Source organism: Pseudomonas sp. SMN5 (assembly GCF_052041925.1).
In the GTDB taxonomy this organism is placed as follows: domain Bacteria; phylum Pseudomonadota; class Gammaproteobacteria; order Pseudomonadales; family Pseudomonadaceae; genus Aquipseudomonas.
On record NZ_JBKGGX010000006.1, the window covers coordinates 56,865 to 170,493 of the forward strand.

107 protein-coding genes, 1 tRNA gene, 2 pseudogenes and 1 riboswitch (2 of these 111 only partly in view) are annotated in these 113,629 nt (G+C 60.8%); of the genes and pseudogenes, 43 read left to right on the forward strand and 67 right to left on the reverse strand.

What is annotated here, in order from left to right:
• From trmD to ffh, 4 genes are all read right to left on the reverse strand, one after another.
• Positions 1-541, reverse strand: partial view of a tRNA (guanosine(37)-N1)-methyltransferase TrmD gene (gene trmD / locus ACLEJR_RS07885; protein WP_440791321.1) — the 5' portion only. The gene continues 233 nt to the left of window position 1, outside the view; 541 of the gene's 774 nt are visible here — the first part of the coding sequence; the start codon lies at positions 539-541; its stop codon lies beyond the left edge, outside the window.
• A complete protein-coding gene (gene rimM / locus ACLEJR_RS07890; RefSeq protein WP_440791323.1) occupies positions 523-1,059 on the reverse strand; it encodes a ribosome maturation factor RimM in 537 nt (178 codons plus the stop codon). Before rimM ends, trmD begins: the two co-directional genes overlap by 19 nt.
• Positions 1,060-1,064: 5 nt before the next feature.
• On the reverse strand, positions 1,065-1,316 hold the full coding sequence (rpsP, locus tag ACLEJR_RS07895) for a 30S ribosomal protein S16 (protein WP_003198088.1): 252 nt from the start codon (positions 1,314-1,316) through the stop codon (positions 1,065-1,067).
• A gap of 252 nt (positions 1,317-1,568) precedes the next feature.
• On the reverse strand, positions 1,569-2,945 hold the full coding sequence (ffh, locus tag ACLEJR_RS07900) for a signal recognition particle protein (protein WP_440791325.1): 1,377 nt from the start codon (positions 2,943-2,945) through the stop codon (positions 1,569-1,571).
• A gap of 206 nt (positions 2,946-3,151) precedes the next feature.
• Between ffh and ACLEJR_RS07905 the strand changes: the two genes are divergently transcribed.
• The 8 genes from ACLEJR_RS07905 to cmoB all read left to right on the forward strand — a co-directional run bounded on the left by ACLEJR_RS07905 (position 3,152) and on the right by cmoB (position 12,625).
• On the forward strand, positions 3,152-3,964 hold the full coding sequence (locus ACLEJR_RS07905; RefSeq protein ID WP_440791327.1) for a cytochrome C assembly family protein: 813 nt from the start codon (positions 3,152-3,154) through the stop codon (positions 3,962-3,964).
• 12 nt (positions 3,965-3,976) lie between these two features.
• Complete coding sequence (locus ACLEJR_RS07910) at positions 3,977-5,218, forward strand: CNNM domain-containing protein (protein WP_440813157.1); 1,242 nt, start codon at positions 3,977-3,979, stop codon at positions 5,216-5,218.
• Positions 5,219-5,636: 418 nt separating this feature from the next.
• Positions 5,637-6,950: an MFS transporter gene (locus ACLEJR_RS07915; RefSeq protein ID WP_440813159.1), complete on the forward strand. Its 1,314-nt coding sequence runs from the start codon at positions 5,637-5,639 to the stop codon at positions 6,948-6,950.
• 170 nt (positions 6,951-7,120) lie between these two features.
• Positions 7,121-9,535 carry an endopeptidase La gene (gene lon, locus ACLEJR_RS07920; protein WP_440791333.1) on the forward strand — a complete coding sequence of 805 codons (2,415 nt, stop codon included), beginning with the start codon at positions 7,121-7,123 and terminating at the stop codon, positions 9,533-9,535.
• Positions 9,536-9,742: 207 nt separating this feature from the next.
• Positions 9,743-10,135 (forward strand): protease inhibitor I42 family protein, encoded by a 393-nt coding sequence (locus ACLEJR_RS07925; RefSeq protein WP_245144911.1) that lies wholly within the window; start codon positions 9,743-9,745, stop codon positions 10,133-10,135.
• A 2-nt stretch (positions 10,136-10,137) separates the two neighbouring features.
• On the forward strand, positions 10,138-10,773 hold the full coding sequence (locus ACLEJR_RS07930; RefSeq protein ID WP_440813161.1) for a lysoplasmalogenase: 636 nt from the start codon (positions 10,138-10,140) through the stop codon (positions 10,771-10,773).
• 155 nt (positions 10,774-10,928) lie between these two features.
• Positions 10,929-11,672: a carboxy-S-adenosyl-L-methionine synthase CmoA gene (gene cmoA, locus ACLEJR_RS07935; protein ID WP_440813163.1), complete on the forward strand. Its 744-nt coding sequence runs from the start codon at positions 10,929-10,931 to the stop codon at positions 11,670-11,672.
• Positions 11,669-12,625, forward strand: a complete 957-nt coding sequence (cmoB, locus tag ACLEJR_RS07940; RefSeq protein ID WP_440813165.1) for a tRNA 5-methoxyuridine(34)/uridine 5-oxyacetic acid(34) synthase CmoB — start codon at positions 11,669-11,671, stop codon at positions 12,623-12,625. The genes cmoA and cmoB overlap by 4 nt, the downstream gene beginning before the upstream one ends.
• Before the next feature lie 190 nt (positions 12,626-12,815).
• Here cmoB and tadA read toward each other — a convergent pair whose 3' ends face one another.
• The 7 genes from tadA to treP all read right to left on the reverse strand — a co-directional run bounded on the left by tadA (position 12,816) and on the right by treP (position 22,386).
• A complete protein-coding gene (gene tadA, locus ACLEJR_RS07945) occupies positions 12,816-13,313 on the reverse strand; it encodes a tRNA adenosine(34) deaminase TadA (protein WP_440813167.1) in 498 nt (165 codons plus the stop codon).
• Positions 13,313-14,689 carry a multicopper oxidase family protein gene (locus ACLEJR_RS07950; protein WP_440813170.1) on the reverse strand — a complete coding sequence of 459 codons (1,377 nt, stop codon included), beginning with the start codon at positions 14,687-14,689 and terminating at the stop codon, positions 13,313-13,315. The genes tadA and ACLEJR_RS07950 overlap by 1 nt, the downstream gene beginning before the upstream one ends.
• A 281-nt stretch (positions 14,690-14,970) precedes the next feature.
• Positions 14,971-15,258 carry a PTS transporter subunit EIIB gene (locus tag ACLEJR_RS07955; protein WP_440791346.1) on the reverse strand — a complete coding sequence of 96 codons (288 nt, stop codon included), beginning with the start codon at positions 15,256-15,258 and terminating at the stop codon, positions 14,971-14,973.
• A gap of 2 nt (positions 15,259-15,260) precedes the next feature.
• The gene (gene ptsP / locus ACLEJR_RS07960; RefSeq protein ID WP_440813171.1) at positions 15,261-17,795 is read right to left on the reverse strand and encodes a phosphoenolpyruvate--protein phosphotransferase; all 2,535 of its coding nucleotides are present in this window, start codon (positions 17,793-17,795) and stop codon (positions 15,261-15,263) included.
• Positions 17,796-17,869: 74 nt separating this feature from the next.
• Positions 17,870-19,093, reverse strand: a complete 1,224-nt coding sequence (locus tag ACLEJR_RS07965) for a maltoporin (RefSeq protein ID WP_440791350.1) — start codon at positions 19,091-19,093, stop codon at positions 17,870-17,872.
• A gap of 141 nt (positions 19,094-19,234) precedes the next feature.
• Positions 19,235-20,881, reverse strand: coding sequence for an alpha,alpha-phosphotrehalase (treC, locus tag ACLEJR_RS07970; protein WP_440791352.1), 1,647 nt, complete (start codon positions 20,879-20,881; stop codon positions 19,235-19,237).
• A 62-nt stretch (positions 20,882-20,943) separates the two neighbouring features.
• Positions 20,944-22,386 carry a PTS system trehalose-specific EIIBC component gene (gene treP / locus ACLEJR_RS07975; RefSeq protein WP_440791354.1) on the reverse strand — a complete coding sequence of 481 codons (1,443 nt, stop codon included), beginning with the start codon at positions 22,384-22,386 and terminating at the stop codon, positions 20,944-20,946.
• Positions 22,387-22,630: 244 nt separating this feature from the next.
• Here treP and treR point away from each other — a divergent pair, with 244 nt between their 5' ends.
• Positions 22,631-23,335, forward strand: a complete 705-nt coding sequence (treR, locus tag ACLEJR_RS07980; protein WP_440791356.1) for a trehalose operon repressor — start codon at positions 22,631-22,633, stop codon at positions 23,333-23,335.
• A 169-nt stretch (positions 23,336-23,504) separates the two neighbouring features.
• Here the strand turns inward: treR and ACLEJR_RS07985 are convergent, their stop codons facing one another.
• The 6 genes from ACLEJR_RS07985 to ACLEJR_RS08010 all read right to left on the reverse strand — a co-directional run bounded on the left by ACLEJR_RS07985 (position 23,505) and on the right by ACLEJR_RS08010 (position 29,524).
• The gene (locus tag ACLEJR_RS07985) at positions 23,505-24,029 is read right to left on the reverse strand and encodes a helix-turn-helix transcriptional regulator (RefSeq protein ID WP_440791358.1); all 525 of its coding nucleotides are present in this window, start codon (positions 24,027-24,029) and stop codon (positions 23,505-23,507) included.
• Positions 24,030-24,033: 4 nt separating this feature from the next.
• Positions 24,034-24,297, reverse strand: a complete 264-nt coding sequence (locus ACLEJR_RS07990; RefSeq protein ID WP_440791360.1) for a hypothetical protein — start codon at positions 24,295-24,297, stop codon at positions 24,034-24,036.
• 400 nt (positions 24,298-24,697) lie between these two features.
• Positions 24,698-26,275, reverse strand: coding sequence for a glutamine-hydrolyzing GMP synthase (gene guaA, locus ACLEJR_RS07995; protein ID WP_440791380.1), 1,578 nt, complete (start codon positions 26,273-26,275; stop codon positions 24,698-24,700).
• Between the two features lie 126 nt (positions 26,276-26,401).
• Positions 26,402-27,871, reverse strand: a complete 1,470-nt coding sequence (gene guaB, locus ACLEJR_RS08000; protein WP_440791382.1) for an IMP dehydrogenase — start codon at positions 27,869-27,871, stop codon at positions 26,402-26,404.
• A gap of 267 nt (positions 27,872-28,138) precedes the next feature.
• Positions 28,139-28,687 (reverse strand): sugar ABC transporter ATPase, encoded by a 549-nt coding sequence (locus ACLEJR_RS08005; protein ID WP_440813173.1) that lies wholly within the window; start codon positions 28,685-28,687, stop codon positions 28,139-28,141.
• Between the two features lie 69 nt (positions 28,688-28,756).
• The gene (locus ACLEJR_RS08010; RefSeq protein WP_440813174.1) at positions 28,757-29,524 is read right to left on the reverse strand and encodes a sulfite exporter TauE/SafE family protein; all 768 of its coding nucleotides are present in this window, start codon (positions 29,522-29,524) and stop codon (positions 28,757-28,759) included.
• 227 nt (positions 29,525-29,751) lie between these two features.
• On the opposite strand from ACLEJR_RS08010, the gene xseA reads away from it, so the two are divergent.
• The 3 genes from xseA (at position 29,752) to leuA (ending at position 34,083) form a co-directional block, all read left to right on the forward strand.
• A complete protein-coding gene (gene xseA / locus ACLEJR_RS08015; protein ID WP_440791388.1) occupies positions 29,752-31,131 on the forward strand; it encodes an exodeoxyribonuclease VII large subunit in 1,380 nt (459 codons plus the stop codon).
• Between the two features lie 3 nt (positions 31,132-31,134).
• The gene (locus tag ACLEJR_RS08020) at positions 31,135-31,956 is read left to right on the forward strand and encodes a peptidoglycan DD-metalloendopeptidase family protein (RefSeq protein WP_440791390.1); all 822 of its coding nucleotides are present in this window, start codon (positions 31,135-31,137) and stop codon (positions 31,954-31,956) included.
• Between the two features lie 447 nt (positions 31,957-32,403).
• Positions 32,404-34,083 (forward strand): 2-isopropylmalate synthase, encoded by a 1,680-nt coding sequence (gene leuA, locus ACLEJR_RS08025; protein ID WP_440791392.1) that lies wholly within the window; start codon positions 32,404-32,406, stop codon positions 34,081-34,083.
• Between the two features lie 183 nt (positions 34,084-34,266).
• Here the strand turns inward: leuA and ACLEJR_RS08030 are convergent, their stop codons facing one another.
• The 22 genes from ACLEJR_RS08030 to trmJ all read right to left on the reverse strand — a co-directional run bounded on the left by ACLEJR_RS08030 (position 34,267) and on the right by trmJ (position 53,703).
• The gene (locus tag ACLEJR_RS08030) at positions 34,267-34,680 is read right to left on the reverse strand and encodes a hypothetical protein (RefSeq protein ID WP_440813177.1); all 414 of its coding nucleotides are present in this window, start codon (positions 34,678-34,680) and stop codon (positions 34,267-34,269) included.
• 69 nt (positions 34,681-34,749) lie between these two features.
• Positions 34,750-35,541 carry an amidohydrolase gene (locus tag ACLEJR_RS08035; protein ID WP_440813178.1) on the reverse strand — a complete coding sequence of 264 codons (792 nt, stop codon included), beginning with the start codon at positions 35,539-35,541 and terminating at the stop codon, positions 34,750-34,752.
• Complete coding sequence (locus tag ACLEJR_RS08040) at positions 35,529-36,677, reverse strand: pyridoxal phosphate-dependent aminotransferase (protein ID WP_440813180.1); 1,149 nt, start codon at positions 36,675-36,677, stop codon at positions 35,529-35,531. Before ACLEJR_RS08040 ends, ACLEJR_RS08035 begins: the two co-directional genes overlap by 13 nt.
• A gap of 269 nt (positions 36,678-36,946) precedes the next feature.
• Positions 36,947-38,419, reverse strand: coding sequence for a ribosome biogenesis GTPase Der (gene der, locus ACLEJR_RS08045; RefSeq protein WP_440791400.1), 1,473 nt, complete (start codon positions 38,417-38,419; stop codon positions 36,947-36,949).
• Positions 38,420-38,620: 201 nt separating this feature from the next.
• On the reverse strand, positions 38,621-39,772 hold the full coding sequence (bamB, locus tag ACLEJR_RS08050; RefSeq protein WP_440791402.1) for an outer membrane protein assembly factor BamB: 1,152 nt from the start codon (positions 39,770-39,772) through the stop codon (positions 38,621-38,623).
• Positions 39,765-40,406 (reverse strand): YfgM family protein, encoded by a 642-nt coding sequence (locus ACLEJR_RS08055; RefSeq protein ID WP_440791404.1) that lies wholly within the window; start codon positions 40,404-40,406, stop codon positions 39,765-39,767. The genes bamB and ACLEJR_RS08055 overlap by 8 nt, the downstream gene beginning before the upstream one ends.
• A 40-nt stretch (positions 40,407-40,446) precedes the next feature.
• Positions 40,447-41,736 carry a histidine--tRNA ligase gene (gene hisS / locus ACLEJR_RS08060; protein WP_440813182.1) on the reverse strand — a complete coding sequence of 430 codons (1,290 nt, stop codon included), beginning with the start codon at positions 41,734-41,736 and terminating at the stop codon, positions 40,447-40,449.
• A 22-nt stretch (positions 41,737-41,758) separates the two neighbouring features.
• A complete protein-coding gene (ispG, locus tag ACLEJR_RS08065; RefSeq protein ID WP_440813184.1) occupies positions 41,759-42,868 on the reverse strand; it encodes a flavodoxin-dependent (E)-4-hydroxy-3-methylbut-2-enyl-diphosphate synthase in 1,110 nt (369 codons plus the stop codon).
• 3 nt (positions 42,869-42,871) lie between these two features.
• On the reverse strand, positions 42,872-43,909 hold the full coding sequence (locus ACLEJR_RS08070) for a RodZ domain-containing protein (RefSeq protein ID WP_440791408.1): 1,038 nt from the start codon (positions 43,907-43,909) through the stop codon (positions 42,872-42,874).
• Positions 43,909-44,667, reverse strand: coding sequence for a type IV pilus biogenesis/stability protein PilW (gene pilW, locus ACLEJR_RS08075; RefSeq protein ID WP_440813186.1), 759 nt, complete (start codon positions 44,665-44,667; stop codon positions 43,909-43,911). The genes ACLEJR_RS08070 and pilW overlap by 1 nt, the downstream gene beginning before the upstream one ends.
• Positions 44,668-44,679: 12 nt before the next feature.
• Entirely contained in the window at positions 44,680-45,825 is a 1,146-nt protein-coding gene (gene rlmN, locus ACLEJR_RS08080; RefSeq protein WP_440791412.1) for a 23S rRNA (adenine(2503)-C(2))-methyltransferase RlmN, read from the reverse strand.
• A 28-nt stretch (positions 45,826-45,853) separates the two neighbouring features.
• Complete coding sequence (gene ndk, locus ACLEJR_RS08085; RefSeq protein ID WP_245144937.1) at positions 45,854-46,279, reverse strand: nucleoside-diphosphate kinase; 426 nt, start codon at positions 46,277-46,279, stop codon at positions 45,854-45,856.
• A gap of 91 nt (positions 46,280-46,370) precedes the next feature.
• Positions 46,371-46,571, reverse strand: coding sequence for a Fe-S cluster assembly protein IscX (iscX, locus tag ACLEJR_RS08090; protein ID WP_440813188.1), 201 nt, complete (start codon positions 46,569-46,571; stop codon positions 46,371-46,373).
• 14 nt (positions 46,572-46,585) lie between these two features.
• Positions 46,586-46,927: an ISC system 2Fe-2S type ferredoxin gene (gene fdx, locus ACLEJR_RS08095; RefSeq protein ID WP_440791416.1), complete on the reverse strand. Its 342-nt coding sequence runs from the start codon at positions 46,925-46,927 to the stop codon at positions 46,586-46,588.
• A gap of 3 nt (positions 46,928-46,930) precedes the next feature.
• Positions 46,931-48,793 (reverse strand): Fe-S protein assembly chaperone HscA, encoded by a 1,863-nt coding sequence (gene hscA, locus ACLEJR_RS08100; protein WP_440813190.1) that lies wholly within the window; start codon positions 48,791-48,793, stop codon positions 46,931-46,933.
• Between the two features lie 50 nt (positions 48,794-48,843).
• Complete coding sequence (gene hscB / locus ACLEJR_RS08105) at positions 48,844-49,365, reverse strand: co-chaperone HscB (RefSeq protein WP_440791419.1); 522 nt, start codon at positions 49,363-49,365, stop codon at positions 48,844-48,846.
• A gap of 8 nt (positions 49,366-49,373) precedes the next feature.
• The gene (gene iscA / locus ACLEJR_RS08110) at positions 49,374-49,697 is read right to left on the reverse strand and encodes an iron-sulfur cluster assembly protein IscA (RefSeq protein WP_047702172.1); all 324 of its coding nucleotides are present in this window, start codon (positions 49,695-49,697) and stop codon (positions 49,374-49,376) included.
• Between the two features lie 24 nt (positions 49,698-49,721).
• Positions 49,722-50,108 carry a Fe-S cluster assembly scaffold IscU gene (gene iscU / locus ACLEJR_RS08115; protein WP_003185157.1) on the reverse strand — a complete coding sequence of 129 codons (387 nt, stop codon included), beginning with the start codon at positions 50,106-50,108 and terminating at the stop codon, positions 49,722-49,724.
• A gap of 43 nt (positions 50,109-50,151) precedes the next feature.
• A complete protein-coding gene (locus ACLEJR_RS08120; RefSeq protein ID WP_024777045.1) occupies positions 50,152-51,366 on the reverse strand; it encodes an IscS subfamily cysteine desulfurase in 1,215 nt (404 codons plus the stop codon).
• Between the two features lie 50 nt (positions 51,367-51,416).
• The gene (gene iscR / locus ACLEJR_RS08125; protein ID WP_024777044.1) at positions 51,417-51,908 is read right to left on the reverse strand and encodes a Fe-S cluster assembly transcriptional regulator IscR; all 492 of its coding nucleotides are present in this window, start codon (positions 51,906-51,908) and stop codon (positions 51,417-51,419) included.
• Between the two features lie 246 nt (positions 51,909-52,154).
• Complete coding sequence (gene cysE / locus ACLEJR_RS08130) at positions 52,155-52,931, reverse strand: serine O-acetyltransferase (protein WP_207966500.1); 777 nt, start codon at positions 52,929-52,931, stop codon at positions 52,155-52,157.
• Between the two features lies 1 nt (position 52,932).
• Positions 52,933-53,703 carry a tRNA (cytosine(32)/uridine(32)-2'-O)-methyltransferase TrmJ gene (gene trmJ / locus ACLEJR_RS08135; RefSeq protein WP_440791422.1) on the reverse strand — a complete coding sequence of 257 codons (771 nt, stop codon included), beginning with the start codon at positions 53,701-53,703 and terminating at the stop codon, positions 52,933-52,935.
• Positions 53,704-53,847: 144 nt separating this feature from the next.
• Here trmJ and suhB point away from each other — a divergent pair, with 144 nt between their 5' ends.
• The 3 genes from suhB to ACLEJR_RS08150 all read left to right on the forward strand — a co-directional run bounded on the left by suhB (position 53,848) and on the right by ACLEJR_RS08150 (position 57,027).
• The gene (gene suhB / locus ACLEJR_RS08140) at positions 53,848-54,666 is read left to right on the forward strand and encodes a type III secretion system regulator SuhB (RefSeq protein WP_003185165.1); all 819 of its coding nucleotides are present in this window, start codon (positions 53,848-53,850) and stop codon (positions 54,664-54,666) included.
• Positions 54,667-54,991: 325 nt separating this feature from the next.
• Entirely contained in the window at positions 54,992-56,755 is a 1,764-nt protein-coding gene (locus ACLEJR_RS08145) for an S-type pyocin domain-containing protein (RefSeq protein ID WP_440813192.1), read from the forward strand.
• Complete coding sequence (locus ACLEJR_RS08150; protein ID WP_440791425.1) at positions 56,755-57,027, forward strand: hypothetical protein; 273 nt, start codon at positions 56,755-56,757, stop codon at positions 57,025-57,027. The genes ACLEJR_RS08145 and ACLEJR_RS08150 overlap by 1 nt, the downstream gene beginning before the upstream one ends.
• A gap of 176 nt (positions 57,028-57,203) precedes the next feature.
• Here ACLEJR_RS08150 and ACLEJR_RS08155 read toward each other — a convergent pair whose 3' ends face one another.
• The 6 genes from ACLEJR_RS08155 to queA all read right to left on the reverse strand — a co-directional run bounded on the left by ACLEJR_RS08155 (position 57,204) and on the right by queA (position 63,280).
• The gene (locus tag ACLEJR_RS08155; RefSeq protein WP_440813195.1) at positions 57,204-57,746 is read right to left on the reverse strand and encodes a glycine zipper 2TM domain-containing protein; all 543 of its coding nucleotides are present in this window, start codon (positions 57,744-57,746) and stop codon (positions 57,204-57,206) included.
• A 117-nt stretch (positions 57,747-57,863) separates the two neighbouring features.
• Positions 57,864-58,778, reverse strand: a complete 915-nt coding sequence (gene secF, locus ACLEJR_RS08160) for a protein translocase subunit SecF (RefSeq protein ID WP_440791429.1) — start codon at positions 58,776-58,778, stop codon at positions 57,864-57,866.
• A 9-nt stretch (positions 58,779-58,787) separates the two neighbouring features.
• Entirely contained in the window at positions 58,788-60,656 is a 1,869-nt protein-coding gene (gene secD / locus ACLEJR_RS08165) for a protein translocase subunit SecD (protein WP_440813197.1), read from the reverse strand.
• Between the two features lie 65 nt (positions 60,657-60,721).
• A complete protein-coding gene (gene yajC, locus ACLEJR_RS08170) occupies positions 60,722-61,057 on the reverse strand; it encodes a preprotein translocase subunit YajC (protein WP_440791432.1) in 336 nt (111 codons plus the stop codon).
• A 43-nt stretch (positions 61,058-61,100) separates the two neighbouring features.
• Positions 61,101-62,216: a tRNA guanosine(34) transglycosylase Tgt gene (gene tgt, locus ACLEJR_RS08175; protein WP_440813339.1), complete on the reverse strand. Its 1,116-nt coding sequence runs from the start codon at positions 62,214-62,216 to the stop codon at positions 61,101-61,103.
• 14 nt (positions 62,217-62,230) lie between these two features.
• Positions 62,231-63,280, reverse strand: a complete 1,050-nt coding sequence (gene queA / locus ACLEJR_RS08180; protein WP_232776082.1) for a tRNA preQ1(34) S-adenosylmethionine ribosyltransferase-isomerase QueA — start codon at positions 63,278-63,280, stop codon at positions 62,231-62,233.
• Between the two features lie 108 nt (positions 63,281-63,388).
• On the opposite strand from queA, the gene ACLEJR_RS08185 reads away from it, so the two are divergent.
• The 3 genes from ACLEJR_RS08185 (at position 63,389) to ACLEJR_RS08195 (ending at position 65,429) form a co-directional block, all read left to right on the forward strand.
• Positions 63,389-63,473, forward strand: a tRNA-Leu gene (locus ACLEJR_RS08185).
• Positions 63,474-63,761: 288 nt separating this feature from the next.
• Positions 63,762-64,091, forward strand: a complete 330-nt coding sequence (locus tag ACLEJR_RS08190) for a hypothetical protein (RefSeq protein ID WP_092165661.1) — start codon at positions 63,762-63,764, stop codon at positions 64,089-64,091.
• Between the two features lie 84 nt (positions 64,092-64,175).
• Positions 64,176-65,429, forward strand: coding sequence for a hypothetical protein (locus tag ACLEJR_RS08195; protein WP_440813200.1), 1,254 nt, complete (start codon positions 64,176-64,178; stop codon positions 65,427-65,429).
• 423 nt (positions 65,430-65,852) lie between these two features.
• Here ACLEJR_RS08195 and ACLEJR_RS08200 read toward each other — a convergent pair whose 3' ends face one another.
• Both ACLEJR_RS08200 and ACLEJR_RS08205 read right to left on the reverse strand, forming a co-directional pair.
• Positions 65,853-66,212: a DUF6124 family protein gene (locus ACLEJR_RS08200; protein ID WP_440813201.1), complete on the reverse strand. Its 360-nt coding sequence runs from the start codon at positions 66,210-66,212 to the stop codon at positions 65,853-65,855.
• A gap of 414 nt (positions 66,213-66,626) precedes the next feature.
• Entirely contained in the window at positions 66,627-67,016 is a 390-nt protein-coding gene (locus ACLEJR_RS08205) for a MerR family transcriptional regulator (RefSeq protein WP_440791448.1), read from the reverse strand.
• Positions 67,017-67,090: 74 nt separating this feature from the next.
• Between ACLEJR_RS08205 and ACLEJR_RS08210 the strand changes: the two genes are divergently transcribed.
• Positions 67,091-68,161: an SDR family oxidoreductase gene (locus tag ACLEJR_RS08210; protein ID WP_440813203.1), complete on the forward strand. Its 1,071-nt coding sequence runs from the start codon at positions 67,091-67,093 to the stop codon at positions 68,159-68,161.
• 28 nt (positions 68,162-68,189) lie between these two features.
• Here the strand turns inward: ACLEJR_RS08210 and ACLEJR_RS08215 are convergent, their stop codons facing one another.
• Both ACLEJR_RS08215 and ACLEJR_RS08220 read right to left on the reverse strand, forming a co-directional pair.
• The gene (locus ACLEJR_RS08215) at positions 68,190-68,645 is read right to left on the reverse strand and encodes a DUF2442 domain-containing protein (protein WP_440813204.1); all 456 of its coding nucleotides are present in this window, start codon (positions 68,643-68,645) and stop codon (positions 68,190-68,192) included.
• Positions 68,646-68,673: 28 nt separating this feature from the next.
• Positions 68,674-69,240: a helix-turn-helix domain-containing protein gene (locus tag ACLEJR_RS08220; protein WP_440813206.1), complete on the reverse strand. Its 567-nt coding sequence runs from the start codon at positions 69,238-69,240 to the stop codon at positions 68,674-68,676.
• A gap of 150 nt (positions 69,241-69,390) precedes the next feature.
• Here ACLEJR_RS08220 and ACLEJR_RS08225 point away from each other — a divergent pair, with 150 nt between their 5' ends.
• The 9 genes and pseudogenes from ACLEJR_RS08225 to ACLEJR_RS08265 all read left to right on the forward strand — a co-directional run bounded on the left by ACLEJR_RS08225 (position 69,391) and on the right by ACLEJR_RS08265 (position 75,569).
• On the forward strand, positions 69,391-70,173 hold the full coding sequence (locus tag ACLEJR_RS08225) for an aldolase (protein ID WP_440813208.1): 783 nt from the start codon (positions 69,391-69,393) through the stop codon (positions 70,171-70,173).
• A gap of 19 nt (positions 70,174-70,192) precedes the next feature.
• A complete protein-coding gene (locus tag ACLEJR_RS08230; RefSeq protein WP_440791456.1) occupies positions 70,193-71,080 on the forward strand; it encodes a dihydrodipicolinate synthase family protein in 888 nt (295 codons plus the stop codon).
• A gap of 132 nt (positions 71,081-71,212) precedes the next feature.
• Positions 71,213-71,479, forward strand: coding sequence for a Rho-binding antiterminator (locus ACLEJR_RS08235; RefSeq protein WP_440813210.1), 267 nt, complete (start codon positions 71,213-71,215; stop codon positions 71,477-71,479).
• 172 nt (positions 71,480-71,651) lie between these two features.
• Positions 71,652-72,842, forward strand: a complete 1,191-nt coding sequence (locus ACLEJR_RS08240; RefSeq protein WP_440813212.1) for a colicin E3/pyocin S6 family cytotoxin — start codon at positions 71,652-71,654, stop codon at positions 72,840-72,842.
• A complete protein-coding gene (locus tag ACLEJR_RS08245) occupies positions 72,839-73,069 on the forward strand; it encodes a DUF7683 domain-containing protein (RefSeq protein WP_440813213.1) in 231 nt (76 codons plus the stop codon). Before ACLEJR_RS08240 ends, ACLEJR_RS08245 begins: the two co-directional genes overlap by 4 nt.
• A 338-nt stretch (positions 73,070-73,407) precedes the next feature.
• Entirely contained in the window at positions 73,408-73,644 is a 237-nt protein-coding gene (locus ACLEJR_RS08250) for a colicin E3-like toxin immunity protein (RefSeq protein WP_440813214.1), read from the forward strand.
• Between the two features lie 201 nt (positions 73,645-73,845).
• Positions 73,846-73,992 (forward strand): annotated as a pseudogene (locus tag ACLEJR_RS08255) (colicin E3/pyocin S6 family cytotoxin); the annotation flags it as partial.
• Entirely contained in the window at positions 73,989-74,219 is a 231-nt protein-coding gene (locus tag ACLEJR_RS08260; RefSeq protein ID WP_440813216.1) for a DUF7683 domain-containing protein, read from the forward strand. The pseudogene ACLEJR_RS08255 and the gene ACLEJR_RS08260, both read left to right, overlap by 4 nt.
• Before the next feature lie 264 nt (positions 74,220-74,483).
• Positions 74,484-75,569, forward strand: coding sequence for a diguanylate cyclase domain-containing protein (locus ACLEJR_RS08265; RefSeq protein WP_440813218.1), 1,086 nt, complete (start codon positions 74,484-74,486; stop codon positions 75,567-75,569).
• Here the strand turns inward: ACLEJR_RS08265 and ACLEJR_RS08270 are convergent.
• From ACLEJR_RS08270 to ACLEJR_RS08280, 3 genes are read right to left on the reverse strand one after another with little or no spacing between them, the layout of a single operon-like run.
• Entirely contained in the window at positions 75,553-77,907 is a 2,355-nt protein-coding gene (locus ACLEJR_RS08270) for a TonB-dependent receptor (protein WP_440813221.1), read from the reverse strand. The two genes, ACLEJR_RS08265 and ACLEJR_RS08270, sit on opposite strands and share 17 nt — an antisense overlap.
• A gap of 1 nt (position 77,908) precedes the next feature.
• Positions 77,909-80,311 carry a hybrid sensor histidine kinase/response regulator gene (locus ACLEJR_RS08275; protein ID WP_440813223.1) on the reverse strand — a complete coding sequence of 801 codons (2,403 nt, stop codon included), beginning with the start codon at positions 80,309-80,311 and terminating at the stop codon, positions 77,909-77,911.
• Entirely contained in the window at positions 80,311-81,150 is an 840-nt protein-coding gene (locus ACLEJR_RS08280) for a response regulator transcription factor (protein ID WP_440813226.1), read from the reverse strand. The genes ACLEJR_RS08275 and ACLEJR_RS08280 overlap by 1 nt, the downstream gene beginning before the upstream one ends.
• Positions 81,151-81,349: 199 nt before the next feature.
• Here ACLEJR_RS08280 and ACLEJR_RS08285 point away from each other — a divergent pair, with 199 nt between their 5' ends.
• Together ACLEJR_RS08285 and ACLEJR_RS08290 are read left to right on the forward strand one after the other, a co-directional pair.
• On the forward strand, positions 81,350-81,754 hold the full coding sequence (locus tag ACLEJR_RS08285) for a DUF488 domain-containing protein (RefSeq protein WP_440813227.1): 405 nt from the start codon (positions 81,350-81,352) through the stop codon (positions 81,752-81,754).
• A 181-nt stretch (positions 81,755-81,935) separates the two neighbouring features.
• Complete coding sequence (locus ACLEJR_RS08290) at positions 81,936-83,438, forward strand: DUF6630 family protein (RefSeq protein WP_440813228.1); 1,503 nt, start codon at positions 81,936-81,938, stop codon at positions 83,436-83,438.
• A 78-nt stretch (positions 83,439-83,516) separates the two neighbouring features.
• Here ACLEJR_RS08290 and ACLEJR_RS08295 read toward each other — a convergent pair whose 3' ends face one another.
• On the reverse strand, positions 83,517-83,774 hold the full coding sequence (locus ACLEJR_RS08295) for a hypothetical protein (protein WP_440813230.1): 258 nt from the start codon (positions 83,772-83,774) through the stop codon (positions 83,517-83,519).
• A 235-nt stretch (positions 83,775-84,009) separates the two neighbouring features.
• Here ACLEJR_RS08295 and ACLEJR_RS08300 point away from each other — a divergent pair, with 235 nt between their 5' ends.
• From ACLEJR_RS08300 to ACLEJR_RS08310, 3 genes are all read left to right on the forward strand, one after another.
• Positions 84,010-84,426, forward strand: a complete 417-nt coding sequence (locus ACLEJR_RS08300; protein ID WP_440813231.1) for a VOC family protein — start codon at positions 84,010-84,012, stop codon at positions 84,424-84,426.
• A gap of 237 nt (positions 84,427-84,663) precedes the next feature.
• Complete coding sequence (locus tag ACLEJR_RS08305) at positions 84,664-85,659, forward strand: TRAP transporter substrate-binding protein (RefSeq protein ID WP_440813233.1); 996 nt, start codon at positions 84,664-84,666, stop codon at positions 85,657-85,659.
• Between the two features lie 160 nt (positions 85,660-85,819).
• A complete protein-coding gene (locus ACLEJR_RS08310; protein WP_440813235.1) occupies positions 85,820-87,727 on the forward strand; it encodes an alkaline phosphatase D family protein in 1,908 nt (635 codons plus the stop codon).
• A gap of 292 nt (positions 87,728-88,019) precedes the next feature.
• On the opposite strand, the gene ACLEJR_RS08315 is transcribed toward ACLEJR_RS08310, so the two are convergent.
• From ACLEJR_RS08315 to ACLEJR_RS08340, 6 genes are all read right to left on the reverse strand, one after another.
• Positions 88,020-88,520: a methylated-DNA--[protein]-cysteine S-methyltransferase gene (locus tag ACLEJR_RS08315; RefSeq protein WP_440791482.1), complete on the reverse strand. Its 501-nt coding sequence runs from the start codon at positions 88,518-88,520 to the stop codon at positions 88,020-88,022.
• A 190-nt stretch (positions 88,521-88,710) separates the two neighbouring features.
• Positions 88,711-91,446, reverse strand: coding sequence for a LuxR C-terminal-related transcriptional regulator (locus ACLEJR_RS08320; RefSeq protein ID WP_440813237.1), 2,736 nt, complete (start codon positions 91,444-91,446; stop codon positions 88,711-88,713).
• 371 nt (positions 91,447-91,817) lie between these two features.
• Positions 91,818-93,182 carry a DUF1329 domain-containing protein gene (locus ACLEJR_RS08325; protein ID WP_440791485.1) on the reverse strand — a complete coding sequence of 455 codons (1,365 nt, stop codon included), beginning with the start codon at positions 93,180-93,182 and terminating at the stop codon, positions 91,818-91,820.
• A gap of 25 nt (positions 93,183-93,207) precedes the next feature.
• On the reverse strand, positions 93,208-95,064 hold the full coding sequence (locus tag ACLEJR_RS08330) for a DUF1302 domain-containing protein (protein WP_440791487.1): 1,857 nt from the start codon (positions 95,062-95,064) through the stop codon (positions 93,208-93,210).
• A 331-nt stretch (positions 95,065-95,395) separates the two neighbouring features.
• On the reverse strand, positions 95,396-97,078 hold the full coding sequence (locus ACLEJR_RS08335; RefSeq protein WP_440813239.1) for a fatty acid--CoA ligase: 1,683 nt from the start codon (positions 97,076-97,078) through the stop codon (positions 95,396-95,398).
• A 150-nt stretch (positions 97,079-97,228) separates the two neighbouring features.
• The gene (locus ACLEJR_RS08340) at positions 97,229-97,858 is read right to left on the reverse strand and encodes a LysE family transporter (protein WP_440791491.1); all 630 of its coding nucleotides are present in this window, start codon (positions 97,856-97,858) and stop codon (positions 97,229-97,231) included.
• Between the two features lie 243 nt (positions 97,859-98,101).
• Here ACLEJR_RS08340 and ACLEJR_RS08345 point away from each other — a divergent pair, with 243 nt between their 5' ends.
• From ACLEJR_RS08345 to ACLEJR_RS08355, 3 genes are all read left to right on the forward strand, one after another.
• Entirely contained in the window at positions 98,102-99,067 is a 966-nt protein-coding gene (locus ACLEJR_RS08345) for a 2-hydroxyacid dehydrogenase (RefSeq protein WP_440813240.1), read from the forward strand.
• A gap of 33 nt (positions 99,068-99,100) precedes the next feature.
• Positions 99,101-100,099 carry a methyltransferase gene (locus ACLEJR_RS08350; RefSeq protein WP_440813243.1) on the forward strand — a complete coding sequence of 333 codons (999 nt, stop codon included), beginning with the start codon at positions 99,101-99,103 and terminating at the stop codon, positions 100,097-100,099.
• 49 nt (positions 100,100-100,148) lie between these two features.
• Positions 100,149-100,271: riboswitch (yybP-ykoY riboswitch) on the forward strand.
• An 89-nt stretch (positions 100,272-100,360) separates the two neighbouring features.
• Positions 100,361-100,933 (forward strand): TMEM165/GDT1 family protein, encoded by a 573-nt coding sequence (locus ACLEJR_RS08355; RefSeq protein ID WP_440791497.1) that lies wholly within the window; start codon positions 100,361-100,363, stop codon positions 100,931-100,933.
• 143 nt (positions 100,934-101,076) lie between these two features.
• Here the strand turns inward: ACLEJR_RS08355 and ACLEJR_RS08360 are convergent, their stop codons facing one another.
• Entirely contained in the window at positions 101,077-101,892 is an 816-nt protein-coding gene (locus ACLEJR_RS08360; protein ID WP_440791499.1) for a M48 family metallopeptidase, read from the reverse strand.
• Positions 101,893-103,194: 1,302 nt separating this feature from the next.
• Here ACLEJR_RS08360 and ACLEJR_RS08365 point away from each other — a divergent pair.
• Together ACLEJR_RS08365 and ACLEJR_RS08370 are read left to right on the forward strand one after the other, a co-directional pair.
• Positions 103,195-103,389, forward strand: a pseudogene (locus tag ACLEJR_RS08365) (HAMP domain-containing protein); the annotation flags it as partial.
• A gap of 114 nt (positions 103,390-103,503) precedes the next feature.
• Positions 103,504-104,247, forward strand: a complete 744-nt coding sequence (locus ACLEJR_RS08370; protein ID WP_440791642.1) for a methyl-accepting chemotaxis protein — start codon at positions 103,504-103,506, stop codon at positions 104,245-104,247.
• A gap of 269 nt (positions 104,248-104,516) precedes the next feature.
• Here the strand turns inward: ACLEJR_RS08370 and ACLEJR_RS08375 are convergent, their stop codons facing one another.
• Genes ACLEJR_RS08375 through ACLEJR_RS08385 form a run of 3 tightly spaced genes read right to left on the reverse strand, consistent with a single transcriptional unit; the run spans position 104,517 to position 105,630 of the window.
• Positions 104,517-105,140, reverse strand: coding sequence for an SOS response-associated peptidase (locus tag ACLEJR_RS08375; protein ID WP_440813244.1), 624 nt, complete (start codon positions 105,138-105,140; stop codon positions 104,517-104,519).
• Between the two features lie 35 nt (positions 105,141-105,175).
• Positions 105,176-105,436: a putative signal transducing protein gene (locus ACLEJR_RS08380; RefSeq protein ID WP_440791502.1), complete on the reverse strand. Its 261-nt coding sequence runs from the start codon at positions 105,434-105,436 to the stop codon at positions 105,176-105,178.
• An 11-nt stretch (positions 105,437-105,447) separates the two neighbouring features.
• Complete coding sequence (locus tag ACLEJR_RS08385; RefSeq protein ID WP_440813247.1) at positions 105,448-105,630, reverse strand: CPXCG motif-containing cysteine-rich protein; 183 nt, start codon at positions 105,628-105,630, stop codon at positions 105,448-105,450.
• Between the two features lie 139 nt (positions 105,631-105,769).
• Between ACLEJR_RS08385 and ACLEJR_RS08390 the strand changes: the two genes are divergently transcribed.
• Positions 105,770-106,936 carry a 1-acyl-sn-glycerol-3-phosphate acyltransferase gene (locus ACLEJR_RS08390; protein WP_440791506.1) on the forward strand — a complete coding sequence of 389 codons (1,167 nt, stop codon included), beginning with the start codon at positions 105,770-105,772 and terminating at the stop codon, positions 106,934-106,936.
• Between the two features lie 220 nt (positions 106,937-107,156).
• Here ACLEJR_RS08390 and ACLEJR_RS08395 read toward each other — a convergent pair whose 3' ends face one another.
• Entirely contained in the window at positions 107,157-107,438 is a 282-nt protein-coding gene (locus ACLEJR_RS08395; RefSeq protein ID WP_440791508.1) for a hypothetical protein, read from the reverse strand.
• Positions 107,439-107,801: 363 nt separating this feature from the next.
• Here ACLEJR_RS08395 and ACLEJR_RS08400 point away from each other — a divergent pair, with 363 nt between their 5' ends.
• On the forward strand, positions 107,802-108,008 hold the full coding sequence (locus ACLEJR_RS08400) for a hypothetical protein (RefSeq protein ID WP_440791510.1): 207 nt from the start codon (positions 107,802-107,804) through the stop codon (positions 108,006-108,008).
• 125 nt (positions 108,009-108,133) lie between these two features.
• Here ACLEJR_RS08400 and ACLEJR_RS08405 read toward each other — a convergent pair whose 3' ends face one another.
• Positions 108,134-108,718, reverse strand: coding sequence for a YajG family lipoprotein (locus tag ACLEJR_RS08405; protein ID WP_440791512.1), 585 nt, complete (start codon positions 108,716-108,718; stop codon positions 108,134-108,136).
• Between the two features lie 216 nt (positions 108,719-108,934).
• On the opposite strand from ACLEJR_RS08405, the gene ACLEJR_RS08410 reads away from it, so the two are divergent.
• Complete coding sequence (locus tag ACLEJR_RS08410) at positions 108,935-109,168, forward strand: hypothetical protein (protein WP_245145002.1); 234 nt, start codon at positions 108,935-108,937, stop codon at positions 109,166-109,168.
• Positions 109,169-109,907: 739 nt separating this feature from the next.
• Positions 109,908-111,416: a malate dehydrogenase (quinone) gene (mqo, locus tag ACLEJR_RS08415; RefSeq protein ID WP_440813249.1), complete on the forward strand. Its 1,509-nt coding sequence runs from the start codon at positions 109,908-109,910 to the stop codon at positions 111,414-111,416.
• Positions 111,417-111,532: 116 nt separating this feature from the next.
• Here the strand turns inward: mqo and ACLEJR_RS08420 are convergent, their stop codons facing one another.
• The gene (locus ACLEJR_RS08420) at positions 111,533-111,820 is read right to left on the reverse strand and encodes a PA4642 family protein (protein WP_440791516.1); all 288 of its coding nucleotides are present in this window, start codon (positions 111,818-111,820) and stop codon (positions 111,533-111,535) included.
• Between the two features lie 61 nt (positions 111,821-111,881).
• Positions 111,882-112,367, reverse strand: coding sequence for a hypothetical protein (locus ACLEJR_RS08425; RefSeq protein WP_440813252.1), 486 nt, complete (start codon positions 112,365-112,367; stop codon positions 111,882-111,884).
• Between the two features lie 301 nt (positions 112,368-112,668).
• Between ACLEJR_RS08425 and dauA the strand changes: the two genes are divergently transcribed.
• A protein-coding gene (gene dauA, locus ACLEJR_RS08430; protein ID WP_440813254.1) for a C4-dicarboxylic acid transporter DauA crosses the window boundary here: on the forward strand, positions 112,669-113,629 show its 5' portion. The gene runs 779 nt beyond the window's last position; 961 of the gene's 1,740 nt are visible here — the first part of the coding sequence; its start codon is at positions 112,669-112,671; its stop codon lies beyond the right edge, outside the window.

Genomic DNA, 113,629 nt, shown 5'->3' on the forward strand with positions numbered 1-113,629 from the left:
AGGAATCTTCCTCAGCGGAATCTGCATGCCCTAAAGCTCCAGGCAGCAGTCGTGTAACCGCATCGATCAGGACCATCGCCGGCAGCTCGCCGCCAGACAGTACATAGTCGCCAATCGACCACTCTTCATCGACATGAGCTTCAATGAAACGCTCGTCAATGCCTTCATAACGGCCGGCAATCAGGATCAATGCATCCGAATTCGCCAGCTCGCGTACCGCCGACTGAGTCAGCTGGCGGCCTTGGGGCGACAGGTAGATCACCTTCGCACCCTCCCCGGCTGCCGTCCTGGCCTGAACCAGTGCATCTTCCAGGGGCTTGATCTTCATCACCATGCCCGGACCACCGCCAAACGGGCGATCGTCCACAGTGTGATGCCGATCCGTGGTGTAGTCCCGCGGATTCCAACAGGTCAGCTGCAACAGATCCTGTTTCACCGCGCGGCTGGTTATGCCGTACTCGCTGATGGCGGAAAACATCTCGGGAAACAATGTGATGACTTCGACGCGCAAACTAGCCACGTTCAGAAATCCGCATCCCATTCCACCTTCATTTCGCCAGCTTCCAGATTAACGGCCAACACGCATTGCTCGGTATAGGGCAACAGGCGTTCGCGATCATCCAGACTGCCGACGCAAGGCTTGACCACCATGACATCATTCGAACCGGTCTCGAGCAGGTGATCGATTTTCCCGAGCAATTGCCCGAGGTGGTCGATGACCTTCAGACCTACCAGCTGGTACCAGTAGTACTCGCCGTCGGTCAGTTCAGGGAACAGGTTGCGTGGCACGCAGATCTCATAACCGGCCAGAAGACGCGCTTCTTCACGATCATCGAGACCCTTGAGCTTTGCGACCAGGAACTTTTCATTCCCGCGTCCGCTGACCAGCTCAACCTGTTTCACACTACCTTCGCGCTTGAGCGTCCAGGTTTTGTAGTCCAACAGGTTTTTGATCGGATCAGTAAAGGAATACACCTTCACTTCGCCGCGAACGCCATGAACAGAATAGATCTTGCCGACAACGATCAGGTCGTCAGCATCTTTTGGCGTCGCGTTCATATTGCTCAGGCCGCAGCCTTAGCCGATTCCTTCAACAACTGAGCAACGCGCTCAGAAGGTTGTGCACCAACGCTCAGCCAGTAGGCTACGCGCTCTTGGTTCACGGACAGACGAACTTCCTGACCACGGGCAACAGGGTTGAAGAAACCAACCTGCTCCTTGTGGGAACCGTCACGCGGATTGCGGCTGTCGGTTACGGTCAGGTGGTAAAACGGGCGCTTTTTGGAGCCGCCAAGGGCAAGACGGATTGTTAGCATGTGAACATCGTTCCTGTAGTCGGTGCTGCAAATCTAAATGCACAGCGGGCATAGGTGCCCGAAAGGCCGCATATTCTAAGGAATATCCGGACTTTTGCAAATGTCTTTTTCCGGCGCCTATCGGCTGGCCATCCAGATCTGCCATGGAGCCGTCGTTGAAAACGGCCAGTCAGCCCCCCGTCCGAAGGCGGTTGGCTGCAAATCCCACGTCCCCGTGGGCTGCACCGGCAGGAGCGCCGATGCGTGGATTCGTTAAATCTTGGGCATGCCGCCGCCGGGCAACATACCGCCCATGCCGCGCATCATCTTGGCCATCCCGCCCTTGGCGGAGAATTTCTTCATCATCTTCTGCATCTGCTTGTGCTGCTTGATCAAGCGACCGATGTCCTGCACCTGGGTGCCGGAGCCCATGGCGATCCGACGCTTGCGCGAACCGCTGATCAGCTCAGGGTCGCGGCGCTCGGCCGGGGTCATGGAGTTGATGATGGCTTCCATCTGCTTGAACTGCTTTTCAGCCGCACCCTGGGCATTGCCCATCTGCGCCAGGTTCACGCCACCGATGTTCGGCAGTTTGTCCATGAGCCCGCCGAGGCCGCCCATGTTCTTCATCTGTTGCAGCTGGTCGCGGAAGTCTTCGAGGTCGAAGCCCTTGCCCTTCTTCAGCTTCTTGGCCAGTTTGTCGGCCTTGTCCTTGTCGAGGGTCTGCTCGGCCTGCTCGATCAGGCTGAGCACGTCGCCCATGCCCAGGATGCGCGAAGCAATACGCTCGGGGTGGAACGGTTCGAGCGCTTCACTCTTTTCGCCCATACCGATGAACTTGATCGGCTTGCCAGTGATGGCCCGCACCGAAAGCGCGGCACCGCCACGGGCGTCGCCGTCGACCTTGGTCAGGATCACACCGGTCAGCGGCAGCGCGTCGCCAAACGCCTTGGCGGTGTTGGCGGCGTCCTGGCCGGTCATGGCGTCGACCACGAACAGGGTTTCCACTGGCTTGACCGCGGCATGCAGCGCCTTGATCTCGCCCATCATCTCTTCGTCGATGTGCAGGCGACCGGCGGTGTCGACGATGACCACGTCGATGAACTTGAGTTTTGCTTCCTTAATAGCAGCCTGGGCGATGTCCACCGGCTTCTGGCTCAGGTCGGACGGGAAGAACGTCACGCCGATGTCGTTGGCCAGGGTTTCCAGTTGTTTGATCGCCGCCGGACGGTAGACGTCCGCGGACACCACCATCACCGATTTCTTCTTGCGCTCTTTAAGCAGGCGCGCCAGCTTGCCGGCGGTCGTGGTCTTGCCCGCGCCCTGCAGGCCGGCCATCAACACCACCGCTGGCGGCACAGCGCTCAGGTTCAGGTCTTCGTTGGCGGCGCCCATCAGGCTTTCGAGCTCGGCCTGGACGATCTTCACGAACGCCTGGCCCGGCGTCAGGCTGCGCGACACTTCGGTGCCGACGGCGCGTTCCTTGACCGAGTTGACGAAGTCCTTGACCACCGGCAGGGCGACGTCGGCTTCAAGCAGCGCCATGCGCACTTCGCGCAGGGTGTCTTTGATGTTGTCCTCGGTCAGTTTCGCCTTGCCGGTGACATGGCGCAGCGTCTGCGAGAGACGGTCGGTTAGGTTTTCAAACATGCGCGATCCTTTCAGGCCCAGATGAGACCGGGATAATGGCGGCCCAGACCGTGAAAAATGTGCTCGGCGAGCCTGCGGCGTGGGCAGGTCGCGGATTATAGCGAAGAAGCGGGCCGCGTACACCTCGCTGTCGGTGCCGGCGGTCTTTCGTGCGGTGGGGGTTCTATGCCAAACTCAGCGCCTTTCGGGCCTGCCTAACAGGATTTATGCTCCCCTTGTCACCCAGTTTGCTTGCCTCGCTCGTCGCCGCCTGCCTATATGCCGCTGCGACCCTCTACCAAGGCACTCGCCTGGCCTCCGGCGCCAAGGCGAACAAACGCCTGCTGGTCACGCTTGGCGTGCTGGCGGTGCTCGGCCATGCCGCCAGTCTTTATGCCCACCTGATGACACCGATCGGCCTGGGCCTGGATTTCTTCAACGCCGCCAGCCTGATCGCGGTGGCCGTGATCGCCCTGACGCTGCTGGCCTGCTCGCGCATCCCGGTGGAAAACCTGCTGGTGCTGCTTTTCCCGTTGGGGCTGGCGACGGTTTTGCTGGCGCAATTCGCGCCGTCGGGCACGGTGCAGGTCATTGACGAAGAACCGGGCATCCTCGCCCACATCCTGCTGTCGATCCTCGCCTATGGACTGTTCACCATCGCGGTGTTCCAGGCCTTGCTGCTGCTGGTGCAGGATCACCAGCTCAAGCACAAGCACCCGTCCGGGCTGATCCGCAACTTCCCGCCACTGCAAACCATGGAAAGCCTGCTGTTCGGCTTCCTGTGGGGTGGCTGGACGCTGCTGTCGCTGTCGCTGATCTCCGGCTGGCTGTTCGTCGAGAACCTGTTCGCCCAGCACCTGGTGCACAAGACCCTGCTGGCGTGCCTGGCCTGGGTGGTGTTCAGCGTGTTGCTGTGGGGCCGCAACCGTCTCGGCTGGCGCGGCCATAAAGCGATTCGCTGGACCCTGGCCGGCTTCTGCCTGCTGATGCTGGCTTACTTCGGCAGCAAGCTGGTCCGTGAATACATCCTGCACATCTGACGGACGGCTCTGATGGATACGTTGCCCGTGGCGCCGCTGCTCGCCGTGTTGGTCGTACTGATTCTCTGGTCAGCGCTGTTCACCGCCATCGAAGCCGCGCAGCAGCACCTGCGGGCCCAACGCAAGGCCTCGCGCGCCACCGACAAGCCGCTGGCGACGCTGAACTTCCCGCTGTCCAGCCTGATCCTTTGCAATACCTTGTGTCGCGCCATGGCCATGGTGATCGGCACACTGCTGGGGATCTTCACTTGGCAGGAGAATGGCCCCTGGGCGGCCTGGCTGGGCACCAGCGCAGCGCTGCTGGTGTTCGCCGATTACCTGCCGCGCACCCTGGCCGTGCGCCAGGCCGATGCAGTGCTGGCACTGGGCAACACCTTGCTGGGCATTCCATTGAAGATTGTTTATCCGTTTGCCTGGCTGCTGAACAGCCTCAGCCAATGGTTGCTACGACCGCTTGCCCGCAAGACCAAGGTGGTGCAGCAAAGCGATGACGAAGCGCCTACGCCATCGCGCAGCGAGCACGAACCGGAGCACAACGGCGGTCGATTGCAGCCGATGTCCGGCATTCATGCCCTGGATAACATTACCGTCAATGACATCCTGGTGCCCCGCAGCGAGGTCGACGGGATCAACCTGGACGACCCCATCGGCGAAATCATCGAACAGTTGCGCCTGAACCGTCGGACCCGCCTGCCGGTATTCCACAGCGATATCAACCAGGTCGAAGCGGTGCTCAACACCCGCCAGATCCGCCACTTGCTGGCGGATGCGAGCCTGACCAAGGAAGCGCTGCTGGCCGCCTCCCATGAGCCGTACTTCGTCCCCGAAAGCACGCCCCTGCAACTGCAATTGCTGAACTTCCACAAGCAGCAACGGCGCCTGGGCATGGTGGTGGACGAATATGGCGAGGTGCTGGGCATCGTCACTCTGGAAGACATCCTCGAAGAAATCGTCGGCGAGTTCGAAAGCGAGCACAGCCTCGACAACCCGCACGTCCACCCCCAGCCCGACGGTCGCCTGATGATCGACGGCGCCGCGTCGATCCGTGAACTGAACCGGACCCTGGGCTGGCACCTGCCCTGTGACGGCCCCAAGACCCTCAACGGGCTGGTGACCGAAGCGCTGGAAACCATTCCCGAGAGCCCGGTATGCCTGAAGATCGGCCGCTACCGGCTGGAAATCGTCGAGACCGTGGACAACCGCGTCAGCCAGGTGCTGGCGTGGCATAACAGCTCGGTGCCTGCGGTTCTCTGATCTCCTGTGGCGAGGGAGCTTGCTCCCGCCGGGCCGAGCTGGCGCACCAGTGCGAAGCAGCCCCATCACATCTGAATGCGGTCAATCAGACATACCGCAGAGCCCGGTACAGGGGCTGCTGCGCAACCCAGCGGGAGCAAGCTCCCTCGCCACAGGGTTTGCGCAGGCATCGCTATTGAGTACAAACGCCCTTGTCGATTCGTTAGCCTCCTTTCTATACTCACCCCGCTTACCCAGCACCGCCCGAACCCCGTGCTTACCCCGCACTCAGCCGGTTCCGGCCAGACCATCGCCGAAATCCGCCTCAACCCTGCGACTGTTCCTACCTGAAACAGCGACAGGGCATCTGCCCACATCCCTGGGTGTTCGACCATAATAATTCGCTCCAACGGAGCACATGACTGTCAGGGATCACCGCATGACAACCATCACTTGCAACGACGCTGTGCCTGTCCAGCCGACCAACTCAGCCAGCCGCGTGGCGACCGCGAGCTTCATCGGCACCGCTATCGAGTTCTACGATTTCTATGTCTACGCCACGGCCGCCGCCCTGGTGATCGGACCGGTGTTCTTCCCGCAAACCTCGGGTACGGCACAGATGTTGTCGTCGTTCCTGACCTTCGGCATCGCCTTTCTTGCCCGTCCGCTGGGGTCTGCGCTGTTCGGTCACTTCGGCGACCGGATCGGGCGCAAATCCACCCTGGTGGCCTCGCTGCTGCTCATGGGCGTGTGCACAACGCTGATCGGCGTGCTACCCGGCTATGCCAGTATTGGTGCCTGGGCGCCGATCCTGCTGTGTCTGCTGCGTTTTGGCCAAGGCCTTGGGCTGGGTGGTGAATGGGGCGGCGCGGCACTGCTGGCGACCGAGAATGCCCCCAAAGGCAAGCGCGCCTGGTACGGCATGTTTCCACAACTCGGGCCTTCCATCGGCTTCCTTGCAGCCAACGGGCTGTTCCTGACGCTGGCCATGAGCCTGGACGATGAGCAATTCCGCTCCTGGGGCTGGCGGATTCCATTCCTGCTCAGCGCGGTGCTGGTGGTCGTCGGCCTCTACGTCCGGCTCAAACTCCATGAAACCCCGGTGTTCGCCAATGCCATGGCGCGCCAGGAGCGGGTGAAGGTGCCGCTGGTGGAGCTGTTCAGCCAGTACTGGGCGCCGACCTTGCTCGGAGCGGCGGCGATGGTGGTGTGTTACGCGCTGTTCTACATCTCGACGGTGTTTTCCTTGAGCTACGGCGTAGCCACCCTCGGCTACAGCCGCGAAACGTTCCTCGGCCTGCTGTGCTTTGCCGTCCTGTTCATGGCCGCCGCCACGCCATTGTCGGCCTGGGCCAGCGACCGTTTCGGGCGCAAACCGGTACTGATCGTGGGCGGCGTGCTGGCGATCGCCTCGGGTTTCGCCATGGAGCCCTTGCTGACCCAGGGCTCCACCGCAAGCGTGGCGTTGTTCCTGTGCGTTGAATTGTTCCTGATGGGGGTGACCTTTGCCCCCATGGGCGCCTTGCTGCCAGAACTGTTCCCGACGCACGTGCGTTATACCGGCGCCTCGGCGGCCTACAACCTGGGGGGCATCGTCGGCGCCTCGGCCGCTCCGTTCTTCGCCCAGAAACTGGTGGCGATGGGTGGCCTGGGTTATGTCGGCGGCTACGTTTCCGCCGCTGCGCTACTCAGCGTGATCGCGGTGCTGTGTCTGAAGGAAACGCGCTATAACGATCTGAACCAGGTCGCGTGAAACACAATGTGGTGGGGAAGCGGGCTTTCTCACCACAATCACCCCTTTTGCCTGCGAACTGTCGCAAAACTGAACAACGGCTGATGAAACACCCACTAACAATCACCCACCATTGAAACCACCCCCCACCTGCCCCATCTAAGACCCATACTCCATTGCGCAGGTGCCCCATGAGCGACCAGCACTCTACTGAAGCCAAGAACGACTACGCCGATTCCGAACACATCGAACACAGCTCCACCGGCACCGGCCTGGCGCTGCCCGGCCAGAACCTGCCGGACAAGGTCTACATCATTCCAATCCACAACCGTCCGTTCTTCCCGGCCCAGGTATTGCCGGTCATCGTCAATGAAGAACCCTGGGCCGAGACCCTGGAACTGGTGGCCAAGTCCGAACATCACTCCCTGGCGCTGTTCTTCATGGACACGCCCCAGGAAGACCCGCGGCATTTCGACACCTCGGCGCTGCCGCTGTACGGCACGCTGGTCAAGGTGCACCACGCCAGTCGCGAAGGCGGCAAGTTGCAATTCGTCGCCCAGGGCCTGACCCGCGTACGCATCCGCACCTGGCTCAAGCACCATCGCCCGCCCTATCTGGTGGAGGTCGAATACCCGCACCAACCGAGCGAGCCGACCGACGAGGTCAAGGCCTACGGCATGGCGCTGATCAACGCGATCAAGGAGCTGCTGCCGCTCAATCCGCTGTACAGCGAAGAACTGAAGAACTACCTCAACCGCTTCAGTCCCAACGATCCCTCGCCCCTGACCGATTTCGCCGCCGCGCTCACCTCCGCCACCGGCAGTGAGCTGCAGGAAGTGCTCGACTGCGTGCCCATGCTCAAGCGCATGGAAAAAGTCCTGCCGATGCTGCGCAAGGAAGTCGAGGTGGCGCGGCTGCAAAAAGAGATTTCCGCAGAGGTCAACAATAAGATCGGCGAACATCAGCGCCAGTTCTTCCTCAAAGAACAGCTCAAGGTCATCCAGCAAGAACTGGGGCTGACCAAGGATGACCGCAGCGCCGATCTCGAACAGTTCGAGCAGCGCCTGGAAGGCAAGGCGTTGTCGGCCCAGGCGCAGAAGCGCATCGAAGAGGAAATGAACAAACTGTCCATCCTGGAAACCGGCTCGCCGGAATACGCCGTCACCCGCAATTACCTCGATTGGGCGACGTCGGTACCGTGGGGCGTGTACGGCCAGGACAAGCTCGACCTCAAGCATGCGCGCAAGGTACTCGACCAGCATCATGCCGGCCTGGGCGATATCAAGGATCGGATCCTGGAGTTCCTCGCCGTCGGTGCCTACAAAGGCGAGATCAGCGGCTCCATTGTGCTGCTGGTGGGCCCGCCGGGCGTGGGCAAGACCAGCGTCGGCAAGTCCATTGCCGAGTCCCTCGGGCGTCCGTTCTACCGTTTCAGCGTCGGCGGCATGCGCGACGAAGCCGAGATCAAGGGTCACCGGCGCACCTACATCGGCGCCCAGCCGGGCAAACTGGTGCAGGCGCTCAAGGACGTCGAAGTGATGAACCCGGTGATCATGCTCGACGAGATCGACAAGATGGGCCAGAGCTACCAGGGCGACCCGGCCTCGGCACTGCTGGAGACCCTCGACCCGGAGCAGAACGTCGAATTTCTCGACCATTACCTGGACCTGCGCCTGGATCTGTCGAAAGTGCTCTTCGTCTGCACCGCAAACACCCTCGATTCGATCCCCGGCCCGCTGTTGGACCGGATGGAAGTGATTCGCCTGTCGGGCTACATCACCGAAGAAAAAGTCGCTATCGCCAAGCGTCACCTGTGGCCCAAGCAACTGGCCAAGGCCGGTGTCTCCAAGGGCAGCCTGAGCATCAGCGACAGCGCCCTCAAGGCCTTGATCGACGGCTATGCCCGAGAAGCCGGGGTGCGACAGCTCGAGAAACAGCTCGGCAAGCTGGTACGCAAGGCGGTGATGAAGCTGATCGACGACCCGAAAGCCGTCATCAAGCTCGGGCCGAAGGACCTCGAAGCCTCCCTGGGCAAACCGGTGTTCCGCAACGAGCAGGTGCTGTCCGGCGTCGGGGTCATCACCGGCCTGGCCTGGACCAGCATGGGCGGGGCGACGTTGCCGATCGAAGCCACGCGCATCCACACCCTCAACCGCGGTTTCAAGCTGACCGGCCAGTTGGGTGAGGTGATGAAAGAGTCGGCGGAAATCGCCCACAGCTATGTCAGCTCGCACCTGAAACAGTTCGGCGGTGATGCGAAGTTCTTCGACGAAGCCTTCGTCCACCTGCACGTACCGGAGGGGGCCACGCCCAAGGATGGCCCGAGCGCCGGGGTGACCATGGCCAGCGCCCTGCTCTCCCTGGCCCGCAACCAACCGCCGAAGAAAGGCGTGGCCATGACCGGCGAACTGACGCTCACCGGACACGTCCTGCCGATTGGTGGCGTGCGCGAAAAAGTGATCGCGGCGCGGCGACAGAAAATCAACGAACTGATCCTGCCGGAAGCCAACCGGGGCAACTTCGAAGAACTGCCGGACTACCTCAAGGAAGGCGTCACGGTGCACTTCGCCAAGCGATTTGCGGATGTGGTGAAGGTGTTGTTCTGAGGGTTACATAGCGACTGAACTGGCCCCATCGCGAGCAAGCTCGCTCCCACAGGGTTTGGTGTGGATCACAAATGTTGTGACACCAAAAGTCTCCTGTGGGAGCGAGCTTGCTCGCGATAGCGTCATCAGCAACACCACATTCCACCTGACACACCCCGTAGCATCTTCGGTTATGCTCCCCCATTCGTCGCAAATGCCGGAGCCTTTATGTCGCCCACCCGCTTGCTCGTGCCCTTGAGCCTCGCCCTGCTGAGCGCTTGCGCAACGCAACCGAAACACAACGTGACCGTGGAGAAACTGAGCCAGTGCCCGGTGCGCCTCAATAGCGGACAGAACCTGATCCTGAGCCTGCCCAGCAACCCCACCACCGGTTATCGCTGGGCGATCCAGGATTCGGCCGGCGGCGTGTTGAAAAGCCTGGGCCCCGAGGTGTATCGCAACCCGGAGGACGCCGGCATCGTTGGCGCCGCCGGCGTATCGACCTGGCGTTTCCAGGCATTCGCCGCAGGCACCGGTCGCCTGCGCCTGACTTATCAACAACCCTGGGCGCCTGAAGTCCCACCCGTGGAAACCTTCGACTGCGCCATTGCGGTGAACTGAGCATGGGTTGGCTGATCCTCGCGTTGATGGGTGCGGCCACCTATTTGTATGGCCTGAGCGTTCACGCCACGTTGCTGTGCCTGCTGGTCAAGCCGATGCCGGTGCTGGCGCTGCTCGGTTGGCTGCATGATGCGCCGCCCGGCGAATACCGACGCTGGATCAGCCTCGGGTTGATTTTCTCGGTGGTCGGCGATGTGTTGCTGGCTTGGCCGGGGGATCTGTTCGTGTTCGGGCTGGGCGCGTTTCTATTGGCGCATCTGGCCTATCTGAAAGCCTACCTGAGCGATTGTCGCCGCCAGGCGTTGCTGCCCCTGGCCTTGGCCCTGGGGATAGGCGCGATGCTCCTGGCTATCCTGATCTCCAGTGGCCTCGGACCGTTGCTGTTTCCGGTGCTGGTCTACGGCCTGGTCATCAGCGCCATGCTCTGGCGAGCACTGGCCCGACTGGGCACCGATGTCCCTCAGCGCTCCGCCTGGCTGGCCGCCGCCGGAGCAGCGGCGTTCGTGTTCTCTGACAGCCTGATCGGTATCAACCGGTTCGTATCACCCTTCCAGACCGCCCCTTACCTGATCATCGTCAGCTATTGGCTGGGACAGTGGGGGATCACTGCGTCGGCTTTCACCCGAAAACCTTACTGAATCACCGATTAATGTGGGAGCGAGCCTGCTCGCGATAGCGATCCGTCAGTCGACATTCTTGCCTTCAGAAACACCGCCATCGCGAGCAAGCTCGCTCCTACAGTTTTTTTGGTTAAAATGCCGGCCTTTTCACTACCCATTCCGCTGGAACCGCCGTGAGCAAAGATCCCGACCGTCTATTCGCCCAACCCCTGGCCCAAGTGCCGGACTTCGCCTTCAACGAGGACGTGGTGCGGGTGTTTCCGGACATGATCAAGCGTTCGGTGCCGGGCTACCCGACCATTGTCGAAAACCTCGGCGTGCTCGCCGCGCAGTTCGCACAGCCCAATAGCGTGCTCTATGATTTGGGCGCGTCCCTGGGCGCCGTGACGCAGGCGCTGCGCCGCCACGTGCGCACCGATGGATGCCGGGTGATCGCTGTGGATAACTCGGCGGCGATGGTCGAGCGCTGCCGCGAATACCTCAACGGCCAGGATTCGATGTTCCAGGAACTGCTGCCGGTGGAAGTCATCGAGGGCGACATCCTCGCGCTCACGTTCCAACCGGCCTCGGTAGTGGCCTTGAACTTCACCCTGCAGTTCATCGCCCCGGACCAGCGCACGACCCTGTTGAGCCGCATCCACCAATCCCTGTTGCCCGGCGGCGCCCTGATCCTTTCGGAAAAGCTGCGCTTCAACGATGCCCAGGAGCACGCCCTGCTCACCGACCTGCACGTGGCGTTCAAACGTGCCAACGGTTACAGCGAGCTGGAAATCGCCCAGAAACGCAGCGCCATCGAAAACGTCATGAAGCCCGACAGCCTCGAAGAACACCGCGAACGCCTGCTGGCGGCCGGGTTCTCGAAAGTCGTGCCATGGTTCCAATGCCTGAACTTCGCCTCGTTGATTGCCCTGCCATGATCGATTTGTCCCCCCTCGCCCGCCGCCTGGCCGGCACGCCCCTGGCCGACTGGGCCGCGACGCTGCAGACGCAACTCGACCGCAAGATGGAAAAGGGGCACGGCGACCTGGAGCGCTGGCAGAGCGCCCTCGACGCCTTGCCAGTCCTGCAACCGACCGAGATCGACCTGCTGAATGGCCTGACCCTCGACACCGATTGCGCTGACGAAACCCGAGCACAAATGCGTACAGCCTTGATGGGTTTGTCGCCGTGGCGAAAAGGCCCTTTCGACCTGTTCGGGGTGCACGTGGACACCGAATGGCGTTCGGATTGGAAGTGGTCGCGGGTCGCACCGTACCTTGACCTCAAGGGCAAGCGCATCCTGGACGTGGGCTGCGGCAACGGCTATTACATGTGGCGGATGCTCGGCGCCGGCGCCGACACAGTGATCGGCGTTGATCCCAATTGGTTGTTCTTCTGCCAGTTCCAGGCCGTACAGCGCTACCTGTCACAGCCCAACGCCTGGCACCTGCCGTTCCCCTTCGAAGACCTTCCGCCAGACCTCGAAGGCTTCGACACCGTGTTCTCCATGGGTGTGTTCTACCACCGTCGCTCACCCATCGAGCACTTGCTGGCCCTGAAAGACTGCCTGGTGAAGGGCGGCGAGCTGGTATTGGAAACCCTGGTGATCGAGGGCGACGAGCATCAGGTGCTGGTCCCCGAGGACCGCTACGCGCAGATGCGCAACGTCTGGTTCCTGCCCTCGGTGCCGGCCCTGGAACGCTGGCTGCGCCGCGCCGGCTTCAGCGACGTGCGCTGCGTGGACGTGAGCCTGACGAGTGTCGAGGAACAACGCAGCACTGAGTGGATGAAGTACCAGTCATTGAGGGACTTCCTCGATCCTGCGGACCACAGCAAAACCATCGAAGGCCTGCCGGCGCCGATGCGGGCGGTGATTGTGGCGCGTAAATAGCCCTCCTATGTGAGCCAGTCCATGTTCACTTCAGGGCTGCCAATCATTGTGGCGAGGGAGCTTGCTCCCGCTCGGCTGCGCAGCTGCCGTAAAGCCTGCCAACTGGTTTTTCCCAAGGCCATGTGTTGAATGGTTTGGGGCGGCTGCGCAGCCTAGCGGGAGCAAGCTCCCTCGCCACAGGGCTATGTATTCAACCTTGCGATTTGGCCCTACGCGCCCTGAAAAACTCACTCAACACTGCGCTGCACTCCTCTGCCAGCACTCCGCCCTCGAACATCACCCGATGATTCAGAAACCCCTGGCTGAAAAACTGCCCCTGGCTCTGCACGATACCGGCCTTGGGTTCCAGGGCGCCGTAGACCACCCGGGCGATGCGCGAGTGGACGATCAGGCCGGCACACATGCTGCACGGCTCCAGCGTGACGTAGAGGGTGCTGCCGGGCAGGCGATAGTTGCTCACAGCCTGGGCGGCGGCGCGAATCGCGACCATTTCCGCATGGGCGCTGGGGTCGTGGCCGCTGATCGGGCAGTTGAAGCCGCGCCCGATGATCTCGCCGTCCTGCACCAGCACCGCGCCCACCGGCACTTCGCCCAGGGCCGCGCCTTGTACGGCGAGCGCCAGGGCTTCGCGCATGAAGTCCTGGTCACGACTGCGGTCGATGATCCGGGCGGGACGAATCTGGCGCATCACGCCACCTCGATGGCGGCCATCAGACCGGTTTCCATGTGGTCGATGACATGACAATGGAACATCCATACCCCAGGGTTATCCGCCACCAGTGCAACCTGCGCCCGCTCGTTCTTGCCCAGCAGGTAGGTGTCGGTGAAGTACGGGATGACCTTGTGCCGGTTGGAGGCGATCACCTTGAAGCTCATGCCGTGCAAATGGATCGGATGCTGGTACTGGGTCATGTTCTTCAATTCGAAAATGTAGCTCTGGCCTTTCTTCAGCGTGGCGATCGGCCGGTCGGCGCAAGTCTTGTCGGTGATGTCCCAGGCCTTGCCGTTGATCTGCCACAGACTCGGCGGCTTGCCGTTGTCCACGTTGACCGACACCGAACCGACCCATTCGAAATTGAAGTTGAGTTTTTCGGCATTGGCCAGGTCAGGCTCGGACACCGGGTTGGGCGGCAGCGCGGGTGGCCAGGCGGTCGGCGCCTCGTTGTTGGGCACCGAGCGCAAGGTACCCAGGCGTACCGGGCCATTGCGCAATGACAGTTCCTGGCCCGCCGGCGGAGCCTTGATTGCCAGGCAAATGCGCATGCCGGGACCAAGCCAGTATTCCTTGCCCAACGGGCGTGGCTCGATGGGATTGCCGTCCAGCGCATAGATCTGCGCCTCGACGCCCGGAATATTGATGCGGTAGGTCAGGGTGTTGTCCAGGTTGAGCAAGCGTACCCGAGTGATCTGCCCGGCCGGCAGGTCGATCACCGCTTGCGGCACGCCGTTGATGGTCGCCAACCGTCCAGCCGTCCCGCCCCGGGCCGCTTCACGGGGAATGCTGAATTCCACGAACTGCCCTTGCTCATCCACATGCCAGCTCTTGAGGCTCAGGGTCTGTTCGTACTTGAACCCGGTAGGCTCGCGCTCCTCGATGATCAACGGCCCGACCAGCCCACGTCCGAGCTCTTCGCTGCTGTTGACGTGCGGGTGATACCAATAGCTTCCGGCGTCCGGCACACGGAATTTGTAATCGAAGTATTCGCCCGGTAGCACGGGTAGCTGCGAGACATACGGCACACCGTCCATCTCCAGCGGCAAACGGATGCCGTGCCAGTGAATAGTGGTCGCGACCGGCAAGTGATTGATGAAACGCACCCGCAACCACTCACCCTGCCGCACCCGCAACTCGGTCCCCGGTGCCGATGGCCCGAAAGCCCAGGCCTGGGTCCTGTGCCCGGCCACCAGCTCGACATCGAGGGGCGCGGCGATCAGCTCATAATCGTGCCCGGCCTCGGCATCCGCCCGCTTACCCAACCAATACCGCGATGCGCCTCCCGCGCCAACGCCCACAACAACAAGACCGGCCAGGCCACCGAGGATTTGGCGACGGGTAAAGGACATGAACGCAACCACCTATTGAATCAGCAGCGAACCACGGGGGCTCGCAAAAGGCGAATACGATACACCCGCAGATGAGAAACGGTAAGGCCGGCAAAAATGAAAATAAAACCATGGTGGTTATCCACAAGGCTTCTGGAAGCAAGTTTCCTCGCCATGGGTCAGAGGTGTGGAGGATCAGGCAGGCTGCGAAGCCATATCCGCAGACGCCGAACGAGCCTCGACCTAGCCGCTCTTGTGGCGGGGAATCATTCCCGCTGGGCTGCGCAGCAGCCCCCGAACAGTCAACCTTGCAAGCCGGTGATCAGGTGTACCACGCCGTTTTCCAGCGTCATCACCGCCGCCACACCCGCGACGCTCAACCCGGCCCGGTCGATCCGCGCCACCTCCTGCAACTCCACCCGCAGCCGGGTCAATGCCACAGGCTGATGGGACTTGAGGTTTTCCGCGCCGCCCAGCGCGGCAATGATGGCCGGCGCCAGCCCTTCGACCGCTGCTGGCCGCTTGGGTGTATCCGGGATCAGGTCCGGGGTCAGGGCTTTCCAGAATGCCTGTTGCAGTTTGTCGAACATGTTCAGTACTCCATGGCCAAGGTGGCCGGGGCGGCCGTGGATGAATAAGTACGCAGCAGGTCACGCACCTGCTCGGCACTTTCCTGGCTCAAGGCCTGTTGAGCCAGCGTGCGGCACTCGCTCAGGTTCCATTCACGCACGCAGGCCTTGATCGCCGGAATCAGCGGCACGCTGACCGATAGCTCATCCACGCCCAAGCCCAGCAAGACCGGCACCGCCAGCGGTTCGGAGGCCAGCGCGCCACATACACCGACCCATTTGCCATGGACTCGAGCCGCCTCGGCCGTACGGGCGATCAAGCGCAGCACCGAGGGATGCAGGCTGTCGGCCTGGCTGGCCAGCCGTGGATGGTCCCGATCCATGGCCAGGGTGTATTGGGCCAGGTCGTTGGTGCCGATGGAGAAGAAATCCACTTCCGGAGCAAACAGGTCGGCCATCAGCGCCGCCGCCGGCACTTCGATCATGATGCCCAGCTTCGGCGCCTGCTCGAGCCCCAGGTGGCGGACCTCTTCGTCCAGCATCTGCCGCGCCAGGCGCAGCTCCGCCAGTTGCGTGACCATGGGCAGCATGATGTGCAACCGCGCCAGCCCCGAACAGGCGAGGATGGCCCGGAACTGTTCACGCAACAACTGCGGTCGCTCCAGGCACAGGCGAATACCGCGCATGCCCAGAAATGGGTTGGCCTCATGAGCCATCGGCACGTAGGCCAGCGGCTTGTCCCCGCCCACGTCCAGGGTGCGAACCACCAGATTGCGCTCAGGCCCCAGGGCTTGGGCGACGGCACTGTACAGGGCCGCCTGTTCGTCATGACCAGGAGGGTGTGTACGATCCAGATAAAGCAGTTCGGAGCGCAACAGCCCGACACCTTCGCCGCCCAGGCTTACGGCTTGCTCCACGTCCCGCAGCGACCCGACGTTGGCGCCGATCTCGACTCGATGACCGTCAAGGGTACAAGCCGCCTGGGCCGATTGTTCGAGGTCACGCTGATGCCGCTGGCGCCGCCGCTCACGAGTGGCCTGGAATTGCTCGATCAAGGCCTGGTCCGGATTCAGGTGCAATTCGCCATTGTCGGCGTCGAGCAGCACCTGGGTACCGTTATCAAGGCTCAGCACGGCGTGCGCCACGCCACACAGCGAGGGCAAGCCCAGTGCACGGGCGAGGATCGCGACATGGCTGGTGGCGCCACCGCCCACGGTAACGAAGCCGGCGATGCGCGAGGTGTCGAGGCTGGCGGTCTGGGACGGCGTCAGTTGCTCAGCCACGAGGATCGCCTGTTCGGGCAGGTTCCAGGCGTCGTCCTGTACGCCCAGGATCAGCTTGAGCACCCGTTGCCCGACATCCGCCAGGTCCGTTGCGCGCTCGGCCAGCAACGCGCTGCCCATTTGCTGGAACAGCGCAGCAGTCGCCTCGGTCGCGGTTTTCCAGGCGAATGCCGCGCTCTTGCCCGCGCTGATCAAGGCTTGAGCCTGCTCTAGCAGCGTGGGGTCTTCGAGCAACTCCTGATGGGCGCGAAAGATCTGCGCCTGGACACTGCCCGTCGCCTCGTCCTGCAATGCCTTCAAGGCTTGAGTCGCCTGCTCCAGCCCCTGATTCAGGGCCGCCTGCTCAATCTCGATGCCGACGCCCGCCTCTTCGATGTGCCACACCTGGGAGACGATCTGAACCACTTCGCCAAACGCCGAGCCGGGCGATGCGCAGACGCCCCGCAGCCGGCCAGGCATCGACGGTTCGACCGTCATGGCCGGCTCCGACGCCAGCGGCGCGCACACCGTTTCGCCGCATCCCGACAGCAGTAGGTGCTCCAATGCCTCGATGGCCTGTTCGGCCTGAGGGCCGGCGGCGCTGATCTGCACGCTGTCGCCCTTGACCGTCTGCAACGCCATGATCGCGACCAGTGATTTGGCATTGGCGCCGGCTTGCTGCCTATGCAGTTGGATATTGGCATCAAACCCTTTGGCTGCCTGGGCGAGCACCGCTGCAGGGCGGGCGTGCAGGCCACTTTCATTGGGCACGATCAGCGGCTTGGAAAACAGCACCGCACCCTGCTGCGCCTCGTCGACGGGACCTTGTTCCGCCGGGCACACACGCAACAACGGCGCACCGCTCTCGATACAACCCGCACCGTCCCCGAGCAGGCTGAAGGGTTCGCCACTGACTACCAGCATCAGCGTCATCAAGCTACGCGCATGCAGGGCGATGTAGTCGGCATCGAAGTCGATCAGCGGCTGGCCAGCTTCGACCCGTTGTCCCATGATCACCCGCGAGGTGAACCCCTTGCCCGCCAGATTGACCGTGTCCAGGCCAATGTGCATCAGCACCTGGACGCCGTTGTCCGCGGTGACACTCACCGCATGGGCGCTGTCCTGGAGCGTACCGATGACGCCGGCCAGCGGTGCGCAAAGGGTCTGAGAGGTCGGATCGATGCAGATGCCATCTCCCACTACCCGGCTGGAGAAGACGGGGTCCGGCACGCTGTCCAAGGGCATCAGGACACCGGACAGCGGTGCGAGCAATTGCAAAGGTTGAGTTGTGTTCATGAGGCTTCACCTGCTGCTGTCTGTTCTTTTTGGCATCGCGGGCACGCAGAGATCGGCGACCCGCGCTACACGGGTCATTTCCACCAGTATTCGACTTGCAGACCCACGTTGGAACCGTGCCGCGCACCGCCAAATACACCGCTATCCGACAGCGCCGAACCGGCGGCCAGTTCATTGGCTGCGCGCTGGGCCGCCTTGTTCCAGCTGGCATAGGTGTAATAGAGGCGTATTTCCGGGCGAGCCCAGAATTCCGGCCCCTTGGGCGACCAGGTGGGCGCAAACGTCACTTTGTTCAGCTTGCGCGTTCCAGCGCTGGCCTGCACTTGGTCGTGGCCCAATTCGGCCACCAGTTTGAACTGGTCGGTGATGGCATACGCCGGGCGTACCCCCAATGACACCCAGTCCTGGTCGGCGCCGTCGGGGCGGATGTCTTTCTGATACACCGCCTGCGCCTGCCCGCCGAAACGCGGTGTGACCTGCCAATCGAAAAACTCCACCAGACGATAACTCTTGTTGCCGTCGTCCAGTCCGGTGTCGCCGGTATACCCCAGCCCGGTGCCGGGACCCTCACCGTACTGCAAGGCCAGTTTATTCTTGCCGCCCAGGAAGTCCTGCTGCACATGCTGGGCGGTCAAGGCCCAGCCGCGGTGGGCGTCGCGACGGTCCGCCCGGTCGATGAAGCTCAGGCCGAATTCCAGCTCACCACCGGGATTGGGCTTGAAACCGGCGACGTTGAAGTCATGCCGGCTGACCGGATCTTTCTGGTAAAGGTTGTCCTTGCGCGAGAAAGCGTAGCTGTACTTCAACCCGCCGATCAGCACATCCTCGATCCCGCCACCGGTAGCACTCTGGTTCCAGTAGTAGAAATCCGAGATATGGATGTCGTTACGTTTGTAGTAACGCCGACCGGCCCACAGCGACCCGCCGTTCAGTCTGGGCATGTTCGACCATTGGGCATACATCTGCGGCATGCGTGCCGAGCCGTTCTCACCCTGAAAGGTCGGCGTGCGGTCATAGCGGTTGTACAGCGATGCCATACCGTCCACGCTCAGCACCGAACCGTCGTCGAGGGTGAAAAGATCCTGGCGCAATTCCAATTCCCCGTACTGCTCGCATTCATTGCCCAACCGATATTTGGTCTGCGCACCAGGTAATTGGAAGCAGGATTGAGAACGGCCGTTGGTCGCGCTGCCGACGCCGCTGCGCAGATAGCCGGAAAACTCCAGGGCCTGAACCGGGAATGGCAACGCCAGGCAGATACAGGACGCGGCAAGGCCACGGTTTATTATTGTTTTCATACGCCTCTCCATCATTTCTTATTGTTTTTCTGCTCCATGACTCCCCACTTGGCCACCATTTGGCTGGCGACAAAGGGCCCACAATGCGTCTGGCGCAACGTGTTCGCTGTCAGGCATCGCCTGGGTCAGGGGAAGTTGTATTCAGTCGCTCAGGTGCAACACGAACGACTCGTAGGGCCGCAGGCGCAGCCGTCGGTATCGATGCTCAGCGGCCTCGTAATTGCCGATCACCCAGCGCTGCTTCGTGCCATCGGTGAGGATCCCTTCGGGCAGCTCAACCTCGCGGTCGCTCCCATGAAAATGGCTGACTACCAGCAGGCGCTCGCCCTGCCCTTCGCGCAGGTACGCCCATACGTGCGGATGTTCAGGCAACAGCAGGCGATAGACACCGTCCTGGATCAAGGCTTCGCTGCGGCGCAGGGCGATCAACTGACGGTAGTAATGCAGCACCGAGGTCGAGTCTTTCTGTTGTTGTTCCACATTGATAAAGGCTGCATTGGCAGGTATGCCAATCCAGGGCTCGGCCCGGCTGAAACCCGCGTTCGGCCCGGCACTCCATTGCATTGGCGTGCGCCCGTTGTCACGGGACTTCTGCATGATCGGCGCCATGGCCTCGGCTTCGGGCTCTCCGGCGTTGCGTTTGAGGCGATAGATGTTCAGGGTTTCCACATCGCGGTATTGCTCGATGTGCTCGAACCCCGGATTGGTCATGCCCAGTTCCTCGCCCTGGTACACGAATGGCGTGCCCTGAAGAAAGTGCAACGCTGTGGCGAGCATCTTCGCCGAGGACACGCGGTACTCACCGTCGTCCCCGAACCGCGACACCACCCTTGGCTGGTCATGGTTACACCAGAACAGCGCATTCCAACCGTGCCCGGCCTGCATGCCGACCTGCCAGTCGGACAGGATGCGTTTGAGTTCGAGAAAATCGAAGTCGGCCCGCACCCACTTTTGCAGGTTCGGGTAATCGACCTTCAAGTGATGGAAATTGAAGGTCATCGACAGTTCGCGGGAGGCCGGGCAGGAATAACGAACGCAGTGCTCAAGGCTGGTGGATGACATCTCGCCGACGTTGATCAGGTCGAACCCTTCGAAGACTTCCCGATGCATTTCCTGCAGGTAACGGTGCACGTTGGGGCCGTCGGTGTAGAAGCGCCGACCGTCCGTGTGATCGTCAGGGAAGTCGACCGGCTTGGAGATCAGATTGATCACATCGAGACGAAAGCCCCCCACCCCTTTGTCCCGCCAGAAACGCATCATCTTGAACACTTCGGCGCGCACCTGGGGATTGTCCCAGTTCAGGTCGGCCTGGGTATGGTCGAACAGATGCAGGTAATACTGGCCGGTCTGCGCTTCATATTCCCAGGCCGAGCCGCCGAACTTGGACTCCCAGTTGTTCGGCCGGTCCCGCCAGATATAGAAATCGCGGTACGGGTTGTCGAGGCTGCTGCGGGCGGCCTGGAACCAGGGATGCTCGATGGAGGTGTGGTTGACTACGATATCGAGCATCAGCTTGATACCACGCTTGCGTGCCTCCGTGATCAACAGCTCGCAGTCGGCCATGGTGCCGTAGCTGGGGTCGATGGCGTAGTAGTCGCTGATGTCGTAGCCATTGTCCCGTTGCGGCGAACGCAGGAACGGCGTCAGCCACAGGTAGTCCACACCCAGCCAGTGCAAGTAGTCGAGCTTGTCCACCACCCCTAGCAAATCACCGGTGGCCTGGCCGCCGTGACTGTAGAAACTCTTGGGATAGATCTGGTAGATCACCGAGCGTTGCCAGTCTTGCATGTGCGATTCCTTCAGTCTGATTTGTGCAGGCCTCGTGGGCCTCATCGTGCAAGCACCGCAAGTCATGCCACCCGATACCCCGGCCGGACGATCTTCATGCTCAACGCGCAGGTCAGGGCAAAGGGCACGCTCATGGCGATGACCATGCCGACCACAAACATCGGTATGAAGTCAGGCACGATCGAAATGAACCCCGGCAGCCCTCCTACGCCAATCGCCGAGGCCTTGATCTTGTTCAGCGACAGGAAAATGCAGCCCAGGGCCGAACCGACCAAGGCGCAATAGAAAGGGAATTTGTAGCGCAGGTTGACCCCGAACATCGCCGGCTCCGTGATCCCGAAGTAGGCGGAAATCGCCGAAGTGGACGCCATGCTCTTGTCCCGCGCATTGCGGGTCATGTAGAACACCGCCAGCGCCGCACTGCCCTGGGCCAGGTTGGACATGACGATCATCGGCCAGATGAAGGTGCCACCCTGGGTCGAGATCAACTGAAGATCCACGGCCAGGAACATATGGTGCATCCCGGTCACCACCAGCGGTGCATAGAGCAGGCCGAAGATCGCTCCGCCAATGACCGGCGCCAGGTCGAACAGCGCCACCATGCCTTCGGTGATCAGGATCCCCAGATGCCGGGTGACCGGACCGATGACGGCAAGCGCCAGTACTCCGGTGATCACGATCGTGGTGATGGGGATCACCAGCAGTTGGATCGCGTTGGGCACGCGGGCTCGCAACCACCGCTCGATCACGCTCATGACATAGGCCGCCAGCAGGATCGGCAGGATCTGCCCCTGATAGCCGACTTTCTCGATCTGGAACCAACCGAAGATATCGAAGTACGGCAGGCTCTGGCCATCCAGCCCCGCCACGGCCTTGCCGTAGTTCCAGGCATTGAGCAAGTCCGGGTGGACGAGCATCAGCCCCAGCACGATGCCGAGAATCTCGCTGCCCCCGAAACGCTTGGCCGCCGACCAGCCCACCAGGGCCGGCAGAAAGACGAAGGAGGTATTGGCCATCAGATTGATCAGGCTCCAGACGCCATCCAGGTTCGGATAGGCATCGAGCAACGTCTGCCCGGCGATGAACATGCCCTTGGCGCCCAGCAGGTTGTTGACGCCCATCAGCAGGCCGGCAATCACCAGGGCGGGCAGGATGGGCATGAACACATCGGACAACACCCGCACCAGGCGCTGCATGCCGTTGCCCTTCTGAGCGCCCTGTCGCTTGACGTCGGCAATGGTCGCTGCGGCCAGGCCGGTCAGCTCGCGCAAGGCGGCATAGACTTTTTCCACCTCCCCCGGACCAATGACGACCTGGAACAGGCCCCCGGTAAAAAACGAGCCCTTGACCAGGTCGATCTGGTTCAGCGTGGCACTGTCCACCCGGGCCGCATCCTTGAGGGACAGGCGCAGTCGCGTCACACAGTGGGCGGCCTGCTCGATGTTGTCGACGCCACCCAAGCTTTGTAGCAGCTCACTGGCGATTCTGGAGTAATCGTGGCTCATGCTTTTTTCTTCCGCGTCATTCTTGTTATTGAGAGTCGACAGCACGTGGAAGAGAAAGTACTCGTCTGTACGAGTTAAATCAACAACTCGTACAGACGAGTTGTGAAATTGTTTATGATGACACCTCGCCAAAGCAGGAAACGTCCTACGCTCCTGTCGTCGAATAATTACAGCCGAATGGACAAATCCCCACTCGGCCCTTAAGGTTCCGCCCCGGTGAACAGCGCAGTACAGAGCCCTCTGCATGAGTAAATACAACCAGATCTACAATGATCTGCTGAGCAGCATTACCACCGAACGCCTCGAGCGTGGCGCCCGCCTGCCTTCGGAAACCGAACTGATGGACAGCTACCAGGCCAGCCGTGGCACGGTACGCAAGGCCATCGAACAACTTCAGGAACGCGGTTTTGCTCAGAAAATCCATGGCAAGGGCACCTTCGTGCTGTCGACGTCCCCCATCGAATTCCAACTCGGCGGAATCGTCAGTTTCCAGGAAACGTATCCGCGCCTGGGCGACGATGTCAGCACCGATGTGGTCGAGTTCACTCAACTGCCGCTGGAAGGCGCCCTGCTGGAGCACATCAAGGCGCCCGCCGGCAGCCAGGTGACGCGCATCAAGCGTGTGCGGCGAATCGACGGCAAACGGGTGATCCTGGATATCAACCATTTCGTCAGCGACGTGATCCCCGGCCTGACCCGCGACATCGCCGAACGGTCGATCTACGCCTTCATCGAGCAGACCTTGCAACTGCAAATCGCCTATGCCCAGCGCACCATCGAAGCTGTCCGGTGCGCAAAGGATGACCAGCAGCACCTTGACCTCGACGGTCAAAGTCATGTCATCGTGGTCAGCAACCAGACCTTTCTCCAGGACGGCCGGCAGTTCGAGTACACCGAATCACGGCATACCCTCGACAAGTTCTATTTCTCGGATGTAGCGCGGCGTTGAAGTCGACGGGGTCCGCCTGAGCGGCGGCCAAGGCATGGTTCAATGATTCAAACAACGTAGCCGTTTCCTTTGAAACGCAGTTGCCCACTGCATCACGAATGCGCCCACCTGCGGTTCGATATGGCTTTCGACGCTACACAAACGCAGTAAAGCGATACCGCTTTTTCCGTCAGCCAACCAAAGCGTCCAACTCTTCGCAAGCCATACCAGGTAACCGTCGACCTTCTTTCGCAACGTTGACCTGCAGCGCCACCTGGGCCACATCCAATACATTCTGGGCCAGCAAATAGTTGCCCTTGGCCTGCAGCCAGTTCAGCACGTCCGCCAGATGCCAGATAGAAACGCTTCCCTCATGCACTGGCGTCGGGAAGGTGCTCGGATGAGCCAACATCAACTTGCGCATGTTCTGCCGAGACATACCTACAATCTCGGCTACGTCGGTCAGCCCGACCAAATCAGGCGCTACTTCGATCAACCTTGCCGACGGCACCGTGCGATGGACGTCGGCCAGAGCGCTGAACACCGCCTTGACCGCATCAGGAGCATCGCGAGTGAACTCAAGCGCTAACCGTCCCGGTTGCCCGATACCCACCAAGGCATCGTCGCAGCCCGCTTCTCCCAGGCGCTCGACCAGTTCATCCATGGCACCGCCATCGTGAGCAAGCTGATACTTCAAGGTAAAGGTATATTCCATTGTTCTATTCCTCAGCGTCGCGTCGATTGCGATACGCAGTGCAATTGTCCACGACACGTCGCAATGCTCGCGCATGATTGCCAGGGTTCTTCGGCGTGCTCCATATCGAGGTGATGCAGAACTCGCCACAGCGGCATTGCACCTCTTTGTAGGGACAATAAACCCGCCCCCACGCGTGACTGCCGCCAACGTCTACGCGCCACCCCAGACTTTCAGCATATCTAAGCGATTCTTCGATTTCTTTTTTCGGGTGCGTTGGACGAATCATCCGTGATCCCCAGTATTCGCATGAGCCGTAAAGTTGTCAAATGACAACCGCGCTGATTTCGAATGGCTGCGCTACCCGCAGCTCATACTGCTCGATGATAAGCGTGTCTCAGTTCCCGCCGAGACGGCAATCGTAGCGAAAGGTGACAGGGAAGGTGCATGAAGGGCCTCAGCGGTCGACGGGCTTTCCCGGGCGATACCGATCAAACACGCCAGCGTCCGCGAGAGCGGAGGACGCCAACGAAATCAAATACTATTGCCGGTCGGCCGTCGCCATGTTCATCGCCGCGTACGCGACGCGAGCTGCGACCGATCAGACAGTGCCAGGCTGAAAACGTAAAAAAGCCCGCAGTTACGCGGGCTTGAAGATGCTTTAGTGCCGGTTTATGCCGGACGCGGGATCATTCCCACTCAATCGTCGCCGGCGGCTTGCTCGACACGTCATAGGTGACGCGGGAGATGCCGTCGATTTCGTTGATGATCCGCCCGGAGACAGTCTCCAGCAGCTCATACGGCAGGTGTGCCCAGCGAGCGGTCATGAAGTCGATGGTTTCCACCGCACGCAGCGCCACGACCCAGGCGTAACGACGACCATCGCCAACCACGCCAACGGATTTCACCGGCTGGAACACCACAAAGGCCTGGCTGACCTTGTGGTACCAGTCGGCCTTGCGCAGTTCTTCGATGAAGATGTGGTCGGCGCGACGCAGCAGGTCGGCGTATTCCTTCTTCACTTCACCGAGGATCCGCACACCCAGGCCCGGGCCCGGGAAGGGGTGGCGGTAGACCATGTCGTACGGCAGGCCCAGTTCAAGGCCGAGGCGACGCACTTCGTCCTTGAACAATTCGCGCAGCGGCTCGACCAGCTTGAGGTTCATTTCTTCCGGCAGGCCACCGACGTTGTGGTGGGACTTGATCACGTGGGCCTTGCCGCTCTTGGCGCCGGCCGACTCGATCACGTCGGGGTAGATGGTGCCTTGGGCCAGGTACTTGATGTTGTCCAACTTGCAGGATTCGGCATCGAACACGTCGATGAAGGTACGGCCGATGATCTTGCGCTTCTTCTCCGGGTCGGACTCGCCGGCCAGGTTGGCCAGGAACTGCTCTTCGGCGTTGGCGCGGATCACCTTGACGCCCATGTTCTCGGCGAACATGGCCATCACTTGCTCGCCTTCGTGCAGGCGCAGCAGGCCGTTGTCGACGAAGACGCAGGTCAGTTGGTCGCCGATGGCCTTGTGCAGCAGCGCGGCAACCACCGAGGAATCGACGCCGCCGGACAGGCCCAGCAGCACGTTGTCGGTGCCGACCTGCGCGCGTACCTGGGCGATGGCGTCTTCCGCGATCTTCGAGGGGGTCCACAGCGCTTCACACTCGCAGATGTCGAGGATGAAACGCGACAGGATCCGGCCGCCCTGCTTGGTGTGAGTCACTTCAGGGTGGAATTGCACGCCATAGTAGCGACGCTCGTCGCTGAACATGCCGGCAATCGGGCAGCTCGGGGTGCTGGCGAGGATGTGGAAGTCTTCCGGCATCTTGGTGACTTTGTCACCGTGGCTCATCCACACGTCCAGGCCGAACAGGCCGTCGGCATCGATATGATCTTCGATGCCGTCCAGCAGGCGGCTCTTGCCGACCACGTCGACGCGGGCATAACCGAACTCACGCAGGTCGGAACCCTCGACCTTGCCGCCCAGTTGCTCGGCCATGGTCTGCATGCCGTAGCAGATACCGAAAACCGGTACGCCCAGGTCGAACACCGCTTGCGGGCAGCGCGGGCTGTTGGCTTCGTGCACGGACTCGGGGCCGCCAGCGAGGATGACGCCCTTGGGCGCGAATTCGCGAATCGCTTCGTCATCCATGTCGAACGGATGCAGTTCGCAATACACGCCGATTTCACGCACGCGGCGGGCGATCAGCTGGGTGTACTGGGAACCGAAGTCGAGGATCAGGATGCGGTGAGCGTGAATGTCGAGGGCCATGACTCATTCTCTGATGCAGCTGCAAGCTTCAAGCCGCAAGCTGCCAGTTGATCGGGGAGAACGCGGTAGTCGCTGCAGCGCAACTACCGCTTGTAGCTTGTAGCTTGTAGCCTGCCGCTGTCGGCATCAGCCGACCCGGTAGTTCGGCGCTTCCTTGGTGATCTGCACATCGTGGACGTGGGACTCGGCCATGCCGGCACCGGTGATGCGTACGAACTCCGGCTGGGTGCGCATCTCTTCGATGTTGGCGCTGCCGGTGTAGCCCATGGAAGAACGCAGGCCGCCCATCAGCTGATGGATGATGGCGGTCAGGGTGCCTTTGTACGGCACGCGACCTTCGATGCCTTCCGGTACCAGCTTCTCGGCGCCCGCAGAGGAGTCCTGGAAGTAACGGTCGGAAGAACCCTGGGCCTGGGACATGGCGCCCAGCGAACCCATGCCGCGGTAAGCCTTGTAGCTACGGCCCTGGAACAGCTCGATCTCACCCGGTGCTTCTTCGGTACCGGCGAACATCGAACCCATCATCACGCTGTAGGCACCGGCAACGATGGCCTTGGACAGATCACCGGAGAAACGGATGCCGCCGTCGGCGATCAACGGGACACCCGTGCCTTCAAGGGCAGCGGCAACGTTGGCGATGGCGCTGATCTGCGGGACGCCGACGCCGGCGACGATTCGAGTGGTGCAGATCGAGCCAGGGCCGATACCGACCTTGACCGCGTCTGCGCCGGCTTCGACCAGGGCCTTGGCGGCAGCGCCGGTGGCGATGTTGCCGCCGATGACCTGCACGTCAGGGAAGTTCTGCTTGACCCAGCGAACACGGTCGATCACGCCTTTGGAATGGCCATGGGCGGTGTCGACGACCACCACGTCCACGCCGGCATTGACCAGGGCGGCGACGCGGTCACCGGTGTCCTTGCCGGTGCCGACCGCAGCGCCGACGCGCAGGCGGCCTTGGTCGTCCTTGCTGGCAAGTGGGTAGGCCTTGGCTTTTTCGATGTCGTTAACGGTCATCATGCCCTTGAGGGCGAACTTGTCGTCGACGATCAGCACGCGCTCGATACGATTCTTGTGCAGCAGCTCGCGGACTTCGTCCTTGCTGGTGCCTTCCTTGACCGTGACCAAGCGCTCCTTGGGCGTCATCACCTGACGGACGGTGGCGTCCAGGCGGTTCTCGAAGCGCACGTCGCGGGAAGTGACGATGCCGACCAGGTCGCCATCGTGCAGCACCGGAACGCCCGAGATGTTGTGCATGCGGGTCAGTTCGAACAGATCGCGAACCGTGGCGTCAGCCTCGATGGTGATCGGGTCCTTGACCACGCCAGCCTCGAACCGCTTGACCTTGCGCACTTCGGCGGCCTGCTGTTCGATGGTCATGTTCTTGTGGATGATACCGATACCGCCTTCCTGGGCCATGGCAATGGCCAGACGGGCTTCGGTCACGGTGTCCATGGCGGCGGACACCAGCGGAATATTCAACTCGATGCCACGGGTGAGACGGGTTTTGAGACTGACTTCGTTAGGCAGTACCTCGGAATAACCGGGCACTAGGAGAATGTCGTCGAAGGTCAGGGCTTCTTGGCTGATACGCAGCATCGCGGGGGCTCCCGAGCGGGAAAATGGAAGCGCGCCATTATACTCATGCACCCCGCCTGGCTCAATGTAAAACTCTGTCTATTATTGCCCGCGTGATTGATGGGCCAAATCATTGCATTGCTACCCTACACCGAACCCGTGGCGAGGGAGCTTGCTCCCGCCAGGTCGGTCCGACGCCTCGGGCGTAGCGACCGCAAAAAGCAAGGGGCCGCTTCGCAGCCCAGCGGGAGCAAGCTCCCTCGCCACAGGGGCCGTGGTTTGCCTCCCTTACAACTCCACTTGCACCCAACTCACCGGCTGGTCCAGCCAATCGGCGAATTCGTCGAGAAACGTCTGTTTGAACCCCGCCTCGAGCCAGTTGTTGAAGATGAAGCCCAGGTTGGAGAAGCCGCACGGCTGCAAGAACAGGAAGCCATTGATGTCGTCTTCATGCCCGCATTCGGGGCAGGTGAAGTTGTCGGTGCGCTCGGGCATCCAGTCTTCCAGGCTTTCGAACAGCGCTTCGCCGACTTCCTTGCGGCACTCGGCGCAGCCGGCTTCTTCGAGGAAGCCCTTGGCCGGGGTATAGATGCAGCGCTTGGTGATGATTTCCAGACCATTGATCGCCTCACCAAATGGCAAGGCTTCAGGATGCAACACCACCTCACGGGCGCCGAGGGCGATGGCGTGGGCCATGCGGTTACCGGTGCGCCCGCAGGTGCTCAGTTGCTCCTCGACGATATTCTTGCGCACCAGCCAACGCACGATCGCCCGGGCCCGGGGCTCGTGGACCGGCAGGGTGGAGATTCTCGGGACGATGATGCTTTGCGAATTCATGGTGTGGCCTGACGGTTGGCGTGGCGATGCAGTGCAAGGCCGGGCAGCTTAATCTCTGGCCCAGTCAGGTCAAGCACTCAGGTAGCGCCCGATCAAGGCGATGCCGCTGGCGAGCACCAGCCAGGTCACCAGGCGCACGAATGCCTCGCGGGACATTTTCATGGTCAGGCGGCGACCAATCCAGAGTCCCAGCGCCATGGCCGGCAACAGGCACAACGCCAATACCAACAAGGGTAGCTCGGCATACACACCGGCGATGACAAACAGGCTCAAGCGCACTACGGTGCTGCAACTGATCAACGCACTTTGAGTGGCGCGGGCCGGTTCCTTGGGCAGTCGGCTGTTCAAGTAGATGGCATATAAGAAGCCCCCACTGCCGAACAACGCGCCGAACATCCCGCCCACCGTACCCATCGGGAAGGCCCACAGCGATGCCAACTGCGTCGGTCGGGTCTTGATCAGCAGGCTATAGATTGCATAGCAGCTGATAAATAGCCCCATCAGCAACAACAGCAGGTCGGATTTGAGGTTGAATAGGAAAATTACTCCCAGGGTGCAGCCCAGTGCCATACACGGCAGCAAGCGCAGCAACTCGGGCCGGGAAACGTCCCGCCGCGATGGCAGCAGATTGCCGAATGCCGCGACAAAATCCAGCAGCACCAGCAGCGGGACGATCTTCGACAGCGGCATGAACAGCAGCAGAATCGGCGCCGCCACCAGCGCCGTGCCGAAGCCGGCAATACCAAACACAATGTAAGCCAGGGCGATGGCCAGGCCGATCACCAGCCATTCCATGGGCGCAAATGCCCATTGGCCCAACCACGAGAAAAGGTTCATCCGGCACTTCCTTGATGACGAAGCGGCGACTTTAGCCAGACGTTGGGGGCTTATCCAGCATTTGTGCTGGCTGCACCGCCGCTATCGCGAGCAGGCTCGCTCCCACATTTGATCTTCAGTGCGACATAGATCTCCTGTGGGAGCGAGCTTGCTCGCGATGAAGGCGACTCGGTCTAATTGTTTGCACACATGGAGCTTCAAGCACAAATGCCCTTATCATGCCGCCCATGATTAAAGATCCCTTTGCCCGACTGGGCCTGGACCGCGAGGTCCTGACTGTCAGCCAGCTCAACGGCCGTGCGCGGGTGCTGCTCGAAGACGTGTTCAGCAACATCTGGGTCGAGGGCGAAATTTCCAACCTCGCCCGCCCTGCTTCCGGCCACGTGTACTTCACCCTCAAGGACAGCGGCGCCCAGGTGCGTTGCGCGTTGTTCCGGCAGAACGCCGCGCGGGTGCGCCAGGCGCTGAAGGACGGATTGGCCGTCAAGGTTCGCGGCAAGGTCTCGCTGTTCGAGGGCCGTGGCGACTATCAATTGATCCTCGATACGGTGGAGCCGGCCGGCGACGGCGCCCTGCGCCTGGCCTTCGATGCCTTGAAGGACAAGCTCAGCGCCGAAGGCTTGTTCAGCGCCGAGCGCAAAGTGCCACTGCCGGCCCATCCGCAACGCATCGGCATCATCAGCTCGCCCACTGGCGCGGTGATCCGCGACATCATCAGCGTCTTCCGCCGCCGCGCGCCGCAGATCTCCCTGACTTTGATTCCCACTGCCGTCCAAGGCCGCGAGGCCACCGCGCAGATCGTCCGCGCCTTGAAACTGGCGGACGCCCGGGGCTTCGATGCACTGATCCTGGCCCGGGGCGGTGGTTCGCTGGAAGACCTGTGGTGCTTCAACGAAGAAGCCGTGGCCCGGGCCGTGGACGCCTGTGTCACGCCCATCGTCAGTGCCGTGGGCCATGAAACCGACGTGTCCATCAGCGATTTCGTCGCCGACGTGCGCGCCCCGACGCCCTCAGCCGCCGCTGAACTCCTGGCGCCGGACGCCGCAGACCTGGTGCGCCGGGTCGAAAGCCTGCATCGCCGGTTGGTGATGCGCATGCGCGACCGGCTGATGCGCGATCAACTGCGCCTCGAAGGCCTGACCCGGCGCCTGCGCCATCCGGGCGAACGCCTGCGCCAGCAAGCCCAACGCCTGGATGACTTGGACATGCGCCTGCGCCGGGCCTTCGAGCGCAGCCTCAACACTCGCCGCGAACGCCTGATCCGCCTGGAAACCCGCCTGGCCGGGCAACATCCCGGCCGGCACCTGGCCTTGCTGCGTCATCGCCTGGACAGCCTCGCCGAACGCTTGCCCCGGGCCATGCGCGAAGGCTTGAAAGCGCGACGGCTGCAATTGCACAACCAGATGCAGACCCTGCACATCGTCAGCCCCCTGGCGACCCTGGGCCGTGGCTACAGCATTCTGCTGGACGAGCGCGGCCATGCCATCCGCAGCGCCAGCCAGACCCAGACCGGCCAGCGTCTGAGCGCCCGTCTCGGCGAAGGCGAGCTGTTGGTGCGGGTCGAAGACAATCACCTGACACCGGTCACCCTTTCTCTACTGGATTGATCCATGCCGCGATTTCTAGCGCCCCTGCTGTTGCTCTGTCTGACTTTCAATGCCCACGCCGACAGTTACATCACCCGCCTGCTGAACAAGCCGGTGCCCGGCGGCGTCGCGGTCGTGGACCTGGGTAGCGCGGCCCAGGCGCCGAAAGCCAGTTATCAGGGCAAGCCGGTACTGGTGGTCAAGGAACAGGACAACTGGCTGGCGATTGTCGGCATTCCGCTGACCGTCCAGCCCGGTACCCAGCAGGTCAAGAGCGGCGGCAGCACCCAGCCGTTCGTGGTCGGCTACAAGAAGTACCCCGAGCAGCACATCACTCTCAAGAACAAGCGCCAGGTCAACCCGAACCCGGCGGACCTCAAGCGCATCGACACCGAGATGGCCGTGCAATTGAAGGCCTACCGTAGCTTCAGCCCGAATATCCCCAGCAACCTGCTGCTGGACAAACCGGTCAACGGCCCGCTGTCGAGCAAGTTCGGCGTGCGCCGCTTCTTCAACGGCGAAGAGCGCAACCCCCACGCAGGCCTGGATTTCGCCGTGCCCGCCGGTACGCCGATCAAGACCCCGGCCGCCGGCAAGGTGATCCTGACCGGTAACTATTTTTTCAATGGCAACACGGTGTTCGTCGACCACGGACAAGGCTTCATCAGCATGTTCTGCCACATGTCGAAGATTGACGTGAAGGTCGGCCAGCAACTGGCCCGGGGCACGGTCGTGGGCAAGGTCGGCTCCACCGGTCGGGCGACCGGGCCGCATATGCACTGGAATGTCAGCCTGAACGATGCGCGGGTGGATCCGGCGATTTTCATTGGGGCGTTTCAGCCCTGAGCCTTGTGGTAAGGCGGCTGGCCTCATTGCGAGCAGGCTCGCCCCCACTGATTTTGGATGCGGCGCTCCCCTCCTGTGGGAGGGAGCTTGCTCGCGATGACGGTAACTGCATCACCCTCTCACCAGGGATTGCCAACTGATAAACATCGACGCAATAAAACCACAAATCTCTTGATAAATTGCGATTAAATCTCGCAGAGCCCTCCAAAAGCAGAACTTCTCTCAATTTTTCCCGACTGCTTGCGATCCTTTCATCACGCGGTTAGGGTTGAGGGCATGAAAACCTCTCACACCCTCATTCAGCTTCGCCAGCACCGCAGCCTGTGCCTCGTCAGCGCACGACTGCCGGGCTGAATCGCGGCACCTCGTCCAGGCTCTGAAGCCACCCCGTTCGAACCACCGGCAGGCCGCCTTTTTTCCGGCCACGACAATAAAAGGATTCCCACGATGAGCATGCTCAAAGACCCGTCTTCCAAATACCGCGCTTTTCCGACCATCAACCTGCCCGACCGCACCTGGCCATCGAAGACCATCACCACTGCGCCGATCTGGTGCAGTTCCGACCTGCGTGACGGTAATCAGTCGCTGATCGAGCCGATGGACGCGGTCAAGAAGCTGCGCTTCTGGAAAACCCTGGTCGCCGTCGGCGTGAAGGAAATCGAGGCGTCGTTCCCGGCGGCTTCGCAAACCGACTTCGACTTCGTGCGCACCCTCATCGAAGAGGGCCACATCCCGGACGACACCACCATCCAGGTGCTGACCCAGGCCCGTGAAGACCTGATCGCCCGGACTTTCGAATCCCTGCGCGGCGCGAAGAAAGCCATCGTCCACCTCTACAACGCCACCTGCCCATCATTCCGCCGCATTGTGTTCAACCAGGACAAGGAAGGCGTGAAGGAAATTGCGGTGAACGCGGCCAAGCTGTTCGTCAAATACGCCGCCCAGCAGCCGGAAACCCAGTGGCAGTTCGAATACTCGCCAGAGACCTTCAGCGCCACCGAGCTGGAGTTCGCCAAGGAAGTCTGCGACGCCGTCATCGAAGTCTGGAACCCGACGCCCGAGCGCAAGATCATCCTCAACCTGCCGGCCACCGTGGAAGTCGCCACCCCGAACGTCTACGCCGACCAGATCGAGTGGTTCCACCGCAACATCAGCCGTCGCGACAGCGTGCTCATCAGCCTGCACACCCACAACGACCGTGGCACCGGCGTGGCCGCCACCGAACTGGGCCTGATGGCCGGCGCCGACCGCGTCGAAGGCTGCCTGTTCGGCAACGGCGAGCGCACCGGTAACGTCGACCTGGTGACCGTGGCCCTGAACCTCTACACCCAGGGCGTCGACCCTGAACTGGACTTCTCCGACATCGACGGCGTGCGCAAGGTCGTGGAAGAGTGCAACCAGATCCCGGTGCACCCGCGTCATCCGTATGTTGGCGACCTGGTTCACACTGCGTTCTCCGGATCGCACCAGGACGCGATCCGCAAAGGCTTCGCCCAGCAGAAATCCGATGGTCTGTGGGAAGTACCGTACCTGCCGATCGACCCGGCCGACATCGGCCGCAGCTATGAAGCCGTGATCCGGGTGAACAGCCAGTCCGGCAAAGGCGGCATCGCTTACCTGCTGGAACAGGAATACGGCATCAGCCTGCCGCGTCGCATGCAGATCGAGTTCAGCCAGGTGGTACAAGGTGAAACTGATCGTCTCGGCCTGGAAATGACTGCCCAGCAGATCTACAGCTTGCTGCAACGCGAATACCTGCAAGCCAACACTCCGTACGCGCTGGTCAGCCATCGCTTGCAGGAAGAAAACGGCAACAGCGCCGTGGAAGTGGAAGTGGCGAGCAAAGGCCAGGGCGAGACCAACCTGCACTGGCGTGGCAAGGGCAACGGCGCGCTGGAAGCGCTGGTGGCCGGCCTGCCGATTCCCGTGGAGATCATGGATTACAACGAACACGCCATCGGCGCCGGCACCAACGCCAAGGCCGCGGCGTACATCGAACTGCGGGTCAACGGTGAACGTGCCGTACACGGCGTGGGCATCGATGAAAACATCACCACGGCCAGCTTCAAGGCACTGTTCAGCGCCCTGAACCGCTCGCTGAGCCAGCCTGAAGCCAAAGCGGCCTGATCCATCGCTGAAATGCAAAAAGGCCCTGGGGTGTGAACCCTGGGGCCTTTTTGTTTGGCTGATCGTTTTGTGCTGACTGCGCTGGCCTCATCGCGAGCAGGCTTGCTCCCACAGTGGGCGTCGTTTGCAAAACCCTGTGAGAGCGAGCCTGCTCGCGATGAGGCCCGTCAGGCAACAAAATTGTCAGGCGTGGGTATCAATCTTCACGGTCATAGCCTGCAACAGCGCCCCGCGCAGGGTCATCAACGTGGCTTGGGTACCCATGATCTGATTTTGCAGCGCCATGGCCTGCTGGGCCTTTTGCTGTTCATTGGCCCGGCTGTTCTGGATCTGAGCCAACTGAGCCTGCTGTTGAGCCAACAGTTTCTCGGTCTGCTCGATCTGCTTCTTCAGCTGTTCGATCACTTGTTCTGTTGGACTGCTTGCACTGCCGGCGCCTTCAGCGGTAGGCGTCTTGGCAGGGTCTTTGGTCTCTTTGAGGCCCAACGATACCGTGGGGCTGGTCGCACTCGCCGGCTCTTGCTCTGCTCCTTTAAGCGTGACTTTCGGCGTCGATGGCAGGTAAGGGTTAAGTATGGTTGCACTAATTGTGGTCATAGGGACTCCTCCTTGGCTGCCCCGTATATCGGACTACCCTGGCGCTTTTTGAGGGCTGAATCGTATCAATCAGATGAATTCGAACTGATCGGCATCCAGGTTCGCCGGGAACCGCGTGCGATAGGCCGCCAGGTCCGCCGAATTCAAGCAGACCATGAACACCCCGTCCGCTTCGCCGGCACTGAGCAGGGTCTCGCCCTGGAAATCCAGCACCTGGCTGTCACCGGTGTAGGCAAAACCCTTACCATCGGTGCCGACGCGGTTCACGGCCGCCACGTAGCACAGGTTCTCGATTGCCCGAGCCGGCAACAGGCGATTCCAATGCTGGCGCCGCGCTCCCGGCCAGTTGGCGGTGTACAGCAGCAGGTCGGTGTCCGTGGCGTCGCGACTCCAGACCGGAAAACGCAGGTCGTAGCAGATCAACGGACGAATCCGCCAACCCTTGAGTTCCAACAGCACCTGCCGCTCGCCGGGGGTGTAGTGATTGTGCTCCCCGGCCATGCGAAACAGATGGCGCTTGTCGTAATGCAACACCTCCCCGTCCGGCCGCGCCCAGAGCAGGCGATTGCGATGGCTGCGGTCGCCGGCCTGAACAATCACGCTACCGGTGATGACCGCGTTCAGCTTCGCCGCCTGAGCCTTGAGCCACTGGTGGGTCGGGCCGTTTTCCGGCTCGGCCAGCGTCTCGGATTCCATGGAGAAGCCGGTGGTGAACATTTCCGGCAGGATAATCAGGTCAGCCCCTTGCGCCTGCTCCAATAGCGCCTCGAAATGCTCCAGGTTGGCCCGGCGGTCGTGCCAGGCCAGGGTGGTCTGGACCAGGGCAATGTTCAGGTTCGGCAACGCACTCAGATCACGCATAGTTTTTCCGCCGCTTCACGCAGCGTCTCCTCGCGCTTGGCAAAGCACAGGCGCACCAGGCGCTGGCCTTGGGGTGGGTCCTGGTAGAACACCGAGACCGGAATCGTCGCCACCCCGTGTTCGCGGGTCATCCACACCGCCATGTCGACGTCGTTCAGGTCCGGACGGATCCGGGAATAGTCCACCAGCTGGAAATAGGTCCCGGTCACGCGCTTGAAACTGAACCGCGACGGCGCCAGCAGATCGCAGAACAGGTCGCGCTTGGCCTGGTAGAAATCCGGCAACTCGTCGACGTGCTCCGGATGCGCGGCCATGTAGTCGGCCAGTGCGTATTGCAGTGGCGTCACGCCGCAGAAACTGACGTACTGGTGGACCTTGCGCAGTTCCGCGGTCAAGGCCGGCGGCGCCACGACGTAGCCGGTTTTCCAGCCGGTGACGTGATAGGTCTTGCCGAACGAACTGACGACAAACGCTCGTCGGTACAGTTCTTCGTGAGCCAGCACGCTGGCATGGGGCACGCCGTCGAATACCAGGTGTTCATAGACTTCATCGCTGACCAGGTAGATGTCGCGGCCTCGGATCAGAGCCGCCAACTGGTCCAGTTCAGCCCGGCTGATCAGGGCGCCGCTGGGATTGTGCGGGGTGTTGAGGATGATCATGCGCGTACGCGGGCTCAGGGCTTCGCCGAGCTTCTGGAAGTCGATGGCGAAGTCTTCCAGGCCCAGTTGCACGTGCACGCAACGCCCGCCGGCCAGCTCGACGGCGGGCTCGTAGCTGTCGTAGCACGGGTCGAACACGATCACTTCATCACCGCTGTGGACCACCGCGGCAATGGCGCAGAAAATCCCCTGGGTCGCGCCGGGGGTCACGGTGACTTCCTGATCGGCATCGACGCTGGCGCCGTAGCTGCGGGCGATCTTCGCCGCAATCTGCTGACGCAGGGCCGGCAGGCCGGTCATTGGGGAATATTGGTTGTGGCCTTGGGCAATGTGCCGGCCGACCGCATCGCGCAAGGCCTGCGGACCATCGAAATCAGGAAAGCCCTGAGACAGGTTCAGCGCGCCAGTCTGCGCGGCCAGCTGGGACATCTGGGTGAAAATGGTGATGCCGACATTCGGCAGCTTGCTGGTGATCATCAAGGCTTCTCTGCGTCTGCGCCCGGCTCTGGCGCGGCGCGGGAGAGATCGAGGATAGCCCAATCGCCGGGCATGAAAAAGGGTGCCTCGGTGGGCACCCTTTTATCTATCCAGACAACCGTGGCGAGGGAGCTTGCTCCCGCTGGGCTGCGCAGCAGCCCCTTGGGTTCTGCCTGACGCACTGCGATGGCAGATACATCTTGGGGTTGCTTCGCAACCCAGCGGGAGCAAGCTCCCTCGCCACATAAAGCTCTCAAATCGCCGGCGACTCAGCGCTTGTCCCGGCGCTTCTTGTCGGCCTTCTTGTGGTGCGACATCAAGCGGCGCTTCTTGTTGACCTGGCGGTCGGTGAGCGTGTTCTTGTTGCCTTCGTACGGGTTCTCGCCGCCCTTGAACTCGATGCGAATCGGCGTGCCGACCAGCTTCAGGACGCGGCGATAGGTGTTTTCCAGGTAACGGACGTACGACTTGGGCACCTTCTCGATCTGGTTACCGTGGATCACGATGATCGGCGGGTTGGCACCGCCCAAGTGGGCGTAGCGCAGCTTGATCCGGCGGTTGTTGACCATCGGTGGCGCGTGCTCGCTGACCGCGTCCTCGAGGATCTGGGTCAGGCGGTTGGTCGGCCAGCGGGTCACCGCCGACTTGAACGAGTTCTGCACCGAGGCGTAGAGGTTGCCCACGCCCGTGCCGTGCAAGGCCGAGATGAAGTGGATGTCGGCGAAGTCGACGAAAAACAGCCGGCGCTGCAATTCGACCTTCACGAAATCCCGCTCGCTCGGGGTCATGCCGTCCCACTTGTTGATCGCGATCACCAGCGCACGCCCGGCTTCCAAGGCGAAGCCCAGCAGGTTCAGGTCGTGGTCGACCACGCCTTCGCGGGCGTCCATCACGAAGATCACCACGTTGGCGTCCTTGATCGCCTGCAACGTCTTGACCACGGAGAACTTCTCGACTTCTTCGTGGATCTTGCCGCGCTTGCGCACGCCAGCGGTGTCGATCAGCGTGTACTTCTCTTCGTTGCGCTCGAACGGGATGTAGATGCTGTCACGGGTGGTGCCAGGCTGGTCGTACACAATGACCCGGTCTTCACCGAGCATGCGGTTGACCAGCGTCGACTTGCCCACGTTCGGGCGGCCGATGATGGCGATCTTGATCCCGTCTTTTTCGCTCGGACCCGGAATGCGCTTGGCTTCCTCGCCTTCGGCGACGATTTCTTCTTCGCCCTCTTCCGGCTCGTCGTTATCGTCTTTCGGGAAATCCGCCAGGGCGATTTCCAGCAACTGGCTGATACCACGGCCGTGTGCACCGGCGATCGGGATCGCCTGGCCCATGCCCAGTGGTGCGAACTCGGCGCGGGCCATGTCCGGGTCGATGTTGTCGACCTTGTTGGCGACCACGTGGGAGCGCTTGTTACGTTTGCGCAAATGCTCGGCGATCATCTGGTCGGCGGCGGTAAAACCGGCCTTCGCGTCCACCAGGAACAGCACCACATCGGCTTCTTCGATGGCGAGCAGCGATTGCTCGGCCATCTTTTCGTCCATGCCGTGTTCATCACCGGAGATGCCGCCGGTGTCGACCAGAATATAGGTACGCCCTTGCCACTTGGCCTCACCGTATTGGCGATCACGGGTCAGACCGGACAAGTCGCCGACGATGGCGTCGCGAGTCCTGGTCAGGCGGTTGAACAAGGTGGACTTGCCGACGTTAGGTCGGCCCACCAAGGCGATTACGGGAACCATGCGGCTCTCCACTTCGTTATTTCAGAAAATACAAAAGCCGCTGCGAGGCAGCGGCTGGTGCTCGGAGGCAGTCCTGTGGGAGCGGGCTTGTTCGCGAAAGCGGTGGGTCAGTTCACGCATACACGTCTGATACACCGCTTTCGCGAGCAGGCTCGCTCCCACAATGGAACAAGCCGCTTGGGGGTCAGCCCAAGCATAGTCTTACTTGATGGTCAGGGCTTCCAGTTTGCCGCTGTTGCCATACACATAGATCATGTTGCCCGCCACCAGCGGACGGGCACGCAAGCCGTCGCTGTCGATACGCTCGCGACCGACGAAGCGACCGTCCACTTGACTGAGCAGGTGCAGGTAACCTTCCAGGTCACCCACAGCAACGTAGCTGGAGAACACTTCCGGGGCCGACAGTTGACGACGGGCCAGGGAATCGTTGCTCCACAGCGCGGTGGTGGAACGCTCGTCGACGCCCTCGACGGTGCCCGAGGCCAGGCTCACGTAGACGCTACCGAAACCCTGGGCGACGCCGGCGTAACTGGACGCGTCGCGCTGCCACAGCGGGCGACCGCTTTCCAGGTCCAGTGCGGCGACGCGGCCCTGGTAGCTGGCGACGTACAACGTGCCGCCGGACAGCAGCAGGCCGCCATCGATGTCGACCACGCGCTCCAGCTCCGAACGACCTTGCGGGATCGCGACACGTTGCTCCCACACCGGCACGCCGTTGGACACATCCAGGGCAACCACTTTACCGGTGGACAAGCCCGCGACCGCGAGACGGTTGGTGACGATCGGCGCGCTGGTGCCACGCAGGGTCAGCACCGCCGGAGTGCTGTCATATACCCAGCGCTGGTTGCCGGTGGCGGCATCCAGGCCGATCAGACGGTCGTCCTGGGTCTGGACCACCACCACGTCACCGTTGGTGGCGGGCGGTGCAAGCACCTCACTGGTCACACGGGAACGCCACTTTTCTTCGCCATTGCTGGCGTCGAGGGCCACGATCTCGCCCTTGAGCGTGCCGATCATAACCAGCCCATAACCCACGCCCACGGCGCCGGACACTGGCAGTTCAAGATCCTGCTTCCATTTCACGTCGCCATTGCCGCGATCCATCGCCATGACCACGCCGGTGACGTCACCGGCATAGATGGTGTCGCCGTCGATGGCCGGCACCAGCATGTTGTAGGTTTCGCCCTGGCCTTCGCCGATGGAACGGCTCCATTGCTTCTGCAGCACGACTTCTTCTTTGAAATCGGTCAGTTCGGCCGGAGGCAGTTCTTTCTTGCTGTTGCTGCTGCAACCCGCGGCCAGAATGGCCAGGGCCAGCAATGCTGCATGTTTCCAACGGATCACGTCATGCATCCCCTTTGGCCAGGTCGTCCAGCTTGATTTGCAAGCCACCGACCGCCGCTTCATCCGACAGCGCAGCCTTGGCTTTTTGGTAGGCCGCATGGGCCTCGTCGGCACGGCCCAGCTGTACCAGCAGGTCGCCCTTGAGCTCTTCGCGGGTCGCCAGGAACGCCTTGTCGGCATCGCCTTCGAGCAGCTTCAGTGCATCTTCGGTCTTGTTCTGCGCCGCCAGCACCTGTGCCAGGCGCTGACGCGCCACTTCGCCCAGGGTCGGGTTGGCCGGTTTGTCGACGATGCCCTTGAGCTCGCTGGCCGCGTCGTCCAGCTTGCCGCTGTCCACGGCGACCTTGGCCACGAACAGGCGACCGTACTGGGCGTAGGCGCTACCGCCGAACTCCTTGTCCAGCTTGCCGGCCAGGTCCGCCACACGCGCCGCATCAGGCTTGCCGTCCGGGGTCAGGGTAGTTTCCAACAGTTGCTGATAGAGCATCGAGGCGCCTTGCGACTGGTTGCTCTGGTATTTCTGGTAGGCCTGCCAGCCGAACACGATGACCAGCGCCAACAGGCCGCCAGTGACCAGCGGCTTGCCGTTGCGCGTCCACCAGTCCTTCAAATCCGCCAGCTGTTCATCTTCGGTACTCGACACCCCAATACTCCTTAATCGCTAAATCGGCTGTTTAACAGCTTCAACCCTGCACGACGCAGGTGGCCAGGTGTGCGGCGAGCGCATCCCAGGCAATACTTTGTTGTTCGCCCTGGCCACGCAGGGGTTTGAAACCTACCACTTGTTGGGCCAGTTCGTCGTCACCCAGGATCAGTGCATACAGCGCACCGCTCTTGTCGGCTTTCTTGAACTGGCTCTTGAAACTGCCGGCGCCGGCGTTGATCTGCAGGCGCAGGTTGGGCAACTGATCGCGCACCCGCTCGCTCAACGCCAGCGCGGCCAGTTCGGCGGCCTCGCCGAAAGCGCACAGGTAGACGTCGACCTGACGGGCCAGTTCTTCAGGCACCTTGTCCAGCGCCTCCAGCATCAGCACCAGACGCTCAATGCCCATGGCAAAGCCCACGCCCGGGGTCGGCTTGCCGCCCATCTGCTCCACCAGCCCGTCGTAACGGCCGCCCGCGCATACGGTGCCCTGGGCCCCGAGCTTGTCGGTGACCCATTCGAAGACGGTCTTGCTGTAGTAGTCGAGACCACGGACCAGCTTGGGGTTGATTACGTAGGGAATGCCCACGGCGTCCAGGCGCGCCTTCAACCCTTCGAAGTGCGCACGGGATTCGTCGTCGAGGTAGTCGGCCATTTTCGGCGCGTCGGCCAGGACCGCCTGGGTGTCGGCATTCTTGGTGTCGAGCACGCGCAGTGGATTGGTCTTCAGGCGGCGCTGGCTGTCTTCGTCGAGCTTGTCCAGGTGCGCGGAAAGAAACTCCACCAGTGCTTCACGGTAGCGACCACGGGACTCGCTGGTGCCCAGGCTGTTGAGTTCAAGCTTGACCGCGTCACGAAGGCCCAGCTCGCCCCACAGGCGCCAGGTCATGACGATCAGCTCGGCGTCGATGTCCGGGCCGTCGAGGTTGAACACCTCCAGGCCGATCTGGTGGAACTGTCGATAACGACCTTTCTGCGGACGTTCGTGGCGGAACATCGGGCCGATGTACCAGAGTTTCTGCACCTGACCACCACCAGTGATGCCGTGCTCCAGCACCGCACGCACGCACGCCGCCGTGCCTTCGGGGCGCAGGGTCAGGGAATCGCCGTTGCGGTCGTCGAAGGTGTACATCTCTTTTTCAACGATGTCGGTCACTTCACCGATGGAGCGTTTGAACAGCTCGGTGAACTCGACGATCGGCATGCGGATTTGTCGGTAACCGTAGTTATCCAGCAAACGCGCCACGGTGCCTTCGAAATAGCGCCACAGCGGCGTCTGTTCGGGCAGGATGTCGTTCATGCCACGAATGGCTTGCAGAGACTTGCTCACAAAAATTCCTTAATTCGTTCGATCAGCCGCGGGCGATGAGCGCTGCGTCGGCTTCGACCTTTTCGGCCGCTTTCTCGCGGATCAGCCGTTCCAGCTCATCCACCAGATTGTCATTCGTCAGTTTCTGCGACGGCTTGCCGTCGATGTAAATCAGGTTCGGCGTGCCGCCCGTCAGGCCGATATGGGCCTCCTTGGCTTCGCCCGGCCCGTTGACCACGCAACCGATCACCGCGACATCCAGCGGCACCAGCAGGTCTTCGAGACGCCCTTCCAGCTCGTTCATGGTCTTGACCACATCGAAGTTCTGCCGCGAGCAGCTCGGGCAGGCGATGAAGTTGATCCCACGGGAACGCAGGTGCAGGGACTTGAGAATGTCATAGCCGACTTTCACTTCCTCGACCGGATCCGCCGCCAACGAGATGCGAATGGTATCGCCAATCCCTTCGGCGAGCAGCATACCGAGGCCAACGGCGGATTTCACCGTACCCGAGCGCAACCCACCGGCTTCGGTGATGCCCAGGTGCAGCGGCTGGACGATTTCCTTGGCCAGCAGCCGGTAGGCCTCGACAGCCATGAACACGTCGGAGGCCTTCACGCTCACCTTGAAGTCCTGGAAATTCAGGCGTTCGAGGTGCTCGACATGGCGCAGCGCCGACTCTACCAGCGCCGCCGGGGTCGGTTCGCCATATTTCTTTTGCAGGTCTTTTTCCAGGGATCCGGCGTTCACGCCGATGCGGATCGGAATACCACGGTCGCGGGCGGCATCCACCACCGCACGCACACGGTCTTCGCGACCGATGTTGCCCGGGTTGATGCGCAGGCAGTCCACACCCAGCTCGGCCACGCGCAGGGCGATGCGGTAGTCGAAATGAATGTCGGCTACCAGCGGCACCTTGACCAACTGCTTGATCTTGCCGAACGCCTCGGCGGCGTCCATGTCCGGCACCGAGACCCGCACGATGTCGACACCGGCGGCTTCCAGGCGATTGATCTGGGCCACGGTGGCGGCCACATCGTTGGTGTCGCTGTTGGTCATGCTCTGCACAGCGATAGGCGCATCGCCGCCCACGGGCACGTTACCGACCCAGATCTTGCGCGATTTGCGACGTTTGATTGGAGATTCGCCGTGCATGACTTATTGACCCAACTTCAGGCGAGCAGTCTCGCCACTGGTGAACGGAGCCACATCGACCGGCTGGCCGTTGTAGCTGACCTGCGCGCCACGGGCATAGCCCAGGCGCACGGCAAACGGTGGCTTGCCGTTGACGGAGGTGCTGTCGCCCTTGCGCTTGAGGCCGCTGAACAAGACTTTGCCATTGCCGTCGGTGATTTGCGTCCAGCAATCGGCAGTGAACTGAATCTGTACCTGGCCTTCACCGGCGGCGGGTGCTGCGGGCGTCACGGGAGCCACTGGTGCAGCCGGCGCGGCAGCTGGAGCAGCCGGAGCCGCTGCGGTCGGCGCATGGGTGGCAGGAGCGGCCGGCGCCGGGACCACCGGTGTGCTGGTGGCCGGCGCCGGAGCGGTCGGTGTGGTTGGAGCAGCGGCAGGCGCGACAGGGGCGGCGGGCACGCCTGGCTCGGTACCGGCTTCGGCACCTTCCTGCCCCTGCGGCAGCGCGAGCGCGGTTTCGCCTTCGGCCTGGCCTTCCAGCACGGCCTGGTCTTCCGGCTCGTCCAGCGGATGGATCCGAGTGGTACCGTCGGCGCCCTCCACTTCCACATGCTCAGGGGCCAGGGCCACTGGTTCCTTGGTGCGCAGGGCGGTTTGATCCTGCCACCAGACGAAACCGCCGCCAATCACGCCGATCAGCAACAACAGGCTGACCAGTCGCAGAATAGTGTGGGAAACGCGAACCGGCTCTTCGATGCGACCCAGGCTGTGCACGCTGCTGCCCTGGGCATCGGAACCGGTGTATTGGTCGAATTGCTGGACCAGGACCGTCTGGTCCATATCGAGCAGCTTGGCGTAGGCGCGGATGTAGCCGCGGGCAAAGGTATGCCCCGGCAGCTTGTCGAACGCGCCCGCTTCCAGATTGCTCAGGGAAGTCACCGTGAGATTGAGCTTGACGGCCACCTGGGCCAGCGACCAACCATTGCTTTCACGGGCCTGACGCAGGGTCTCACCTGGGTTTACGCGAGAGGCTGCTACAACTTCGGGATGCGCCGCTTTCATCATTGCTCCGACAGGTATTGCTGATATTCCGGCGTACCGGGATAGAGTCTTTTTAGTTGCAGGCCATAGCTTGCGGCTTTGTCACGGTCTTCAAATACACGGGCCAGCCGGACACCGAGCAATAGACTACGTGCATTTTGCTCGCTGAGCAGGCTAAACCGCTCGTAGTAGTCGCGCGCGGGCACATAATGCCTGTCTTCGTAAGACAACTCAGCCATTTCCAGCAATGCCCGCGGCTGCTGGCGGTTGAGCCGCAGGGCCTTTTCCAACTGCTGGCGGGCCAGGTCACGCTGGCCGAGTTGCGCGGCGGTCATGCCCAGGTTCTCGAAAACCCGCGAGCGCTCCGGATAAAGCGTGTCGGCGGCGGCCTGTTCGAAGCGCTCGTAAGCTTCCTTGTAACGCTTCTGCTCGTAAAGAAAACTGCCGTAGTTGTTCAGGATCCGAGCATCCTGCGCACGAGCCGACAACGCCTTGCGAAAATGCTGGTCGGCCAGTTCCGGCTCCAGCTCGGCCTGAAACACCAGGGCCAGGGCTGCGTTGGCATCGGCGTCGGAATCGTCCAGCTCCAGGGCCTTCTTGAGCGGCACCTTGGCCCGCTCGGTCATACCCTGTTGCAAATAGCCGATGCCCAACTGCACATAAGCCACACGTGCTTCATCGCGTCCCTTGCTGGTTTTCATCGGATTGTAGTCACCCGACAGAACACAACCGGTGCAAAGACCGGACAACAGCAAAACGAGCGCGAAGCGCAGGGACATAGAGATCCTCTCTTAGTGACGGTTCGCCGCGTTCACGACATCGTCGGCGGCGTTCAGCTCGCGCACGGCAATGTAGCGCTCACTGCGACGGGTGCGATCCAGCACCTGCCCTACCAACTGGCCACACGCGGCATCGATGTCTTCGCCACGGGTGGTGCGCACGGTGACATTGAAGCCAGCGTGGTGAAGCTGATCCTGGAAGCGCCGGATCGCGTTGTTGCTCGGACGCTCATAGCCCGAATGCGGGAACGGGTTGAACGGGATCAGGTTGATCTTGCACGGGATGTCCTTGAGCAGCTCGATCATCTCGACCGCATGCTCGACCTTGTCGTTCACATCCTTGAGCAGGGTGTACTCGATGGTCAGTACGCGCTTCTCGCCCAGGGCCGACATGTAGCGCTGGCACGACTCCAGCAGCATCTTCAGTGGGTACTTCTTGTTGATCGGCACCAATTGATTACGCAATGCGTCATTGGGTGCGTGCAGCGACAACGCCAGGGAGACGTCGATGTGCTTGGCCAGCTCATCGATCATCGGCACCACGCCCGACGTGGACAGGGTCACCCGGCGCTTGGAAATGCCATAGCCCAGGTCATCCATCATCAGGTGCATGGCGGATACGACGTTGTCGAAATTCAGCAGCGGCTCACCCATGCCCATCATCACCACGTTGGTGATGGCACGGTCGACGGTCGCCGGGACGCTGCCAAAGGATTTGTTGGCAATCCACACCTGGCCGATCACTTCGGCGGCAGTGAGGTTGCTGTTGAAGCCTTGCTTGCCGGTGGAGCAGAAACTGCAATCCAGGGCACAGCCTGCCTGGGACGAAACGCACAAGGTGCCGCGCTTGCCCTGGGGAATATACACAGTCTCGACGCAGCTGCCGGACGCCACGCGCACCACCCACTTGCGGGTGCCGTCGCTGGAAATGTCCTGGCTGACCACTTCGGGGCCGCGAATCTCGGCAACCGCCTTGAGCTTTTCACGCAAGGCCTTGCCGACATTCGTCATGGCGTCGAAATCGTCGACGCCAAAGTGGTGAATCCATTTCATCACCTGGCCGGCACGGAAACGCTTCTCCCCGATTGAGTCGAAGAATTTTTCCATTTCCTTCTGGGTCAGCCCCAGCAGGTTGGTTTTAACAGTCGATGTCGTCATGGATTCACCTTCACTCTCAAGCCAATGCTTAGCGAGTGGTTACTTCAGTAGCTGCGAAGAAGTAAGCGATTTCGCGAGCAGCAGCGGCTTCGGAGTCCGAACCGTGGACGGCGTTGGCGTCGATGGACTCGGCGAAGTCGGCGCGGATGGTGCCGGCAGCCGCTTCTTTAGGGTTGGTGGCGCCCATCAGCTCACGGTTGCGAGCGATGGCGTTTTCGCCTTCCAGCACCTGAACGACAACCGGACCGGAAGTCATGAACGCAACCAGCTCACCGAAGAAACCGCGCTCGCTGTGCTCAGCGTAGAAGCCTTCGGCTTCGGCCTTGGACAGTTGCTTCATTTTCGAAGCTACAACGCGCAGGCCAGCGTCTTCGAAGCGGGAAACGATCTTGCCGATCACGTTTTTAGCAACGGCGTCAGGCTTGATGATGGAGAAAGTACGTTGAACAGCCATGGTGTAGCTCCAGAATCGGTAATGTGTGAAAAATTAAACCCGCGAATTATACGCGGGTTCCTGGGTATTGCCTAACTGCGTAAGGGAGGCTTCAGTCCTGCTCGTCTTTCCAGGCCGTCTGGATGGCTTCAAGGACCTTTTCACCGCCGCGATCGCGCTCATCTTCGAACTCTGGCAGCGCCATGACCATGTCACGCAACGCGACAAAGTTCACCGAATAGGGATCTGTATCCGGGTGACGCTCGGCCAACAAAATAGCGATCTCTTGTACATCAACCCATTTCAGGCCCATGACGGCTCCTTGAATCAATGCGGCGCCTCGGCCGCATGGTTAAGCGAATATTTCGGGATCTCGACGGTCAGGTCTTCCGTACCGACGATGGCCTGGCAACCCAGGCGCGATTGCGCCTCAAGACCCCAGGCGCGATCGAGGAAATCTTCCTCCAGTTCGTCCGCTTCTTCCAGCGAATCGAAGCCTTCACGAATGATGCAATGGCAGGTCGTGCAGGCGCAGACACCGCCACAGGCGCTTTCCATTTCAATATCGTGTTCATGGGCCAGATCAAGGATGGATATCCCAGGCTCAGCCTCCACCACCATGCCCTCGGGGCAGAACTTCTCGTGGGGCAAAAAAATCACCTGCGGCATCAATTACTCCTCGATTTCATTCAGGTTACGCCCCGCCAGGGCGGCTTTGACCGTTGAATCCAGGCGGCGGGCGGCAAAGGCATCGGTGACGCTCGACAGACGCTTGGTCTGCTGCTCGATGGCATAGCCATCGGTGCCTTTGATCAGTTCGGACAATTCCTGCATCTGCAATTCGATGACCATGCGCTCTTCGGCGTCGAGCAGACGGTCGCCGTCGGCCTCCAGGGCGCCCTGCACGGCTTCGATCAGGCGCTGGGCGTCGACTTGCTGCTCGCGCAACACGCGGGCTACCTTGTCGTCGCCGGCATACTGGAAGGAATCCTTGAGCATCCGGGCGATTTCGCCGTCGGTCAGGCCGTAGGACGGCTTGACCTGGATGCTCGCCTCGACGCCGGACGCCAGTTCGCGGGCGGAAACATTGAGCAAACCATCGGCGTCGACCTGAAAGGTCACTCGGATCTTCGCCGCACCGGCCACCATCGCCGGGATACCGCGCAATTCGAAACGCGCCAGGGAACGGCAGTCGCTGATCAGTTCACGCTCGCCTTGCAGCACGTGGATCATCATGGCCGACTGGCCGTCTTTATAGGTGGTGAAGTCCTGGGCGCGGGCGACGGGGATGGTGGTGTTGCGCGGAATCACCTTCTCCATCAGGCCACCCATGGTTTCCAGGCCCAGGGACAAAGGAATCACGTCGAGCAGTAACAGTTCGCCACCGTCGCGCTTGTTGCCGGCCAGGGTGTCGGCCTGGATCGCGGCACCGATGGCGACCACTTGGTCCGGGTCGATTTCGGTCAACGGCTGGCGGCCAAAAGCCTGGGCCACGGCTTCGCGAACCCGAGGCACGCGGGTCGAACCACCTACCATGACCACTGCCTTGACGTCTTCCAGCTCCACGCCGGAATCCCGCACGGCGCGGCGGCAGGCCTTGAGGCTACGGGCGACCATCGGCTCGATCAGCGCGTCGAAGACTTCGCGATTCAGGGAGGCTTTCCACTCGCCGTAGACCACCTCGACACTCGCCGCATCGGTCAGAGCTTCTTTCGCGGCGCAGGCGGTTTGCAACAGATGGCGTTGCGCACCTGGATCGAGGTCAGCGGACAGGCCTGCATGCTCGATGATCCAGCCGGCAATGGCGTGGTCGAAGTCATCGCCGCCCAAGGCGCTGTCGCCGCCGGTGGCCAGAACTTCGAATACACCGCCGGTCAGGCGCAGGATAGAAATATCGAAGGTGCCGCCGCCCAGGTCATAGATGGCGACCAGGCCTTCGGCGTGCTGGTCCAGACCGTAGGCCACCGCTGCAGCAGTCGGCTCGTTGAGCAGACGCAGTACATTCAGGCCGGCCAGCTTGGCCGCATCCTTGGTGGCCTGGCGCTGGGCGTCGTCGAAATAGGCCGGGACGGTGATGACCGCACCCACCAGCTCACCACCCAACGCCGCTTCGGCGCGCTGGCGCAGGACCTTGAGGATGTCGGCGGAGACTTCCACCGGGCTTTTCGGGCCCTGCACGGTCTCGATGAACGGCATGTGGGATTCGCCACCGACGAAGCGGTACGGCAGTTGATCGCCCAATTGCTTGACGTCGGACAGACCACGACCCATCAAGCGCTTGACCGAAACAATGGTGTTCAACGGATCGGTCGCGGCAGCCAGCTTGGCCGACTCGCCGACTTCGACGCGGTCGGCGTGGTAACGCACGGCAGACGGCAGGATCACTCGCCCCTGCTCGTCGGCGAGCGGTTCGCAAAGGCCGCTGCGCAAGGCAGCGACCAGGGAATTGGTGGTACCCAAGTCGATTCCCACTGCCAGGCGACGCTGGTGGGGTTGTGGACTTTGGCCGGGTTCGGCGATCTGCAGTAGGGCCATCGTAATCAGGACTTATCTGTAATCAGGCGTGCGACCGGAGCGGCACTGGGTTAATCGTCGAGGCGCTCTTCGAGCTGGCGCACTTCGTAGGTGAGCTTGTCGAGGAACTGCATGCGCCGCATCAGGCGTTCAGCCTGTTCGCGCTGCGCGGCATCGTTCCAGCAGGCTGCGAAGCTTTCGTTCAGGGTTTGCTGGGCGTCCTTCAAGCGGCGCTTGAACGCGGCGACACCGCTCAAGTCGGCACTGTCCTGCAGGTCTTCGAGTTCTTCGCGCCATTGCATCTGCTGCAAAAGAAACTCGGGATCGTGAACAGTGACTTCCAGCGGCAACTCGTGGCCGCTGATGGCGAGCAGATATCGCGCGCGCTTGGCCGGGTGCTTGAGCGTCTGGTAGGCCTCGTTGAGGTTCGCCGACTGCTCCAGCGCCCGCCGCTGCTCGGCCTCGGAGGCGTCGGCGAAGCGGTCCGGATGAACACCACGGGCCAGTTCCAGGTAACGCGCAGACAACTGATCGAGATCCAGCTGGAAAGCAGGCTGCAACTGGAATAACGCAAAATGACAAGGAGTACCCACGAGCTGCCTCAGATGTTGAAGCTTTCGCCGCAGCCACATTCACCGCGCACGTTGGGGTTGTTGAACTTGAAGCCTTCGTTCAACCCTTCCTTGACGAAATCCAGCTCGGTGCCGTCCAGGTACGTCAGGCTCTTCGGGTCGATGATCACTTTCTGACCGTGACTCTCGAACACCTGATCGTCTTCGCCGACTTCGTCGACGAACTCCAGCACGTAGGCAAGGCCAGAGCAGCCCGTGGTGCGAACACCCAGGCGGATACCCTCGCCCTTGCCGCGTCCCGCGAGGGAACGCTGCACATGTCTAGCTGCCGCTTCTGTCATCTGGATAGCCATGAAAACTCCTTACCGGTGCGCGGATCAGATCAAGCCTTTCTTCTGCTTGTAATCGCGGACGGCGGCCTTGATGGCGTCTTCGGCGAGTACCGAGCAGTGGATCTTCACTGGCGGCAGGGCCAGTTCTTCGGCCAGCTGAGTGTTCTTGATGGTTTCAGCTTCATCAAGGGTCTTGCCCTTCATCCACTCGGTGGCCAGGGAGCTGGACGCGATGGCCGAGCCGCAGCCGTAGGTCTTGAACTTGGCATCTTCGATGATGCCTTGCTCGTTGACCTTGATCTGCAGGCGCATCACGTCGCCGCACGCCGGGGCGCCGACCATGCCGGTGCCGACATCAGGATCCTGCGCGTCCATCTTGCCGACGTTACGCGGGTTCTCGTAGTGGTCGATGACCTTTTCGCTATATGCCATTTGCTTCAATCCTCATCAGTGAGTCGCTCTGGTGGCGACTTCTTCAGTGCGCCGCCCACTCGATCTTCGAGATGTCGACGCCGTCTTTGTACATGTCCCAGAGCGGCGACAGAGCGCGCAGCTTGGTCACAGCCTCGCAGACTTTCTGCGCGGCGTAATCGATTTCTTCTTCGGTAGTGAAGCGGCCGAAGGTGAAGCGGATCGAGCTATGGGCCAGTTCGTCGTTGCGGCCCAGGGCGCGCAGTACATACGAAGGCTCAAGCGATGCCGAGGTGCATGCCGAACCGGACGACACGGCCAGATCCTTGAGCGCCATGATCAGCGACTCACCTTCAACGTAGTTGAAGCTCAGGTTCAGGTTGTGCGGGACGCGGGCGGTCATGCTGCCGTTGACGTAGAGCTCTTCCAGGTGCTCGACCTGCTTGAAGAAACGGTCGCTCAAGGCCTTGATGCGCACGTTCTCGGCGGCCATGTCTTCCTTGGCAACACGGAACGCTTCGCCCATGCCGACGATCTGGTGGGTCGCCAGGGTGCCGGAACGCATGCCGCGCTCGTGACCGCCGCCATGCATGGTCGCTTCGAGGCGAACACGCGGCTTGCGGCTCACGTACAGCGCGCCGATGCCTTTAGGGCCGTAAGTCTTGTGGGCGGAGAACGACATCAGGTCGACTTTGAGCTTGGACAGGTCGATGTCGACCTTGCCGGTGGACTGGGCCGCATCGACGTGGAACAGCACGCCCCTGGAGCGGGTCAGTTCGCCGATGGCTTCGATGTCGTTGACGGTGCCGATTTCGTTGTTCACGTGCATGATCGAAACCAGGATGGTGTCGTCGCGCAACGCGGCTTCAACCATGGCCGGGGTGATCAGGCCGTCTTCACCGGGCTCGATGTAGGTGACTTCGAAGCCTTCACGCTCCAGTTGGCGCGTGGTATCCAGGACCGCCTTGTGCTCGATCTTGGAGGTGATCAGGTGCTTGCCCTTGGTGTGGTAGAAATGCGCGACACCCTTGATGGCCAGGTTGTCGGACTCGGTGGCACCGGAGGTCCAGACGATTTCCCGCGGGTCGGCGTTGACCAGGTCAGCCACTTGGCGACGGGCATTCTCGACCGACTCTTCGGCTTTCCAGCCGAACACGTGGGAGCGGGACGCCGGATTACCGAAGTTTCCGTCGACCAGCAGGCATTCACTCATTTTTTGCGCAACACGCGGATCAACCGGGGTGGTCGCAGAGTAATCAAGGTAAATCGGCAATTTCATGGACTCTCTCCTAAATCAGGCTGGCTGGCGTTCCGCTTGCTCTGTGGCGGTCATTCGACGGCGGACGCTTCAATCTTGTCCAGGTGCGGCGCCTTGCCATTGCAACGGCGCTGGTCCTGACGCTGGGCTACTTCTTGCACCTCACGGCGGGTGACAAGGTCAGCCAAGCTGATACCGCTCAGAAATTCGTGGATCTGCAAGCTCAGGTCGCACCACAAGTGGTGGGTCAGGCAAGTATCACCGCCATGGCAGTCGCCAAGGCCCTGGCATTTGGTCGCATCGACCGATTCGTTTACCGCATCGATCACCTGGGCGACCTGGATGCCCTGCATGTCACGGGACAGCTGATAACCGCCGCCGGGACCGCGGACGCTGGAAACCAGGTTGCTGCGGCGCAGCTTGGCGAACAGCTGCTCCAGATAAGACAGGGAAATGCCCTGGCGCTCGGAGATATCGGCCAGGGACACCGGCCCGTGCTGCGCGTGCAATGCCAGATCCAGCATCGCGGTCACGGCGTATCGGCCTTTTGTAGTCAGTCGCATGGACAATTACCACGGAGTTCGGAATGGGGGCGAGTATGCAATTCCCGAGTATTTAAGTCAAGTATAAGACCTAGTGGGTTACTCAGGTTTACCCGCGAAAGAGCGGGCGCATGATAGCAAAGGGTGATCGCCGGGGACCAGCGATACCGCGTGATCGTTCATCGCGAACATCGCCCCCACAGGGATCGCATAAACGCCACGATTCAATGTGGGAGCGAGCCGGCTCGCGATGAGGCCAGCCAGGTTTCAGCTGGCCTGGGTTTCATCCTTGTCCTTCACACACGCGAAATCTTCCTCGCGCAGCTCCGGCAGGTCCTTGGCACAGTAATTACTGCCCAGGTCTTTCAGGGCGCCACACATCCCCTCCAGGCGCCCATCGACGGCCTGCAGGTGATCGAGCAGTTGATTGATGGCGCGAGCCACCGGGTCGGGCATGTCTTCGCCGACACCGTAGGCATCGAAGCCGATCTTCTCGGCCATGGCCTTGCGGCGGGCGTCCTGCTCATCATCGGACTTGACGATGATCCGCCCCGGAATACCGACCACGGTCGCCCCTGGCGGCACAGCCTTGGTCACCACGGCGTTGGAACCGACTTTCGCCCCAGCGCCCACGGTGAACGGCCCGAGCACCTTGGCGCCGGCCCCTACCACCACACCGTCCTCCAGCGTCGGGTGGCGCTTGCCCTTGTTCCAGCTGGTACCGCCGAGGGTCACGCCCTGGTACAGCGTCACGTCGTCGCCGATCTCGGCGGTTTCACCGATGACGATGCCCATGCCATGGTCGATGAAGAACCGGCGACCGACCTTGGCCCCAGGATGGATCTCGATCCCGGTCAGCCAGCGTCCGAAGTTGGAGACCAGCCGCGCCAGCCACTTCCAGCCCAGGTTCCACAACGCGCCGGACAGCCGGTGGATCCAGATGGCGTGCATCCCCGGGTAGCAGGTCAGCACTTCAAAGGCATTGCGCGCCGCTGGGTCACGATGGAAAACGCTCTGGATATCTTCACGCAAACGTTCGAACATTTTATTTCTTCCGCTTAATCAGCTCGCCACGGGCCGCTTTCTGGGTTTCCGTGAGGATGCCGCGCAATATATTCATTTCCGCCCGGCTGACCGAGCTTCGTCCGTACAACCGACGCAGGCGCGCCATCAAGTGTCGCGGTTTCTCCGGGTCGAGGAACTCGATGTCCACCAGGGTCTGTTCCAGGTGTTCAAAGTATCGTTCCAGCTCATCCATGGTCGCCAGTGTCTCACTGCGCGGCGACGTCACCTCGGTTTTCTCGACCTTGCTTGGCTGGCCTTCAGCTGCCAGCCAGGCCATGCGCACTTCATAACCCAATACCTGCACCGCCGCCGCGAGGTTCAGGGAACTGAACGTCGGGTCGGAAGGGATATGCACGTGAAAGTGACATCGCTGCAGCTCTTCGTTGGTCAGGCCGGAGTCTTCACGACCGAACACCAAGGCGATCTCGCCGCCCTGCCCCGCTTCCTCGACGACCCTGGTCCCGCACTCACGGGGGTCGAGCAGCGGCCAGGGGATGCGTCGGTCACGGGCACTGGTGCCGAGCACCAGATTGCACCCGACCAAGGCGTCTTCCAGGGTGGCGACCACTTGCGCGCCCGTCAGGACATCATCGGCACCGGACGCCCGGGCATCGGCTTCGTGATGGGGAAACAGCCGCGGCTCGACCAGCACCAGGCGCGACAGGCCCATGTTCTTCATGGCCCGCGCAGCTCCGCCGATGTTACCCGGATGGCTGGTATTGACCAGGACGACACGAATGTTCTGCAACAAGGGAGGCGCTCTCGAACACGATAAAGGGAGCAAATCTTACATAAGCACCTACCGTTAAGCTATGAAAGCGAACAGCAACCTTCACCTGAGAAAACTTTCTGATAGAATGCGCGGCTTTCTTTAACAACCTTAGGTGACACATCCATGCAGCCCATGCTGAATATCGCGCTGCGCGCCGCCCGCAGCGCCAGTGAACTGATCTTCCGCTCCATCGAGCGCCTGGATACCATCAAGGTCGATGAAAAAGATGCCAAGGACTACGTGTCCGAGGTCGATCGCGCCGCCGAACAGAAAATCGTCGACGCCCTGCGCAAGGCTTACCCGAACCACTCCATCCTCGGTGAAGAGACCGGCATGCATGCCGGTACAGGCATCGAAGGCGAAGAGTACCTGTGGATCATCGATCCGCTGGACGGCACCACCAACTTCCTGCGCGGCATCCCTCACTTCGCGGTCAGCATCGCCTGCAAATACCGTGGTCGCCTGGAACACGCCGTCGTGCTGGACCCGGTTCGCCAGGAAGAATTCACCGCCAGCCGTGGCCGTGGCGCCCAACTGAACGGCCGTCGCCTGCGCGTCAGTGGCCGCACCAGCCTGGACGGCGCCCTGCTGGGTACCGGCTTCCCGTTCCGTGACGACCAGATGGACAACCTGGATAACTACCTGGGCATGTTCCGCGCCCTGGTCGGCCAGACCGCCGGCATCCGCCGCGCCGGCGCTGCCAGCCTGGACCTGGCTTATGTGGCGGCGGGTCGTTTCGATGCGTTCTGGGAATCGGGCCTGTCCGAGTGGGACATGGCGGCAGGCGCCCTGCTGATCCAGGAAGCCGGCGGCTTGGTGAGCGACTTCACTGGCGGCCATGACTTCCTTGAAAAAGGTCACATCGTCGCCGGCAACACCAAGTGCTTCAAGGCCGTGTTGACCGCCATCCAGCCACACCTGCCGGCTTCGCTGAAACGCTAAGCGACTGGCTGCAGAAAAGAGCACCCTTCGGGGTGCTTTTTTTGTGCCTGTCATTCCACCCCACCAACGACCTCATTCCTTGTGGGGGTTCGCCAACGATAGCGGCGAGTCAGTCACCACATGTACTCCAATTAATACCGCCATCGCAGGCAAGCCCTGATACCAACCAGTCAAGCCATGCAAGAAATATATGGGTATTAATTGGTATTGAATTCCAACCATTTCACATGCAGTAAAAATTTCATTATTGCTCAGGCGCCATTGCTACGGCATAACTTAAGGTGCTTATTTCAATAAAAAACTCAAACTACAGCAAGGATGCTGCATGCAAAAGTCGATTTCCCCTCCTTCACCGTTGAAATTGCCAAACATTCCGCCCAACTTTAACAAAATACATACCGGCTTCTTTTCAAATCTTGATGCTGCTCTGAATTGGGACGGCACTCATCCGCCAGTTACTGTGGATCACCGCATTGAAACTATCGACAGAGAGCACGACGCATATTCAAAGTTGGTAGCCATAGCGCATTCTGTCCAAGATCAGATAGAAAGCGCCTTCTCGAATAGCACGACGGGAGTGCGAAATGAAATTGATATACGCATAAATTCGGCTATTGATACCCACCCATTCAATGAGTTTGAAGGCACCTTAAAAAAGAAAGCAATCATTGTCGAGCTCCTACAACGAATTGAAATGAATAGGAGCTGGTATGAAGCGGACATCTTATTCGGTGTAGACCCACTGTCGCTGGACAGCACTGAAATGGGTGAGATGTTCGCGGCATATGTCGACACTGCAGAACACGAGTATGAACGCCTAGGTTATTACGAAAATTTCCTGAGATCTCTGACAGCCGCCTACGTTAAACGAATTCTTGTCGAGGCTGTGTCTGCGTTAGAGGACGCTTCTCCAGCCATAGATGCTGCAATCCAGAATGCCTTGGCTAGAGGCGAAACTGTCTACAGCTTCAATTTACCCCTTGGTCAATCTGCACAGTTGGTAACCGTGGCGGGCACTGCCACTGTCCAAAATGCAGACGGTTGGACCTTCGAGGCCGCGCTCCGCAAAAGCATTCTGTTATTAACAGGGCTGGGAGAAGCACTTCTGAGTCGTGCAACGGCGATTGGTATTGGTGCGTTGTTCTATTCACCTGCTCTGGGTAACGGCGAGCGTTTTCCTCAAACGGTCCTCAAGCTATCTGGTAGCACAGTCTTGCCAGATGCACCGTCTAACCTGAATGAAATTGCCGCTGCCGAAGGAACCGTCGATCTTCCCTATCGGATTTATGGTGACCTCAACCAATACACACTCGTTGCAACACCGACGGGTGGGAACATTTCGCCAGCGGTGCCAGTTCGGGCGCTGGAGTTTGACCAGAAGACCAACAGCTACAGCTTCACCTCCACCGACACACCGCCCATCACCCTCAGTTTTCCCATTATCCACTGGGAAAACAGTTCGACAATCTCACCTGCCAGACCAGTGGAAATACCGAGATACACTGGAGTTGATCTGTTACCGCTGCACGCACAACCTGTACCATTACCAGCTATCGAGCCACCTGACTTCAGGGATTGTATTTACTGCTTTCCAATCGACAGTGGCCTGCCACCGATTTACGTTGTTTTCAACAGCCCTTATGAAGGGGCCACCACGAGAGGGAAGTACAGTGGTCGATTCTTTAATCCAGCTAAAGCTGGAGGCGCAATCCAGAATTTAGATTGGACCAATGCTATCGTGACGAAAGCGGGTATAAGCCTAGTCAAATTGAATATTAGGCGTTTCCCCGTTGCGGATGCCAATGTGATCATGGTTGATCGTCTTGAAAAAATTCTTAGAGGTGAACTAGCAATCACAGCTACCGACAAACGCTTCTATACTCATGAACTCAGAGAGCTTGAACGCTTCAGAAACCTAGGGGTAGCGGATGGCGTTGACCCCAATGATGAAGGTGTCACTTGGAATAACGCTCACGCGGCAACCCTAGAAGATTACAAACTCAAAGACGCTTTTGAATTACTCTATACACCTGACGCCATAGAAGCAGACAATAAAAGAGAGTACAAAAAAAATAGGAGGAGAAAATAATGAGCGTCATTGAGGAAATTGTGCTTAACGAAAAGCCTGAGGAAGTGATTCTATTTGTCACAAAATATGAGCGAGGCATTTCTCTTCCCCAACTAGACGGCCTGTATAGCCGAGCTAAATGGGCACATGTTTCGGATAATATGGGCCTATTAAGAATCGTTAAACAAATGTGTGACGCTGGATTTATAAAATATAGCGGCTCTGGGATTGTCAGAGGGAAAAACTGGAGAGAGCCAGCATTCATGCTAGAAGGCAAATATACGTTTGATTGACTGTTAAGCGCCTACCACTTCTAGAGCGGTACTCCAAAGCCGAGCGTGAAGCATAAAAAATCCGATGCCCGCATAGGCATCGGATTTTGTTTTCTTGCGGCTGAAGGTCAAGCAAGAGGGCTTAACTGATCGGCATTGCCCGTAGGGTGCTTTTCGTTACAGCCGGCTCAGGCCAATCACTGCTGCGCCTGCGACAGGATCAGCTGGCCTTCCTTGTTCACCGGGATCTGGTTGCCCGGATCGCGATCCATGCGGACTTTGCCTTCTTTGCCGTCGAGCATGTAGCGTACGTCGTAGCCAACCACCTTGTCGCTGATGTCGTTGACGGTGTTGCAGCGAGTCTGGGTGGTGGTGTAGGTGTCGCGTTCCTGCATGCCTTCTTGAATCTTGTTGCCGGCGTAACCGCCGCCTGCTGCACCGGCCACGGTGGCGATTTTCTTGCCGGTGCCGCCGCCGACCTGGTTACCGAGCAGGCCACCCGCCAGGGCGCCGATCACGGTGCCGGCGATCTGGTGTTGATCCTGAACCGGTTTCTGCCGGGTCACGGTGACATCCTTACACACTTCACGTGGAGTCTTGATCTGAGTCTTGACCGGCTCCACGGCCAACACTTGTGCATACTCAGGACCACTTTTCACCAAGCTGTAGGTCGCGACCGCACCACCGGCAGTTACACCGACAGCACCCAATACCGCACCAACCAGCATCGACTTGTTCACTTGAACCTCCTGACCATCACAAGCGGAATAATCCGCGCTTCTCCCAGCCTTGGAGCATAAAAAAAGGCGCGAGTTCAACTCGCGCCTTTCAAGGGGTGACGGGCGGGAAGCCGAGCCTTATGGGCGGTCGTCCACCTGAGTCTCAGTGGCCGCTGGAGGAATCAGGTCCTCGGTGCTCAGGTTCAGCCAGATCAGCACCACGTTGGCGATGTAGATCGACGAGTAGGTACCCGCCAACACACCGACGAACAGCGCGATGGAGAAACCGAACAGGTTGTCGCCACCAAAGAACAACAGCGCGGCAATCGCCAGCAAGGTGGAGATCGACGTTGCCATGGTCCGCAGCAGGGTCTGGGTGGTCGAGATGTTGATGTTCTCGATCAACGAGGCCTTGCGCAGCACCCGGAAGTTCTCACGGACCCGGTCGAACACCACGATGGTGTCGTTGAGCGAGTAGCCGATGATCGCCAGCACCGCCGCCAGCACTGTCAGGTCGAAAGTGATCTGGAAGAACGAGAGGATGCCCACGGTCACGATCACGTCGTGGATCAGCGAGACAATCGCACCCACCGCGAACTTCCACTGAAAGCGGAAAGCCAGGTAGATCAGGATGCCGCCCAGCGCCATCAGCATGCCGAGGCCGCCCTGGTCGCGCAGCTCTTCACCGACCTGCGGACCGACGAACTCGACGCGCTTGACCTGCGCCGGGTTGTCGCCGCCGGCCTGCTGCAGGGCTTCGGCAACCTGGTGACCCAGTTGCGGATCTTCGCCAGGCATACGCACCAGCAGGTCGGTGGTTGCACCGAAGCTCTGCACGATGGCTTCGTGGTAACCGGACGTCGCCAGCTGCTCACGCACCTTGGTGACGTCGGCCGGACGCTCGTAGGTCAGCTCGATGAGCGTACCGCCGGTGAAGTCCAGGCCGTAGTTCAGGCCCTTGGTGGCCCAACTGAACAACGCCAGTACGGTAAGAAACAATGTGACGCCGAACGCAACGTTGCGAACGCCCATGAAGTTGATTGTACGTAACATGGCAGCCCCTTAAATCCACAACTTCTTGAAGTCACGACCGCCAAAGATCAGGTTGACCATTGCGCGGGTCACCATGATGGCCGTGAACATCGAGGTAAAGATCCCGAGGGACATGGTCACTGCGAAGCCCTTGACCGGGCCGGTGCCCATGGCGAAGAGAATCCCGCCGACCAGCAACGTGGTCAGGTTGGCGTCGAGGATCGCGGTGAATGCCCGGCCGAAGCCTTCGTTGATTGCCCGTTGGATCGACATGCCGGCGGCGATCTCTTCACGGATCCGCGAGAAGATCAGCACGTTGGCGTCCACCGCCATACCCATGGTCAGCACGATACCGGCGATACCCGGCAGGGTCAGTGTAGCCCCCAGCAGCGACATCAGCGCCAGCAGCATCACCATGTTCACCGCCAGCGCGACCGTGGCGATGATGCCGAAGAAGCGGTAGATGGCGATGATGAACAGCGACACAAACAGCATGCCCCACAACGAAGCGTCGATACCCTTGGTGATGTTGTCGGCACCCAGGCTCGGGCCGATGGTGCGCTCTTCAGCGAAGTACATCGGCGCGGCCAGGCCACCGGCACGCAGCAACAGGGCCAGCTCCGAGGATTCACCCTGGCCGTTCAGGCCGGTGATGCGGAACTGGCTGCCCAGTGGCGACTGGATGGTCGCCAGGCTGATGATCTTCTTCTCTTCCTTGAAGGTCTGCACCGGAACGTCTTTCTCGACACCATTGACCACTTGCCTGGTGTAGGTGGTGGTCGGCTTCTGCTCGATGAAGATCACCGCCATGCTGCGACCGACGTTGCTGCGCGTGGCGCGGCTCATCAGTTCGCCGCCGTGGCCGTCGAGGTGGATGTTCACCTGTGGACGACCGTGCTCGTCGAAGCTCGCCTGGGCGTCGGTGACCTGGTCACCGGTGATGATCAGGCCACGCTCGATCTGCGCCGCCGGACGATTGCCCTCACGGAATTCGAAGCTTTCGGACGTCGCCTTGGAGGCACCCGGCTCGGCCGCGAGGCGGAATTCCAGGTTGGCGGTCTTGCCGAGGATACGCTTGGCTTCGGCAGTGTCCTGCACGCCCGGCAGTTCGACCACGATGCGGTTGGCACCCTGGCGTTGCACGATCGGTTCGGCCACACCCAGCTCGTTGACGCGGTTACGGACCGTGGTCAAGTTCTGCTTGATGGAGTATTCGCGGATTTCCGCCAGCTTGGCCGGGGTCATCGCCAGACGCAGCACCGCCTGACCATTGAGGTCGGCCGGTACAATGTCAAAATCGTTGAAGGTCTTGCGGATCAGTGCACGGGCCTGCTCGCGGGTATCTTCATCGCTGAAGCCCAGCTGAATGGCACCGTTGAAGGCCGGCAGGCTGCGGTAGCGCACGCGCTCTTTACGCAACAGGCTCTTGACGTCGCCTTCGTAGACTTTCATGCGCGCGTCGAGGGCTTTGTCCATGTCCACTTCCAGCAGGAAGTGCACACCACCAGACAAGTCCAGGCCGAGCTTCATGGGGTGCGCGCCGAATTTGCGCAGCCATTGCGGGGTGGTCTGGGCCAGGTTCAGGGCTACAACGTAATCGTCGCCCATGGCCTTGCGCACCACGTCCTTGGCCGGCAACTGGTCTTCAGCCTTGACCAGGCGCAACAGGCCGCCCTTGCCGTTTTCGGCGATGGACGCCGCTTTGACTTCGATTCCCGAAGCCTTGAGCGCAGCGCTCGCACGGTCCAGATCCGCCTGGGTGACCTGCAAGGCAGTGCTTGCGCCACTGACCTGGATGGCCGGGTCATCCGGGTAGAGATTGGGAGCGGAATAAATCAGACCAATCGCCAGCACCGCCAGGATCAGTACATATTTCCACAGAGGGTATTTGTTCAGCATCACGCCGCCCGCTTATGACGCGGGGCGCCTTGCGCGCCCCGTCGATTGAAGAGAAGTTGAAAACCTTAGATCGCTTTCAGCGTGCCCTTTGGCAGCGTGGCCGCGATAGCGCCCTTCTGGAACTTCATTTCAACAGTGTCGGACACTTCCAGAACCACGAAATCGTCCGCCACTTTGGTGATCTTGCCAGCGATGCCGCCGGTGGTGACCACTTCGTCGCCCTTCTGCAGGTTGCTCAGCAGGTTCTTCTGCTCTTTGGCGCGCTTGGCCTGTGGACGCCAGATCATCAGGTAGAAGATGACCAGGAAGCCGACCAGGAAAATCCACTCGAAACCGCCACCCATAGGCGCAGCTGCAGGGGCAGCGGCATCAGCCATGGCGTTAGAGATAAAAAAGCTCATTTAGCACTCCAGTTGCAAGTATTGAATCTTAGGATCGGAAAACTCAGTCCAAGGGCGGTACAGGCAACCCGCGCTTGGCATAGAAGGCCTCGACGAAGGCGGCCAATGTACCCTGTTGAATAGCCTCGCGCAAACCAGCCATAAGTACCTGGTAATGACGCAAATTGTGGATCGTATTCAACATGCTACCGAGCATTTCGCCGCACTTGTCCAAATGATGCAGATAAGCGCGGGAGAAGTTCTTGCACGTGTAGCAGTCGCAGGTCGGATCCAGCGGCGAATCATCATGGCGATGGAACGCGTTACGGATCTTCAGCACGCCCGCGTCGATGAACAGATGCCCATTGCGGGCATTACGGGTTGGCATCACGCAATCGAACATGTCCACCCCGCGGCGCACACCCTCAACCAGATCTTCCGGTTTGCCAACGCCCATAAGGTAACGAGGTTTGTCAGCAGGCATCTGGCCCGGCAGGTAATCCAGCACCTTGATCATTTCATGCTTGGGTTCGCCTACCGACAGGCCGCCAATCGCCAGGCCGTCGAAACCGATCTTGTCCAGGCCTTCGAGCGAGCGCATGCGCAGGTCCTGGTGCATTCCGCCCTGGACGATGCCGAACAGCGCGGCGGTGTTGTCGCCATGGGCGTTCTTGGAACGCTGGGCCCAGCGCAACGACAGCTCCATGGACACCCGCGCCACGTCTTCATCGGCCGGGTACGGCGTGCATTCGTCGAAAATCATCACGATGTCCGAGCCCAGGTCGCGCTGCACCTGCATCGACTCTTCCGGACCCATGAACACCTTGGAACCGTCCACCGGCGAGGCGAAGGTCACACCCTCCTCCTTGATCTTGCGCATGGCGCCCAGGCTGAACACCTGGAAGCCGCCGGAGTCGGTCAGAATCGGGCCTTTCCACTGCATGAAATCGTGCAGGTCGCCGTGGGCCTTGATCACTTCCATGCCCGGACGCAGCCACAGGTGGAAGGTGTTGCCCAGGATGATTTCCGCGCCGATGGCCTCGATGTCCCGTGGCAGCATGCCCTTGACCGTGCCGTAGGTGCCCACCGGCATGAACGCAGGTGTTTCCACCGTACCGCGCGGGAAGGTCAGACGACCGCGACGAGCCTTGCCATCGGTGGCGAGCAACTCGAAGGACATGCGACAGGTGCGACTCATACTGTTTCCTCGGGTCCGCGTGGCGCGGGGTTACGGGTGATGAACATCGCATCACCGTAGCTGAAAAAGCGGTATCCATGCTCGACGGCGGCCTTGTAGGCGGCCATGGCTTCGGGATAACCGGCGAACGCCGAAACCAGCATCAACAGCGTGGATTCGGGCAAATGAAAGTTAGTGACCAGGGCATCGACCACGTGAAACGGCCGGCCTGGGTAGATGAAGATATCGGTGTCGCCACTGAACGGCTTGAGTACGCCGTCACGGGCAGCGCTTTCCAAGGAGCGCACGCTGGTGGTCCCGACCGCCACCACCCGACCGCCGCGGGCGCGACAGGCTGCCACCGCGTCGACCACTTCCTGGCTCACTTCCAGCCATTCGCTGTGCATGTGGTGGTCCTCGATGCGCTCGACCCGCACCGGCTGGAACGTCCCGGCGCCGACGTGCAGCGTCACGAACGTGGTCTCCACGCCCTTGGCGGCAATCGCTTCCAGCAACGGCTGATCGAAATGCAGCCCCGCCGTCGGCGCCGCCACCGCCCCCAGGCGCTCGGCGTACACGGTCTGATAGCGCTCGCGATCCGAACCTTCGTCCGGGCGATCTATATAAGGAGGCAGCGGCATGTGCCCGACACGGTCGAGCAGCGGCAACACCTCTTCGGCAAACTCCAGCTCGAACAACGCATCATGCCGCGCCACCATCACCGCCTCGCCCCCGCCGTCGATCAAGATCGACGAACCCGGCTTGGGCGACTTGCTGGAGCGCACATGGGCCAGCACGCGATGACTGTCCAGCACCCGCTCCACCAGAATCTCCAGCTTGCCGCCGGAGGCTTTCTGGCCAAACAACCGCGCCGGAATCACCCGGGTATTGTTGAACACCATCAAATCGCCCGGGCGCAAATGCTCCAGCAAATCAGTGAATTGACGGTGAGCCATGGCACCGCTGACCCCGTCCAGGGTCAACAGTCGACTGGCGCGACGCTCCGCCAGGGGGTGGCGAGCGATCAGCGAATCAGGGAGTTCGAAGGTAAAGTCAGCAACACGCATGATGGGGTTCGTCTAGCAGGGCCGGAAAGTCTAGCGGAAATATCAAAAATTGACCATGAAACGTGATTGACCAACGGTAGTCACCTCTCTATACTTCGCCGCCATTGAGCCCTGATGGCGGAATTGGTAGACGCGGCGGATTCAAAATCCGTTTTCGAAAGGAGTGGGAGTTCGAGTCTCCCTCGGGGCACCATCTTAAAGAAAGACCTTGAAATTCAAGGTCTTTTTTTTCGTCTACAGGAAAGTCACCCGATCCATTTGTGGCGAGGGGATTTATCCCTGCTGGGTCGCGAAGCGGCCACAACGACCAAACCTCTGGCAAGGAAGAATCTGTGGCTAGTAGGAACCCGTGGCGAGGGAGCTTGCTCCCGCTTGAGCGCAAAGCGCTCACAAAAATGTCACAGCCCCAACCAATGCTCCGCCTTGCGACGCCCAGTTGATCCACCGCCCCTCCTCATCCGCTGACAAAGGATTTCACCCCATGGAATTGCTGCTGGAAACGGTCGCTCTTTACTCGCTGAAGCTGGCTTATGAGACGGAGGGGCATAGTCCGATTTTGCGGGATGATCCGTTGATGGGCGGTTGTGATCGGGAGGTGTTTGGGTTGTTGGTGCGGCGGGGGGATTTGGTTGGGATTCATGCGACGCTACAGCAGTGTTTGGGGCGGGCGCTGGAGGCAGTTGGGGGCGAGGAGACCGTCCTGGGGCTGGAGTTGCAACGGTTGGCAGAGGATTTCAGGGCTGCGCCAATGATGGAGGAGCTTAAGGCCCCGCTCGTGGCGCTTCGGGATTATCTAAAAGAGATCCAATGACCGATCAAGTTGAGCAAGAGCGAATAACACCTAACACTTAAGTCGATATACCTCCATAAAACATCATGATTAAAGGAATTAAGCATGAGCACATCCGAGACCACAGCAGTATCTGACAGTGAATCAAAACTTAAAAATTATGCACTTAACGTTCTAAATGAAGGCAAATGGTGGTTAGTACCTGCGGCCACGCTATTTTCAATACTCCTACTTTGCAAATATTTGTGGGTTATCGGCCACCCCGAACTACTACTTGAATCCATCGGAAGCATACCCAATCTTTTAGTCTGGCTAATTTTCGTAGTGTTTGGACTACTAATCATATTGCTTTTAACAGTCATCCCTTCGCTTAGCTTTTCACTTTGCATGAGCATAGTCACATCCAACCGCGAGAACGAAATAATTCTGGCCAGGCGTTTTGTGCCCATTGTTTTATTAGGTTTCGCCCTGCTGGCAGGAATGCTGTTGGCCTCTGCATTCGACATCATCTTCGAACCATGGAAAGTTTTCTTATTAGTCGTCACTTTATCAACAGCGCTAGCAGCATGGGTACTTGTGGGCAACAAAGACAAAAGAATTCGGTTTGTAAGTCTTGGATTCGGACCAATCAAGCCGCGGAGACGTTTTTTTGCCGCCGCCGCAAAAGTTTTGGCTGCTGGAGTTTTCCTGGGCTTTACTGCAATGACAGGAGTTTTTCCAGCACAGCTCGCGCTTGGGGCTTGGCGAGGAGCCGAGTCTGGCTTGGAGGCGACGGTGGTTATCGGATATTGCTTGGCCTTCATGTTAATTTCAATGTTCCCGGTTATGGCCTTTTATACACTACAGGGAACCACGACAAATCGCTTGTTTAAAGCCACCGGGGCACTAGGATTGGTATTTATCCTAACCACCTTCTTATTGCCACCGGTCCTCGACCTTTGGGCGTTCGCCGCTGGAAATCTAATGAGGCTTCGGGACAGCCGCCCTCTACCGTATTTGGTAGATAAAGCTGATTATCCATTCGCAACCTTCGATTCAAAGCTGTGGGAGACATCGCCTATCGCTAATGACGAAAAGTTCTATACGATTCAAGCCTTCAAGCAATACCGCTTTGGCGACATCCTATTATTATGCCCGGCCCGATATGCCAATCTGTCTCTGAAACGCTTACCAACCTACTATGATGAGTGCCTGACTACGGCCGCTTCCAAAGTCAAACCAGCTTCGCCACGAATGAAAGCCATTACCTCACCCCGTCCTCTGGACGACGAAAGAAGCTGTGCATCCGTACGATCACCTACACGCCCGCCACTGAAAATTAACGAAAGCAGAACGTGCCTGTTTCAACACCCCCTCTAAGAACGAGACAAGCAGCCAACGCTCAGCTGTAAGGAAGTGACGCCTCAATCGAACCTACGGAGTTAGGTAGAACGTCACTTCACTTTCAAGCACATCCGCTAGCTCAGGATCCATGAAGCGATAGTCATCGGGAATGTTCTGAACATGCAGCTGCTTGTGCTCAAGCAGCCAAGCATACTCTGCCCGTAGACGATGCTCGTGCTTGCGCTCCATCACAAAAATGACATCAGCCCAACGGATATCCGCTGGGCCGATAGGTTTGCGTGCGTTGGGGCTAGTGCCCGCCGCATAGTAAATAAATCCGTCCCCTTTTTTTGATGAGGTGTTTGAGCGCGCAGCTCACGTCTAACGTCAAATACACGGATTGATTGGAAAAGGTCTTGCTGAGCAAGACCTTTTTTTCTTGTTGCTGAATGCGGCCGGCTATCTCACCTCAACAATATCCAACGCCCGATTCGCCATCAGCTCACTCAGCTCAATCATCTGCTGAATCCCCAACGCCACACGCCGTCGCGACCCATCCAGATCAGACGCCAAATCATCAATCATGGCATTGGCCGAAGCCAGGTTCTCACTGAGGCTGGCAAGCAAACACTCAGAATCCACATCAGCCGCGATGCGAAAAATAGTATTGGGATTGTCAGACGTTTCTTTCTGAGGCTTTGGTTTGAGGTAGAAATCCAACGCTCGCGTTGCTGCGTCGTCGAGTTCTTTGTCCCGGGCTGACTGGACGCGGGATGCGGCTTCGTCTGTCCCTGGCGGATTTGGAGTAATTTTTGCCATTCTCTTGCTTCCTGTATAGAAGCCATCACCCGCTCGCTGCTAAACGATGGGAGGCGGCTGGACGCAGGTTAGCAGACCGGGGAAACAAGAAACCGGCGCGTCCGGGGACGCCCTGCGCACAGCCACCATTGAGTGCAGGACGGGGTCCTGACTGAATGACGCTTTGCACAACCTGTTTCACCACGAGCTGCTAAACCCGATCACTGATGAGCAGTGACAGGAATCAAACTACCGACGCGGCCCAAGGCGCACAAGCCGGCGGATTCTGGCGTAGTTGTAGGCAAAGGCGCAAGGCGATGTCGGCTGAGCGTGGAAGGAAGGAGCTGATAGCGCCACGGACGTCAGCCAATTCTGACGCCGCCTTCTCTTCGACGGGCATAAGCGATGATTTACAGGCCTTCTGAAGCGCAACGTTCAGTTGGCAGCGCTATTCATCTGCTGAAGCTCAAGCTGCCTGGCAGCACTGTCTTCAAGGTTCGCACGCTCCTGATCCAGATACTGATAAATGCCTTGAAGGTTGGCGATTTTCTGTTTGATCTCCGCCATCTTCTTTTCAATCAACCTGGCGCCGTCAGCACAGTCGATCAGCTGGTTGCGCTGCGCATTCAGGATCTCGCCTATTTCCCCCAGGGAGAACCCCATGCTTTGCGCGCGCTGGATAAAGTCCAGGTCCTGTAGGGTTTGTGCTGAGTAATCGCGATAGTTGTTGGTTCGCCGCTGCGGTGAGATCAGGCCGATTTGCTCGTAGTAACGCAGCGTATGACGGCTGGCGCCGCTGCGGGCTTCGAGTTCGCCGATTTTCATGAAAACACCGCTTGACTGTAGAGTTGGGTCGACAGTTTACGCTTGGCTCCTCACCTTACAACAGGAGCAGGGAAATGAGCGTGGAGTGCTTTGTCACCGGGGGTACCGGCTTTATCGGTCAACATTTGGTGGCGAACCTGAGTGCCAAAGGTCACACGGTACGGGTGTTGATGCGTCGTCCTGAGCGACTGGCGGCACTGCGCGAGCAAGTCGCTCATTTGGGCGGGGACGCATCCCGGGTATTTGCCGTAGCCGGCGATCTGGAACGGGACAACCTCGGGCTGAGTCTTGTAGACCGGGAAGTGTTGAGGCGGGTCAAAGTCGTGTTCCATCTGGGCGCGCACTTCGCTTGGGGGCTTTCATTGGGGCAGGCGCGTGCGGTGAATGTGGAAGGGGCGAAGCGCGTGGCGCTGTTGGCGGCTGAGCAACAGAACCGGTTGGTGATGATCGGCGGCTACATGCTGAAGAATCATGAACATCTGCAACGCATCGGCATTGATCTTCGTTGTCCGGAGCTGACGGATTGGCCTGCGGTCTACCGGCGTGTCGGCAGTTATGAGGCGAGCAAGCTGGAGGCGCATTTTGCGACCCTGGCGCTCATGTCCGCCAAGGGCGGGGAAATGACCGTGGTCCATCCCGCGACGGTGTCTGGCCACAGTCGCACGGGGCATATCCTTGACGGTCAGCCGCTGGTGGCGCTGATACGCAACCTGATACAGAGAAAGCTGACCGCAGTGCCCGGTACCGCCGAGCACTGGCTGCCGATGGTCACCGTGGATTACCTGGTTGAGCTGGTGGCGGTCAGTGCTTTTGATCCTGCCATGGCGGGCCAGGAATTGCTGGCGCTGGACGCCCAGACGCCCAACTTGCGAGAACTCCTGGCAGAGGTGGCGCAACCCATCGGCTTGAAGTCCCCCAAGCATTACATGCCGCTGCGATTGCTGAAGTGGCTACTGAGGATTCCTCCCGTTGCGCGGTTCTTGAATACAAGCGCCGAGGCCTTGGACTTTATCCAGACCACGCGTTTTGATACGGCGGCGGTCGAACAATTTGCGAACAGGCATGGGATAGCCAAGCCGGATATACGGGAGTCGTTGCAGCACACTGCGATATTTGTCCACTCCCATCGTCTAGTCGCCCGCTGAGGTTAGCTCACTCGGCAGACGCTGCTGATCAGCAACCCGTCTGCTGGGTCTTTGCGCTTGCAGCTTTTGCCACTCTCTTGCGTTTGTATTCAAACTCCCAGCCCTTGCAAGCCAGGGCCACGTGCTTGGGAATCAGCGAAGTGCCGCTGCTGTAGGCGGTAATGGTGCGATGGGTAAAGCCCAATTCCTGTGCGGCGGTTGTCAGCGAAAGTTTGTTGGCAGCCATCCAGCCTTTGAATGCCTGAGTCGGCATCACCTCACCGGCCTGCTCCAGCGCCAACCGATGCAAGGTGACACCCGCCAGCTCCAGATCATTACCCCAGCTCACATCGAACCCCCATTCGCCCACCTGCGCGGCCCCGAACAAAGACAGATCCTCCAGGGGCTGGAGCACCGGAAACTGGCGAATGTACTCGCGCAGGTCCACGTCGTAGCGCTTTCCGTTGGCGAACTCCACCAGCGACTCGCCATCAGGCGTTTGCACATCCAACCCATTTTGACGGAGCGACGCACTAAACGTCCTCGCCCTTCCCCACCGATTCATCGCTGTGGACCACCACCAACAACTGCGCCTGAACCTCCCCCACCGAACGCAGCCGATGGGGCTTCTGTGCATTGAAATGCAGCGCATCCCCGCGATTCAGCAACACGCGCTCGTTCATGAAATCCACTTCCACCTGGCCCTCATGCACGAACAGGAACTCCTCCCCCGTGTGTTCCTTGAACGCGTGATGCGCCGTGAATTCGCTCGCGGGATAGAGGATGAAGGGCAGCAGGCTGCGCTCGGACACCTGATGGGCCAGTACCGCGTATTCGGAGCTGCCACTGCTCGCCGCCAACGATTGGCGGTCTCCACAGCGCACCAGGCTGTAGCTGTCGAGGGAAACGTTTTCTTCGGAGAACAATTCCTCGACGTTCACGTTCAGCGCCTTGGCGAGCTTGAGTGCCGTGGCGATGGAGGGCGTGCTCAGCCCGCGTTCCACTTTGGACAGGTAGCTCTTGGTCATCCCGGTTTTATCGGCGAGGACGTCCAGTGTCATGCCGAGTTTTTTCCTGAGCAATTTCAAGCGAATGGACATAGGTAACCAACATTTCCAGAGAAACGGACAATCTGCGATTGCAAATGACACTTTGTGTCATATAGTCTATTTAGTGTCATTAGCACCTTTGCTTCATAGCTTCCATGACGCGGATCAAGAACGCCCGATGAACGAATCAGGAGAACGGAGATGAGCAAGACACTGACGACGCCGAAGGACCAATTGGTCCAGCATGCAGTCAACCAGATGCAGAAAACACTGCCGGATAATACGTGGACTGTGCGACAAAAGCTGGCCCTGACCTGCCGTATCCTGTTCGAGAACGGTCACGATTCAGGGCTGGCCGGGCAGATTACCGCGCGCGGGCCGCAACCCGGCACTTACTACACCCAGCAGTTGGGCCTGGGGTTTGACGAAATCACCGCCGGCAACCTGCTGCTGATCAATGAAGACCTTGAGGTGTTGGAGGGCCACGGCATTCCTAACCCGGCCAACCGTTTTCACACCTGGGTGTACCGCGCCCGGCCGGATGTGAATTGCATCATTCACACCCACCCGACCCACGTCGCCGCGCTGTCGATGCTGGAAGTGCCCTTGCAGATCTCTCACATGGACCTGTGTCCGCTGTACGAAGACTGCGCGTTCCTGGAGGGCTGGCCGGGCGTGCCTGTGGGCAATGAAGAAGGCGAACTGATCGCCGGGGCCCTGGGCAACAAGCGCGCCATCCTGCTTTCCCACCACGGCCAGTTATCCACCGGTGCCACCGTGGAAGAAGCCTGCAACATCGCCCAACTGATCGAACGCGCCGCAAAGTTGCAATTGTTGGCCATGGCCGCCGGCGAGGTGAAACCGATCCTGCCTCACCTGGGGCGCGAAGCCCACGACTGGATCGCCCGCCCCAAGCGTCACGCAGCCGCCTTTAACTACTACGCCCGGCAGAACCTGCGTCAGCACGCCGATTGCCTGAACTGAACCCACCAGGAGCCAAGCCATGTCTACCCCTAGCATCCACGGCATCATCGGTTACACCATCACGCCCTTTTCCGCCGACGGCCAGAGCCTCGACCTGGACGCGCTGGGCCAGTCCATCGACCGTTTGATCGACAGTGGCGTTCATGCCATCGCGCCCTTGGGCAGTACCGGTGAAGGCGCCTACTTGAGCGACGCGGAGTGGGACCAGGTCAGCGAATTCAGCATCGCTCGCGTTGCCGGCAGGGTGCCGACCGTGGTCAGCGTGTCTGACCTGACCACCGCCAAGGCGATCCGCCGCGCGCGTTTTGCCCAAGCGAAAGGCGCCGATGCGGTGATGGTATTGCCAGCCTCTTACTGGAAACTGAGCGAGGCGGAAATCCTCGCGCACTACCAGGCCATCGGCGCCAGCATCGACCTGCCCATCATGCTTTACAACAACCCCGCCACCAGCGGCATCGATATGTCGGTGGAACTGATCCTGCGGATTTTCAACGCGGTGGAAAACGTCACCATGGTCAAGGAGAGCACTGGCGACATCCAGCGCATGCACAAGCTGCAATTGCTGGGCGAGGGCCAGGTGCCGTTCTACAACGGTTGCAATCCGCTGGCGCTGGAAGCCTTCGCGGCCGGCGCGAAGGGCTGGTGCACTGCGGCGCCGAACCTGATCCCGCAGCTCAACCTCGATCTCTACGCAGCCGTTCTCGCCAACGACCTGAACCAGGCCCGGACGTTGTTCTATCGTCAGTTGCCGCTGCTGGACTTCATCCTCAAGGGCGGCTTACCGGCCACGATCAAGGCCGGTTTGCGCACCCTAGGGCTGGAGGTCGGCGATCCGCGCCTACCGGTGTTTCCGCTTGATGCGGCGCGAAACAGCCAACTGACGACTATGTTGAAACAATTGCTCTGATCCAAGCAGAGCGCTGCACGCTCCCCTCGCGGTCGGACAGGAGGCTACATGGATGCCTCCTGTCCGAACCGTCGAAGCCGTCGCCCGGCAGGGCGACTCCCACTCCCAGGCTGTACCGTTGCGAGGCATGAAATGGATACCTACAAACCCTTGAATTGCGACCTGCATGATTACCTGGAAATTGCCTGCCTATACGGCTATGCGCTGGACATCGAGCTGACTGATGGCCAACGTCTGACAGCCCGTGCAATCACCACGCGCACTTCTCCTACGCGAGAAGAGTTTCTTGAAGTGCAGAGTGCTGATGGTCGTCAGGAGATCCGCCTCGATCGGTTGTTGGCGATTACACCGCAAGATAAGAACGCCAGGTTTGGCCGTGTTGTGCTGGCCGAAGGATGACGAGGCCCGTCAATCAATAAACCCAGTGGTGGGTACTTAGGGCCTTCACTCTCCGTCCCGTCCTGCATTTAGCGAAAACGGACCAGCCATTCCAGGAAACCTCCTACAACCTTCTCTTGAGCTCCCGCGTTAGCGTCTGTCCTTGCCTTTATCGGACGAGACTCACAACGCTGTGACACGCAAACAAGACATCCCCCAGGTCCGAAACCCACCCGCCGGCGATGGGCATCACGTCACGTACAGGGACATGACCGCCAGTGAACTGGCCGAGCGCGAAACTCGACAGCGGGACTATGAGTCCATGCTCGCCCGGCAAGCTGCCTATGAACAAGCGCGCTGGGCCACGGTGGATAACAAACCGCTACCCGAGGTAACCGGATGCGTGTTTGCCAAGAGCTGCAAGCTCCCCAACGGCATCATCGATTACGCCAACCCCAACGGCTATGTCCCGGCGGATCTGATCAAGCAGTATGGCGAACTCATGTGGCTCGGCGGGCGCAGTGCCGACCCTTCCGGCGCGGTGCCCCTCAAGCGGATCGGCGCGAATACCGTTCCCGTTACGTTGGGCAGGTTAGCGCTGGGTGGTTCGGCAACGTCTACGGCTGCCGCTGCCAGCGGCACCGTCGGCGCAGCTCTGCTGACGGGCATCGTTGCCCTGCTCTGGCCCGCCAGCCTGGGTGACAGCGCGCTCTACAGCGAGGATCAGCTACGTCACCTCAAGCAGGCCCGCAGCCGCATGCGCCTGAGCATCGAGCAGCAGGCCGATGGCAGTCTCAAGGGTTACGGTTTCTACACCGGGCAGAACCGCGGCTGGGAGATGGTCGACGTTGTGCAGTTCACTCCGCGAGCCGACCAGTTCATTGCCGATCTGGGTGATGGCGTCGAACTGATCTGGACGCCGGCCACCGATCCTTCCGACACCCTTGGCATCCCTGCCCTGGAGGCCGCGCCCCAGGCGCCGCCCGTATGGATTTATCCGCCGACACCGATGGCTGACAGCATCATCGTCGACCCGATTTATCCGCCGGAGTACAGGGATTTTATTCTGGTGTTTCCGGCGGATTCGGGGGTTCGGCCGGTTTATGTGGTTTTGAGTGTTCCGGGGGATCATAAGTATTACCCTGCTCCGTCGACGCTTCCGGCGTTTCCAGACGTAACGTCTGCCCCATTAAAAACTGCTGTACGTGGAGGAGGAAAAAAACGCCGACGATGGAAGGATCGCTCAGGAAAAATTTATGAATGGGATTCACAACACGGTGCTGTAGAGCTGTACACAAAACAAGGTAAACACCTCGGGGAGTTTGATCCGGAAACGGGTGAACAAACAAAACCCGCAGACCCAGCAAGGAGGGTAGAAAAATGAAGCACGTTATCGAAATTTTCGACAGGATGTCCGAAGAGTTGTTACTGAGTGTAGAAATTCCACAGTCGTATTCAGCACAGCTAGCGGACTTGATGGGCTGGACACAGCCTGAAGATCAATATGATGGCTATGATCTTTTGCCGGACCAAATAGAAACATTAGAGAAATGGACTCACACCTTATTAAGTGGCGACAATCGCATCATTCAAATTGTTTGCCTTGAATAACGCTGAAGCGGGCTGGAATATTTCATCGGCACCAGCACCGACTTGCTCTCAATGCAAACCGGCCCCTTAGTTTCTGAGGAGTTTTCGGGAGGGTGACATGAAAACAACCTAAATAGCGGAGGCTTTAACGCCCCAAATAATGGATAGAAATCCTCCAATCTTATTTTAAGTATTCAATTAATTGAGCCACCTACATATATCAGGCCTCCGTCGATTATCGAGACAGTTGGTAGATACACGACATCCACTCAATGCACACCCCCTTCCCTGCGTCTAAAAAACAAAGACAGCAGCATTAAAAATTATTTGCGAGGACTTCAACGAGTTTGAAGCTTAGATTGGATTGGTACGACAAAAAAACCGAACTGGCTGGAGGCAAAGAGTATTCGAAGGACATGGAGGATGACTTGTCGATAATCTCTGAGCTGGATCTGGAAAGCGAACCAGAAATATATGACGGAGGCTTTGATGTGCTTGCTCGATGGATACCTATACTCCAGCCCTTCTTTGATCATCCAATCGATCCAGAAAAATTCGACTATCAGATTGCATTTCGACACCGAACCAAGTGGTGAAACTGACCTAATCATTTAATCCATTTTTCGCTTTTGCGATGTGGGGCTGCTGCGCAGCCCAGCGGGAGCAAGCTCCCTCGCCACGGGGATGGTGTTTTCCTTTAGGTCCAGGTCAGCCTTAACTCCCCTTCCCAAACACCGATCGGCAATCTCCCGCCCTCGCTCAAGCCCTTCTTGCGTCAATCAGATCGATTTGTTCCTGATCGCTCCGGAAGAATCTATGAGTGGGACTCACAACACGGTGCTGTAGAGCTATATACCAAACAAGGAAAGCACCTTGGTGAGCACGACCCGATAACCGGCGAACAAACAAAGCCCGCTGACCCAACAAGGAGGGTAGAAAAGTGAAGCCCATCGTTGAAATTTTTGACATGACAACGGAAGAATTAATACAGACCGTGGAAATTCCGAGCGTCTACGTGGATCAGTTGGCTGCTCTCATGGGCTGGACAACGCCTGAGGATTCTTGCTTTGTCTACGATCTGTTACCGCACCAGATAAGGACGATAGAAGAGTGGACTCGCACAACATTTAATGGTGGTAACCGAATTATTCAAATCGTCTGTCTAGAATAGATCCTTCGATGAACTACGCTGGGGTGACTGTGGGGCTGCTGCGCAGCCCAGCGGGAGCAAGCTCCCTCGCCACGGGGGTTGTGTTTTTCCTTTAGCTCTTGGGTAGCCCTGGCTAGCGCGCTCATCCCCGTCAGCAAAAATCTTTTCCCTCCATCCCCTCCCGCAAAGCTCCCATCCGCTCCAGCAAAGCCCCTGCCGAATTCGCCCAGCGATAATCCCCCTTCGCTTGCATTCCCCTTACCCGCCAGCCTCACATAAACCCAAATGAACCTACGCACCTTCATCCGTAGCTATTGCTTCGATTCCAGGCTTGCAACAAATGCGCTGACCCACCTGCACCGGGTTTTTTCGTTCCTGGCAGGTTACCTGGCGCAGCAGGGCTTTGATTCCAGGACGCTGCCGGCCACCCGTGACGTGGACGCGCTGGAGCGACGCGGTAGCGGGGTTTGCCCGGAGTTGGCGGCGACGGTGTTCAGTCATGCGCGGGAGGGGGTTGTTCTGGTGGACGCTTACGGTCGGGTCATCAGCGCGAACGAGGCGTTTACGCGGCTTACCGGTTACGGGCAGGACGAGGTGGTGGGCCGGGATTTGAATTCCCATCGCATGGTGCGGCGGCTCGCGGCTTTTTATGGGCCGATGAGGAATGCGCTGGATTTCCATGGCCATTGGTCCGGTGAAATCCAGAGCAGCCACAAGGATGGCCGGGAGATGACGTCGCGCATCAGCATCAGTGCGGTGCACGACCGTCACGGCAATGTTCAGCATTACGTGGTGTTGTTCAGCGACATGACGCAGATGAAGCAACGGCTTCAGTTGCTGGAACGCGATGCTCGTTTTGATGCGCTGACGCAGTTGCCCAATCGGCTGCTGTTGGCCGAGCGGATGCGCCAGGCATTGAGCACGGCGCGCATCCATCAGCAGAAAGTCGCCATCGCGTTTATTGACCTCGATGGGTTCAAGGCGCTCAACGACAGTTACGGCCATGACTGGGGGGATCGGGTGTTGCAGATTGTCGCGACGCGGATCAATGCGACGCTGCGTGAGCGCGACACACTGGCGCGGCTCGGTGGCGATGAGTTCGTGGCCGCGCTGGTGGGTTTGCAGGAAGTTGAGGAGTGCGAGCCGTTGCTCAAGCGCATGCTGCAAGCGGCCAATGCACCGATCCTGATTGGCGCGCAGACGGTGGAGATTGCCGCGAGTATCGGGGTGGCGTTTTATCCCGAGCACGGTGAGGAAATCGATGGGCTGATCAGCAAGGCGGACAAGGCCATGTACCTGTCGAAAAAGGCTGGCGGTAATCGCCTGGCGTTCTGTCCGACGCGTTTTATTTCGCTTAATAACGAAGCCTGAGGGTGGTGCCGAGGGTTCTTTCGCTGCCAGTCATCACGCCGTAGTCGCCAGCGCCCAGCAATGAGTAGACGGCGGTGATGTAATGCCGGTCGAAGGCGTTGCGCACCCAGCCTTCCACTTCCCAGCCATGGTCCTGGCTGCGCAGGCCCAGGCGCAGGTTGGTGAGGCCGTAGCTCGGTTGATAGCTGCCTTCGCCGCCTTCGAGGGTGCCGTAGTAACCGGTCCTGAAGCTGTAGTCGACGCCGCTGTACACCTCTAACCCGTTCGCCAGCGGATGGGTGTGGTCCAGGCCGCTGCTGAGGTTCCATTGCGGGGCGTTGTAGAGGCGCTCGCCGCTGAGGTCGCAGGTCCATTGGCCGGTCTCCGGCGGGCAGGGTGCGTTGGAGAAGCTGCGATAGCGCGCATCGCTCCAGGCCAGGCCGAGGCGCCCGGTGAGCCGCGAAGAAAGTTGCCAGGCCGAATCCAATTCGATCCCGCGCAGGCGGACCTTGCCGACATTGATCAGGTTATCCCGCAGCGGTGGCGCGAACATCGAGGTCGGCGGGCTGTAAGTGAGTGCCTGGTAGTTATCGACGTCAGTCTGGTAGACGGCGAGGTCGAGCATCGCACGCTCATCCCAGAAGCGTGTCTTCAGGCCCAGTTCCAACGACGTGGCGCGCTCCGGCTCGAAGGTGGGCGCAGCAAACGGACCGACCACGTCGAAGTTGATGCCGCCGGCCTTGTAGCCCCGCGACCAGCTGACGTAGCCCATCACCGTCTCGCTGAAGCGATAGCTGGCGCTGAGTAGGCTGGAGAGGTTGTGTTCTTCGATCGAATCCTCGCGGTAATAACCACCGCCGAGAGCGATGTCGCGCAGCACGTGTCCACCGGCCTGGAAGATCGGAGGCAAACCGTCCAGCGGCGCAAGGTTACTGACGTCGCGCGAGACCCAGCCGTCCTTGCGCTCCTGGCTGTAGCGCAGGCCGCCGGTCAGCTCCAGCGGGTCGACCGGGCGCCAGGAAAGCTGACCGAAAATCGCCCGGCTGTCGCCCTTCTGCTGGCCGTCGTAGTGTTGCCGGGCGCCGTCCAATAATTGCGCCGGCACTTGCCTGGGGTCAGTGAAGGTGATGCCGTAGAGTTTTTGCAGTTGCTGCAACTGATCGCCGACGAACCAGGCCGCAGCGTCGTTACCGAATTGGACGTCGATGTCCCGATCCAGTTGCTGACGCAGATAGTAGAGCCCGACGACATAATCGATGGATGAGCCGGCCGTGCCGGACAGCCGCCATTCCTGGCTGAACTGCCGGTGCCCCAGCTCGGTCTCGGACTGGGCGACCGACAGCGCCGTGCTGTCTGCGTCGCGAGTGGCGCGGTAGTCCCAGTTGCGATAGGCGGTGATGCTGGTCAAGCGCAGCGCCTGGTTCAGGTCCCAGTTCAATTCCAACGAGACACCGTTCTGCAAGGTTTGCGGACGCCCCGGTGCGTCGACGCGGATCTCGCGTTGGTACGGATCAGGCTGCGTCAGTGGATAGCCGAGGAACTGAGCGCGCTTGCGGGTTTGCTGGCTGTAGTGATTGACCAGCAGGACGTTGCCGGCTTCGTTCTGCCGAGCATGGTCAGCGATCAGCCGCGCGGTGAAATCCGTATTCGGGGTCCACAGCAACTGCCCGCGCAGGCCTTGGCTGTCGGCGTCACCGAGTCGGGAGCCGTCTTCAAGATTTTCCACTTGCCCATCCTCTGAGCGGTCGAAGACATTCAGCCGTCCGGCCAGGACGTCGTCGCGCAGTGCCCCGGAAATCGTCCCGCGATACTCACGCAAACCGCGCTCGCCGTAGCTGGCCTCAAGGCCGGCCTCGGGCTGGAACGTCGGTGAGCGGGTGACGATGTTCAGCGCGCCGGCAGTGGTGTTCTTGCCGAACAAAGTGCCCTGAGGCCCGCGCAGCACTTCGATGCGTTCGATGTTCATCAACTCGGTGAAGGCCATGCCTTGGCGCGCCTGGTAAACACCATCGACGTAAGTACCGACACTGCCTTCCAGGCCATCGTTATAAGCGGTCGCGCCGAAACCGCGCAGGCCGAAGCCGGCGTAACGGGCGTCGTGACCGGAGACCACTAGGCCGGGCACGCGTTGCTGGATGTCTTGCAGCGTATGCAAACCGGCCTCGTCCAGTTGCTCGCCGTAGAGGACGTTGATCGGGATCGGCACCTGTTGCGGATCTTCCTCGCGGCGTCGGGCGGTCACCGTGGTGGCATCGAGGACGATGGCGCTGGGCGCCGGCGCTTGCTCGGCACCGACCGACGCCCAAGGCAGTGCCGAGAGGCTGCCAAGCAACAGCAGCCGGTGTCCCGAAGCGCGCATGCTAGTGCTCCCGCGCCATCGGACGATGCACCGGGTCCGGGCAAATCAGCGTCTTGACCCAGGCCAGCAGCTCGCGGCTGTCGGCGGGCTTGAGCAACACGGCGTCGAATGTCAGGTGCTGCGGATATTCCTGTGGCCGGCGCGCCGGTAATGCCGAATAGAGCATCACCGGCAGATCGCCCCAGCCCTCGCGCACCTGGCGCAGCAGTTCCCAGCCGTCCATGCCGGGCATCATCTGGTCGCTGATCAACAGGTCGACCGGCTGCTCTGCCAGGCAGGCCAAGGCCTCTTCACCGTTGGCCGCGATGCTTACGTCAAAGCCATAGCCGGCCAGCAGGTCGTAAAGCCATTCGCTGTTCTGCTCGACATCGTCCACCAGCAGCACGTGCTTGCCCTGCCCATCAAGCGGCGCGGCATGATTGTCGACGATGCCGTTTTCCAAGTCGTGTTCCTGGGCGCATTTGAGTTGCAGACGAAAACTGAAGCGGCTGCCGCCCTGCTCGGTGGCTTGTGGTTCCAGGCGACTGCCCATACGTTCCAGCAGCTGCGTGACGATCGACAATCCCAGCCCGCTGCCTTCGTAGCGTTGCGCATTGCGCCCACGCTGGAACGGTTGCAGCAGCCGTTCGAATTCTTGCGGATCGATGCCGATGCCAGTGTCGACGACGCTGAAGCACAGTTCGACGGTCTCAGGACTGTCCCCAGAGGTACCGCTCACTTCAAAGCGGATCTGCCCGTCTCGGGTGAACTTCGCCGCGTTCGCCAACAGGTTCATGAGGATCTGCCGCAGGCGTTTGAAATCGGCTTCCACCAGCGCCGGCAGGTCGTCGGCCACAGAGGATTCAAACGTGTTGCCCTGCCGTGCGGCGAGGAAACCGGCCTCCTCGGCGATCTCCTTGAGAAATCCGTACAAATAACCCGGCGCGAGGCCCAATTGCATTTGCTCCAGCTCGCCACGGGAGAATTCGAGCATCTCGTCGATCAATTCCAGTTGCTGGCGGGCATTGCGCTCGATGGTGGCCTGATAGTCGCGGTTCGGCGCCCCCTGCAACAGCCGCGCATAGTCGATAATGCGCACCAGGGGCGAGCGCAGGTCGTGGCTGATGCGGGCCATCAGCGCACTGCGGGCCTCCAGGGATTCACGCAACTGCGCCGTGCGCAGCGTGACGGTGCTCTCCAGGCGCTCGTGCTCGGCCTGGCGTTGTTGGTCGAGGGTGGACAGCGCCTGCCTTTCCCGCTGGCGACTGCGGCTGACCTCCATGATCAAGGTGCACACCAGCAGCGCCACGCCCGGCAGGGTCGAGGATAGGCTGTGTTTGCTTTGCGGCGACTGCCAGGGCAATTGCTCCTGCGGGAAGAAATAGCGCATCAGCAATTGCCCCAGCAACAACCCCGGCACCAGCCAGGCCATCCAGTTGTAGCTCAGCCGTTTGCGCCAGGCCATGAACAACGTAGCGAGCAGCACGGCGTAGAAACTCAGGAGCGACAACTGGATGAACCGCGCACCCTGGACCGGATCGACCTGCAACCACCAGAACCGGCCGACGGCGCATCCCAACAGCGGCAGCCAATAGCTCCAGCCGATGACATTGGGCAGCCGGGCAACCTGTAGCAACACGCGCATGTAGGCAAGGAACAGGATGAATGAGATCACGCTCGCGCAGGCCAGCAGCTCTCGCGTCCAGCCGAGTGCCGCGGGCCAATAGATCAGGTAGCCGTTCACCAGGCAGGTCAGCAGGATATAGCTCAGAACCGCGCCCGCATTCACGGTCAGCAAACGCGAGCGCAGGATCCCGCCGACGATCAGCCCGAACGGCACAACCAGCAGAACAATACCCAGGGTGAGTCCGTCGCTCAGGTACGTCTGCTGCTGCGCCCGCAGCAAGGCCGGTTCGGACCACAGCTGCGGCTCCAGCAACAGCTGGAAGCTGCTCGTCACGCGTACGAACAAAGTGCTGCTCTGCCCTGCCGCCAGAGTAACCGGGAACGCCGGCTGACGCGCTGGCGGCTGGGGCCATTCGGCCAAGGGATGGGCACCGCCGGCATGGGCTTCACGCCAGCGGCCGTCGGTGTATCGATAGACGCGCAGGTCTTCCAGGCGCGGCGCGCCGATCACCAACAGGCGCGAACAGGCCGCATCGCTTGGGTTGGAAAGTTGCAGCTTCAACCAGAAAGCCGAGCGGCTATAGCCTTGGGCCGGCCATTCTTCGGTGGCTGGGGTGAATCGCGTCTCGGGCAACTGAGCGACCGCTTCCACGTTCAACGTTGCCGGGATGTCTTCGATGATCTGTACCGCAGGCATCAAGTCCAGTTGCTCAGACTGGCAGATGTCCACAGGCGCTGCCCGTAACAGGCTCGCAGGCAGCAATGCCATCGCCAACAACAGAACCTGTAGCAGCCGCATCAGGCGCGCCCGGCCGACTCTGCATCGGCAACACCCAAGGTCTGCTGGCGAAACTGGCTGGGCGTCATGCCGATTCGTTGGCGAAAAGCGGTGGTGAAGTTGCAGGCGTTGCGAAAGCCGATCAGCTCGGCGACGTCTTGCACGCTCATGGCGCTGTCGGCCAGCAAGGCCTGGCCGCGTCGCAACCGGGCATCGCGGATGTAGGCGAAGACGGTCAGGCCCAGGTGCTCGCGAAATATCCGCGACAGGCGTTTTTCGTGGGTGCCGACCTTGTGCGCCAGTTGCGCCAGGGAGGGTGTCTCGTCGAGCTGGTTTTCAATCAATCGCATCGCAGCGCGCAACACGATCTCGTCGCCTTCCGGCTCCGGTTGGGCTGTGTTGTCCTGGCTGGCTGGCGGTGTGCGCCAGGTCAATTGCAGGTGGATCCTGATACGCGCCAGCACTTCCTCCGGCGCGCAGGATTTGGGGATGTAATCGACGCCGCCCACGGACAGCCCTTCCAGACGCTCGAAGGTGCTATTGGCCGAGGACAGAAATAGGATCGGCGTGTGTCGGGTCGCGGGCGCCTCGCGCAGCAAACGGCAGAGGCTGAAACCGTCCATGTGCGGCATGTGCACATCCAGCACGATCAGATCCGGACGCAACGCCAGGGCGCGCTGATAACCTTGGTGGGCATCGCTGGCCAGGGAGATGCGCCAGGGTTGCGTCTTGAGCAGGACGAGCGTGGCGCGGATATCCTCCGGCACATCGTCGATAAGCAGAATATGCGGCTGCGGTCCGGACAACGCCGTTGCGCCTGCCGCCACGGCTTCCCGCCCTTCGTATCGTCCGTCGTCCATTCGCTACGTTCTCTTATCGTGTCCGCTGCCAAGTCATCGCCCGAAAGCAAAAGTATCGCAAAGCTCGTCGGTGGATCGGTATTAATCGTTATACCCATAGCGGCAGGTCATGCGAAGACTTGAAGACACCGGATCGACCCTGGTCGCCCGTGCACTATCGACCTAGACTCAAGCGGTCCCTTACGAATGGCAGGCCTTGATGATCCAGTGCAAACGCGCCTATGAAGCCGCTGGCGCCGAGGATGGCGTCCGTATCCTGGTTGACCGCTTGTGGCCGCGTAACTGTCGCAAGGACGCGTTGGTGATAACTGAGTGGCTGCCGGAAGTGGCGCCTTCCCATGAATTGCGCAAGGCGTTCAAGGCGGGGGCGGTTTCCTTCGACGCGTTCAGGGCGGCTTATCAGCGGGAGCTGGCGGCGCGGCCTGAGCTCTGGTGGCGGCTGGTGGATGTAGCTCGGGATGGGAATCTGACGCTGGTTTATGCGGCCGGATCGACTGTTGAGAATAATGCCGTGGTGTTGGCGCAGTGGTTGGAGGATGAGGTGGAGAAGCGGGCGGAGGGGAGTTCGCCGGTTTGTTATCTGTCAGGGTTTTCCAAGATGTGAGGTGGGCCGGTTGGGGCTGCTTCGCCCGAACGCGGACCGGCCCAGCGGGAGCAAGCTCCCTCGCCACGGGTTCAGTGTTCGCCTGAAGTGGGTGGTGTTTGTTGTGACGTGACTGGCGAAAATTTTTCTGCTGTGCGGCTAAGATGGCGCAGCTTGGGAAATCACAGGGAAGGCACGCGTCATGCAGTCGAAGTTCGATCCGTTGGTCCATATCGATTGGAAGACGCCAGGCGCTGACTTGCTTGGGTTGTTGCAGCATTACTACCCCGGCCTCGGGGCGTTCAGCGGCGCGGCGTTCGAGGCGTTGCTGGATGAGCTATCCAATGAAATGCCCGAGGTCTGTTTCCAGGCATTGGCGGCCGTGTTGGCGCGGGACGGTTTCGATCTGTGGAACCTGGATGCCGGCGGCGATGATTATCGGCCGGTAATCGTTCCGCTCGATCAGCGCGAGGCGTTCGCCCGGTATTGGCAGACGCAGGGCAGCGGGTACACGGCGCTGTTGTTCGAGCCGGCGAAGCCTGCCGCCACCGAGCGAAAGCCGGCCAAGTCCAAACGCAAAAAACTCAATTGGCTACAGGACGTCCATGACTATCCTGGCCCCACCTATGTGCATGAATTGAACTACCGCAACGGCTGGGCCGCGGTAACCGAGCAGGATGACGAACAGTGGCTGTGCTTCCTGATCGACTACAACCAGTGGCCGCCCGCTGAACAGGACATGCTCGAACAGCGCACCGATGGCGTGGACGGCGCGGACCTGGCGCTGGTCGACGCCAACCCCGAGGGAAGCCTGTGGCGACGACGAGTCAAATCCGGGGCCTACAGTTGCGATGACCGCTATCGCTACGAACGGCGTCAGGGCGATGAGATCCAGGCGTTCGGCCCGGCGCAGATGCAGTGGCCTGAGTTCGACCAGCCCTGCGTGGTGGTGGACGGGGAAGTCTTCGAGCGCCAGGTCATCTACCAACCAGAGCATAAAACTCGGATCTGGCGGATCACCGCGGATTCCAGTGAAGTCATTTTCGAGCACCCGTCCGACCTGACGCTGCTGCCCATCGGTCCGCGCCGTTTGCTCTTCATGCAGGACAACGGCACGCTGTGCTGGATCTGGTCCATGGACCCACCGCACCAGACTGTGGTTGCCAAGCCGTTACCGGTGGACGGTTTCAAGCTCAGGGCCTCCAGCGCGTACCTGGGGGGCGATGAGGTCCTGTTGTTCAGTGAAGACGGGCGCCAGAACCTGGAGCATCCGGGCTTTCGGGAAACCGTACTGCTGGCTTGGCGCTTCAACTTCGTCACCGGCGCCACGACCAAGGCCCTGCTCGACGGCTTCGGCAGCGATGTGCGCCAGGACACCCGCCTGCTCGTCACCCAACCCAAGCAAGTGATCACCATGCGCACCTTCCACGGGCAGCTCCACGTCGCCCGCGGGCATGGCGATTGGTGGGTGTGGAATTACCAGACCCACACCTTCGGCGCCCATACCCTGGCGTGGTTCTGGAATCAGCACAGCCATGAAGTGCTGAAGCTGTCGAGCAAGGACATCGCCCGGATCAAGCCGCAGATCCGTTACCTGCCGGCGCAGGATCGGTACCTGGCGTTCGAGACCGAGTTCGTGGCGCGGTTGCCGGGGTTTGGGGAGATGGTCGAAGGCAAGGGCGTTGAGATCCTGAATTTCGAATGAGGGACCTGCTGCCGGAAAATTTTCATGGTGGGGGGGCGCCGTGGGTGATCGGTTGATCCAGTGAGTCCGAGGCGAAGCTCAGTTGCAATGCTTGCGGGCATATAAATAAGCGGCTAACGCTTGCCCGGTAGATATATCCTGCCTGTCGAAATCCGGAATTTCGATTTCAAACTCCTCTTCGATTGCCTTATAAAAATCGTCCACGCCGAAGTACCTCCAGCGCCCATCGTGCAAGACAGGTGCAGGCGCGCCCAACGCATCGAGTCGCACGAATCTTTCCAGTACGATCAGTACACGCTCTTCAATCTCACTTAACTCGCCATCTATAAATATCATGGGTCAGTTGCTCGAATTGCAATCGTCAGCAGAGCTACCTGTCGATCTGGTCCCGGCCTGGCCGAGCATAGGGCAAGGTAGATGTCACGACGCCTGTCAGAGTTGACAGTTGTTGGAAACTTTCGGCTATAACACCTGGTGGGAATGGGCACCATGACACGCGACATGACACATCCGCGCTATCGGTTAATTGAAGCCCCCTCTGGCGCTGGCGGCATGAAGACAGGAGGCCTGTATGCGTAACTTCTCCATCCAACAGATTGACCACATTGTTCTGCGGGTGAAAGACATCGAGCGCAGCCTGGCGTTCTACACCTCGGTACTCGGCTGCGAGCTGAAGAAACGGCGGGATGACCTAGGCATGATCCACCTCGGCACCGGCGCGTCGATGATTGACCTGGTGGCTGTCGAAGGGCCGCTGGGCCGCCTGGGCGGACCGGCAGCCGGTGGGCAGGGGCGCAATGTCGACCACTTCTGCCTGCGCGTTGAACCGTTTGATGAACAAGCCATTCTGGCTCACCTGGCGTCGAACGGCCTGAGTGCCGAGAAAGCACAGATGCGATATGGCGCACAGGGTAATGGCTGGTCGATCTATTGTTTCGATCCGGATGGTAACCAGATCGAGTTGAAGGGCCCGACGGTGGAGGCCTGAACACTCTTGGCCGGCCCTGCAAAAAGAAGCCCCTGTGGGAGCGAGCCTGCTCGCGATAGCGGTCTGCCTGGATCGGTGATGTTGGGTGTGCCACTGCCATCGCGAGCACGCTCGCTCCCACAATGGGGATGGGTGGCGGGCACAAAAACAATGGACACGGGGTTTCTCTCCTAGACTTGCTGCTGTATCGCCGGTGAAACACCCGCGCGCTCGACAAGGATGAAAAAGGACCTCGCGATGCTTAGATACCTGTGCCAAACGTTCGCCTGCCTGCTGGCCTTGAGTGCACTGGGCAGTGCCCTGGCGGCTGAGCCGATTGTCATCAAGTTCTCCCACGTGGTCGGTGAACAGACGCCCAAGGGCCAGGGTGCGCTGATGTTCAAGAAGCTGGTGGAAGAACGACTGCCGGGACGCGTGAAGGTCGAGGTGTATCCGAACTCGACCCTGTATAGCGATGACAAGGAGATGGAGGCGTTGTTGCTGGGAGATGTGCAGATCATCGCGCGGTCGCTGGCCAAGTTCGACCAATACACCAGGACGGCCCAGTTGTTCGACCTGCCGTTTCTGTTTGATGACATTGGCGCAGTGGACCGTTTCCAGCAGGGGCCCGAAGGGCAGAAGCTGCTCAAGTCCATGGAGAGCAAGAACATCACCGGCCTGGCTTATTGGCACAACGGCATGAAGCAGTTATCGGCCAACCGGCCCCTGCGCAAACCCGAGGACGCCCACGGCTTGAACTTTCGAATCCAGGCGTCCGCGGTGCTGGAGCAGCAGTTCAACGCCGTGGGGGCCAAGGCGCAACCAATGAATTTCTCGGTGGTGTACCAGGCCCTGCGAACCGGTGTAGTCAACGGTACGGAGAATCCTTATTCGAACTTTTACGACCAGAAGCTCCATGAAGTGCAGAAATACGTCACCGAGACCAACCACGGCATCCTCGACTACATGCTGATCACCACTTCGGACTTCTGGAACGGCCTGCCGCCGGACATCCGCACCGAGCTGGAAAAAATCGTGGTCGAGTCCACTGCCCATGCGAACAATGAAGCGCTGCGCTTGAACCAGAAGGACCGGCAACGGGTCCTGGATGCCAAGACCACTGAAATCATCGAACTCACACCTGAAGAGCGCAACGCCTGGCGCGACAAGATGAAGCCGGTATGGGCGAAGTTTGAACAGGCGATCGGGCCGGACCTGATCAAGGCTGCCGAGGCGTCCAACACCGCCCAGTGATTGAGCGGATGACATTGAATCAACTGTCTGACCTGAACCCTGTGGCGAGGGGATAAACCCCCTTGCCACAAAAGCAGCTACACCCCAGCGCCCAACCCCCAGCGACAAAGCTCATTGCGCTATGATCCCCGCCTCCTCCTGAACAGAGCTTTACCCGCAAATGCTGCCGTCCACACCCGACACCACCCCTGCCCTGCCCCCCGTCCTGGTCGGCCCGTTGTTGCGGCGGCTGGAACCTGCGCGACTGGTGATGTGGCTGGTGGGCACGCGGCCGTTGGCGCTGACGCTGTGGATCGAAGGTGTGGGCGACATTGTGCTGGATACGACGCGCTGCACCGTGGTGCCGGTGGGGCAGCAGGCATTTGTGCATCTGATCGATGTGCAACTCGACACACCCTTGCCCCGGGATGTGACGATCGGCTACGACCTGCGAGTGGACGCTGCGTCCATCGCCGACTGGGCGCCGCATCTGTTGTACAAAGAGACGCAGCACCCCAGCTTCATGCTGCATTCGCGCATCGAACAACTGGTCCACGGTTCTTGCCGCAAACCCCATTACCCGGCCAACGACGGCCTGCTCTGCGTCGACCGGCTGCTGGCTCAGGCCCCGGAACAACGACCGGCACTGCTGATGATGAGCGGCGACCAAGTGTATGCCGACGATGTCGCAGGCCCCATGTTACGGGCAATCCATGCGTTGATCGAACGCCTGGGTCTGTTCGAGGAACGTTTGGACGGCGCGGTGGTGGAAGACAGCGCCAGGCTGTATCAGCACCCGGCCAGCTACTACCATCGCGCCGATTTACTACCGGCACTTGAGAGCAACGAAACCCTGCGCGAGCGTTTTTTTGGCGGTGCGCGTAAGCCGATTTTCACCAGCAGCAGCGCCGATAACCACCTGGTGACGTTCGCCGAGGTCATGGCAATGTACCTGCTGGTGTGGTCGCCGGTACCGTGGACGCTGATTGATGTGCAGCCGCCGGAATTGACCGCCGAGCGACGCCAGCGCTACGACCTGGAACAGCAACGCATCAACGCGTTCAAGACCGGTCTGAGCGGCGTGGCGCGGGTATTTGCACACTTGTCGTGCCTGATGATCTTTGACGATCACGACATCACCGATGACTGGAATCTATCCGCCCAGTGGGAAGAAACGGCCTACGGCCATCCATTCTCCAAGCGCATCATCGGCAACGCCCTGATTGCCTACATGCTTTGCCAAGGCTGGGGCAACAACCCGGACGCCTTCACTGGCGTGATCGAGCAGACCCGGGCATTGAGCGAAACGGCCCGGGATCGCTACCTCGACAGCGCACCGCAAGACCAACTGATCGACTCGCTGCTGGGGTTTCAGCAGTGGCATTACGTGCTGCCGAGCAGCCCGGCCCTGGTGGTGCTCGACACCCGCACCCGCCGCTGGCGCAGCGAGAACAACCTCAAGCAACCTTCCGGCCTGCTGGATTGGGAAGCCCTGAGCGAACTGCAGCAGCAATTGTTGGATCATCCGTCGGCGATCATCGTTTCGCCGGCGCCGATCTTCGGGGTGAAGCTGATCGAGACCGTGCAGCGCGCGTTCAGCTGGTGCGGCTATCCCCTGCTGGTGGATGCGGAGAATTGGATGGCCCATCGCGGCGCGGCCCAGGTCATCCTGAACATTTTCCGACACTCGCGGACACCGGGTAATTACGTGGTGCTGTCAGGGGATGTGCATTATTCCTTCGTCTATGAAGTGCTGATCCCACACCGCAAGGGCGGCCCGCGCCTCTGGCAGATCACCAGCAGCGGCATCAAGAACGAATTCCCGCCAGCATTGCTCGAATGGTTCGACCGCCTCAACCGCTGGCTCTATTCCCCGCGCTCGCCATTGAACTGGTTCACCAAACGCCGCAGCATGCGCATCATCCCCCACACCCCGGAACACGCCGAAGCCGGCGAACGCCTGTGGAACAGCGCGGGGATTGGCCAGGTGTTCTTCAACGAACAAGGCCAACCGGCGCAGATCTACCAACACAACGCCGACGGCAAACCAGCGACGCGGATGTTGCCGCCCAAACCATCCCAACCCTGAAAAATCACCGCGCCCTTATGGGACGAGCCTGCTCGCGATAAGGCGGCACATCCAACATCCCTGCAAGCTGACACACCGCTATCGCGAGCAGGCTCGTTCCCACAGGAGACCAGTGCATGGCGCGATATCGGCAGCCACTCGGTAAAACTGTGGGAGCGAGCCTGCTCGCGATAAGGCGGCACATCCAACATCCCGGCGAGCTGACTCACCGCTATCGCGAGCAGGCTCGCTCCCACAGGGGACCGGTACATGGCGCGATATCGGCGGCCACTCGCTCCCACCGGGGCTTGGGTCAGAAGGCCAATTGCAGGGTCTGTTGCCCTTCGAGGCTCAGTAGGTATTGCTTGGCCGCCAGGCCGCCGGCGAAACCGGTGAGGCTGCCGGAGGTGCCAATGACGCGGTGGCAAGGAGCGATGATCGAAATCGGGTTGCGCCCATTGGCGGCGCCAACCGCACGAACCGCTGTTGGTTGGCCGATCTGGATGGCGATGTCGCGGTAGCTGCGGGTCTGGCCGAAGGGGATGGTCAGCAGTGCCTGCCAGACCCGAACCTGGAAATCAGTGCCGGCGAAGTCCAGCTCCAGTTCGAAACGGCTGCGCTGCCCGGCAAAATACTCCAGTAGCTGACGTTCGGTTTCCAGGAGCACCGGATGCTGGTTGTCTTCCTCCAGAGGCCCCAGGCGTACCCGATTGAGCCGCTCGTTTTCCCAGAGAATGGCCGCCAGCCGAGTATCCCGGGCGACGAGGATCAACTGGCCAACGGGGGATTGGATGGTTTTGTATTGGGGTAGCAAGGACTCATACCTCTGCTGACTTGCCTGGTTTTTGTGGCGAGGGAGCTTGCTCCCGCTGGGGTGCGCAGCGCCCCCAAAGCCTGACGACGCGATGTATCAGGCCCACATGTTCGCCGTCATGGGGTTGCTGCGCAACCCAGCGGGAGCGAGCTCCCTCGCCACAAGGGCCTCGCTGGGTCAGAAACCATCGTCAACCCAACAACCCCAGCGCCTTCGCCCGCGCCACCGCCTGGGTACGGCGCTCCACACCCAGCTTGCTATTGATGTGGCTGGCGTGGGTCTTGACGGTGTGCAGCGAGATAAACAGCTGCTCGCTGATCTCCTGGTTCGAACACCCTTGGGCAATCAACTGCAACACCGCCCGTTCGCGGCTGCTGAGGGTTTCGACAGGCACCGATGGCTCGCAAGGTTGCGCCAGCACAGAAGGCAAGCGCTCAAGCAGATCTTCGCGCAACTGGCTGGGCGGGGCTTGTAGCAATTGTTCGCGCAGCCACTCACGCTGCTCGCCCAACAGCCACTCGAAAGGTTGCAACACTCCACCAGCAGCCGCTTCGAAAGCCTGGATCAAGGTACGGCGGGCTTCGGCTTCGCGCCCGACGCCCAGCAGCAGCGCGACTTTCTGGTTCAACGCCATCACGCTGAGCATCTGCCGTCCGGTCTGCTGGCCGTGTTCGAGCAAGGCGTTGAGCCGTCCCTCGGCAAGCATCGGCTGGCCCCGGATCGATTCGAGCACGGCCTGTTGCAGCTCCACATGCAACGGCAATTGCGGATGGAACTCGGGCGGTGCCGCAGCCCGTTCGCCGGTGTAGGTCTGGCCCAAGCGCGCCAGCCAGGCTTCGGCCAGGTCGGTGCGGCTCTGGGCGAGCCAGAGTTCACATTTGACCAGGGTGATCATCGCCAGATAATAGATCGGCGGAACATCCCAGATGTGCATCAGCCGCTCGGCTTCGGCCAGCTCGGCAAAGGCCCGGGCGAATTCGCCGCTGTAGCCTTCGATACGGGCGATCACGCAGTGGCCGATCAGCACGCTGATGTCGCGACAGGCGCGGGCTTCGGTGAGGCCCGCCTGCAACCGCGCCAATCCGGCATGGTGCTGCATGCGCAAGGTCAACAGGAAACCTTCGTAGAGAATCAACCGCGCCCGCACCGCGTACAGGCGCTGGGGCGACAGCTTGTGCAGCCGTTGCAGGCCTTGCTGCACTTCATCCAGCGCCCGCAGGATCTCGCCCCGCGCCTGTAAGACCCGGGCACGATCATAATGCGCCAAGGCTTCGAACAGCGGATTGCCCACCCGTTGCGCCAGTTCCAGGGAATCGCGGTTCAAGTTGCGGGCACGCCACAGATCGCCGTCGGCAATTGCCAGGTTAGACAGTGTCGAGAGGCACATCAGCCGCTGGCCGTAGCGTTTCTGTGGCAGGCTCTCCAGGGCTTCGGTGCAATAGCGCACGGTGGCCTCGCGATTGCCACGGCCACGGGCGACGATCCCGCTCAGTGCCAGCCATTGGGCGAGCATGGACTTCTGCGCGGTAGCCGAAGGCGCCGGCAGGAATCGACTCAAGTGGGCGGCGAGTTCTTCGGCGGCGTCCAGCTGGCAGGCCAGCCCCAGCGCCCAGCTATACAACACGATCAGCCGCGGGGTGCTGATGAGCAAGCTGTCGGGCAAGTCCATTTTCCAGCGCAACAACATGCCGACGTTCTGCTCGGCCAGTAGCTGTTCTTCCGAAAGGTTTTGCACCAGGTTCGCCGCCACATCCAGATGCCCGGCCCGCAGCGCCTGTTCCACGGCTTCATCGATCAGGCCCTGGGCGTTGAACCAGCGACAGGCCCGCAAATGCAAGGTCGCGACCGGGACCATGGCCGGTGCGCTGGGACGACTGCGCAATAGATCAGAGAACAGGTGATGGTAGCGATACCAGTGGCCGTGCTCGTCCAGCGGCACCAGAAACACCTGGTGAGCCGCCAGATAAGCCAGGATCTCGGCGCTGTCATGGGCTTCGCGCACGGCGTCGCACAGTTCGCTGCAAAAGCGATCCTGGGGTGCGGTGTCATAGAGAAACGCTTGCACGTCGGCCGGCAGGCAGTCGATGACTTCCTCGAGCAGGTAATCACGGATCAGCCCTTCCCCGCCGTGCAAGGCCTGGGGCAGCAAGCCTTCTGTACCGGCTTCGGAGGCAGCCAGCAGCCAGAAGCGCAACCCCGCGACCCAGCCTTCGCTGCGCTGGATGAGGCTTTCCATGGCCTCGCCGCGCAACGAACTGCTGTGGTGCTGCAGCAGCGTCAGGGCCTCGTCATGGGTCAGACGCAGGTCTTGCTCATTGAGCTCCAGCAGCTGCCGCGACAGGCGCAGGCGTGCCAGGTGCCAATCCGGACGCTGGCGGCTGGTGACCAGCAGCAACAACCCCTCGGGCAGGTGATTGAGAAAAAATTGCAGGCAGCGATCCAGCACCGGGCTCTGGGCCAGATGATAATCGTCGAGCACCAGCAGCAGAGGATCACGGGGCGACAAGTGACTCGACAGTTCATCCAGCAGGCCGTCGAGCCATTCTTCAAAAGCAAAGGGTTGATGCCGCTGGCGCATTTTCAACAGCCCCAGCGCCCGACGCCCCAGTTCTGGAAAGAACGCCTGAAGCCCTTCCAGCAACCGTTCGAGGAAGCGCCCCGGATCGTTGTCCCGGGCGCTGAGGCCCAGCCAGAGGCTTTGCCAACGCGCCGGCAGGCTCTGGCAAAACTCCACCGCCAGAGAGCTTTTGCCGAACCCCGCCGGCGCGCTCACCAACAGCAACCTTCCGCCGAGCCCTGCCCTCAGTCGCTCGCACAACCGCGGCCGTAGTACATGGCCGTCAGGCAAGGGCGGGCGATAAAAGCGCCCGTCCTGTGCCGCGATGGCTGCGCGGGCTGTATCCGGAAGTGAGGACAAATCAGTCATGGCCGGCTCTTTTGAAATGCGAATGGCGGCGTAGCAGATGTCCGCAGACTAGCGGTAAACGAGGAGGTATTGAAGGGAGTGCTACAAATGGCTACAAAAAGACGACAGGCTGATTCTTCTTTGAAGAACGCCGAGACCGCTTTTCGTGGCGAGGGAGCTTGCTCCCGCTGGGCCGGTCCGCGTTCGGGCGCAGCAGCCCTAGAACCGAGATCGCGCTGCATCAGGTATGACGGGGTCTCTGGGTTGGGGTTGCGTTGCAACCCAGCGGGAGCAAGCTCCCTCGCCACAGTGGGCGGTGCGTGCAGGATAAAAATAAACGCCCCGAACCAGTCGGGGCGTTTATTCGAGGATGCGGCCTCGGGTAAAGCGGTTTAGCGGATGCCATCCTGACGCAGTGCGTTCGGGGTGAAGTCGGCGGTGCTGGCGGTGAAACCGAAGTCGTAGGCCGATTTTTCTTCGTTCTTCATGCCCAGGGCCAGGTAGCGGCCGGACTGCAGGTCGTAGAGGGTTTCCAGGGCATACCACGGCACTTGCTTGTCGTAGTAGTTCTCGGCATGGGCCTCGGCGACGCGCCACAGTTGGCCGCGACCGTCGTAATGGTCGATCACCGCCGCTTGCCAGGTGTCCTCGTCGATGAAGAAATCACGCTTGGCATAGATGTGGCGCTGGCCTTCCTTCAGCGTCGCGGTCACATGCCAGACGCGACGCAGCTCGTAGCGGGTCAGGTCCTGGTTGATGTGGCCGGCCTTGAGGATGTCGGCGTACTTGAGTTGCGGCGAGTCGATCTTGTAGCTGTTGGCGGCGATGTACAGTTCTTTCTTGCCTTCCAGCTTCCAGTCGTAGCGGTCCGGCGCACCGTTGTACATGTCCAGGTTGTCGGAGGTACGCAGGCCGTCGGCGGCGGTACCCGGTCCGTCATAGGACACTTGCGGCGCCCGGCGCACACGGCGCTGGCCGGCGTTGTAGACCCAGGCCGAACGCGGCTCCTTCACTTGGTCGAGGGTCTCGTGCACCAGCAGTACGCCACCGGCCAGGCGCGCCGGCGCGGTGACTTGCTGCTTGAAGTAGAACAGGATGTTGCCAGGGTTGGCCGGATCGAAATCCTTCATCTTGTCGCGGAACACGAACTGGTCGCGGAAGTACACCAGGCTGTACGAACCATTGGGCTGAGGCGTGGCCTGGGTCACCAGGCGCGTCACGCTGCCGCCGCGGTAGCGAGTGATGTGGTTCCAGATCACTTCCACGCCGCTCTGGGGGATCGGGAACGGAATGGCCGTCTCGAAGTTTTCCAGGCCGTTGCCGCCGGACACCAGCTTGGTGTTGACCGCGTTCTTCTTGATGGAGGCATACACCTCGTCCGGCACGGTGGCGCCACGATGGGTCGGGTAGACCGGCATCTTGAAGGTTTCCGGGTAGCGCTTGAACATCGCGTACTGGCCCGGCGCGAGTTTGTCCTTGTACTGCTCGACGTTCTGCGCGGTGATGGTGAACAGCGGTTTTTCACTGGCGTACGGATCGGCAAGGAAGCCCTTGCTGTCCACGGACCCGGCGTTCTTGGCCATGGGTTTCCAGGCCGAGATCGAACCATCGGCGTTACCGGCCATCTCGGCGCCCATCGGTGTCAGGGTCTTGCCCAGTTTGTCGGCTTCTGCGGCAGGCACCGCGGCCATGACGCTGGCGGCCAGCAGGGAGACTCCCAGTACGCCGACCTGCAACAGACTCTTTGTTATTTTCATAGTGTGTCGTCCTGAAATACGGTGCTTAGAAAGTCACGCCGACGCTGAGCGCCAGGAAATCGCGATCATCCACGGTGCTGTAGTCACCACCAAAGAAGTTGGTGTAGGCCAGGCTGGCGTTGTAAGTGTTCTGGTATTCGGCATCCAGCCCGAGGCTGACGGCTTTGCGGCCTTCCTCGAAGTTGCCGCCAGGGCCTGGCGAGTAGCCTTTGACGTCGTGAGACCAGGCCACGTTGGGCTTGAGGTTCACCCCGGCGAAGACGTCCGGGTATTCCCAGATGGCGCGAGCGCGATAGCCCCAGGACGTGGCGGTGGTGAAGCCATCGTTGTCGCAGTTGCTGTTCACGTTGCCGAGGGTCTGACCACCGCCGGAGGCGGTCGAGGTGTTGAGCGAAGTACAGAAGCCATTGGGCAACTCGCCGGGACCGAACACCGGGTCACGGCCATAGCGCGCGTCGGATCTGCTTTCCAGCCCACCGACGTGGGTCACCCCGACTTCACCCACCAGGGTCAGGCGGCTGGCGCCCATGACCTGATCCAGGAAGTGGGTGAAGGTGGTTTGGAACTGCGTGATCTCTTTACGACGATAGCCGTGCAGATCCTGGCCCGGCGTGCCCTGGAGCACTGACGCATCGCCAAATCCTGGAAGTGGTGTCACACCGGCGAAGAGAATGTCCGTGGTGCTCAGTTGCACCGGTGCATTCGGGCGGTAGCTGAGTTCACCGCTCCACGCCGTGCCGGTGGGCAGCGTCGTGGAGAAGCTCAGGCCATAGAGGCGGATGTCTTCCGGATACTCGACAAAATAGTTGGAGTTACCCGCCACGATCAACGGACGCAACGCGGCAATAGGCCCAGCCGTGTAGAACTGCTGCGCAGCGCCCTGGGCGCTGAAAATCGGCGCACGGCTGTGATAGTTCATGAAGTAGGCACCGAACTCGGTGTCCAGCGGCTCGAACATGTATTTCAACGATGCGCCCCACTGGCCGCCGTCGCGGGCGTCGCGGTCCGCGCCGCGACGTACCAGTACGCCTTCCTCATTGATATTGACGCCCTGGCCTTCCAGTATTGGCAAGATCACGCCCGGAAGCGGGATGGTCGAACGCTTGTTCAACACCCGAAGGTTATTGTTACACCCATCGGCAATCACATCCGGCTGGGAGAAGAACGTGCCGCAGTTATCGACAACGGTCTGATCCCATTCAATCTGGTAGAACGCCTCGGCCGACAGGTTATCGGTCAGGCTCTGGGACACATAGAACATGTTGACCGGGATCAGGCCTTCCTTGATCTCGGCGCCAGGGCGACGGAACGCGGACACGTCGACCGGGTTGATGGAGTTGATGCCGCCCTGGATGAAGGTGCTTTCACCCCAACTGACCACCTGCTTGCCCAGGCGAACCGAACCCGGCTGATCGGCAATGGCGTAGTTGTGGTAGACGAACGCATCGAGAATCTGCCCGCCGGAAGACTTGGCGCCTTCCTTGCGGTTGCTGTCGCTGATGTCCTTGTACAGGCGGTTTTCGTCCTTGAGTTCAAAGTCGTACCAGTACTTGCCACGCACGAACACGCCGGTATCGCCGTATTTCAGTTCCAGGTCGTGGATGCCCTTGAAGATCTTCGAGAAGGTTTCCCCGCGCTTGAAGTTCAAGTGACCATCATCGGAGGTCTGGGACAGGCCCTTGCCGCCATTGTTGACACCGATCAGGTCTCTGTTGGGCTTGGCCGTGGACCAGCTCGCGCCGACCGACAGGGACGAGTCGAACTGGGCTTCGATTTCACCGATATTGAAACTGACGCCGAATGCAGGCCCGGCGAGCGAAGAGGCGAGACTGACCGCCAGAGGCAATTTTGCCCGGCGCCAGAACGTGGTTGCTGAGGTCATCGACGCTACTCCATGTGCATTATTGTTATGGCAGTGAATATTCCAGGAACACTTCGACGGCTGGGAGCGGCAGCGTCCCGACATCCGCGGAAGTCGCATCGCCCTTTCGTGCGTGCGCCCCGTTCCTGGAGATCCGTGAGCGGACTATAGCCAGCAGGTAGTACGGCTTGATCCCTCTAAAGTGTGATTTGCAGCCCTCGACCACTCTGGAACAGTCCTTTCGCCAGGCCGACAGGTGTCGGCACGGCAAGGATGGCTGAAATTCGTGGTTTCACAAGGCAAGCGCTTGCTTGGTGGGGTTTGCGTGCCCTTTCGGGCACGCAAGAACAGCTTAAAGCGTGGACAGGAAGGCGCTGTTGTTGCTCTGCCATTCGGTGATGTCAACGCGGATGCGCTTCTTGTCGAGCTTGCCGACGCTGGTCTTGGGAATTTCGGTAACAAGGGCGATCTGGCTCGGGATCGCCCACTTGCTCAGGTGCCCCAGCTCGACGAACGGCTTGAGGTGTTCCTTGAGCTCACGCGCCCCGATCTGGTGCCCTTCGCGCACCACCAGCAAGGCAAACGGCCGCTCGCCCCACTGCGGATCGGGGATGCCGACCACTGCTACTTCGCGTACCGCCGCGTGACGACTGATGAGGTCTTCCAGGTCCAGGGAAGAGATCCATTCGCCGCCGGTCTTGATCACGTCCTTGATGCGATCACGGATATCGATGAATCCCATGCCATCCAGCGTGGCGACGTCACCGGTGTGCAGCCAGCCGCCGGCCCACAGCTCGGTGCCTTTCTGCGGTTCGTTGTAGTAACCCTCGGTGAGCCAAGGCGCACGCAACACCAGTTCGCCCTGGGTCTCGCCGTCGGCCGGAAGGAAACGTCCCTCGCTGTCGACAATCGCCGCCTCCACCAGGGGCCCCGGCACGCCGGCCTTGATCCGATAAGTGGTGCGCTCGTCTTCGCTGCCGGCCATCAACTCCTCGTTGAGGTGGGCGCAGGACACCAGCGGCCCGGTCTCGGACATGCCATAGGCGGCGGTGAGCTGGATGCCCCGTTCCTTGGCTGCGTCGTACAGGCTGCGATTCAGGGCGCTGCCACCGATGACGATTTTCCAGCCACCGAAGTCGGTGCCCTGGGCGCCTTTGGCATTGAGGACCATTTGCAGGATGGTCGGCACGCAGTGGGAAAAGGTGACCTTCTCCTTGCGCCACAGCTGGATCAGGAATTCAGGATCGTAACGGCCGGGATAGACCTGCTTGAGCCCGAGCATCGTCGCCACGTAGGGCAGGCCCCAGGCATGGACATGGAACATCGGCGTGATCGGCATGTACACGTCGTTGGTGCCCAACAGCCGCACGCTGTCGACGGCCCCCATGATCGTCGCCACGCCCATGGTGTGCAGCACCAGCTGCCGATGGGTGAAATACACACCCTTGGGATTGCCCGTGGTGCCGGTGGTGTAGAACGTGGTGGCGACGGAATTCTCGTCGAAATCCTGGAAGTCGTAGGTCGGGGGGGCAGCGGCCAGCAACTGTTCGTACTCGCCCACCAGGTTCGGCAACTCGGCAGTCTTTTCCGGCAGGTCGGTCAGCAACAAGGTCTTCTGCACCGAGGTCAGGTGCCCGGCAATCGCCTGGTACAGACCGACGAACTCGCTGTTGACCAGCACGAAGCGGTCGTCGGCGTGGTTCATGGTATAGACGATCTGTTCCGGTGACAGGCGCACGTTGATGGTGTGGATCACCGCGCCGATCATCGGGATCGCGAACATGCATTCCAGGTAGCGATGGCTGTCCCAGTCCATCACCGCCACGGTATCGCCGGCCTTGACCCCGGCCTCGGTCAACACGTTGGCCAGCCGTGCGACTCGCTCGATCAGCGTCGGGTAGCTGTAGCGCAACTGGTCACGGTAGATGATCTCGCGGGTTTTCTCGTAACGCGTGCCGGACATCAGCAGCCGCTTGATCAGCAACGGATATCGATAAGCGCCTTCGGCTGGAGCAATAACGCGAGTCTGCAACATAGGGGTCCCTTTTCTGGCTGCACGTTCTTGGCATGCGAGGCACTTTAGAGCGCTTACGCACGGATCAAATCAGCCAAAGGAATGATTTGATCCGTGCGTAAGTACTGGCTTCGAGCCATCTTTTCTGCAGCTTACGGAGGACTGCGCCAGTCAGTGCATCTCGGTGAACGCCAGCTTGACGCCGATGGCGACGAGCACGGCGCCCATGGTCCGATCGAACCAGTGGCCCATGCGGGCGAAGCCGGCACGCACCCGCTGTTGGCTGAACAGCATCGCCACCAGGCAGAACCAGGCCGCCGTTGCGACCGCCAGGTACACCCCGTAGCCGGCCTGGACGGCCAGGGGCGTGTGCGGGTTGATCACCACGGTGAACAGCGACAGGAAAAACAGCGTGGCCTTGGGATTCAAACCGTTGGTGACGAAGCCCGCAGTGAACGCACCTCGTGCGGTACGCTCGCCGGTTTCCTTGTGCAGATCGTCCGCGGCGGCCTTGGCCGGCTGCGCGCGCAAGGCCTTGAAGCCGATGTACAGCAGGTACGCGGCGGCGGCCCACTTGAGCGCGTTGAACAGCACGATCGATTGCGACACGATCAAGCCGATGCCCAGCAGCGAATAACCCACGTGCAGGAAAATCGCCGTGCCCACGCCCAGCGCCGTCCAGGTCCCGGCACGCCGGCCATGGGTCACGCTCTCGCGCACCACCACGGCAAAGTCCGGCCCGGGACTGGCGACCGCCAGCAGGTGGATCAGGGCGACGGTGAGAAATTCGGCGAGGTACATGGGGGGCTCCTTGGCGGTTCTGCTAAATGACTACCGTGACTACCGTGGCGAGGGAGCTTGCTCCCGCTCGACTGCACAGCAGGTGCTTGCCCTATGACGAGGCCTGCTTCGCAGGCCAGCGGGAGCAAGCTCCCTCGCCACAGGGTCCTTCATAAGCCCGACATCGAGCCAGGCCGCAGCCACAGTTCATCTGATAGGCTCGCCACATTACGCCTTCAAGCCTTGATCGAACAGGTACAGCTGATGACGAACACCGCCCGCGCCGTTTTCCTTGACCACCCTTCCCTGGACCTCGGCGACCTGGATCTAGGCCCGCTGCGCGCCTGCTTCTCAGAGCTGCAATTGTTTGCCCGGACCACGCCGGAGCAAGTGATCGAGCGACTCAAGGGCGCTACCGTGGCGATCACCAACAAAGCCGTGATCGATGCCAATGCCCTGGCCGCCAGTCCAGACCTCAAGCTGATCCTGATCAGCGCCACCGGCACCAACAATGTCGATCTGGAGGCTGCCCGCCGCCACGGTATCACGGTGTGCAATTGCCAGGGCTACGGCACGCCATCCGTGGCCCAGCACACCCTCATGCTGTTGCTGAACCTGGCGACCCGCCTGGGCGATTATCAAAAAGCTGTCGGGGAAGGTCGCTGGCAGCGGGCCTCGCAGTTCTGCCTGCTGGACTATCCGATCGTCGAGTTGGAGGGCAAGACCCTGGGGCTGCTGGGCCATGGCGAATTGGGCAGCGCCGTCGGGCGCCTGGCCGAGGCCTTCGGCATGCGCGTGCTGCTGGGACAGATTCCCGGGCGCCCGGCGCGCCCCGACCGTTTGCCGCTGGATGAACTGTTGCCGCAGGTCGATGCCTTGACCTTGCACTGTCCGCTCAACGAACACACCCGTAACTTCATCGGCGCCCGGCAGTTGGCATCGCTCAAACCCGGCGCCTTCGTGGTCAACACCGCACGCGGCGGCCTGATCGACGAACAGGCCCTGGCCGATGCCCTGCGCAACGGTCACCTGGGCGGCGCGGCCACCGACGTGCTGAGCGTGGAACCACCGGTCCAGGGCAACCCACTGCTGGCGGCCGATATTCCCCGGCTGATCGTCACGCCCCACAACGCCTGGGGCAGCCGCGAGGCGCGGCAGCGGATCGTCGGCCAGATGAGCGAAAACGCCCAGGCCTTTTTCAGCGGTACAGCACGACGGGTCGTCAGTTGATAAACTGCCGCACTTTTTTTCAAGGAGCAGACCATGGATCCGCGCAGTGAAGTACTGCTTCGTCAGGCCGAGTTATTCCAGGGCTCGGTGCTGCTGGCCGGCCTGCCCGCCGACGACCTGCTCGGCCGCCTGCCTGACGCCCATGGCTGGTGCTGGCACGCGGGTGACCAGGCCGCACTGGACGCCCGCTTCCCCGAGCGCAGCCATTTTGGCGTGAATGTCCCTGAACGCACTTTCGACACCGCCGTGGTGTTCTTGCCCAAGGCCAAGGACCTCACCGACTACATTCTCAATGCCGTGGCCGCACGCCTGGCCGGTCGCGAGGTGTACCTGGTGGGTGAGAAACGCAGCGGCATCGAGGGCGCGTCCAAGCAGCTCAACCCGTTCGGCAAGCCACGCAAGCTCGACAGCGCCCGGCATTGCCAGCTGTGGCAAGTCACCGTTGCCGAAGCGCCAGAAGTCAAGACGCTCGAAAGCCTGGCCCAGACTTACGAACTACCCCTGGCCGAAGGCCCGCTGAAAGTCATCAGCCTGCCCGGGGTGTTCAGCCACGGTCGCCTGGATCGCGGCAGCGCACTGTTGCTGGAGCACCTGGATAAACTGCCCAGCGGCCATTTGCTGGACTTCGGCTGCGGCGCCGGCGTGCTGGGGGCCGCAATCAAGCGGCGCTATCCGCACAACACTGTCACGCTGCTGGACGTGGATGCCTTCGCCGCCGCCAGCAGTCGCATGACCCTGGCCGCCAATGGCCTGGAAGCCGAAGTGCTGACCGGTGACGGGATCGACGCCGCACCGATGGGCTTGAGCGCGATCCTGAGCAACCCGCCGTTCCATGTCGGCGTCCACACCGATTACCACGCCACAGAGAATATGCTAAGAAAAGCGGCCAAACATCTGAAAAACGGCGGCGAACTTCGCCTGGTTGCCAACAGCTTCCTCAAGTATCAACCGCTGATCGAAGAGCACCTGGGCATCTGCGCGATCAAGGCCGAAGGCCAGGGCTTTCGCATCTACCGGGCCAAGCGCGGCTGAATTTTTTCAGCCACCAGCACTTGCCCAATCGGATTTGCCTAGGCAGAATCCGCTCCGTCCTAGGGGAGTAGTCTCCCGCGAGCGCCATGCTCGCCCGGCATACGTCAACACACTTGGTCAGCAGACCATGGCGTATGCGGCCCAAGCGTCCACGCAGATGGTCGCTGGGTTTGACAAGACCTATGACACGCACACCTTACCCGGGGCGGGGAGGCTGTACGTGTCATAGCCGTGTCGACCCGCCCCCTTTAGGAACCCCTGATGTTGGATTCTCTCCTCGTACCTACCGCCATCGTTGCGCTGGCCGAAATCGGCGACAAGACGCAATTGCTTGCGCTCGTCCTGGCGGCGCGTTTTCGCAAGCCTTGGCCGATCGTTGCCGGCATCGTCGCGGCGACCCTTGCCAACCATGCAGCCGCCGGGGCGGTCGGGGCGTGGGTCGGCAGTATTTTCTCGGACGCCGTGTTGCACTGGATCCTGGCCGCGAGCTTCGCCGCCACGGCGCTGTGGACCCTGGTCCCGGACAAACTGGATGATGACGAAGCCAACCCTGCGCGCAGGTTCGGGCCGTTCCTGACCACGCTGATTGCGTTTTTCCTGGCGGAAATCGGTGACAAGACCCAGATCGCCACGGTGATGCTTGCCGCGCAGTACCCGGAACTGTGGCTGGTGATCATCGGCACCACCGTGGGCATGTTGATTGCCAACGTGCCGGTGGTCCTGGCGGGCAATTTCGCCGCCGAGAAACTGCCCCTGACCCTGATCCGCCGCCTGGCCGCCTCGGCCTTCTTCGTCCTGGCGATCGTTGCGGTGTACAAGGCGCTTGGCGCCTAGCTATGAGCTGCAAGCTACGAGCTGCAAGGGAAAGCAAAAAGCAGCTCTGCTTAGCTTGTAGCTTGCAGCTTGCAGCTTGTAGCTTGTAGCTTGTAGCTTGTAGCTTGCAGCTTGCATCTTGTAGCTGCCAGCCCAGCCTGGCCCTACTTCTTGGCCTGCTGGTAAAGCGGCATCACCTTGGGAATCGCCGCTTGCAACGAAGCGATCCGGCTGGTCGACGACGGGTGGGTGCTCATGAATTCCGGCGGGGCGCCTTCGGAAGCCTTGCTCATCTTGTTCCACAAGGTGATCGCGGCGTTCGGGTTGTAGCCGGCGCGGGCAGCCAGTTCCAGGCCGATCAGGTCGGCCTCGTTCTCGTTGCCACGGCTGTTGGGCAAGGTCATGCCATAGTTGGCGACGGTGTCGGCCAGCGCCAGGCTGTCCTGGCCCAATCCGAACAAGGCACCGGCGCCCTGCTTGGCCATCTCGATGCCGTAGGCCTTGGACATCGCTTCGCGCCCGTGTTCACGCAGCGCGTGGGCGATTTCGTGGCCCATGACTGCCGCGATCTCATCATCGGTCAGCTTCAGCGAATCGATCAGCCCGGTGTAGAAAATGATCTTGCCGCCAGGGCCGCAATTGGCGTTGAGCTCGTCGCTCTTGATCAGGTTCACTTCCCAGTTCCACTGCGCTGAATCAGGACGGAACACCGGGGCCTGGGCAATCAGTCGGTCAGCGATGGCCTGGACCCGCTTGGCCTCGCTGCTGGTCTTGTCCAGCACGCCCTGGGTGCTCGCCTCGCCCACGGTCTTCTGGTAGGACTGGGCGTACATCTGGTTGACCTCATCGGTCGACAGCATGCTGAACATGTACTGCTTGCGCTCCACGCCCACGGCTCCGCCGCTGGTGGTATTGACCGACTGGCAACCGGCGAGCAGCAAAGCCGCACTCAGAGCACTCACCATCAAAGTCTTGTTCATATAAGAAGCTCCCTGGAAACGTGGGCGTATCCTATGCGCGGTTTTGTATCGGCGCCAGATACACACTTCTCAACTACAGGTTTTTCCGACAGATCCCACACAGTTCATTTGCGACACCCGTGGTTCCAAAACAGTCATCCGACGAACAGCGCCTCATGTCGCTGCTCAAAGACGCCGATACAAGCTTCAGACGTCATTCCCGCGTCCGGAGCCAATATGAAATTCAGATCGATCCAGTTTTCCGTCGCCGCCCTGGCCGGTGCCATCGTACTCAGCGTGGTCGGTGCCCTGGTGCTCTACGCGCTGTTCGCCGGCGCCCGCACCCAGGAGATGGTGCAGCAGCGCACCAAGGCGCAGTTCGAACAACTCATCGAGCAACGCCTCAGCGCCTTGGCGCGCACCCAGGCCAGCCAGATCCAACGGGAACTGGAAGCCCCGTTGCAGCTTGCCAAGGGTCTTGCCACTACCAACGCGCTGATGGGCATGAATGGCACGGACGGCAACCCGCAACTCAAGATGCCTCGCGAGCAGATGATCAGCCTGCTGCGCGAAACCGTGGTACGCAATCCGAAAGTGCTCGGCGCCTACATCGCCTGGGAACCGAACGCCATCGACCACGACGATGCCAGTTACGTGAACAGTCCGGTGGCGGGCATGGAAACCAACGGGCGCTTCCTGCCGTGGTGGTTTCGTAATCAGGACGGCACCCTGGGCCTGGAAAAACTCGCCGACGTGGCCGACCAGAAACTGCTGTCCACCGGGATCCGCGCCAGTGAGTACTACCTGTGCTCCCAGGACAGCAGGAAAGCCTGCGTGATCGACCCGGCGCCCTACCGCGTCGGCGCCACCATGACCATGCTCGCCTCGTTCATCGAACCGATCATGATCGATGGCAAGTTCCAGGGCATCGTCGGTGCCGACCTGTCGGTCAATTTCATCCAGGACATGCTCGTTGCCGCCGACGCCAAGCTGTACGACGGCGCCGGGGAAATGGCCCTGCTGTCCAGTAATAACCGGTTCGTGGCGTTCACCAAGGATCCGAGCAAGCTGGGGGAAAAGGCCAGCGACCTGCTCGATGCCAGCGAACTGGACAACCTGGGCAGACTCGGTTCAGGTGAAGTGCGTTACACCATCGATGAAGAGCACGGCCATATCGAGGTGTACATGCCGTTCGGCATCGGCGAAACCAGCGCACGCTGGACACTGATGCTGCAATTGCCGCTGAACGCGGTAATGGCCGACCTGCAAGCCTTGCAGAAAGACCTCAACGAACAACGCGAAACCGACATCTTCGGCATGGCCATGGTCGGCCTGGCGATTGCCGCTATCGGCCTGCTGGTGATCTGGCTGGTGGGCCACGGCATCGCCCGACCGCTCAAGCAAATGGTGGCGATGCTCGATGACATCGCTCAGGGCGAAGGCGATCTGACCCGGCGCCTGGTGAGTGACCGCGCCGATGAGCTGGGCGCGATCGCCCGGGGCTTCAACACCTTCCTGAGCAAGTTGCAGGGCATGATCAGCCAGGTGGTGACGTCGGTGCAGAGCGTCAGCGATTCGTCGGAACACACCGCCGACATCGCGATCCGCACCAACCAGGGCGTCCACAAACAGATGTCGGAGATCGATCAGGTTGCCACCGCCGTACAGGAAATGACCGCCACCGCCCAGGACGTTGCACGCAACGCGACCCAGGCCGCCCAAGCCGCCAGTCATGCCGATCAGGCCGCCAGTCAGGGCATGCAGATCGTGCAGGACACCTCCATGTCCATCGGCGCCCTGGCCGAGGAAATCGGCCGGGCCGTGGGTGTGGTACAGAACCTGGCCAAGGACAGCGAAAACATCAATGCGATTCTGACGGCGATCCGCGGGATTGCCGAACAGACCAACCTGCTGGCCCTGAACGCGGCCATCGAGGCGGCCCGAGCCGGCGAGCAGGGTCGAGGGTTTGCGGTGGTAGCCGATGAAGTGCGCAACCTGGCGCAGAAGACTCAGCAGGCTACGGAGGAAATCCAGTCGATGATCCAGCAACTGCAACAGGGCACGCGGGACGTGGTGCGGGTCATGGAAGACAGCCAGCACCGCACCGATGAAAGCGTGCAGCACGCGGCGAAAGCGGCCCAGGCGCTGGAGACCATTACCCAGGCCGTCTCGGTGATCAATGACATGAACACCCAGATCGCCAGTGCCGCCGAAGAGCAGAGTGCCGTGGCCGACGACATCAACCGCAACGTGATCAACATCGGCCAGGTGGCGAACGAAGTCGCCAGCGGCGCCGACGAATCCAGCGCCGCCAGCGCCGGGCTGACCAAACTGGCGGAACAGCAGCGGCGATTGATCAATCAGTTCAGGGTTTGATCCGAGGGCCTATCGCGAGCAGGCTCGCTCCCACAGAGAGTTGGTGGTGAACACCAACTCCCTGCCACAGCATCCACGTGGGAGCGAGCTTGCTCGCGATAGCAATGGCAAAACCACCATCTCTGCCAACTGAACCACCGCCATCGCGAGCAAGCTCGCTCCCACAAAGTTTTCGGGACGGGCGCAGAGATTGTGAACATCCGCAATTCACTGGGAGCGAGCCGGCTCCGGGCGGCGATCCGACGATGAGGCCGGCCCAGGCACCACACTCAAGCCGGGGTCAGGCACTCCGGCCCATTGAGTTTCGGGTCGTTGATCAGGTTGGCCAGCACTCGCTCGCGCAGTGGCAGCGGTTCGCTGGCCAGCAGTCCTTGCAGGGCATGCAGCGGCGTTTCGGGGTCGAGCCACAGACGCTGGCCTTCTTCGTCCAGGATCAATGGGCGGCGCTGGCCCGCTGCGGGCTGGGTGATGACGGCGGTGCTCAGCCAGACCTGTTCCTGCACCGGGTAGGCTTCCCAGATGGCCGCGAAAAACAGCGACGCCCCTTCCCCTGGCGTCAGCCAGAACGGACGCTTGCGCGTGCCGCCGCGCCACTCGTAGAAGCCGTTGGCCGGCAGCAGGCAGCGCCGCAGGCGCAAGGCTTCGCGGAACATCGGCTGCTCGGCCACGGTTTCGGCCCGGGCATGGGCCGGCGTGCGGGAAAGGTCGGTCAGCCACGGCGGCGTCAGCCCCCAGCGAGCCCGGGCCAGTTCACGCCGGCCCTCGGCGTTGGCACGCAGCATCAGCACCGAATCGTTGGGCGAAATATTCCATTGGGCCTTCTGGTCGGCAGGAAAGCCGGGCAAGGCCGCGAAAGCGGGGTTCCAGCGAAACAGGGCATAACGTCCACACATGGGGCAACACGACTCTTGATCGAACGGCCGCCAGCCTAGCAGACCAGCGTGCCGGGGTAACTGTCCGGTTCATCGCCCGGCAGCGGCAGCGCGGCATTGTAAGCGGCGATGAGCTCCCGGGCGTATTGCGCCTGGTCGTCCTCCACCGCCAGCCCCAACAGGCCTTGCATGGGCAATTCACCAACGCCGCCCACCAGGTCGCGACCCACTAGATGCGCCGTGATGCCTTCGCTGGCGAGCATGCCTTGCAGCAGTTCGCCTTCCATCAGATTTTCCAGCTCATAGATGCGCCGCATGGACGTCCCCTTCAGTCATTCTCGCTGTAGACCTCGAGATACCACTCTTGACCATCGGCCTGCAGGACGAACGTGATCGGTCGACAACACACCTGGCAATCCTCGATATAGGTCTGGTCGCCGCCGGACAGGTCCACACTGGTCTCAACGCCTTCACCACAATAAGGACAATCGTACACAGCGGTTTCCAGCATCGCGGGTCTCCTGGGTGACTTGTGCGTATAATCGCCGGTCTATTTGCAGGGCTATTTTCATCTGGCTTATCTTCCAGACCAGGCCCTGGCTTTTTTTGATCGAACCTTTACTTACCCTAGCCGTTTCCAACAAGAGAGCATGATGGGCGAATTCGATGCCATCCGACCTTACGACGACAGCGAAGTCCCAGCGGTGCTGGCCCGGCTGCTCGGCGACAAGGCGTTTCTAGATATCCTCACCCACTTCCGCTTCCCGCGCCTGGCCGGGGCCCTCGGCTGGATGCTCAAACCTCTTATAGCGCAAAGATTGCGGCGTGAGTTCGCCGGCGTGACGTCGGTCGCCACTTTGCAGGACAAAGTGGAGTTCTACGTCGACCACACCATCGAGCGCGCCACCGACGGTGTGACCTACACCGGGGTGGAACAATTCAAGTCCGGCAGTGCGTACCTGTTCATCGCCAACCACCGCGACATCGTGATGGACCCGGCGTTCGTCAACTATGCCGTATACCACGCCGGCCTGCCGACACCGCGCATTGCCATTGGTGACAACCTGCTGCAAAAGCCGTTCGTCAGCGACCTGATGCGCCTGAACAAGAGCTTCATCGTGCACCGTTCCCTCACCGGGCGGCGGGAAAAACTGGCGGCGTACCAGCTGCTGTCGGCGTACATCAACCACTCGATCCGCAACGATTGCGCCTCGATCTGGATCGCCCAGGCCGAGGGACGGGCCAAGGACGGTGACGACCGGACCGAATCGGCAATCCTCAAGATGTTCCACATGAGTCGCAAGGACGAGCCGTTCGGCGAGGTCATCCGGTCGCTGAATCTGACGCCGGTGTCCATCAGTTACGAGTACGATCCCTGCGACCAGGCCAAGGCCCGCGAACTGTACATCCGCGCCACCACCGGCAGCTACACCAAGGCGCCGGGCGAGGATGACGTGAGCATCGCCAAGGGCATCACCGGCTACAAGGGCCGGGTCCACGTGAACTTCGCCGCGCCGATCACCGAAGTGTTCGAAGATACTAAGCAGCTGGCCATGGAGATGGACCGGCAGATTCTCGGTGGCTACCGGTTGTTCCCGGTGCACTACCTGGCCTACGCCCAATGGGCCGACGCTGACCCGCAATTGCAAGTGCCCACGGCCGCCGAGGTGTTTGGCGCCGAGGAACTGGCCAAGGCCGAGCAGGAATGGCAACGCCGCCTGGACGCCTGCCCACCGGAACACCGGCCGTTCCTGGTGTTGCAGTATGCGACGCCGGTGCGTAATCAGTATCGGGTCAAGGCGGGGTTGGCGCTTTAAGCGGCAGGTCTGAGGACACGGATTCCCTGTGGCGAGGGAGCTTGCTCCCGCTCGATTGCGCAGCAATCGCAAACAGGCTTGCGGTTAGTCAGAGCCTTGGGGTTGACCGTTCAAGGGGGCTGCTTCGCAGCCCAGCGGGAGCAAGCTCCCTCGCCACAAAAGCACCTTTGCCTGGCGACCCTCGCTTGTCCTGCAAGTCCCCCTCGCCACGGCTACGCAGTCAGAACTGTGTGCTGATCCACGACACCAGCAACGCCAGCGCCAGGCAGCCAAAGCCGAACCGATAGAAGAACCGGTTCATCCGCTGGGTGGCCAGGTCCAGCAGTGCTTCGAAACGCTCCTCGCCATTGCCACTGCGTGCTTGCAGGCAGGCTCGCGCCCGCTGTTCACGGCGACGCGTCGCGTGCAGTACCCAGCCGCCCGGGCAGGCAAACAGCAACGCGAGCAGGTTGATCAGTTTGGCGGGGTGGGCAGCGAACAACGAAAACAGATGCAGCGACATCACGAACCTCAAGCGATAAACGGACAGGACAGACACGCCCATGGCCTACGAACAGGGCGCGGATTCTACCGAAAGCCTGCCGCCCTGCACCGTTTTTTCCGACCAACAACGATCAGCTGGGGTAATGGCCTGGCGACTTCGTGGCGAGGGAGCTTGCTCCCGCTGGACTGCGAAGCAGTCCCAAAAAAGCTTGCACGATTAACCTGACACGCCGAGACGCTAGTCGGGGGCTGCTGCGCAGCCCAGCGGGAGCAAGCTCCCTCGCCACAAAGCGCCAATCAAGCCGGAGTAAATCCATCCGTCACGATTTCGTCATCTGAGCAGGCCACTCTGTCGCCCGTCAAAACCTGCACGGACCCCATCATGCTGCACGCCGAAAACCAGGATCGTCTCTATCTCATCAGCCCGAGCGAGGAACAACAGAACCTTGTCGGCAGCCTGTCCTTCAATGTCCAGGATCAGCACTGGCTGGTCTACTGCGCCCTCGGCGGGCATCAACATGCCGATTTGCCAGAGGCCGACCTGCTGACCGGGATCAGTGTGTTGGAGTTTTATTCACAGGCGGCCTGAAAACCAATGTGGGAGCGAGCCTGCTCGCGAATGCGGCGGCACATTCAACATCAATGTGACTGACAAACCGCTATCGCGAGCAGGCTCGCTCCCACAGGGGTGTACTGCCTGAATGAGTTGAAAGCTTACTCAGCCAATACCTGCCCAATGGTCGGGTCTTTGAACAACCGGGTCAGAGCATCACTCAACACGTCGCTCACCAGCTTGGTGTTGGTGTCCTGGTTCGGCGCCATGCCGAAGCGCTGGTCCAGCGAAGCGCCGTAGCGACCGCTGTAGCGGCGGTTGGCGTTCTGCACGTCGGAACGGAAGGTCGCGCCGATGGTGGCTTCGGTCACGTACATGCCTTCCTTGGGCGACTGATACTTGAGCTCGGCCAGGGTCACGGTCAGTTGTGGTGCGTTCAGGGCGTTGGCGGTTGGGGTGAAGCCCAGCAGGCGTACCGCCGCTTCGGCCTGAGCCTGCAATTTCGGCAGGATCTGCGCGCCTTGCACGGTGATCACGCTGGTTTCCGGGTACAAGCCGCCACGGGTACCGAGGGTCGGCGAAGGACGACCGTCCACCACGCGCACCACCACCGGCTGGCCACGACCTACAGGCGCCAGCTGGGCATTGAGCTTGGGCTCCGGGTTAAGTTGTTGCGGACTGTGGGCGCAGCCGACGAGGGCCAGACTGGTCACAGCGATCAAACCGAACAACAGGCGTTGCAACATGCTCTTCTCTCCAGAATCGGGCACAAACAGGCCGGCAGTATAGCGGTGGGCCATCGCGGGGAACCAGCACCGCGGGATGAATACTGAAAAGTCTGACAAAACCCGCGCGGGCCGGTTCCTATCCCCATCTGTCACCCCATTGTCACGCGCCTTACACCGGCATGTCATCGCCCGCTGTCAGGCTCTTTCACAAGCCTCCTGACCCGGTATTCGATCATGCGCTTTCTTATTTCCCTGTTCACCCCGCGCCCGCATCATCGCAGCTTCGCCCTGTTGGACGGCAATGGCCGCTGCCAGGCCTTCAAGCAGTGCAGCCTGCAGCCGATGGGCGAGGGCTGGGTGGAAATCGAAGAGATCCGCCTCAACTGGCTGCACCAGCCATTGCCCGCCAGCGCTCGCGTGCAACCGCTTCGCGCCCGCTCACGCAACCGGCAACTGTTGACCATCTGACCGGACGGCTAATAAAAGTCATTAAACACGACCATTTCCCTGCGTTTCTTCGATACAATCTCCCCCCGATTATAAGGACGTCTCCTGATCGGGCCTCGCAACATCGCCGATGCGCTGGTATTGGCACCCCGCAACGCCCACAGAGAGCCGCCCACACAGATCGAGTGAAGCTGGCGCGCTTGCTGTTCTCAGGCAAATCATCCCTTCTCGCGAATCTGCAGAGCTGTCATTACGCTCGGTCACTGAGCTGTCTGCCCGTTTTGCCTGTCATGTATTACATGGGGGCAAACCAAACCGGGCGCGGTGCCAGGCTGGGACAGCCCTTTTTTGAGGTTCACGTCTTCAAAAGAGCGTGAAAAAAACGGGTTTTCACAACTTCACAAGAGTGTGGCGAGCAAATGAAGAGTTTTGCGTCTGAACAAGCACCATCAGCGTCTGTAACAGCCCAACGACACAGGACCGGCCATCGCTCAAGAACCGGCGCCTGAAGCCTGTCCGCTACGGATTTGGTTGCACGAACGGATGTCTCGGCCATAAGTCGAATTGCCCGCCCGGCGCTTAAGTGAGTTCATAGGACGCTTGAGGCCAGGCTGCATGCATCCGCAGTAGTTGCGAAAAAATTGCGAAGATTCGGACATGGCGATCCTGGCCATGGATACCTGGGGCACAACCGACCTGCCCTGCCATTCCTGGCCGCTATGCCGACAATTTGGTGCTGCAGATTTTGGAGACGCGTTAAATGGCGCATAACGAAGCAGTCGATGTAGTTCTGGTAGGGGCCGGCATCATGAGTGCCACCCTGGCCGTACTGCTCAAGGAACTCGACCCCGCGATCTCGCTGGAAGTCGTCGAGCTGATGGATTCCGGTGCCGCGGAGAGTTCCAACCCCTGGAATAACGCCGGCACCGGCCACGCCGGGCTGTGTGAGCTCAACTACACGCCCCAGGCCGCCGATGGCAGTATCGACATCAAGAAAGCCGTGCACATCAACACCCAGTTCGAGGTGTCGAAGCAGTTCTGGACGTACCTGACTAAAAAAGGCACGTTCGGCTCCTCCAAGTCCTTCATCGCCCCGGTACCGCACCTGAGTTTCGTGCAGGGCGAAAAAGGCGTGTCGTTCCTCAAGAAGCGCTTCGAGCTGCTGAAACAGCACCACGCCTTCGCCGACATGGAGTACACCGAAGACAAAGGCAAGATGGCCGAGTGGATGCCGCTGATGATGCCTGGCCGGCCCGCCGATGAAGTCATCGCCGCGACCCGGGTCATGAACGGCACCGACGTCAACTTCGGCGCCCTGACCAACCAGTTGCTCAAGCACCTGACCAGCGCCCCGGATACCCAGGTCAAGTACTGCAAGCGAGTCACCGGCCTCAAGCGCAACGGCAATGGCTGGACCGTAAGCATCAAGGACGTGAACTCCGGCAACAGCCGCGAAGTCGACGCCAAATTCGTTTTCCTGGGTGCTGGCGGTGCAGCGCTGCCGTTGCTCCAGGCCTCGGGCATCGAGGAAAGCAAGGGCTTCGGCGGCTTCCCGGTCAGCGGCCAGTGGCTGCGTTGCGACAACCCGGACGTGGTCAAGCATCACCAGGCCAAGGTCTACAGCCAGGCCGCCGTGGGCTCGCCGCCCATGTCGGTGCCGCACCTGGACACCCGCGTGGTCGATGGCAAGAAGTCCCTGCTGTTCGGGCCCTACGCCGGTTTCACCACCAAGTTCCTCAAGCACGGTTCGATCATGGACCTGCCGTTGTCGGTACGCGCCGGCAACATCGGCCCGATGCTGGCCGTGGCCCGGGACAACATGGACCTGACCAAATACCTGATCAGCGAAGTGATGCAGTCCATGGAGCAGCGCCTGGAATCCCTGCGTCGCTTCTACCCCGAGGCGAAAGCCGAGGACTGGCGTCTGGAAGTGGCCGGCCAACGGGTGCAGATCATCAAGAAAGACCCGAAGAAAGGTGGCGTCCTGCAGTTCGGTACCGAACTGGTGGCGGCCAAGGACGGCAGCCTCGCCGCCCTGCTCGGCGCGTCGCCTGGCGCTTCGGTCACCGTATCGATCATGCTGGAACTGATCGAACGCTGCTTCCCGGAAAAAGCCAAGGGTGAGTGGGCGACCAAGCTCGCGGAAATCTTCCCGGCCCGGGAGAAAGTCCTGGAAACCGACGCGGCGCTGTATCGCAAGATCAACGCCCAGAACAACGTCGCGCTGGAACTGGTGGAAGAAAGCAGCGAAACCCAAAGCTACGCTTGATTGGCTCGTATGAAAAAACGCCCCGTTCTCCATGAGAGCGGGGCGTTTTTTATGGGTGGCGCTTTCGTGGCGAGGGCGCTTGCTCCCGCTGGCCTGCGAAGCAGGCCCATGATCAATCAGCCACGCGCCTTGTTGAACAACTCGATGTATTCCTCGGCATTGCGCTGGTCCTGGATCAACGCGACAAAATCGTTACCTTTTTCATCCTTGCCATTGAGATCGTAGCCGGCCTCGACGAAGAACGTCAGGAACCGCTCGAAATCGTCGACCCGCAGGCCACGGTAACCCTTGATCAATTTGTGCAGCGACGGCGACGTGGCATCGACCGGTTCGAAATTGAGGAACAGCTTGATCTGCTCGTCACCAATCTCATCGCCAATCACTTGTTTCTTGTCTTTACGCATTGCCGGCTCCAGCTTGCACAATTCACGGGGCGGGCAGTTTACCCCTGCCAGACGTCGCGGCTCAACGCGGGCGTTCGGCGCCGGTGTGCAGGTCGGCCCAGATATGGCCGTTGGCGTAGGTCAGGAACTGCACATAGACCGTGTTGTTGCGCAACAGATCGATAACCACCCGGTACTGGGCCTGTGGATAAGACAGGGTCAGGGTCTTGGTCGCTTCATCGAACATTGGCTTCTTCAGGCTTTTGCTTTCACCATCAAAGTTGAGGATCACCTGGTTGAGGGTGGCGCCTTTGTTCAGCGCCTTGCCCTTCAGACGCACCAACAACGGTGATGTGACCGGTATCGGTTGCTGATTGGACTGACGCTGATTGCCCAGCACCACCGAATACTCGGTCACTTGTAGCAGTTGCTGCTGTTCAGGCTGCTCCTGGCGCACCGTCAGGTCATCGGGCGGCAGGAACTGGCTGTGCATCGGCGCGGCTCCGGCCGCCAGGGTCAAGCTCGATAGCAACAGCAAGGCGGCGCAGCGGCGGATCGATACACGCATGACAGGCTCCAGGGTCTTGGCCGGGCACTCTAGCATGAGCGGGGGCAGTAAAAATAATCGGCCCGGATCAATACTTCGGGGCTACGAGGGCGGCATACTCAGATGACCATCCTGGCGGAAATAACTGGTGATGTCTTTGTGGCGAGGGAGCTTGCTCCCGCTCGGCGGCGCAGCCGTTGTAAAACGCCTGATGCGTTCAGTCTGGAGGATTGCATCAGGCCATTTTGGGGCGCTTCGCACCCAGCGGGAGCAAGCTCCCTCGCCACAAAAGCGTCTGCCCAAACCTCTGTGTGGAGTGCCTATGTCCTTCTCCGCCCCACCATTATTTGCCGCGTGGCGCCAGAGCTGGCGTGCCGGTTACACCCTTGCGCGCCTGCGGGGCGACCTGGTGGCCGGGCTGACCGTGGGCATTATCGCGATTCCCTTGGCCATGGCCCTGGCGATCGCCGTCGGCGTACCGCCGCAACACGGTTTGTACACGGTGCTGGTGGCCGCACCGCTGATTGCCCTGACCGGCGGTTCGCGCTTCAACGTAAGTGGGCCGACGGCGGCGTTCGTGGTGATCCTGCTGCCCATCACTCAGCAATATGGCCTGGGTGGCCTGCTGCTGTGCACGATGCTCGCCGGGCTGATCCTGATCGCCCTCGGGGTGATGCGCGCCGGACGGTTGATTCAGTACATCCCCTATCCGGTCATCCTGGGTTTCACCGCCGGGATCGGCGTGGTCATTGCCACCTTGCAACTCAAGGATCTGCTGGGCCTGAGCACCGCCGGCCAGGCCCGGCACTACATCGAGCAGGTGGGCGAGTTGATCGTGGCGCTGCCCGGCGCGCGCCTGGGCGACGGACTCATCGGCGCCAGCTGCCTGGCGGTGTTGATTGCCTGGCCGCGCTGGGTACCGAGGGTGCCCGGCCATCTGGTGGCCCTGCTGGTCGGCGCACTGCTGGGGCTGGCGCTGGAGCGCGGTGGCTGGCCGGTCGCGACATTGGGCGAACGCTTCAGTTACCTGCTCGACGGCGTGGCGCATCCGGGCATACCGCCGTTCCTGCCCCGCTTTGATTGGCCGTGGAATCTGCCGGACGGCCAAGGTCGTCCGTTGACGCTGTCCTATGACCTGATCCGGCAGTTGATGGCGCCCGCATTCGCCATCGCCATGCTCGGCGCCATCGAATCGCTGCTGTGCGCCGTGGTGGCCGACGGCATGACCGGCAGCAAGCACGATCCCAATGCCGAGTTGATCGGCCAGGGCCTGGGCAACCTGG

Coding starts and splice junctions, on each gene's coding strand:
- rimM (WP_440791323.1), bottom strand. CDS start 1,059: ATGAACGCGACGCCAAAAGATGCTGACGACCTGATCGTTGTCGGCAAG.
- rpsP (WP_003198088.1), bottom strand. CDS start 1,316: ATGCTAACAATCCGTCTTGCCCTTGGCGGCTCCAAAAAGCGCCCGTTT.
- ffh (WP_440791325.1), bottom strand. CDS start 2,945: ATGTTTGAAAACCTAACCGACCGTCTCTCGCAGACGCTGCGCCATGTC.
- ACLEJR_RS07905 (WP_440791327.1), top strand. CDS start 3,152: ATGCTCCCCTTGTCACCCAGTTTGCTTGCCTCGCTCGTCGCCGCCTGC.
- ACLEJR_RS07910 (WP_440813157.1), top strand. CDS start 3,977: ATGGATACGTTGCCCGTGGCGCCGCTGCTCGCCGTGTTGGTCGTACTG.
- ACLEJR_RS07915 (WP_440813159.1), top strand. CDS start 5,637: ATGACAACCATCACTTGCAACGACGCTGTGCCTGTCCAGCCGACCAAC.
- lon (WP_440791333.1), top strand. CDS start 7,121: ATGAGCGACCAGCACTCTACTGAAGCCAAGAACGACTACGCCGATTCC.
- ACLEJR_RS07925 (WP_245144911.1), top strand. CDS start 9,743: ATGTCGCCCACCCGCTTGCTCGTGCCCTTGAGCCTCGCCCTGCTGAGC.
- ACLEJR_RS07930 (WP_440813161.1), top strand. CDS start 10,138: ATGGGTTGGCTGATCCTCGCGTTGATGGGTGCGGCCACCTATTTGTAT.
- cmoB (WP_440813165.1), top strand. CDS start 11,669: ATGATCGATTTGTCCCCCCTCGCCCGCCGCCTGGCCGGCACGCCCCTG.
- tadA (WP_440813167.1), bottom strand. CDS start 13,313: ATGCGCCAGATTCGTCCCGCCCGGATCATCGACCGCAGTCGTGACCAG.
- ACLEJR_RS07950 (WP_440813170.1), bottom strand. CDS start 14,689: ATGTCCTTTACCCGTCGCCAAATCCTCGGTGGCCTGGCCGGTCTTGTT.
- ACLEJR_RS07955 (WP_440791346.1), bottom strand. CDS start 15,258: ATGTTCGACAAACTGCAACAGGCATTCTGGAAAGCCCTGACCCCGGAC.
- ptsP (WP_440813171.1), bottom strand. CDS start 17,795: ATGAACACAACTCAACCTTTGCAATTGCTCGCACCGCTGTCCGGTGTC.
- ACLEJR_RS07965 (WP_440791350.1), bottom strand. CDS start 19,093: ATGAAAACAATAATAAACCGTGGCCTTGCCGCGTCCTGTATCTGCCTG.
- treC (WP_440791352.1), bottom strand. CDS start 20,881: ATGCAAGACTGGCAACGCTCGGTGATCTACCAGATCTATCCCAAGAGT.
- treP (WP_440791354.1), bottom strand. CDS start 22,386: ATGAGCCACGATTACTCCAGAATCGCCAGTGAGCTGCTACAAAGCTTG.
- treR (WP_440791356.1), top strand. CDS start 22,631: ATGAGTAAATACAACCAGATCTACAATGATCTGCTGAGCAGCATTACC.
- ACLEJR_RS07985 (WP_440791358.1), bottom strand. CDS start 24,029: ATGGAATATACCTTTACCTTGAAGTATCAGCTTGCTCACGATGGCGGT.
- ACLEJR_RS07990 (WP_440791360.1), bottom strand. CDS start 24,297: ATGATTCGTCCAACGCACCCGAAAAAAGAAATCGAAGAATCGCTTAGA.
- guaA (WP_440791380.1), bottom strand. CDS start 26,275: ATGGCCCTCGACATTCACGCTCACCGCATCCTGATCCTCGACTTCGGT.
- guaB (WP_440791382.1), bottom strand. CDS start 27,871: ATGCTGCGTATCAGCCAAGAAGCCCTGACCTTCGACGACATTCTCCTA.
- ACLEJR_RS08005 (WP_440813173.1), bottom strand. CDS start 28,687: ATGAATTCGCAAAGCATCATCGTCCCGAGAATCTCCACCCTGCCGGTC.
- ACLEJR_RS08010 (WP_440813174.1), bottom strand. CDS start 29,524: ATGAACCTTTTCTCGTGGTTGGGCCAATGGGCATTTGCGCCCATGGAA.
- xseA (WP_440791388.1), top strand. CDS start 29,752: ATGATTAAAGATCCCTTTGCCCGACTGGGCCTGGACCGCGAGGTCCTG.
- ACLEJR_RS08020 (WP_440791390.1), top strand. CDS start 31,135: ATGCCGCGATTTCTAGCGCCCCTGCTGTTGCTCTGTCTGACTTTCAAT.
- leuA (WP_440791392.1), top strand. CDS start 32,404: ATGAGCATGCTCAAAGACCCGTCTTCCAAATACCGCGCTTTTCCGACC.
- ACLEJR_RS08030 (WP_440813177.1), bottom strand. CDS start 34,680: ATGACCACAATTAGTGCAACCATACTTAACCCTTACCTGCCATCGACG.
- ACLEJR_RS08035 (WP_440813178.1), bottom strand. CDS start 35,541: ATGCGTGATCTGAGTGCGTTGCCGAACCTGAACATTGCCCTGGTCCAG.
- ACLEJR_RS08040 (WP_440813180.1), bottom strand. CDS start 36,677: ATGATCACCAGCAAGCTGCCGAATGTCGGCATCACCATTTTCACCCAG.
- der (WP_440791400.1), bottom strand. CDS start 38,419: ATGGTTCCCGTAATCGCCTTGGTGGGCCGACCTAACGTCGGCAAGTCC.
- bamB (WP_440791402.1), bottom strand. CDS start 39,772: ATGCATGACGTGATCCGTTGGAAACATGCAGCATTGCTGGCCCTGGCC.
- ispG (WP_440813184.1), bottom strand. CDS start 42,868: ATGCACGGCGAATCTCCAATCAAACGTCGCAAATCGCGCAAGATCTGG.
- ACLEJR_RS08070 (WP_440791408.1), bottom strand. CDS start 43,909: ATGAAAGCGGCGCATCCCGAAGTTGTAGCAGCCTCTCGCGTAAACCCA.
- pilW (WP_440813186.1), bottom strand. CDS start 44,667: ATGTCCCTGCGCTTCGCGCTCGTTTTGCTGTTGTCCGGTCTTTGCACC.
- rlmN (WP_440791412.1), bottom strand. CDS start 45,825: ATGACGACATCGACTGTTAAAACCAACCTGCTGGGGCTGACCCAGAAG.
- ndk (WP_245144937.1), bottom strand. CDS start 46,279: ATGGCTGTTCAACGTACTTTCTCCATCATCAAGCCTGACGCCGTTGCT.
- iscX (WP_440813188.1), bottom strand. CDS start 46,571: ATGGGCCTGAAATGGGTTGATGTACAAGAGATCGCTATTTTGTTGGCC.
- fdx (WP_440791416.1), bottom strand. CDS start 46,927: ATGCCGCAGGTGATTTTTTTGCCCCACGAGAAGTTCTGCCCCGAGGGC.
- hscA (WP_440813190.1), bottom strand. CDS start 48,793: ATGGCCCTACTGCAGATCGCCGAACCCGGCCAAAGTCCACAACCCCAC.
- iscA (WP_047702172.1), bottom strand. CDS start 49,697: ATGGCTATCCAGATGACAGAAGCGGCAGCTAGACATGTGCAGCGTTCC.
- iscU (WP_003185157.1), bottom strand. CDS start 50,108: ATGGCATATAGCGAAAAGGTCATCGACCACTACGAGAACCCGCGTAAC.
- ACLEJR_RS08120 (WP_024777045.1), bottom strand. CDS start 51,366: ATGAAATTGCCGATTTACCTTGATTACTCTGCGACCACCCCGGTTGAT.
- iscR (WP_024777044.1), bottom strand. CDS start 51,908: ATGCGACTGACTACAAAAGGCCGATACGCCGTGACCGCGATGCTGGAT.
- cysE (WP_207966500.1), bottom strand. CDS start 52,931: ATGTTCGAACGTTTGCGTGAAGATATCCAGAGCGTTTTCCATCGTGAC.
- suhB (WP_003185165.1), top strand. CDS start 53,848: ATGCAGCCCATGCTGAATATCGCGCTGCGCGCCGCCCGCAGCGCCAGT.
- ACLEJR_RS08145 (WP_440813192.1), top strand. CDS start 54,992: ATGCAAAAGTCGATTTCCCCTCCTTCACCGTTGAAATTGCCAAACATT.
- ACLEJR_RS08150 (WP_440791425.1), top strand. CDS start 56,755: ATGAGCGTCATTGAGGAAATTGTGCTTAACGAAAAGCCTGAGGAAGTG.
- secF (WP_440791429.1), bottom strand. CDS start 58,778: ATGTTACGTACAATCAACTTCATGGGCGTTCGCAACGTTGCGTTCGGC.
- secD (WP_440813197.1), bottom strand. CDS start 60,656: ATGCTGAACAAATACCCTCTGTGGAAATATGTACTGATCCTGGCGGTG.
- yajC (WP_440791432.1), bottom strand. CDS start 61,057: ATGAGCTTTTTTATCTCTAACGCCATGGCTGATGCCGCTGCCCCTGCA.
- tgt (WP_440813339.1), bottom strand. CDS start 62,216: ATGTCCTTCGAGTTGCTCGCCACCGATGGCAAGGCTCGTCGCGGTCGT.
- queA (WP_232776082.1), bottom strand. CDS start 63,280: ATGCGTGTTGCTGACTTTACCTTCGAACTCCCTGATTCGCTGATCGCT.
- ACLEJR_RS08190 (WP_092165661.1), top strand. CDS start 63,762: ATGGAATTGCTGCTGGAAACGGTCGCTCTTTACTCGCTGAAGCTGGCT.
- ACLEJR_RS08195 (WP_440813200.1), top strand. CDS start 64,176: ATGAGCACATCCGAGACCACAGCAGTATCTGACAGTGAATCAAAACTT.
- ACLEJR_RS08200 (WP_440813201.1), bottom strand. CDS start 66,212: ATGGCAAAAATTACTCCAAATCCGCCAGGGACAGACGAAGCCGCATCC.
- ACLEJR_RS08205 (WP_440791448.1), bottom strand. CDS start 67,016: ATGAAAATCGGCGAACTCGAAGCCCGCAGCGGCGCCAGCCGTCATACG.
- ACLEJR_RS08210 (WP_440813203.1), top strand. CDS start 67,091: ATGAGCGTGGAGTGCTTTGTCACCGGGGGTACCGGCTTTATCGGTCAA.
- ACLEJR_RS08220 (WP_440813206.1), bottom strand. CDS start 69,240: ATGTCCATTCGCTTGAAATTGCTCAGGAAAAAACTCGGCATGACACTG.
- ACLEJR_RS08225 (WP_440813208.1), top strand. CDS start 69,391: ATGAGCAAGACACTGACGACGCCGAAGGACCAATTGGTCCAGCATGCA.
- ACLEJR_RS08230 (WP_440791456.1), top strand. CDS start 70,193: ATGTCTACCCCTAGCATCCACGGCATCATCGGTTACACCATCACGCCC.
- ACLEJR_RS08235 (WP_440813210.1), top strand. CDS start 71,213: ATGGATACCTACAAACCCTTGAATTGCGACCTGCATGATTACCTGGAA.
- ACLEJR_RS08245 (WP_440813213.1), top strand. CDS start 72,839: ATGAAGCACGTTATCGAAATTTTCGACAGGATGTCCGAAGAGTTGTTA.
- ACLEJR_RS08265 (WP_440813218.1), top strand. CDS start 74,484: ATGAACCTACGCACCTTCATCCGTAGCTATTGCTTCGATTCCAGGCTT.
- ACLEJR_RS08270 (WP_440813221.1), bottom strand. CDS start 77,907: ATGCGCGCTTCGGGACACCGGCTGCTGTTGCTTGGCAGCCTCTCGGCA.
- ACLEJR_RS08275 (WP_440813223.1), bottom strand. CDS start 80,311: ATGCGGCTGCTACAGGTTCTGTTGTTGGCGATGGCATTGCTGCCTGCG.
- ACLEJR_RS08280 (WP_440813226.1), bottom strand. CDS start 81,150: ATGGACGACGGACGATACGAAGGGCGGGAAGCCGTGGCGGCAGGCGCA.
- ACLEJR_RS08285 (WP_440813227.1), top strand. CDS start 81,350: ATGATCCAGTGCAAACGCGCCTATGAAGCCGCTGGCGCCGAGGATGGC.
- ACLEJR_RS08290 (WP_440813228.1), top strand. CDS start 81,936: ATGCAGTCGAAGTTCGATCCGTTGGTCCATATCGATTGGAAGACGCCA.
- ACLEJR_RS08295 (WP_440813230.1), bottom strand. CDS start 83,774: ATGATATTTATAGATGGCGAGTTAAGTGAGATTGAAGAGCGTGTACTG.
- ACLEJR_RS08300 (WP_440813231.1), top strand. CDS start 84,010: ATGCGTAACTTCTCCATCCAACAGATTGACCACATTGTTCTGCGGGTG.
- ACLEJR_RS08305 (WP_440813233.1), top strand. CDS start 84,664: ATGCTTAGATACCTGTGCCAAACGTTCGCCTGCCTGCTGGCCTTGAGT.
- ACLEJR_RS08310 (WP_440813235.1), top strand. CDS start 85,820: ATGCTGCCGTCCACACCCGACACCACCCCTGCCCTGCCCCCCGTCCTG.
- ACLEJR_RS08320 (WP_440813237.1), bottom strand. CDS start 91,446: ATGACTGATTTGTCCTCACTTCCGGATACAGCCCGCGCAGCCATCGCG.
- ACLEJR_RS08325 (WP_440791485.1), bottom strand. CDS start 93,182: ATGAAAATAACAAAGAGTCTGTTGCAGGTCGGCGTACTGGGAGTCTCC.
- ACLEJR_RS08330 (WP_440791487.1), bottom strand. CDS start 95,064: ATGACCTCAGCAACCACGTTCTGGCGCCGGGCAAAATTGCCTCTGGCG.
- ACLEJR_RS08335 (WP_440813239.1), bottom strand. CDS start 97,078: ATGTTGCAGACTCGCGTTATTGCTCCAGCCGAAGGCGCTTATCGATAT.
- ACLEJR_RS08340 (WP_440791491.1), bottom strand. CDS start 97,858: ATGTACCTCGCCGAATTTCTCACCGTCGCCCTGATCCACCTGCTGGCG.
- ACLEJR_RS08345 (WP_440813240.1), top strand. CDS start 98,102: ATGACGAACACCGCCCGCGCCGTTTTCCTTGACCACCCTTCCCTGGAC.
- ACLEJR_RS08350 (WP_440813243.1), top strand. CDS start 99,101: ATGGATCCGCGCAGTGAAGTACTGCTTCGTCAGGCCGAGTTATTCCAG.
- ACLEJR_RS08355 (WP_440791497.1), top strand. CDS start 100,361: ATGTTGGATTCTCTCCTCGTACCTACCGCCATCGTTGCGCTGGCCGAA.
- ACLEJR_RS08360 (WP_440791499.1), bottom strand. CDS start 101,892: ATGAACAAGACTTTGATGGTGAGTGCTCTGAGTGCGGCTTTGCTGCTC.
- ACLEJR_RS08370 (WP_440791642.1), top strand. CDS start 103,504: ATGTCGGAGATCGATCAGGTTGCCACCGCCGTACAGGAAATGACCGCC.
- ACLEJR_RS08375 (WP_440813244.1), bottom strand. CDS start 105,140: ATGTGTGGACGTTATGCCCTGTTTCGCTGGAACCCCGCTTTCGCGGCC.
- ACLEJR_RS08380 (WP_440791502.1), bottom strand. CDS start 105,436: ATGCGGCGCATCTATGAGCTGGAAAATCTGATGGAAGGCGAACTGCTG.
- ACLEJR_RS08385 (WP_440813247.1), bottom strand. CDS start 105,630: ATGCTGGAAACCGCTGTGTACGATTGTCCTTATTGTGGTGAAGGCGTT.
- ACLEJR_RS08390 (WP_440791506.1), top strand. CDS start 105,770: ATGATGGGCGAATTCGATGCCATCCGACCTTACGACGACAGCGAAGTC.
- ACLEJR_RS08395 (WP_440791508.1), bottom strand. CDS start 107,438: ATGTCGCTGCATCTGTTTTCGTTGTTCGCTGCCCACCCCGCCAAACTG.
- ACLEJR_RS08400 (WP_440791510.1), top strand. CDS start 107,802: ATGCTGCACGCCGAAAACCAGGATCGTCTCTATCTCATCAGCCCGAGC.
- ACLEJR_RS08405 (WP_440791512.1), bottom strand. CDS start 108,718: ATGTTGCAACGCCTGTTGTTCGGTTTGATCGCTGTGACCAGTCTGGCC.
- ACLEJR_RS08410 (WP_245145002.1), top strand. CDS start 108,935: ATGCGCTTTCTTATTTCCCTGTTCACCCCGCGCCCGCATCATCGCAGC.
- mqo (WP_440813249.1), top strand. CDS start 109,908: ATGGCGCATAACGAAGCAGTCGATGTAGTTCTGGTAGGGGCCGGCATC.
- ACLEJR_RS08420 (WP_440791516.1), bottom strand. CDS start 111,820: ATGCGTAAAGACAAGAAACAAGTGATTGGCGATGAGATTGGTGACGAG.
- ACLEJR_RS08425 (WP_440813252.1), bottom strand. CDS start 112,367: ATGCGTGTATCGATCCGCCGCTGCGCCGCCTTGCTGTTGCTATCGAGC.